The sequence below is a fragment of the Variovorax sp. YR216 genome, assembly GCF_900107745.1.
Classification (GTDB): Bacteria; Pseudomonadota; Gammaproteobacteria; order Burkholderiales; family Burkholderiaceae_C; genus Variovorax.
Genome location: NZ_FNRO01000006.1, coordinates 1 through 113,869 on the forward strand (window position 1 = coordinate 1; position 113,869 = coordinate 113,869).

Annotated in this window: 104 protein-coding genes (1 of these 104 cut by a window edge); 61 read left to right on the forward strand and 43 right to left on the reverse strand. The window is 67.1% G+C overall.

The window, feature by feature from the left end; translation table 11 throughout:
- Positions 1-42: 42 nt before the first annotated feature.
- Positions 43-1,464: a basic amino acid/polyamine antiporter gene (locus BLW05_RS17530; RefSeq protein WP_256330360.1), complete on the reverse strand. Its 1,422-nt coding sequence runs from the start codon at positions 1,462-1,464 to the stop codon at positions 43-45.
- A gap of 514 nt (positions 1,465-1,978) precedes the next feature.
- Here BLW05_RS17530 and BLW05_RS17535 point away from each other — a divergent pair.
- Positions 1,979-2,671, forward strand: coding sequence for an MgtC/SapB family protein (locus BLW05_RS17535; RefSeq protein ID WP_093164596.1), 693 nt, complete (start codon positions 1,979-1,981; stop codon positions 2,669-2,671).
- A gap of 152 nt (positions 2,672-2,823) precedes the next feature.
- Here BLW05_RS17535 and BLW05_RS17540 read toward each other — a convergent pair whose 3' ends face one another.
- From BLW05_RS17540 to BLW05_RS17550, 3 genes are read right to left on the reverse strand one after another with little or no spacing between them, the layout of a single operon-like run.
- Entirely contained in the window at positions 2,824-3,369 is a 546-nt protein-coding gene (locus tag BLW05_RS17540) for a GAF domain-containing protein (RefSeq protein WP_093164597.1), read from the reverse strand.
- On the reverse strand, positions 3,366-4,727 hold the full coding sequence (locus BLW05_RS17545; protein ID WP_093164599.1) for an MFS transporter: 1,362 nt from the start codon (positions 4,725-4,727) through the stop codon (positions 3,366-3,368). The genes BLW05_RS17540 and BLW05_RS17545 overlap by 4 nt, the downstream gene beginning before the upstream one ends.
- 33 nt (positions 4,728-4,760) lie before the next feature.
- Complete coding sequence (locus BLW05_RS17550) at positions 4,761-5,996, reverse strand: metal-dependent hydrolase family protein (protein ID WP_093164601.1); 1,236 nt, start codon at positions 5,994-5,996, stop codon at positions 4,761-4,763.
- 130 nt (positions 5,997-6,126) lie between these two features.
- Here BLW05_RS17550 and BLW05_RS17555 point away from each other — a divergent pair, with 130 nt between their 5' ends.
- The 11 genes from BLW05_RS17555 (at position 6,127) to BLW05_RS17605 (ending at position 19,115) form a co-directional block, all read left to right on the forward strand.
- Positions 6,127-7,122 carry a LysR substrate-binding domain-containing protein gene (locus tag BLW05_RS17555; RefSeq protein ID WP_256330361.1) on the forward strand — a complete coding sequence of 332 codons (996 nt, stop codon included), beginning with the start codon at positions 6,127-6,129 and terminating at the stop codon, positions 7,120-7,122.
- Between the two features lie 173 nt (positions 7,123-7,295).
- Positions 7,296-8,600 carry an ATP-binding protein gene (locus BLW05_RS17560; RefSeq protein WP_093164602.1) on the forward strand — a complete coding sequence of 435 codons (1,305 nt, stop codon included), beginning with the start codon at positions 7,296-7,298 and terminating at the stop codon, positions 8,598-8,600.
- A 22-nt stretch (positions 8,601-8,622) separates the two neighbouring features.
- The gene (locus BLW05_RS17565) at positions 8,623-9,378 is read left to right on the forward strand and encodes a response regulator (protein WP_093164604.1); all 756 of its coding nucleotides are present in this window, start codon (positions 8,623-8,625) and stop codon (positions 9,376-9,378) included.
- Between the two features lie 125 nt (positions 9,379-9,503).
- Positions 9,504-10,538: an alpha/beta fold hydrolase gene (locus BLW05_RS17570; RefSeq protein WP_093164606.1), complete on the forward strand. Its 1,035-nt coding sequence runs from the start codon at positions 9,504-9,506 to the stop codon at positions 10,536-10,538.
- A 34-nt stretch (positions 10,539-10,572) separates the two neighbouring features.
- Positions 10,573-12,330: a cytochrome c biogenesis protein DipZ gene (locus BLW05_RS17575; RefSeq protein ID WP_093164607.1), complete on the forward strand. Its 1,758-nt coding sequence runs from the start codon at positions 10,573-10,575 to the stop codon at positions 12,328-12,330.
- A 159-nt stretch (positions 12,331-12,489) separates the two neighbouring features.
- Entirely contained in the window at positions 12,490-14,946 is a 2,457-nt protein-coding gene (locus BLW05_RS17580) for an alkaline phosphatase family protein (RefSeq protein ID WP_093164609.1), read from the forward strand.
- 90 nt (positions 14,947-15,036) lie between these two features.
- On the forward strand, positions 15,037-16,569 hold the full coding sequence (locus BLW05_RS17585; RefSeq protein ID WP_093164611.1) for a cytochrome-c peroxidase: 1,533 nt from the start codon (positions 15,037-15,039) through the stop codon (positions 16,567-16,569).
- Positions 16,566-17,222 (forward strand): hypothetical protein, encoded by a 657-nt coding sequence (locus tag BLW05_RS17590; protein ID WP_177142697.1) that lies wholly within the window; start codon positions 16,566-16,568, stop codon positions 17,220-17,222. Before BLW05_RS17585 ends, BLW05_RS17590 begins: the two co-directional genes overlap by 4 nt.
- Before the next feature lie 28 nt (positions 17,223-17,250).
- Entirely contained in the window at positions 17,251-17,895 is a 645-nt protein-coding gene (locus tag BLW05_RS17595; protein ID WP_177142698.1) for a hypothetical protein, read from the forward strand.
- A gap of 1 nt (position 17,896) precedes the next feature.
- Positions 17,897-18,772: a 2OG-Fe(II) oxygenase gene (locus tag BLW05_RS17600; protein WP_093164614.1), complete on the forward strand. Its 876-nt coding sequence runs from the start codon at positions 17,897-17,899 to the stop codon at positions 18,770-18,772.
- A 115-nt stretch (positions 18,773-18,887) separates the two neighbouring features.
- Entirely contained in the window at positions 18,888-19,115 is a 228-nt protein-coding gene (locus BLW05_RS17605) for a hypothetical protein (RefSeq protein WP_093164615.1), read from the forward strand.
- A 41-nt stretch (positions 19,116-19,156) separates the two neighbouring features.
- Here BLW05_RS17605 and BLW05_RS36795 read toward each other — a convergent pair whose 3' ends face one another.
- The gene (locus BLW05_RS36795; protein WP_093164617.1) at positions 19,157-19,378 is read right to left on the reverse strand and encodes a KGG domain-containing protein; all 222 of its coding nucleotides are present in this window, start codon (positions 19,376-19,378) and stop codon (positions 19,157-19,159) included.
- Between the two features lie 205 nt (positions 19,379-19,583).
- On the opposite strand from BLW05_RS36795, the gene BLW05_RS17615 reads away from it, so the two are divergent.
- Positions 19,584-19,832 carry a DUF3297 family protein gene (locus BLW05_RS17615; protein WP_093164618.1) on the forward strand — a complete coding sequence of 83 codons (249 nt, stop codon included), beginning with the start codon at positions 19,584-19,586 and terminating at the stop codon, positions 19,830-19,832.
- Between the two features lie 142 nt (positions 19,833-19,974).
- Here the strand turns inward: BLW05_RS17615 and BLW05_RS17620 are convergent, their stop codons facing one another.
- Entirely contained in the window at positions 19,975-20,565 is a 591-nt protein-coding gene (locus BLW05_RS17620) for a lysophospholipid acyltransferase family protein (RefSeq protein WP_093164620.1), read from the reverse strand.
- Positions 20,566-20,645: 80 nt separating this feature from the next.
- On the opposite strand from BLW05_RS17620, the gene BLW05_RS17625 reads away from it, so the two are divergent.
- On the forward strand, positions 20,646-21,845 hold the full coding sequence (locus BLW05_RS17625) for an MFS transporter (protein ID WP_218135187.1): 1,200 nt from the start codon (positions 20,646-20,648) through the stop codon (positions 21,843-21,845).
- A gap of 2 nt (positions 21,846-21,847) precedes the next feature.
- Complete coding sequence (locus tag BLW05_RS17630) at positions 21,848-23,035, forward strand: cyclic nucleotide-binding domain-containing protein (RefSeq protein ID WP_093164623.1); 1,188 nt, start codon at positions 21,848-21,850, stop codon at positions 23,033-23,035.
- Between the two features lie 16 nt (positions 23,036-23,051).
- Here the strand turns inward: BLW05_RS17630 and BLW05_RS17635 are convergent, their stop codons facing one another.
- Positions 23,052-23,534, reverse strand: coding sequence for a MarR family winged helix-turn-helix transcriptional regulator (locus BLW05_RS17635; protein WP_093164624.1), 483 nt, complete (start codon positions 23,532-23,534; stop codon positions 23,052-23,054).
- Positions 23,535-23,777: 243 nt separating this feature from the next.
- Here BLW05_RS17635 and BLW05_RS17640 point away from each other — a divergent pair, with 243 nt between their 5' ends.
- On the forward strand, positions 23,778-25,487 hold the full coding sequence (locus BLW05_RS17640) for a tannase/feruloyl esterase family alpha/beta hydrolase (RefSeq protein WP_093164966.1): 1,710 nt from the start codon (positions 23,778-23,780) through the stop codon (positions 25,485-25,487).
- Between the two features lie 30 nt (positions 25,488-25,517).
- Here BLW05_RS17640 and BLW05_RS17645 read toward each other — a convergent pair whose 3' ends face one another.
- On the reverse strand, positions 25,518-26,372 hold the full coding sequence (locus BLW05_RS17645) for a DUF2272 domain-containing protein (protein ID WP_177142701.1): 855 nt from the start codon (positions 26,370-26,372) through the stop codon (positions 25,518-25,520).
- Positions 26,373-26,533: 161 nt separating this feature from the next.
- Here BLW05_RS17645 and BLW05_RS17650 point away from each other — a divergent pair, with 161 nt between their 5' ends.
- Positions 26,534-27,073, forward strand: coding sequence for a DUF4231 domain-containing protein (locus BLW05_RS17650; protein ID WP_093164627.1), 540 nt, complete (start codon positions 26,534-26,536; stop codon positions 27,071-27,073).
- A gap of 67 nt (positions 27,074-27,140) precedes the next feature.
- Positions 27,141-27,917, forward strand: a complete 777-nt coding sequence (locus BLW05_RS17655; protein WP_093164629.1) for an SDR family NAD(P)-dependent oxidoreductase — start codon at positions 27,141-27,143, stop codon at positions 27,915-27,917.
- A 124-nt stretch (positions 27,918-28,041) separates the two neighbouring features.
- On the opposite strand, the gene BLW05_RS17660 is transcribed toward BLW05_RS17655, so the two are convergent.
- Positions 28,042-29,454, reverse strand: a complete 1,413-nt coding sequence (locus BLW05_RS17660; RefSeq protein WP_093164630.1) for an esterase-like activity of phytase family protein — start codon at positions 29,452-29,454, stop codon at positions 28,042-28,044.
- A 121-nt stretch (positions 29,455-29,575) separates the two neighbouring features.
- On the opposite strand from BLW05_RS17660, the gene BLW05_RS17665 reads away from it, so the two are divergent.
- A complete protein-coding gene (locus BLW05_RS17665; RefSeq protein WP_093164632.1) occupies positions 29,576-30,493 on the forward strand; it encodes a bestrophin family protein in 918 nt (305 codons plus the stop codon).
- A gap of 16 nt (positions 30,494-30,509) precedes the next feature.
- Here BLW05_RS17665 and BLW05_RS17670 read toward each other — a convergent pair whose 3' ends face one another.
- Positions 30,510-31,244 (reverse strand): GntR family transcriptional regulator, encoded by a 735-nt coding sequence (locus BLW05_RS17670; protein WP_093164633.1) that lies wholly within the window; start codon positions 31,242-31,244, stop codon positions 30,510-30,512.
- 298 nt (positions 31,245-31,542) lie between these two features.
- On the opposite strand from BLW05_RS17670, the gene BLW05_RS17675 reads away from it, so the two are divergent.
- From BLW05_RS17675 to BLW05_RS17720, 10 genes are all read left to right on the forward strand, one after another.
- A complete protein-coding gene (locus BLW05_RS17675; RefSeq protein WP_093164635.1) occupies positions 31,543-32,865 on the forward strand; it encodes an aromatic ring-hydroxylating dioxygenase subunit alpha in 1,323 nt (440 codons plus the stop codon).
- An 11-nt stretch (positions 32,866-32,876) separates the two neighbouring features.
- A complete protein-coding gene (locus tag BLW05_RS17680) occupies positions 32,877-34,316 on the forward strand; it encodes a glutamine synthetase family protein (RefSeq protein ID WP_093164636.1) in 1,440 nt (479 codons plus the stop codon).
- Positions 34,317-34,325: 9 nt separating this feature from the next.
- On the forward strand, positions 34,326-34,649 hold the full coding sequence (locus BLW05_RS17685; protein ID WP_093164638.1) for a 2Fe-2S iron-sulfur cluster-binding protein: 324 nt from the start codon (positions 34,326-34,328) through the stop codon (positions 34,647-34,649).
- Positions 34,649-35,884 carry an NAD(P)/FAD-dependent oxidoreductase gene (locus BLW05_RS17690; protein WP_093164639.1) on the forward strand — a complete coding sequence of 412 codons (1,236 nt, stop codon included), beginning with the start codon at positions 34,649-34,651 and terminating at the stop codon, positions 35,882-35,884. The genes BLW05_RS17685 and BLW05_RS17690 overlap by 1 nt, the downstream gene beginning before the upstream one ends.
- Before the next feature lie 68 nt (positions 35,885-35,952).
- The gene (locus tag BLW05_RS17695; protein WP_093164641.1) at positions 35,953-37,137 is read left to right on the forward strand and encodes an ABC transporter substrate-binding protein; all 1,185 of its coding nucleotides are present in this window, start codon (positions 35,953-35,955) and stop codon (positions 37,135-37,137) included.
- Positions 37,138-37,201: 64 nt separating this feature from the next.
- On the forward strand, positions 37,202-38,062 hold the full coding sequence (locus BLW05_RS17700) for a branched-chain amino acid ABC transporter permease (protein ID WP_093164642.1): 861 nt from the start codon (positions 37,202-37,204) through the stop codon (positions 38,060-38,062).
- Positions 38,059-39,027: a branched-chain amino acid ABC transporter permease gene (locus BLW05_RS17705; protein WP_256330362.1), complete on the forward strand. Its 969-nt coding sequence runs from the start codon at positions 38,059-38,061 to the stop codon at positions 39,025-39,027. The genes BLW05_RS17700 and BLW05_RS17705 overlap by 4 nt, the downstream gene beginning before the upstream one ends.
- Complete coding sequence (locus BLW05_RS17710) at positions 39,024-39,815, forward strand: ABC transporter ATP-binding protein (protein WP_093164643.1); 792 nt, start codon at positions 39,024-39,026, stop codon at positions 39,813-39,815. The genes BLW05_RS17705 and BLW05_RS17710 overlap by 4 nt, the downstream gene beginning before the upstream one ends.
- Positions 39,808-40,527 carry an ABC transporter ATP-binding protein gene (locus BLW05_RS17715; RefSeq protein WP_093164645.1) on the forward strand — a complete coding sequence of 240 codons (720 nt, stop codon included), beginning with the start codon at positions 39,808-39,810 and terminating at the stop codon, positions 40,525-40,527. Before BLW05_RS17710 ends, BLW05_RS17715 begins: the two co-directional genes overlap by 8 nt.
- A gap of 4 nt (positions 40,528-40,531) precedes the next feature.
- Positions 40,532-41,251, forward strand: coding sequence for a type 1 glutamine amidotransferase (locus tag BLW05_RS17720; RefSeq protein WP_093164646.1), 720 nt, complete (start codon positions 40,532-40,534; stop codon positions 41,249-41,251).
- A 21-nt stretch (positions 41,252-41,272) separates the two neighbouring features.
- Here the strand turns inward: BLW05_RS17720 and BLW05_RS17725 are convergent, their stop codons facing one another.
- From BLW05_RS17725 to BLW05_RS17770, 10 genes are all read right to left on the reverse strand, one after another.
- The gene (locus tag BLW05_RS17725) at positions 41,273-41,467 is read right to left on the reverse strand and encodes a hypothetical protein (RefSeq protein ID WP_093164969.1); all 195 of its coding nucleotides are present in this window, start codon (positions 41,465-41,467) and stop codon (positions 41,273-41,275) included.
- A gap of 93 nt (positions 41,468-41,560) precedes the next feature.
- Complete coding sequence (locus tag BLW05_RS17730; RefSeq protein ID WP_093164647.1) at positions 41,561-41,929, reverse strand: RidA family protein; 369 nt, start codon at positions 41,927-41,929, stop codon at positions 41,561-41,563.
- The gene (locus tag BLW05_RS17735; RefSeq protein WP_093164649.1) at positions 41,926-43,398 is read right to left on the reverse strand and encodes an N-acyl-D-amino-acid deacylase family protein; all 1,473 of its coding nucleotides are present in this window, start codon (positions 43,396-43,398) and stop codon (positions 41,926-41,928) included. Before BLW05_RS17735 ends, BLW05_RS17730 begins: the two co-directional genes overlap by 4 nt.
- A gap of 32 nt (positions 43,399-43,430) precedes the next feature.
- Positions 43,431-44,429, reverse strand: coding sequence for an ABC transporter ATP-binding protein (locus tag BLW05_RS17740; protein WP_093164650.1), 999 nt, complete (start codon positions 44,427-44,429; stop codon positions 43,431-43,433).
- Positions 44,426-45,463 (reverse strand): ABC transporter ATP-binding protein, encoded by a 1,038-nt coding sequence (locus tag BLW05_RS17745; RefSeq protein ID WP_093164652.1) that lies wholly within the window; start codon positions 45,461-45,463, stop codon positions 44,426-44,428. Before BLW05_RS17745 ends, BLW05_RS17740 begins: the two co-directional genes overlap by 4 nt.
- Positions 45,464-45,480: 17 nt before the next feature.
- Positions 45,481-46,368 carry an ABC transporter permease gene (locus BLW05_RS17750; RefSeq protein WP_093164653.1) on the reverse strand — a complete coding sequence of 296 codons (888 nt, stop codon included), beginning with the start codon at positions 46,366-46,368 and terminating at the stop codon, positions 45,481-45,483.
- Positions 46,369-46,754: 386 nt separating this feature from the next.
- Positions 46,755-47,690, reverse strand: coding sequence for an ABC transporter permease (locus tag BLW05_RS17755; RefSeq protein ID WP_093164655.1), 936 nt, complete (start codon positions 47,688-47,690; stop codon positions 46,755-46,757).
- 21 nt (positions 47,691-47,711) lie between these two features.
- A complete protein-coding gene (locus tag BLW05_RS17760; RefSeq protein ID WP_093164656.1) occupies positions 47,712-49,298 on the reverse strand; it encodes an ABC transporter substrate-binding protein in 1,587 nt (528 codons plus the stop codon).
- A 49-nt stretch (positions 49,299-49,347) separates the two neighbouring features.
- Complete coding sequence (locus BLW05_RS17765; RefSeq protein WP_093164658.1) at positions 49,348-50,802, reverse strand: M81 family metallopeptidase; 1,455 nt, start codon at positions 50,800-50,802, stop codon at positions 49,348-49,350.
- Positions 50,803-50,836: 34 nt separating this feature from the next.
- Entirely contained in the window at positions 50,837-52,000 is a 1,164-nt protein-coding gene (locus BLW05_RS17770; RefSeq protein WP_093164659.1) for an NAD(P)/FAD-dependent oxidoreductase, read from the reverse strand.
- 243 nt (positions 52,001-52,243) lie between these two features.
- Here BLW05_RS17770 and BLW05_RS17775 point away from each other — a divergent pair, with 243 nt between their 5' ends.
- Positions 52,244-52,948: a helix-turn-helix domain-containing protein gene (locus BLW05_RS17775; RefSeq protein WP_093164661.1), complete on the forward strand. Its 705-nt coding sequence runs from the start codon at positions 52,244-52,246 to the stop codon at positions 52,946-52,948.
- Here BLW05_RS17775 and BLW05_RS17780 read toward each other — a convergent pair.
- Positions 52,945-53,781 carry an IclR family transcriptional regulator gene (locus BLW05_RS17780; protein WP_093164662.1) on the reverse strand — a complete coding sequence of 279 codons (837 nt, stop codon included), beginning with the start codon at positions 53,779-53,781 and terminating at the stop codon, positions 52,945-52,947. The genes BLW05_RS17775 and BLW05_RS17780 overlap by 4 nt on opposite strands.
- A gap of 103 nt (positions 53,782-53,884) precedes the next feature.
- On the opposite strand from BLW05_RS17780, the gene BLW05_RS17785 reads away from it, so the two are divergent.
- The 4 genes from BLW05_RS17785 (at position 53,885) to katG (ending at position 60,158) form a co-directional block, all read left to right on the forward strand.
- On the forward strand, positions 53,885-54,865 hold the full coding sequence (locus tag BLW05_RS17785; RefSeq protein ID WP_093164663.1) for a Bug family tripartite tricarboxylate transporter substrate binding protein: 981 nt from the start codon (positions 53,885-53,887) through the stop codon (positions 54,863-54,865).
- Positions 54,866-54,875: 10 nt separating this feature from the next.
- A complete protein-coding gene (locus BLW05_RS17790; protein WP_093164665.1) occupies positions 54,876-57,233 on the forward strand; it encodes a cytochrome P450/oxidoreductase in 2,358 nt (785 codons plus the stop codon).
- Positions 57,234-57,341: 108 nt separating this feature from the next.
- Positions 57,342-57,761, forward strand: a complete 420-nt coding sequence (locus tag BLW05_RS17795) for a hypothetical protein (protein ID WP_093164666.1) — start codon at positions 57,342-57,344, stop codon at positions 57,759-57,761.
- A 126-nt stretch (positions 57,762-57,887) separates the two neighbouring features.
- Positions 57,888-60,158, forward strand: coding sequence for a catalase/peroxidase HPI (katG, locus tag BLW05_RS17800; RefSeq protein ID WP_093164668.1), 2,271 nt, complete (start codon positions 57,888-57,890; stop codon positions 60,156-60,158).
- 91 nt (positions 60,159-60,249) lie between these two features.
- On the opposite strand, the gene BLW05_RS17805 is transcribed toward katG, so the two are convergent.
- Genes BLW05_RS17805 through BLW05_RS17815 form a run of 3 tightly spaced genes read right to left on the reverse strand, consistent with a single transcriptional unit; the run spans position 60,250 to position 62,842 of the window.
- Positions 60,250-61,179, reverse strand: a complete 930-nt coding sequence (locus BLW05_RS17805) for a dihydrodipicolinate synthase family protein (RefSeq protein WP_093164669.1) — start codon at positions 61,177-61,179, stop codon at positions 60,250-60,252.
- Between the two features lie 23 nt (positions 61,180-61,202).
- Positions 61,203-62,078 (reverse strand): SMP-30/gluconolactonase/LRE family protein, encoded by an 876-nt coding sequence (locus BLW05_RS17810; protein WP_093164671.1) that lies wholly within the window; start codon positions 62,076-62,078, stop codon positions 61,203-61,205.
- Positions 62,075-62,842 (reverse strand): SDR family NAD(P)-dependent oxidoreductase, encoded by a 768-nt coding sequence (locus BLW05_RS17815; protein WP_093164672.1) that lies wholly within the window; start codon positions 62,840-62,842, stop codon positions 62,075-62,077. Before BLW05_RS17815 ends, BLW05_RS17810 begins: the two co-directional genes overlap by 4 nt.
- Positions 62,843-62,978: 136 nt before the next feature.
- Between BLW05_RS17815 and BLW05_RS17820 the strand changes: the two genes are divergently transcribed.
- Together BLW05_RS17820 and BLW05_RS17825 are read left to right on the forward strand one after the other, a co-directional pair.
- Positions 62,979-63,716, forward strand: coding sequence for a FadR/GntR family transcriptional regulator (locus BLW05_RS17820; protein ID WP_093164674.1), 738 nt, complete (start codon positions 62,979-62,981; stop codon positions 63,714-63,716).
- 145 nt (positions 63,717-63,861) lie between these two features.
- The gene (locus BLW05_RS17825) at positions 63,862-66,252 is read left to right on the forward strand and encodes a phosphocholine-specific phospholipase C (protein WP_093164675.1); all 2,391 of its coding nucleotides are present in this window, start codon (positions 63,862-63,864) and stop codon (positions 66,250-66,252) included.
- 24 nt (positions 66,253-66,276) lie between these two features.
- Here BLW05_RS17825 and manD read toward each other — a convergent pair whose 3' ends face one another.
- The 8 genes from manD to BLW05_RS17865 all read right to left on the reverse strand — a co-directional run bounded on the left by manD (position 66,277) and on the right by BLW05_RS17865 (position 73,323).
- Entirely contained in the window at positions 66,277-67,488 is a 1,212-nt protein-coding gene (gene manD / locus BLW05_RS17830) for a D-mannonate dehydratase ManD (RefSeq protein ID WP_093164677.1), read from the reverse strand.
- Positions 67,489-67,522: 34 nt separating this feature from the next.
- The gene (locus BLW05_RS17835; RefSeq protein WP_093164678.1) at positions 67,523-68,320 is read right to left on the reverse strand and encodes an amino acid ABC transporter ATP-binding protein; all 798 of its coding nucleotides are present in this window, start codon (positions 68,318-68,320) and stop codon (positions 67,523-67,525) included.
- Entirely contained in the window at positions 68,317-68,976 is a 660-nt protein-coding gene (locus BLW05_RS17840; protein ID WP_093164680.1) for an amino acid ABC transporter permease, read from the reverse strand. The genes BLW05_RS17835 and BLW05_RS17840 overlap by 4 nt, the downstream gene beginning before the upstream one ends.
- 15 nt (positions 68,977-68,991) lie before the next feature.
- Entirely contained in the window at positions 68,992-69,657 is a 666-nt protein-coding gene (locus tag BLW05_RS17845; protein ID WP_093164681.1) for an amino acid ABC transporter permease, read from the reverse strand.
- 17 nt (positions 69,658-69,674) lie between these two features.
- Positions 69,675-70,712, reverse strand: a complete 1,038-nt coding sequence (locus BLW05_RS17850; protein ID WP_093164683.1) for an L-idonate 5-dehydrogenase — start codon at positions 70,710-70,712, stop codon at positions 69,675-69,677.
- 27 nt (positions 70,713-70,739) lie between these two features.
- On the reverse strand, positions 70,740-71,567 hold the full coding sequence (locus BLW05_RS17855) for a substrate-binding periplasmic protein (RefSeq protein ID WP_093164684.1): 828 nt from the start codon (positions 71,565-71,567) through the stop codon (positions 70,740-70,742).
- Positions 71,568-71,671: 104 nt separating this feature from the next.
- Positions 71,672-72,475 (reverse strand): substrate-binding periplasmic protein, encoded by an 804-nt coding sequence (locus tag BLW05_RS17860; protein WP_093164686.1) that lies wholly within the window; start codon positions 72,473-72,475, stop codon positions 71,672-71,674.
- A 107-nt stretch (positions 72,476-72,582) separates the two neighbouring features.
- On the reverse strand, positions 72,583-73,323 hold the full coding sequence (locus BLW05_RS17865; protein WP_093164687.1) for a FadR/GntR family transcriptional regulator: 741 nt from the start codon (positions 73,321-73,323) through the stop codon (positions 72,583-72,585).
- 196 nt (positions 73,324-73,519) lie between these two features.
- Between BLW05_RS17865 and BLW05_RS17870 the strand changes: the two genes are divergently transcribed.
- On the forward strand, positions 73,520-74,878 hold the full coding sequence (locus BLW05_RS17870) for a mannitol dehydrogenase family protein (protein ID WP_256330363.1): 1,359 nt from the start codon (positions 73,520-73,522) through the stop codon (positions 74,876-74,878).
- Here BLW05_RS17870 and BLW05_RS17875 read toward each other — a convergent pair.
- Positions 74,862-75,290 carry a hypothetical protein gene (locus BLW05_RS17875; protein ID WP_093164690.1) on the reverse strand — a complete coding sequence of 143 codons (429 nt, stop codon included), beginning with the start codon at positions 75,288-75,290 and terminating at the stop codon, positions 74,862-74,864. The genes BLW05_RS17870 and BLW05_RS17875 overlap by 17 nt on opposite strands.
- Before the next feature lie 188 nt (positions 75,291-75,478).
- On the opposite strand from BLW05_RS17875, the gene bamA reads away from it, so the two are divergent.
- Complete coding sequence (gene bamA / locus BLW05_RS17880; RefSeq protein ID WP_093164692.1) at positions 75,479-77,866, forward strand: outer membrane protein assembly factor BamA; 2,388 nt, start codon at positions 75,479-75,481, stop codon at positions 77,864-77,866.
- Positions 77,867-77,873: 7 nt separating this feature from the next.
- Here the strand turns inward: bamA and bamC are convergent, their stop codons facing one another.
- The 4 genes from bamC to BLW05_RS17900 all read right to left on the reverse strand — a co-directional run bounded on the left by bamC (position 77,874) and on the right by BLW05_RS17900 (position 81,242).
- Complete coding sequence (gene bamC / locus BLW05_RS17885) at positions 77,874-78,974, reverse strand: outer membrane protein assembly factor BamC (RefSeq protein ID WP_093164693.1); 1,101 nt, start codon at positions 78,972-78,974, stop codon at positions 77,874-77,876.
- A 92-nt stretch (positions 78,975-79,066) separates the two neighbouring features.
- Positions 79,067-79,939 (reverse strand): EamA family transporter, encoded by an 873-nt coding sequence (locus BLW05_RS17890; RefSeq protein ID WP_093164695.1) that lies wholly within the window; start codon positions 79,937-79,939, stop codon positions 79,067-79,069.
- Complete coding sequence (locus tag BLW05_RS17895) at positions 79,936-80,493, reverse strand: phosphonate degradation HD-domain oxygenase (protein ID WP_093164697.1); 558 nt, start codon at positions 80,491-80,493, stop codon at positions 79,936-79,938. The genes BLW05_RS17890 and BLW05_RS17895 overlap by 4 nt, the downstream gene beginning before the upstream one ends.
- Positions 80,494-80,504: 11 nt before the next feature.
- Positions 80,505-81,242 (reverse strand): phosphonate utilization associated transcriptional regulator, encoded by a 738-nt coding sequence (locus tag BLW05_RS17900; RefSeq protein WP_093164699.1) that lies wholly within the window; start codon positions 81,240-81,242, stop codon positions 80,505-80,507.
- A gap of 162 nt (positions 81,243-81,404) precedes the next feature.
- Here BLW05_RS17900 and BLW05_RS17905 point away from each other — a divergent pair, with 162 nt between their 5' ends.
- The 5 genes from BLW05_RS17905 (at position 81,405) to phnX (ending at position 87,400) form a co-directional block, all read left to right on the forward strand.
- Positions 81,405-82,439 carry a putative 2-aminoethylphosphonate ABC transporter substrate-binding protein gene (locus tag BLW05_RS17905; protein ID WP_093164700.1) on the forward strand — a complete coding sequence of 345 codons (1,035 nt, stop codon included), beginning with the start codon at positions 81,405-81,407 and terminating at the stop codon, positions 82,437-82,439.
- Between the two features lie 80 nt (positions 82,440-82,519).
- Positions 82,520-83,608: a putative 2-aminoethylphosphonate ABC transporter ATP-binding protein gene (locus BLW05_RS17910; protein ID WP_093164702.1), complete on the forward strand. Its 1,089-nt coding sequence runs from the start codon at positions 82,520-82,522 to the stop codon at positions 83,606-83,608.
- Between the two features lie 123 nt (positions 83,609-83,731).
- A complete protein-coding gene (locus tag BLW05_RS17915; RefSeq protein WP_093164703.1) occupies positions 83,732-85,432 on the forward strand; it encodes a putative 2-aminoethylphosphonate ABC transporter permease subunit in 1,701 nt (566 codons plus the stop codon).
- Positions 85,433-85,448: 16 nt separating this feature from the next.
- The gene (locus BLW05_RS17920) at positions 85,449-86,573 is read left to right on the forward strand and encodes a TIGR03364 family FAD-dependent oxidoreductase (RefSeq protein ID WP_093164705.1); all 1,125 of its coding nucleotides are present in this window, start codon (positions 85,449-85,451) and stop codon (positions 86,571-86,573) included.
- Positions 86,574-86,584: 11 nt separating this feature from the next.
- Positions 86,585-87,400: a phosphonoacetaldehyde hydrolase gene (phnX, locus tag BLW05_RS17925; RefSeq protein ID WP_093164706.1), complete on the forward strand. Its 816-nt coding sequence runs from the start codon at positions 86,585-86,587 to the stop codon at positions 87,398-87,400.
- 13 nt (positions 87,401-87,413) lie between these two features.
- Here the strand turns inward: phnX and BLW05_RS17930 are convergent, their stop codons facing one another.
- Together BLW05_RS17930 and BLW05_RS17935 are read right to left on the reverse strand one after the other, a co-directional pair.
- Positions 87,414-88,610, reverse strand: coding sequence for an acyl-CoA dehydrogenase family protein (locus tag BLW05_RS17930; protein WP_093164708.1), 1,197 nt, complete (start codon positions 88,608-88,610; stop codon positions 87,414-87,416).
- Positions 88,611-88,624: 14 nt separating this feature from the next.
- The gene (locus tag BLW05_RS17935; RefSeq protein WP_093164710.1) at positions 88,625-89,404 is read right to left on the reverse strand and encodes a VOC family protein; all 780 of its coding nucleotides are present in this window, start codon (positions 89,402-89,404) and stop codon (positions 88,625-88,627) included.
- 70 nt (positions 89,405-89,474) lie between these two features.
- Here BLW05_RS17935 and BLW05_RS17940 point away from each other — a divergent pair, with 70 nt between their 5' ends.
- The 6 genes from BLW05_RS17940 (at position 89,475) to BLW05_RS17965 (ending at position 95,737) form a co-directional block, all read left to right on the forward strand.
- Complete coding sequence (locus BLW05_RS17940) at positions 89,475-90,659, forward strand: CaiB/BaiF CoA transferase family protein (protein ID WP_093164711.1); 1,185 nt, start codon at positions 89,475-89,477, stop codon at positions 90,657-90,659.
- 40 nt (positions 90,660-90,699) lie between these two features.
- Positions 90,700-91,491, forward strand: a complete 792-nt coding sequence (locus BLW05_RS17945; protein WP_093164713.1) for an enoyl-CoA hydratase-related protein — start codon at positions 90,700-90,702, stop codon at positions 91,489-91,491.
- 14 nt (positions 91,492-91,505) lie between these two features.
- Positions 91,506-92,276, forward strand: a complete 771-nt coding sequence (locus BLW05_RS17950; protein ID WP_093164714.1) for an SDR family NAD(P)-dependent oxidoreductase — start codon at positions 91,506-91,508, stop codon at positions 92,274-92,276.
- A 16-nt stretch (positions 92,277-92,292) separates the two neighbouring features.
- Complete coding sequence (locus BLW05_RS17955; protein WP_093164716.1) at positions 92,293-93,108, forward strand: enoyl-CoA hydratase-related protein; 816 nt, start codon at positions 92,293-92,295, stop codon at positions 93,106-93,108.
- 35 nt (positions 93,109-93,143) lie between these two features.
- The gene (locus BLW05_RS17960) at positions 93,144-93,893 is read left to right on the forward strand and encodes a GntR family transcriptional regulator (RefSeq protein ID WP_143044847.1); all 750 of its coding nucleotides are present in this window, start codon (positions 93,144-93,146) and stop codon (positions 93,891-93,893) included.
- Positions 93,894-94,069: 176 nt separating this feature from the next.
- Positions 94,070-95,737, forward strand: a complete 1,668-nt coding sequence (locus BLW05_RS17965; RefSeq protein WP_093164720.1) for an AMP-binding protein — start codon at positions 94,070-94,072, stop codon at positions 95,735-95,737.
- A 22-nt stretch (positions 95,738-95,759) separates the two neighbouring features.
- Here BLW05_RS17965 and BLW05_RS17970 read toward each other — a convergent pair whose 3' ends face one another.
- Positions 95,760-97,004 carry an acyl-CoA dehydrogenase family protein gene (locus BLW05_RS17970; RefSeq protein ID WP_093164721.1) on the reverse strand — a complete coding sequence of 415 codons (1,245 nt, stop codon included), beginning with the start codon at positions 97,002-97,004 and terminating at the stop codon, positions 95,760-95,762.
- 36 nt (positions 97,005-97,040) lie between these two features.
- Positions 97,041-97,499 (reverse strand): MaoC family dehydratase, encoded by a 459-nt coding sequence (locus tag BLW05_RS17975; protein WP_093164970.1) that lies wholly within the window; start codon positions 97,497-97,499, stop codon positions 97,041-97,043.
- A gap of 162 nt (positions 97,500-97,661) precedes the next feature.
- On the opposite strand from BLW05_RS17975, the gene BLW05_RS17980 reads away from it, so the two are divergent.
- The gene (locus BLW05_RS17980) at positions 97,662-99,569 is read left to right on the forward strand and encodes a 3-hydroxyacyl-CoA dehydrogenase NAD-binding domain-containing protein (RefSeq protein WP_093164972.1); all 1,908 of its coding nucleotides are present in this window, start codon (positions 97,662-97,664) and stop codon (positions 99,567-99,569) included.
- Here BLW05_RS17980 and BLW05_RS17985 read toward each other — a convergent pair.
- Both BLW05_RS17985 and BLW05_RS17990 read right to left on the reverse strand, forming a co-directional pair.
- Positions 99,566-100,231, reverse strand: coding sequence for a hypothetical protein (locus BLW05_RS17985; protein WP_093164723.1), 666 nt, complete (start codon positions 100,229-100,231; stop codon positions 99,566-99,568). The two genes, BLW05_RS17980 and BLW05_RS17985, sit on opposite strands and share 4 nt — an antisense overlap.
- A 7-nt stretch (positions 100,232-100,238) precedes the next feature.
- Positions 100,239-101,300 carry a phosphotransferase gene (locus BLW05_RS17990; protein WP_093164725.1) on the reverse strand — a complete coding sequence of 354 codons (1,062 nt, stop codon included), beginning with the start codon at positions 101,298-101,300 and terminating at the stop codon, positions 100,239-100,241.
- A gap of 134 nt (positions 101,301-101,434) precedes the next feature.
- Between BLW05_RS17990 and BLW05_RS17995 the strand changes: the two genes are divergently transcribed.
- From BLW05_RS17995 to BLW05_RS18050, 11 genes are all read left to right on the forward strand, one after another.
- Positions 101,435-102,337 carry a LysR family transcriptional regulator gene (locus BLW05_RS17995; protein WP_093164727.1) on the forward strand — a complete coding sequence of 301 codons (903 nt, stop codon included), beginning with the start codon at positions 101,435-101,437 and terminating at the stop codon, positions 102,335-102,337.
- A 147-nt stretch (positions 102,338-102,484) separates the two neighbouring features.
- Entirely contained in the window at positions 102,485-103,741 is a 1,257-nt protein-coding gene (locus tag BLW05_RS18000) for an ABC transporter substrate-binding protein (protein ID WP_093164728.1), read from the forward strand.
- 22 nt (positions 103,742-103,763) lie between these two features.
- Positions 103,764-105,026: an ABC transporter substrate-binding protein gene (locus BLW05_RS18005; protein ID WP_177142702.1), complete on the forward strand. Its 1,263-nt coding sequence runs from the start codon at positions 103,764-103,766 to the stop codon at positions 105,024-105,026.
- Positions 105,027-105,028: 2 nt separating this feature from the next.
- On the forward strand, positions 105,029-106,987 hold the full coding sequence (locus tag BLW05_RS36285; RefSeq protein WP_218135189.1) for an ABC transporter permease: 1,959 nt from the start codon (positions 105,029-105,031) through the stop codon (positions 106,985-106,987).
- The gene (locus BLW05_RS18020; RefSeq protein ID WP_093164731.1) at positions 106,984-107,757 is read left to right on the forward strand and encodes an ABC transporter ATP-binding protein; all 774 of its coding nucleotides are present in this window, start codon (positions 106,984-106,986) and stop codon (positions 107,755-107,757) included. Before BLW05_RS36285 ends, BLW05_RS18020 begins: the two co-directional genes overlap by 4 nt.
- Positions 107,750-108,454, forward strand: a complete 705-nt coding sequence (locus tag BLW05_RS18025) for an ABC transporter ATP-binding protein (protein ID WP_093164733.1) — start codon at positions 107,750-107,752, stop codon at positions 108,452-108,454. The genes BLW05_RS18020 and BLW05_RS18025 overlap by 8 nt, the downstream gene beginning before the upstream one ends.
- A gap of 41 nt (positions 108,455-108,495) precedes the next feature.
- On the forward strand, positions 108,496-109,626 hold the full coding sequence (locus tag BLW05_RS18030) for an acyl-CoA dehydrogenase family protein (protein ID WP_093164734.1): 1,131 nt from the start codon (positions 108,496-108,498) through the stop codon (positions 109,624-109,626).
- A gap of 21 nt (positions 109,627-109,647) precedes the next feature.
- Positions 109,648-110,847: an acyl-CoA dehydrogenase family protein gene (locus tag BLW05_RS18035; RefSeq protein WP_093164736.1), complete on the forward strand. Its 1,200-nt coding sequence runs from the start codon at positions 109,648-109,650 to the stop codon at positions 110,845-110,847.
- Between the two features lie 14 nt (positions 110,848-110,861).
- Complete coding sequence (locus BLW05_RS18040; protein WP_093164738.1) at positions 110,862-112,466, forward strand: AMP-binding protein; 1,605 nt, start codon at positions 110,862-110,864, stop codon at positions 112,464-112,466.
- A 49-nt stretch (positions 112,467-112,515) separates the two neighbouring features.
- Positions 112,516-113,295, forward strand: a complete 780-nt coding sequence (locus BLW05_RS18045) for an alpha/beta fold hydrolase (protein WP_093164739.1) — start codon at positions 112,516-112,518, stop codon at positions 113,293-113,295.
- 269 nt (positions 113,296-113,564) lie between these two features.
- A protein-coding gene (locus BLW05_RS18050; protein ID WP_093164741.1) for a HAMP domain-containing protein crosses the window boundary here: on the forward strand, positions 113,565-113,869 show its 5' portion. 5,413 nt of this gene lie beyond the right edge of the window; 305 of the gene's 5,718 nt are visible here — the first part of the coding sequence; the start codon lies at positions 113,565-113,567; its stop codon lies off the right edge, out of view.

Here is a 113,869-nt window from a genome sequence, read left to right on the forward strand (position 1 = left end):
CGCCGCACTCGCCGCACTGGATTTGGCCATGTATGTCTCCTGTCAGATGGTGATGGCGCCCGTTGCCAGGCTGTAGATGCCGACGACCGCGCCGATGACGGCGACGATGAAGACAATCCAGTCGATCGGCGTGAAAACCGGTTTGCCCTGCTCTCGGCGTGCCCAGATGTACAGGATCGTGCCCGGCGCATACAGCACCGCGGACAGCAGGATGAACTTCAGGCCACCCGCGTAGATCATGAACACGGTGTAGACCACTGCCACCGCGGCGATGAAGAGATCCCGCCCCCGCTCCTGCGGCCGCATTTCATAGCTCTCCCCCCGTTTGCAAAGCATGTAGCCATAGGCGGCAACAAAGAGGTACGGGATGAGCGACATCGCGCTCGTGAGATTCAGCATCAACGCAAAGGCGTCCCGCGACCAGTAGGTCGTGATGACGATCAGCTGCACGATGATGTTCGTCAGCCACAGCGCATTGGCCGGCACCTTGTTGGCGTTCTCGCGCGCAAACACCGAGGGCATGTCCCGCGTCTTCGCGGCCGTGAACAGCACTTCGGCGCAGATCAGCGACCAGGCCAGGTACGCGCCCAGCACCGAGACGATCAACCCTACGCTCACGAAGATTGCACCCCAAGGCCCGACCACCGCTTCGAGGACGCTGGCCATGGAGGGCTGTCGCATGCCCGCGACGTTCGCGCGCGGCAGCACCGCGTAGGGCAGCATCGAGACGAGGACCATCAGCGCGGTGACGCTTACAAAACCCAGGATGGTCGCCTTGCCGACGTCCGAGCGCTCCTTGGCAAAACGAGAGTACACGCTCGCGCCCTCGATACCCAAGAACACGAACACCGTGACCAACATCGTCGCTCGCACCTGGGCGAACAGCCCGCCCTCCAACCCCGCGCCATAGAAGTTCAAGCGGAACAGGTCCATCTTGAACGCGAAGACGAGGATCACGATGAACACGATGATGGGTATCACCTTCGCAACCGTGACCACGCTGTTGATGAAAGCGGCCTGCTTGATGCCTCGCAGGATGGTGAAGTGAAACATCCAGATGCCCACTGAGGCGACCAGGATCGCAATGACGGTGTTGCCGTCGCCAAAGGCCGGGAAGAAGGCCCCGAGCGTGGATTTGATCAGCACCCAGTAGGAGACGTTGCCGATGCAGCTACCGATCCAGTAGCCGAAGGCCGAGAGAAAGCCGGGGTAGTCGCCAAAGCCGGCCTTCGCATAGGCGAAGACGCCGGCGTCAAGGTCGGGCTTGCGCTCGGCCAGCGCCTGGAAGACCCGCGCGAGCATGTACATGCCCGTGCCAGCGATAAGCCACGCTATGACCGCGCCGAACGGTCCAGTCGCATTGGCAAAGGTCCGAGGGAGGGAAAATATTCCCGCGCCCACCATCCCACCGACGACCATGGCAGTGAGCTGCACGCGGGACATCTTTTGATTTGTAGAGGCCACATCGTCTCCTCAAAGCAGTCAGATGCGAGGCAAGGTGCAACCAGCTCACGCGGCCGGAAGTTCGGTACCGCTCCAAGCGGCGAGCCACTCCTTGTTGGCTTCAATTGCTACCGCTACGTGAAGCGGCAATTCCCACTTTGTCCGCCGCACACTTCTACGTAAGGGTGCGCCGGATGGATCACACTCGGCCGCGGTCAAGTCCGGCTATGGCGTCCAAGGGGGCGCCTGCGAGCGACGGCCCCGGCAAAGACCGATGTGATCCAAAGCGCTCGACCCCGCGTAGGGCTCAAACGAGCGATCGCTACTGAAGTTGCAACTCATGAGCCTTGCGACTGAACATCGAGGGATTTGAGGATGCTGCGCACGCTATCCGCCCGCTTGGGGACATTCTGGTTTCTGGCCTTTCGGCCATCGTTCCACCAATATTCCCATTCCCTGCGCGCGCAGCTACAGTGCTGTCCTTCAGAGCCAATGCGCCCCAAGATTGTGCTCGTAGCATACGGAGCACGACGGCATGTACATTGAGGTCACCCTTGACCTGCTGGCAGCGCTGACATTCGGCGCGCTGATTGGCTTGGAGCGACAGTGGCGACAGCGTTTCACGGGGATCGCGACGCATGCACTGGTGGCACTGGGCGCAGCCACTTTCGCGACTCTGCCGTTCCTCCTTGGCTCGGAAGACCAGGTGGTGCGGATGGTGGCGCCGGTCGTCACCGGCATTGGCTTCTTGGGAGCGGGCGTCATCATGCGCGACGGCCTCAGCGTGCGCGGGCTGAGCACCGCCGCGACCATCTGGTGCACCGGCGCAGTGGGCGTGATCGCCGGCAGCGGGTTCCCCGCCGCAGGCCTCATTGCCACGTTGTTGATCATTCTTTGCAACCTGACGCTGCCCCCGCTGGGCCGACTGATCTACCGCCACGCGCACATCGAACCGAGTGTCGAGCGCTACTACATGATCGAAGCGGTCACGCAGTCGCAGCAGGAAGCCCTGGTACGGGCCACGCTGCTGCAACGCCTGAATGCCAACGGACTCGCCCTGCAGAGCCTGGAAAGCCACGCGCTGAAGATCGGCGGGCAGGTCGAGGTGAACGCCGTGGTACTTGCGTCCCAGCAACAGGATAGCTTGCTGGAGACGCTGATCGGTGAACTGGCGCTGGCACCCTATGTCTCTGCGGTGAGCTGGTCGGTCAGCGAGGGGCCGCAATGAGGTGTGGACTTGACCCTGTTGCGCGGACGGGTTGGGACTTGATTCTCAAGTCGGGTCATGGGTGACGGTGCCGGCGCGCCCCTTCTTCACTAGGTCCGGTCGATGCCGCGCACTGGGGACTGCCGTTGATAGCCTCGATCGCTCGAATTGACTCAAACGCTATCCAACTTCGAAATGTCCAAGGAAGCTGCAGCCCCTTGTTCGGCCTCTCTCGCCGACAAGAAGACGGGTACGCAGATGCCCGACACCAATTCAATCAACTGCTCGTCGATTTGGTCGTAGGCGTGCCTGTGGGAGAGAAGATTGAGCGCTCCGACTACACCGCCCGCGCTCCAGATAGGAAGGTTGAGCACGGAATGCAGATCGCGCTCGATCAGCAGTTCCGCCTCGGAAAACACGGTGCGAATATCTTCCTCGTTGCTGCCGATGTAGGGCAACCCCTGTTCGAGCACCCGTGCCGACCAGGGGCCTTTGCCGGTCGCCTTGAAGCCGCCCAATGGACTGATGGTCTCGTCGCTTGAGAAGATGCGCCGCATGAGGCGTTGTTCCTTCAGGAACACCAGTCCCGTCAAGAGGCGGTAACCGAAGACCGATTCGGCCAGGCGCGAGATCTCGGACCACTGCGCCTCGGCGCTTTCGGCTCTCCCCAGCGCATGCGCTGCCTGAGCGAGGCGCTTCAGTTTCTGCTCGTGCGTCATTCGTTGATGCTTTCCAAGGTCACGCCTTGCGTGTTCTTGCCGAAGAACAAGATGCCCGTGCCGCCGACGAAGAGTACTGCGGTGATCAGCAGGAACACCCCGCCAAAACCAAGCACCGGGTAGGCTGCGCCGACGATCGTGGGCGATGCAATCGAGCCGATGCGGGCGAGAGCCGACGCCGTGCCCATGCCGGTGGCGCGGATGGAGGTGGGGTAGACCTCCGCCGTGTAGGTGTACTGGCCGGCGATCACGCCGTTCATGCCGAAGGACAGCAGCATGCTGTAGAGAACGATGTCCGTGTCGCTCGCGGCGAAGGCGAGTCCCAGTGCGGCGAGGCACGCTACGGCCATATAAGCCAGGATGGTGTACTTGCGGCCGATCTTGTCGTTCAGGTAGGCGGCCGAATAGTAGCCAGGGATTTGCGCCAGATAGATGAGGATGGTGAACGAGAAGCTCTTTGTGACGGTAAAGCCCTTGCTGACGAGCAGGCTGGGAATCCAGACAAGGAACGCGTAGTAGCAGAAGATGACGGCGATCCAGAAGACCCAGACCACGATGGTGGTGCTGCGGTACTGCGGCGTGAACAGCAGAGCCAGCCCGCCGAAGAAGCTCTTGCGCTCGATGGGTCCCTCAGGCGCGGTGTGTTCGCGCGATTTTTCCGGCGTCGGCAAGGATCGGCCGGGGGAGTCCTTCACCTGGGCTTCGATGGCATCGCACACGCGCGCCGCTTCGTCGTGGCGGCCGATCTGCTCGAGCCAGCGCGGAGATTCGAACAATGAGCGCCGCATCCACAGCAGGAACACCACTGGCAGTGCCGCGATGACCATCAGATAGCGCCAGCCGCTGGGGCCCGTCGGGACGACGAAATAGCCCAGCAGCGCGGAAAGAACGAAGCCGAACGAAAAGAAGCCCGCCAGCGCGCCCGTGAAGCGGCCGCGATAGCGGCTGCTGACGAATTCGGTCAGATACGGTGCGACGATGGCGCCCTCGGCCCCCATGCCCACGCCTGCGATCATGCGCAGGGCGTAGAACTCATGGAAGTTCGTCGCGAAGGCGTTGACGAATGTGGCAACGCAGAACAGCACCAGCGACCACATCATCACCACCTTGCGGCCGAAACGGTCGCCAAGCAGTCCCGACAGCAAGGCGCCCACCAGGAAACCGACGTAGGTGCTGCTGGCGATCCAGCCGGCTTGGCCGCCGGTCAATCCCCATTGCTCGCGCAGGGACGGCAGGATGAAGGCGATGATGCCTGCATCCAGTGCTTCAAAGGCAAGACCCAGGCCGCCAATGATGAGAAGTTTGAAGTGAAAGCGGCTGAACGGCAGCCGCTCGAGGCGGTCCGAGATGGTGTACATGGCGTGCTCCGGAGGACGGTGGAAGGATGTCGTTCAAAGGCGGTTCGCGTGGATGACGCCGTCTTGCATGACGAGCCGCATGGCCGTGTCGTGCCGGGTCAGCAATGCGATGTCATCGAGCGGATTGCCGTCGATCAACAGCAGGTCGGCATAGGCCTGCTCGACGACCTCTCCCAGGCGTCCCGTCTGATTCAGGATCTCGGCGCCGACCAGCGTCGCCTGCTGGATCGTCTTGGCATTGCCAAGGACCTTGGCGCGCAGCAGCAGTTCTTCGGACTGCAGATCGTGCGTTTCGCCCAGCAAGTCGGAGCCGTAGCCCATCTTCACGCCCACCTGATCGAGCACCTTCAGTGCTTCGAGACCGTTGGTACGCACGCCAGCGATCTTGCGCACCGATTCAGGGGGCAGCCCGTACTTGGGGCCGTCGTTCGCAAGGCCCTCGTAGGTGATGAGCGTGGGCACCATGTAGGCACCCATCTCTTTCATCAGTTGTGCTGTTGCCTCGTCCACCAGGTTGCCGTGCTCGATGGTACGCACGCCGCACCGAATGGCGCGCGCGATGGCCCGGGGGGTATAGGCGTGGGCCATGACGTAGGTGTTGGCATTGCCCGCTTCCTCCACGATGGCGCGCAGCTCGGCTTCGGAGAACCCCAGGTTGATGATCGGATCATTGGGCGACGCTACGCCGCCCGAGGCCATGACCTTGATCTGCGATGCACCCTTGAGGATTTCCTCGCGCACCGCCAGGCGGCAGGCATCGACGCCGTCGACCACGCGGGCAATGTTCCCGAGCTTGTAGGCGCATGCGCAGGGATCTTCCAGGATGTCATTGCGGGCACGGAAGTCGCCGTGCCCACCGGTCTGCGACAGGGCTTTGCCGGCGCAGAACAGGCGAGGCCCGACGACCTGGCGTGTTCTGACCGCCTCGGCCAGCGCCCAGTCGGCGCCCCCGGCATCGCGCACCGAGGTGAACCCGCGGTCCAGCATGCCCTTCATGATGGGCAGTGCGCGAAGCAGCGCCAGCGCGTTGGGCATGCGGGCGACGGCGCCCAGATTGAAGGACGAAGCCATCACGTGCACGTGACAGTCGATCAGGCCCGGCATCAGGGTCATGCCCCTGGCGTCGATTTCCAGTGCGCCTTCGCAGGTCAGATTGGCCCCGCCGATCTTCTCGATCACGCCGTCCTTGATCAGGACAGCATGAGTAAAATGCAACTCAAGATTTCGGGTGTCGAGAATCTTGGCATTACGAATGAGGGTTGGTCGCATAGCTGTCTGGCGCGCAATACGCAGCCTTCGTTGTCTCCGTGACATGAAATTTAGCGGTCCAGGCGAAAGCCGCCTTCGCTTTTTTGGGACAACTCGGTGCTAGTTACTTCTATCCTCATGAGTAATACTCATGGGTGTCATGCGCAGACGTTGCCCCACCATCTCCGAGCTGAATGCCTTCGTCGTGTCGGCGCGCCATGCGTCGTTCTCAAAGGCCGCCAAGGAACTGTTCGTGACGCAAAGTGCCATCAGCAGGCACATCGCGGAGCTTGAGGGCTACCTTGGACATCCGCTTTTCATCCGCTCCCGAAACGGCCTGGCGCTGACGCATATCGGCGAAACCTACCTCAAGCAGGTGCGCTCAGCCCTGCAAGCGCTGGAGGGCGCCACCACACAAGTGATGTCGACGGCGAAGCACACGCACCTCCTCAATTTGTCAGTGGCGCCCACTTTCGCGGCCAACTGGCTGCTCTGCAGGCTGGAGACATTCAGGTCGCTCAATGCGGACATCTCCATCAACTTCGTGCGCTATCACACCATCGACAGCGTGGAGGCCAGTCCCGACCACGATGCATCCATCCAATATGGCTATGGCGACTGGGCGATTGCAGAGGCTACCTACCTCATCGGCAAGGAGACCAGCGTCGTCTGTTCACCCAGGTACCGGGACCGGTTCAAGATCAAGCATCTGGCCGACCTCAAGGACTGCACACTGCTGCAGCACAATGAAATTCCTTTGGCCTGGGAGGACTGGTTCATCGCCTATGCCGGCGAGCACAAGAGTGCTCGCATCGGCCCTGGATTCAATCTCTTCAATCTGGTCATCCAGGCCGCAGTGTCCGGAATGGGTGTTGCACTGGTGCCTTCCTGCTTGGTGGACGAGGCGCTGGCCAGCGGGCAATTGATCGAGCCCTTCGAACAGCGCTTCGAGAGCTCCCTGGGCTACTATCTTTGCGCGCCCAATCGACGCAGTGACATGGAGAGTTACGAGAGGTTCGGGGAATGGCTACACCACGAGTGCCGACACACCGATGAGGCCCGCAAGCCCCTCGCCGAAGAGGAACTGCGAGAGAGGCAACAATGCCGGTATTGTCAGCATTCCCGAGGACGAAAAGCATCGGCATAGCATCAATGCTTCTCGGGCCAAAAGTTGGCCTGGCGCTTCTCGATCATCATCAGCATGCTCGCGAAAGCAAACAATTCGCCCAGCGCGAGCCAGGGGAAGGAATGCAATGAGGCCAGGATTGCGCCTTGGTGCGCACCGCCAACCGAACCATCGCACTTCCTGAGAGATCTCCCATGCCGCTTCTCCGCACGCTTCTTGCGCGAATCACATTGGTGGTGGTCGCCGGCATGGTGATCGCGCAGGCGCTGACCTTCATGGCGATCCGCTACGAACGCGGACAGGCGATGCAGTCGCTGATGATCAGCGGTGTCGAGCGCGACATCGCCAGCTCGATTGCCGTGCTGGACCGGCTGCCTGCCGCCGAGCGGCCGGAGTGGCTGGACCGCCTCGAACGCCCCAACTTCCGCTTTGCGCTGGCCGGCGACGTCGATACGTCCGCGCCCGCTTCCGGGGCGCTGCGCCAGTTCGTCGACGTGATCGCGGCCGCGCTCAAGCCCTATCCGGTGCTCGCCGTGGGGCAGGTGCCGTCGATGCGGGAAGCGGTGCGCATGCAGGTGCGGCTGAGCGACGGCAGCAGCGTCTACCTGCTCGCGCGGCGGGTGCCGATGCCGGTGTCGGAATGGGTGATCTGGCTGCTGCTGGCGCAACTGCTGGTGCTGGGGCTTTGCGCCTTCCAGGCCGCGCGCCTCGTGACGCGGCCGCTGAAGCGCCTGGGCGATGCCGCCGATGCCTTGGGCCCCGACCTGCGCCCCCAGGTGGTCGACGAGAGCGGCCCGGTCGAGGTGGCGCGCACCGCGCGTGCCTTCAACGCGATGCAGCGGCGCATCGCGGGCTATGTGCAGGAGCGGATCCAGATCCTCGCGGCCGTATCGCATGACCTGCAGACACCGATCACCCGCATGCGGCTTCGCGTCGACCTGATGGACGACGACTTGCCCGAGCGCGACAAATTCCGGCAGGACCTCGAGTCCATGCGCAGCCTCGTGCAGGAGGGCGTGAGCTACGCGCGAACGCTCCAGGGCAGCACCGAGGCCGAGCGCCGCGTGGATGCCGGGGCGCTGATCCAGAGCATCGTCAACGACTACGCCGACACCGGCCAGCCGGTGACGTTGGGCGGCGATGCGGGCGAACCCATCTCGTCGCGTCCCAATGCACTGCGGCGCGTCGTCGCCAATCTGGTGGACAACGCGCTCAAGTTCGGCACGAAGGTGGAAGTGCACCTGTCGCGCATCGAAACGGCGGGCGGTGCGCAACTGCACATCGCGGTGCTCGACGACGGCCCGGGCATTCCGCCGGACCAGCTCGAGGCGGTGCTGCAACCGTTCTATCGCGTCGAAGGCTCGCGCAGCCGCGAGACCGGCGGCACCGGACTGGGCCTGGCCATCGCGCACCAGCTCACGCTGTCGATGGGCGGCCAGCTCGTGCTGGGCAACCGCCCCGAAGGCGGGCTGGAGGCGGTGCTGCGCCTGCCCGTCTGAACCTGATTCCTGGAGATTCCCCATGTCCGTCACCGATCCCGCCGCCGACCACATCCTGGTGGTGGACGACGACCGCGAGATCCGCGAGCTGATCACCGCCTACCTCGTCAAGAACGGCATGCGCGTGGAGGCGGTGCCCACCGGCCGCCACATGCGGCAGGCGCTCGAGCAGGCGGGGCCGTTCGATTTGATCATCCTCGACCTGATGCTGCCGGGCGAGGACGGCCTCCAGCTCTGCCGCGACCTGCGCGCCGGCAAGCAGAAGGCGATCCCGATCCTGATGCTGACCGCGCGCGGCGACGAGGCCGACCGGATCCTGGGGCTGGAGATGGGCGCGGACGACTACCTCGCCAAGCCCTTCGCTGCGCGCGAGCTGCTGGCGCGCATCCGATCGGTTCTGCGCCGCACGCGCATGCTGCCGCCCAACATGCGCAGCAGCACCGAGGCGCGCTGGCTGGTCTTTGGCGACTGGCGGCTGGACACCGTCGAGCGCCACCTGCTCGACGCCGAGGGCGTGGTGGTGTCGCTGAGCGGCGCGGAGTACCGGCTGCTGCGCATGTTCCTCGACCATCCGCAGAAGGTGCTCAACCGCGACCAGATCCTTAACATCACGCAGGGGCGCGACGCGGAGCTGTTCGAGCGTTCCATCGACCTGATGGTGAGCCGGCTGCGCAAGGCGCTGCGCGAGGATGCGCGGGAGCCGCGGTACATCAAGACGGTGCGCAGCGAGGGGTATGTGTTCTCGGCGGAGGTCGAGGCGATGGACGACGCGGCCTAGTTTGTACCGTTGTGTATCTGGCGGCCCGCCCGGTACACGGACATTCACTCTGGGCCGCGCGCGACACATGCCGCGTACATCCGGGCGGTCTACTGGCGTCACTCCAACCAACGAGGACTGACGCCATGAACACAACGAACGCTCCCACCGCCCGCCGCAGCTTTCTCGCAGGTGCCGCCGCCACGCTGGCTGCCGTGCCCTTCAGCGGACTCCTGTCGTCCGCAGCCCAGGCGGCCGAGCCGGCGCGCAGCAACGGGCAGTCGCGCTTCCAGACGCTGCGGCAGATCGATGCCGGCGACCTGAACGTCGGCTATGCCGAAGCCGGTCCGGCCGATGGGGCCCCGGTGATCCTGCTGCACGGCTGGCCCTACGACATCCACACCTACGTGGACGTCGCGCCGATCCTTGCGGCCGCGGGGCACCGCGTCATCGTTCCGTATCTGCGCGGCTACGGCTCGACGCGCTTCCTTGCCGCGAGCACGCCGCGCAACGGCCAACAGGCCGCGGTGGCGCAGGACATCATCGCGCTCATGGACGCGCTGAAGATCCAGCGCGCGACCATCGCCGGTTGCGACTGGGGCGCACGCACCGCCTGCATCCTCGCGGCGCTGTGGCCCGAGCGCTTCGATGCGCTGGTTTCGGTCAGTGGCTACCTGATCGGCAATCCAAAGGTCAATGCGATGCCGCAGTCGCCGGTGGCCGAGTTCGCATGGTGGTACCAGTCGTACTTCGCGACCGACCGCGGCCGCGAGGGCTACGAGAAGGACCGTGCTGCGTTCGCACGCTTCATCTGGCGCCAGGCGTCGCCGCAATGGCAGTTCGACGATGCGACCTTCGCGCGTTCGGCGGCGGCGTTCGACAACCCCGACCATGTCGCGGTCGTCATCCACAACTACCGCTGGCGCATCGGGCTGGTGCAGGGCGAGGCGCGCTTCGATGCGCTCGAAGCCCGGCTGGCCGAGGCACCGCGCATCGCGCTGCCGACGATCACGCTCGAAGGCGATGCCAACGGCGCCCCTCATCCCGATCCATCGGTCTACGCGGCCAAGTTCGCAGGGCCCTACCAGCACCGCGCCTTGCGCGGCGGCATCGGCCACAACCTGCCGCAAGAGGCGCCGGCGGATTTCGCGCGGGCGGTGCTCGACGCGGTGCGCCTCTGATTCGCGGCAATCCGGACTGCCGAAGGAGATCGTGATGAATGCCTCCCTGTACCTCGCCGCCTTCTCGGGCGGTGCGCTGACCCTGCTGAGCCCGTGCATCCTGCCGGTGCTGCCCTTCGTCCTCGCGCGCACGGGGCGGCCCTTCCGGCAGGGCACGCTGCCGCTGCTGCTGGGCATGGCGCTGACCTTCGCGGCGGTCGCTTCGCTGGGTGCGGTCGCCGGCGGCTGGGCGGTGCGATTCAACCAGTTCGGCCGCGCGGCGGCGCTCTTCGCGTTGGCGATCAGTGCGCTGGCGCTGCTTTCGCCGCGATGGGCGGACCGGGTGACGCGACCGCTGGTGCGGTTGGGCGATCGGCTGTCGAACCACGTGGGCCGCGACACCGGCTGGGTCGGCTCGGTGCTGCTCGGCGTGGCGACGGGACTCGTGTGGTCGCCGTGCGCGGGGCCGATCCTCGGCCTCATCCTCTCCAGTGCGGCGCTGGCCGGCCCCGGCGTGGAGACTTCGTCGCTGCTGCTGGCCTATGCGGCTGGTGCGTCGCTCTCGCTCGCTGTCGCCCTGCGCGCGGGAGAAGAGCGATTCGCCGGCTTGAGCGCACGGCTGCGCAGCAGCGCCTGGCCGCGCCGGGTGCTCGGCTCGGCCATGCTGGCGGGCGTGGCGGCGGTCGCTGCCGGCGTGGACACCGGCGCGCTGGCGCGCCTGTCGCTGGACTGGAGCAACGGTCTCGAGCAGCGCGTGCTGCAAGCGCTCCCCATGGGCGCTGCCGCAGCGGACACGGTGGCCGGCGGGGCGAAGGGCGCCGATGGACCGCGCGGCACGCCCTCGGGGCTGCCGGTCGAGCCGATCCGGCCCGATCTGTCAGGCGCGGTGAACTGGCTCAACGGCCAACCGCTGGACCTGCAGCAGTTGCGCGGCAAGGTGGTGCTGGTCAACTTCTGGACCTACTCGTGCATCAACTGCCTGCGCACCTTGCCGCATGTGCGCGCGTGGGCGCAGACGTACGCCGGCCAGGGGCTGGTGGTGATCGGCGTGCACACGCCCGAGTTCGCGTTCGAGAAGGAGACGGGCAACGTCCAGAAGGCGCTCAAGCGGCTGGGCATCACCTACCCGGTGGCACAGGACAACGACTTCGCCGTCTGGCGCGCGTTCCAGAACCAGTACTGGCCGGCGCTGTACTTCATCGATGCAGAGGGCCGCGTGCGGCACCACCAGTTCGGCGAAGGCGGGGAAGTGCGTTCGGAACAGGTGATCCAGGCCCTGCTGCGCGAGGCCGGCGCCGATGCCACCGCGGCGGCGCCCGTCGTGCCCGACACGCGCGGCCCGGGGCTCGCGGCCGACCTGCGCAACGTGCGTTCGCCCGAGACCTACCTGGGCTACCGCCAGGCCAGCGGCTTCGCGTCGCCGTCCCGCATTGCCAGCGATCGAAGCAAGGTCTACACGCTGGGCCGGCTCGGCCTCAACGACTGGGGCCTGAAGGGTGCGTGGACCGTCGGCCCCGAGTTCGTCCAGCTCGACGAGGCCGGCGGCGCGGTCGCGATCCGCTTCCATGCGCGCGATGCGCACCTGGTGCTGGGGTTTGCGGCGGGCCATGGGCCGATCCCGTTCCAGCTCACGCTCGATGGGCGCGCACCCGGTGCGGATCATGGCGACGACGTCGACGCCGAAGGCCACGGCGCGATCGATGCGACCCGCCTCTACCAACTGGTGCGGCAGCGCGGATCCATCGACGATCGCGTGGTGGAGATCCGCTTTCTCGATGCCGGCGCGCGGGCCTTTGCGTTCACCTTTGGTTGAGGCGGTTCGGTCAGGTGATGGTCAGTTTTGTGACACGCATGTGTCACTCAATGTTTCTACATTTTTCTTCGGTCTGGCGCCCCTCAGCACCTGCACCTGGAAGAACCGGGCGCGACCGAACGCGCGCAGGCCATTTCGCCAACCATCGCCTCACACTCCATGAACATGTCCCATAGAAGAACCCTGCTCACGTCCCTGACGGCCGTCGCAGCCTGCGCGCTCGCCGCCTGCGGTGGCGGCAGCAACAGCAGCAGCTTCCCTATCACCTCGACCTCCACGGGCGCTTCGAACACCACGACCCTCAGCGGCGTCGTGGCGGCCAGCGGCTACGTCCCGGGCAGCGCCACCGGCAACCCGACGCTAAAGGCCGGCTACTACCAGAACGCCAAGGTCTTCCTCGATGCCAATGGCAACGGCGTGCTCGACAGCGGCGAAGTCTCGACCGTCACCGACGCCAACGGCAAGTTCACGCTGAAGGCCAGTGCCACCGGCCAGCTCGTTGCCGACATCACCACCTCGGCCACCAACACCGCCACCGGTTCCGCCGTCGCCCAGCACCTCGTTCTGCGTGCCTCGGCCGCGCAGATTGCCGACCAGGGTGTCTCCAACGTCGTCATCAGCCCGTTGTCGAGCGAAGCGCAGCGCCTGGTCGAAGCCCGCGGCACCGACTACGCGACCGAGAAGGCCCACCTCGCCACGCGCCTGAGCGGCCCGGCATTCAACCTCGGCAACGCCTCGGTCGCCGACCCGCTGGCAGACGTCAACACCCTGAGCGGCGCGGCCCAGTACGCGGTGCTCTATGAAGACAACCAGCTGACCAACCGCTACACCTACGCGACCGCCAAGCTCGACCGCGGTGACATGTATCCGGACCACCTGGCCGTCACGGGCGGCGACCCGCGCCTGGTCGGCAGCGGCGCGAGCCCCGCCACCATCGTGCAACCGACCCAGACGCAAGCGAAGATCACCTTCGCCCAGGCCCAGCAGGCGGCGTTCAACGTCGAAGGCGTGCCGGCTTACGACCACATCTTCGTCATCGTCGAGGAGAACAAGTCCTCGGGCGCCATCCTGGGCAACCCGCGCGTGCCCTACATGAACGCGATGCTGAGCAAGTTCAACCAGCTCACGACCTACTACTCGACCGGCAATCCGTCAGAGCCCAACTACACGGCCCTGGGCGGTGGCGATGACTACGGCATCACTGATGACAACTGGTTCGGTTGCGGCGCCCAGCCGGGAACGCCTTATGTCGTGACGGACAAGGCGCGAGCGGCCAGCGTCGCCTCGGACGGGCAGCCCCTGCCGGCGACCTTCGTGCTGCCGACCGCAGGCGGCACCGAGACCGGCGGCCAGAACAGCAGCCTCCTGGCGGGCTACAGCACCACCGCCACCGCTGCCTGCGGCCTCACCCCGACGAGCGGCACGGTCCACAACATTCCGGGCGCCAACCTCTTCACGCTGCTGTCGCAGGCCGGCCTGACCGCGCGCACCTACAGCGAGTCGATGAACCCGGGCCAGGATGCCCGCGCGGACAGCGTCGCCGAAGCTGGCATCACCGCCACCTACACCGGCGCCTATGTCACCGACGACCTGCTCACCCAGGCCGCGATCGACGGCAACCCGTCGCTGACCAGCGGTGCCCTCGTGGGCACGGCCAACTATGCGGTGGCAGGCGGCCTGTACAAGGTCAAGCACGGTCCATCGATCGCCTGGCAGGATGCACGCAACCTGCCGGAGTTCTTCGCTGACAACCGCACGATCTTCGGTACGCAGTACCAGGAAGCGGACTGGAAGAAGTCGACCGCCTATGCGGGCTACGACAAGTCGGCCTGGGTCTACGACCAGTTCAGCAGGGATCTGGACACGGGGGACGTGGGCAACATCAACTTCATCGTGCCCGACCAGTGCGACGACATGCACGGCGTCGGCAGTGACGTGAGTTGCGCCAACAACAACAACGGCGCGGCCGTGGGCCTGACGCGTGCCGACATCTACCTGCAAAAGGTGATCAGCAAGATCCGCAACTCGGCGCTGTGGAAGAACCCGCAGCAACGCAATGCGATCGTCGTGATCTTCGACGAAGGCGAAGGCTCCAGCACCGCATGCTGCGGCTGGAACCCCAGCAAGACCTCGGGCGCGCAACCGCTGACGATTGCTGCGGACGGCACGATCACGAAGACGTCGCCCACCAACTACCAGCAGGGCAACTTCGGCCATGGCCAGACCATCTTCGGCGTCATGACCAACCAGCATGACCTCGGCAAGCAGAACAAGGGCGTGGTGGACAGCGACTCCTACAGCCACTTCTCGCTGGTGCGTACCTTCCAGGACATGTTCCAGCTGGCTGATCCGGCCAAGGATGCGACCTACCTGAACCGCGCAAAGTACACGGAGCATTTCGTTCTCGCGAACATCACCAACCTGCCAGAGCTCCAGAGCAGCGCCGACACCCACTTCGACGCCGTGCGTCCGATCAATCATGCCTACGTGATTCCGGCCAGCTACCAGCAGCGTCTGAATCCGGCGGACTACGCGTATGCGGCTGGCACCGCCGCGCCTTCGTACCAGACCGGTCCGGACGCAACGCAGGAAAGCATCTGGGGTTCCGCGCGCTGAGCAGCGTCTGACAAGCAGAAGCAGCAACAAGAGCAGGGAGGCGGCTTCGGCCGCTTCCCGGCTTTTTGGTATTTGTCCCAAGGGAACTCAATGCGCAAGGTCCATGCGACGAGGCGGTCCTCCATCCGCTCGTTCGCCATCCAGTTGTTCGTGTCATGCGCCGCCTTGACGCTGGCGGCCTGTGGGGGCGGTGGAGGCTCCGGCGGCGCGTCACCAACGCCAGCGGCGGGAACGCAGACCGCTGGCACCACCGGCAACCCCAGTGGCACCACGACGAACACCAGCAACCTGAGCCTTGCTGCCCAGGTCGGCCAGAAGTTGTTCTTTGACCAGGATTTGTCCGGCAGCAAGAACCAGTCGTGCGCGAGCTGCCATGACCCGAACTACGCCTACGGCCCGCCCAACAGCCTGGCCGTGCAGCTCGGCTCGGACGGGCTGTCCAAGGGCCAGCGCGCGGTGCCTTCGCTGCGCTACAAGGACATGACGCCGCCCTACAGCGACGTGGCCGAGAATCCCGACGGCGTGACGACGAGCGCGCCCGGCGGCGGCTTCATGCTGGATGGCCGCGCGCCCACGCTGGCCGAACAGGTGACGCTCCCGCTGCTGAATCCGATCGAGATGAACAATGCCTCGAAGGAAGCGGTGGTCCAGGTCGCGCGCAGCGCTTCCTATGCGGCGCTGTTCAAGCAGGCCTTTGGCGCGAATGCGCTCGACGATACGGACACCGCCTTCGCCGACATCGGCCAGGCGATCGCGGCCTTCGAAACCGAAGACATCAGCTTCCATCCGTACAAGAGCAAGTACGACCTCTACATCGGCAACAAGATCGGCGGCACGTTGACGGCCGCCGAGATGCGCGGTCTGGCGATCTTCAACCGGCAAGACCGGGGCAACTGCCTGGCTTGCCACTTCCAGGGCGCCAACTTCAATGGCAGCGCGGGATTGATGACCGACTTTACCTACCAGGCCATCGGCGCGCCGCGAAACGACCGATCGATCCCGAACAACCCCGATCCCATTCCGGCCAACGACGACCCGGCCTACTTCGACATGGGCCTGTGCGGCCCCGCCAACGACAACAGCTACAACGGCCACAAGCCGGGAACGCCCAAGGCCGGAGCGGCGCCGGACCCCTTCACCGGCGCCAACAACCCGGATCCGTACTGCGGCCGCTTCAAGGTGCCGACCTTGCGCAACGTCGCGTCGCGCTCGGTGTTCTTCCACAACGGCGTCTTCCACTCGCTGGAGCAGGTGGTCCGTTTCTACAACACGCGCGACACGAACCCCGAGTACTGGTATCCCTCGACCGGCGGCAGCGGCACGGCGATGGCCAATCCCCCCTATGCGCTGCAGCCGACGTATGTGCCGGGCGCGACGGTCAACAAATTCAACGATCTGCCCGCGATCTATCAAGGCAACATCGACGAGGAAGCGCCGCTGGGGCAGGGCCAGACCGATGCGGGCGGCAACACGGCGCTCAACGGTGCCCAGCCGCGCGTCGCGGGCTCGACATCGCAGCTCACGGAGCAGGACATGAAAGACCTGATCTGCTTCCTGGGTGTCCTGAGCGACGGCTATCAGCCACCGGCGGAAGCACCAACTGGCGGAACTTGCGTCAATTGAATACGAACACGAATACGAAGGGCGCCGGTCTCGCTGCCTTCCTCCTGATGTCGCTGGCCGTGCTGTGCGCATGCGGCGACAACGAACAGGTCCGTTTTCCGAACCGGGACAACTTCACGGCGACGGTGAACGACTTCCTCGCGCAGCGCGGGCACGTGTGCCTGGCCAAGTACGACTGGCCCATCGCGGTGGCGACCGGCTCGCTCAGCGCCGATGCGCAGCAGATGCCGGTGCTCGAAAAGATCGGCCTCGTGAGCGGCCGCGACATCGTCCGCAGGGACGCCTCGGGCAATGACGACACCGCGCGCGAATACTCGCTGACCGCCGAGGGGCGGAAGTTCTACCGGCACGAGCCGGTGGTGATCCGCACTGCGACGCGCAATGTCGTCCACCCGGCGGACTTCTGCGTCGCCTCCCTGACGCTGGATCGTCTGCTCGGCTGGGAGGCACCGCAAACGCGCGACGGCCGCACGGGGACCTCGCTGCTGTTCACCTACCGCATCGCGCCCGAGCCCTGGGCCGCCGCGCCCGAGGTGCTGCGTGCCTTTCCGCTGCTGGCGCACGCCATCCAGAACGAAAAGACGATGCAGGTGCGCCTGGGCGTGCACCTGACGCCGCATGGCTGGGTCGCGGACGAACTCGACGAGCACTGATTTCTCTTCTCCTATGCAACTCCAACTCATGAACACCCGCTTTCCTCTCCAGCTTCTGCTGGGTATCGCAGCAGCCTTCTCCCTGGCCGCTTGCGACGCTGTCCACGACGCCAAGGCGCCGACACCCGAGAACATGGCCATCGCGCTGGACGACTACCTGGCCCAGCGCGGCGACCTGTGCCTCTCGATGTTCGACTGGCCGGCCGACCTGACGGAAGCCGAGGCCGGCTCCGGCGCGCGCCGTGCAGTGCAGTTCCCGGTCATGGAAAAGCTCGGCCTCCTGCACAGCACCATCGTCGAGGCGCCCAAGAGCAAGGAGAACCCGGACGGCGCCGTCAAGCGCTTCGAACTGACCGAGAACGGCCGCAAGTTCTACAAGCCGCACCCGTACACGGCGCGCGGCGGCGAGGCGCACGCCAATGACTTCTGCGTGGCGCATCTCAAGCGCGAGAAGGTCGTCGGTGTGCAGGTGGACGCGCAGGATGCGCAGCATCCGCAAGTGGTGGTGAGCTACACCTATCAGGTCGAACCCGCGCCGTGGATGCAGGACCCCGAGGCGCAGCGCGTGTTCCCGATGATCGCGCGGGTCATCCAGGGCGCCGGCAGCGTGCAATTGCGCCAGGGCTTCACGCTCGAAGACAGGGGCTGGCTCCCCAAGATCGGACCGGTATGAGATGAGCGCGATCGTCCGCTTTTCACCGGATCTCGGCCGCTGGCTAACGCACAACCTCGACAGCGGCCAGCCGCCGCAGGCGCTTCTTGCGACGATGCAGAAACAGGGAATGAACGAGCGCGCCGCGCAAGCGATCGTCGCGGCCTATGTCGATGCCCGGCAGCGCGGTGGAGCGATGCCGACCGACAGCATCGAGCTGCCGGACGAGGCCTTTGCCAGGCCTCCTGCGCGACTTGCCCCAGGCACGCGCATCGTGGCAAGCGATCGCGAGATCGCCGTGCATTCGCGCACCGACGACCCGGTCTTCGCCTCGCTCGGCAACGTCCTGGACGCCAAGGAATGCCAGGCCGTGATCGACATGGCGCGCCCGCGGCTGAAGCCCTCGACGCTGGTCGACCCGATGAGCGGCCGCGACATCGTGAGCGACAAGCGCACGAGCTGGGGCATGTTCTTCCGCCTGGAAGAGAACGAATTGATTGCCCGGCTCGACCGGCGCCTCTCGGTGCTGATGAATCTGCCGCTCGAGAACGGCGAGGGATTGCAGGTGCTGCACTACCCGACAGGTGCGGGCAGCGAGCCCCACCACGACTACCTGGCGCCCACCAACGCCGCCAACCGAGAGTCCATCGCGCGCAGCGGCCAGCGCGTGAGTACCCTGGTGACCTATCTCAACGACGCACCCGAAGGCGGTCAGACCGTGTTCCCGCAGCTTGGCCTGGCGGTTTCGCCGCTCTGCGGCAATGCCTGCTACTTCGAGTACGGCGACGACAGCGGCCGCGTCGATCCCCGCTCGCTGCATGCCAGCGCGCCAGTGACGCGGGGCGAGAAGTGGGTCATGACCAAGTGGATGCGCAACCGGCGCTTCGTTTCCGCCTAGCTTCGCCGGCGAAAAAGACGTTCCCGGTCAATTCGGCATTGCATTTGCCGAAACAATCGGCTGCGCCAGACTGCAGAATCGGATGTGCCAACCTGGTCCGCGACAGGAGAAGAGAATGGAACTGGAAGATATCAATGCAAGGCTGCGCGCGCTCGAGTTGCGGGCGGTCGCGCACACCGCAGCGATCGCGGTGCTTCTGCAGGAAGCGCCCAATGCATCCGCCAAGCTGCACCTGGTGGCCGAGCATCTGGTCGACGCACCGCCGCTGCCGCTGTCCGACGAGGACCTCGTGAAGGTCGCGGCCTACATCCAGGCGATGCTCGGCGGGCCGTGGATCGACTGACCGCCAGTCCGTTTCGCCGGTCGCTGTCCGCAATCCGGCTGTCAGCCTTGCCGGTTCGCTTCGCGCGCGAGGCGATTCATGCGACTCTTCAGTCCGGCTGCCCGCGCCTCCTCAGAGGTGAACTCGTGGGCAGTGCCTTTCTCATGTGCCGCGCGTCCGCCTTCCCGGGCGATGTCGCGCTGTCGTGTCGGATCCATTGCCGCAAAGCCTCGTCCGCGGTGCGACAAGGTTTGGCCGGGATTGCGTTCTTCGTCCAACGTCATGCTGTTCTCCTGTCTGGGATGAAGAGGTCACTCAACATTGAACGTTGCCGTCTTTCGTACCCATGCGCAAGACGGCCGGTCGGTGTGCCTCTGTACGCGTTCGCGCAGTTCTTCTGTCAGCGCATTCATACGCAGCCTTGACACGCCCCTGGCACGAGGGGACTGTCACACTACGGGCCGAATTCACTTTTCCAGAGCTTCATCGATGTCCGATTCCGCACAAACGCCGCCGCTGCCCGATCATCTTTCGGTCGATCCGCGCAGCCCGCACCACGTCCCCGCCATCTTCGAGCACGACATCGGCGTCCGCTTCAACGGCAAGGACCGCAGCGACGTCGAGGAATACTGCATCAGCGAAGGCTGGATCAAGGTTCCGGCGGGCCGGGCGCTCGATCGCAAGGGCCAGCCCCTGCTGATCAAGCTCAAGGGCAAGGTCGAGGTCTTCTACAAGTAGCCGCCGGGAGCCGCCATGCAGCAGGACGCCGCCGCCCGCCGCCTTCCCGCCGCGGGTCTCGTCGAAGTGGCGGCGTGCTGCTGCACGCAGGCATCCTGCCCGCGCTGCGCCCGTGGGCCGAGAAATACGGCGTCGCGCTGCCTCAGCCCGAGTCGAACTGATCGACGTTGCGCCCGCGAAAGGGCGCGTAGAAGGCCCGGATGCGGGCGATGTCGCCCTCGACGTCGTCGGTCGGGTCGACCAGCGGGCCGAGTCCGCAGGAACGCGTCCCCCAGTCAAGATAGGAAAGCTGGATCGGCAAACCGGCGCCCCGTGCAATGTGATGGAAGCCGGCCTTCCATTGGCGGGTGCGGCTGCGCGTGCCTTCGGGCGCCACCACCAGTTGCAGCGGGCCGGGGGCGGATTTCAGCGCCTCGACCGATGCCGCGATCAGGTTGTTGGATCGCTCGCGATGCACCGGGATGCCGCCCAGCCAGCGCATGAGCCCGCCAAAAGGCCGGCGAAACAGAGAAGCCTTGCCCATCCAGCGGATGCGCATGCGCAGTGCGAAGGCCGCCAGGAGCGTGAAGGGGAAGTCCCAGTTGCTGGTGTGCGGCGCCGCGATGACGACGCAACGCACCGCGCGCGGCGGCAGCTCGCCATGCACCTTCCAGCCGAGCACGCGCAGCACGCTACGGGACGTGGACCTCAGGATGGGCTCCAGCAGCGGTGTGTCGAAGATCGTCCGGGACATGGGCCGCAAGCATAGGGCACGAAGCCGGCCCTACACTGCGCCCCATGCCCGAGCCCGTGGAACCGAAGATCGACGCCCGAATGCCGCCGGCAGTTGGCCCGATGCACGCCGCTTCGATGGACCACGCCTCGCGCCGCATGGTGGCGCTGCTTGGCGCAGCGATCACCGCGGGCTTCGAGGCCGGCGCGATCAGCTACGTGCTGCCGGCGATGCGTGCCTCCACCGGCGCGTCGGCGCAACTGGCTTCATGGCTGTTGTCGGTGTTCGTCGCCGCGACGCTCGTGGCGGTGCCGCTGGCGGCGTTGGCGGTTCGTCGCGTGGGCGCGACGCGGCTGTTGCGCGGCTGCCTGATGCTGGCGGTCGTCGCAGGCGGCCTCGCCAGCGTGCTACCCAGCCCGGACGGCGTGCTGGTCGCGCGGGCGCTGCAAGGGTTGGCGCATGGCCCCTTGCTGCCGCTGGTGGCGGCCGTCATCGTGACGCACTGGCCGCCGGAGCAGCACGGCCGTCTGCTCGGGCAGGTGTCGATGGCGTACGGACTGACCTACGTGGCAGCCACCATCGGCACACCGTTCCTGCTGCAACTCGGCTGGCGCAGCGCGTTCTCGTTCGGCGCCTGCCTCGCATTGCTGTCGCTCGCCTGGCCGCTGCCGGGCTCGCCGGCATCGCATGACACGGATCGCTCGGCACCGTGGTGGCTGGCCTTCAGCCGGCCGATGCTTCCCACCATCCTGCTGGCGCTGGGCACCGGCGCCGGTCAGTCCGCGCTCGTGTGGATGCCGACGGTCGCGGCCACGCGGATGGGGCTGGGCATGACCGCCACCGCGCCGCTGATGGTGCCGCTGCTGCTGGGCGGCCTGTTCGCCACCGCCTGCGTGATCCGCTGGCTCGACCGCTTGGGATCGCGCCCGCTGGTCATCACCGGCTTCGCGAGCGCGATCGCGGGCGTGCTGCTGGTCGTGGCCGCGCCCGCGGGGCCGGGCTTCTTCATGGCGGGCGGCGCGGCACTGGGTTTCGGCATCGGCATGCTTTCGGGCGGGCCGCTGCGCTATGCCGCCGCGCGTGCGCTGCCGCGCGATGCGCAGGGGCTGGCGCAGGGTGCGGTGGCGTGGCTGACCGATGTCGGGTTGCTGGCCGGCAGCGTCGCGGTCGGCCACATCGCGGGGCGGGGCGCGGATGCGCGCACGGCCATCGAAACAGCCCTGTCCGTGGTTTGCGCGCTGATGTTGCTCTGCGCACCGGCGGTTCTTCGGCTGCCGCGGCAGGACAGGGCGGCCACGTGACGATGACCCGCCACGCCGATACCGCGAACACCGCCGGGCTCGAGGACAGCGCCCGGGCGCTCCTCGGCCGCTGCGCGATCTTCCGCCGATGCAGCGCCGCCGACCTCGTGGCGCTCGCCCGCAGCACCCGCTGGGTCGACTACGCGGACGGCGTGGATCTCGTGCGCGAAGGCGACACGCCGGAAGAGCTGCTCGTCATCGAGCACGGCCAGGCGCAGGTGCTCAAGCGCGGCGCGAACGGCGACGAGCACCTCATCAACCGCGTCGGGCCCGGCGATTCGATCGGCGAGATGGCGCTGTTCGACATCGTGCCCCGCTCGGCCACGGTGCGCGCCGAGGGCCCGGTGCGCGGCCTTTCGCTGCCGCTGTCCGACATCGTCCACCTGGCCGAATCGCGGCCCTCGCTGGTGCCGGTGCTGATGGACATCGGCGCGCTCGTGGCCGAACGCCTGCGGGTGACCAGCGCCAACGCCGCGGCCGCCGCCGACCGCATCCTGGCGCAGGAGCGCACCCGCGCGGTGATGGGCCGCTTCACGCTGCTGCTGATCATGGCCTACACGCTGTACACGTGGGTGCTCGGCACCGCGATGCGGGTGAAGGAGACCTTCGGCCACAGCGAGTTCGTCACCGTGCCGGCGATCTTCGTGTGCTGCGCGATCCTCTTCGTCTTCGTGCGCGTGTCGCGCTATCCGCCGCGCTTCTTCGGGCTGACGACCGAGAACGCCGGCCCGCATGTGCGCGAGGCGGTGCTCTTCACCCTGCCGCTGATGGCCGCCACCGTGCTGCTGAAGCTCGCGCTGGTGACCTGGGTGCCGGCGATGCACGGGCAGCCGCTCATCCAGATGTTCTCGCCCTCGTCACCAGGGAATGGCTTCAATCCGTGGCTGGCCGCGGCCTACGTGGTCTTCGCGCCGTTCCAGGAGCTGATCTATCGCGGCGGCGTGCAGGGGCCGCTGTCGCACTTCCTCACCGGCCGCTGGAGCACCTGGCTGGCGATCGTCGGCGCGAACATCATCTTCTCGGCCGCGCACCTGTATGTGTCGCCGGGGCTGGCGGTGGTCGCCTTCGTCGCGGGGCTGTTCTGGGGCTGGCTCTATGCGCGGCAGGGCGGGCTCGTCGGCGTGTCGGTGTCCCACGTGCTGCTGGGGTTCTGGGCCTTCGAAGTAGTGGATCTCGGCGTGCTGCAGTAGCGCCGCCCCGGCGGCCTCAGGCGCGGCGGCAGTTCGCGACCTTGTGCAGCAGCTCGATCAGGATCATGAGCTCGCCCTGCGTGAGCGATGCGAGCGCCTCTTCCTCGCCCTTGAGCACCGACTGCGTGGCCTTGGTCACCAGCGTCGCGCCCGCCGGCGTGGTGCGCAGGTGCTGCGCGCGCCGATCGGTCGCGTGCGGAATGCGGCGGATCAGGCCGCGCTTCTCGAGGCGGTCGATCCACGCGGCGATGTTGGGCGCGGTCACCGCGAGCGCCTTCGCGAGCCGTGCAGCCGACACGTCCGGGTTCTCGTGGATCAGCGCGAGCACGGTGTATTCCACCGGCCGCAGCTCGTGAGGCCCGCCCACCTGCTCGGCGAAGACCGCATCCGTGACGATGGTCGCCTGCGCGAGCTGATAGCCGAACACCCGGTGCAGCGAGGCTTCGACCAGCCGGCCCGCGGGCGTGGCATCAAGGGGGGCGTTTTTGTTCCTGGGCATCGGCCTTATTGTGGCTTTGCGCCTGTTTGTTCTTTTGATGAACGTTATTCACTGGGGGTCTCCACCTACACCGCGGCAGACTGGGTGTAAACGATAGATTGGTTACCAGTCATAGTTAATTAGATTAACTAGTTGACGCCCGTGCATGCGTCGGAGGAGACATACTTGAAGACAACATCAGCAGCATCCCTGGCCCTCGTCGCCACGTTGCTTGCCGCCTGCGGTGGTGGTGGCAGCAGCTTCATTCCAACCCAGTCGGCCGGTACGCCGACATCGAGCGGCAGCAGCACGCCGCCGGCCTCGGGCGGCACGACGACCACGCCGGCAGTCGAGACATTGCCTGTCCTCGGGGCCGCGGTCGGCGCGACGCTCAAGGACTGCGCCTCGCTCGCCGGCTTCACTTTCGCGAACACCACGATCACTGTGGCCAACTCGATCACGGCCGGCACGCTGACCGTGGCGGGCAAACCGGTCGCTGCGCATTGCCAGGTGTCGGGCTCGATGTACCCGCGCACCGGCACGGATGGACAGAGCTATGCCGTCGGCTTCGAGATGCGGCTGCCCACGAACTGGAACGGCCGCTTCTTCTATCAGGCCAACGGCGGCATCGACGGCAGTGTCAGCACCGCGACCGGCGGCATCGGCGGCGGCGGGGCGCTGGACAACGCGCTCGACATGGGCTTTGCCGTGATCAGCTCCGACGCGGGGCATCGGGCGGCCCTCGGCCCATTCTTCGGCCTCGATCCGCAAGCGCGCCTCGACTACGGCTACCAGGCCGTCGCCAAGCTCACGCCGATGGCGAAGGCGCTGATCGCGTCGGCCTACGGCAAGGGCCCGGATCGCTCTTACTTCGGCGGGTGCTCCAACGGCGGACGCCACACCATGGTCGCGATGTCGCGCTATCCGGACGACTACGACGGCTTCCTCGTGGGCGACCCGGGCTTCCGCCTGCCGCTCGCGGCCGCTGCCAACATCGTCGGCGCGCAGAACTACCACGCGCTCGCCGACACGACGGCAATGACGGCGGCAAACCTGGGCACCGGCTTCACCCCGGCCGAGCGGACGCTGGTGTCGAACGCGGTGCTCGCCAAGTGCGATGCGCTCGACGGCGCGGCCGACGGGCTGGTGCAGGACACCGGCGCCTGCCAGGCGGCGTTCAACCTCGACCGCGACGTGCCGACCTGCAGCGGTTCGCGCGACGGCACCTGCCTCTCGGCGGCCCAGAAGCAGCGCATCGGCCAGCTCTTCGCGGGTGCACTCGACGGCAACGGCAAGAAGTTCTATTCGAGCTTCCCGTGGGATGCGGGGTTGGGCACCACTGGATGGGCCGGCTGGAAGTTCAGCAACTCGCTCAACCTCGACTCGGGCGCGGTCGCCTTTATCTGGCAGGTGCCGCCGGCGAGCCAGACGGGCTTCGACGGTCCAACCTTCACGCTCACCTCGAACATCGACACGATCCTCGCGAAGATCACGTCCACCGACTCGCTCTACACCGAGAACTCGCTGTCCTTCATGACGCCGCCGAACCCGACGGACCTCAGCAAGCTGAAGAAGCGCGGCGCGAAGGCGATGGTCTATCACGGCACCAGCGATCCGATCTTCTCGAGCGACGACACGCAACACTGGTACGACCAGCTCATGGCGGCCAACGGCGGCGATGCCTCGAACTTCGCGCGCTTCTATCGCGTGCCGGGCATGAACCACTGCAGCGGCGGCCCGACGACCGATCAGTTCGACATGCTCACGCCGCTGGTCAACTGGGTGGAGAAGGGCCAGGCCGCGGATTCCGTCGTCGCTTCCGCGCGTGGCACCGGCAACGTGGGCGGCGTGAACGCCGATGTGCCCGCGACCTGGGCGCCCGACCGGACCCGTCCGCTGTGCGCCTATCCGAAGGTGGCGCGCTACAAGGGCAGCGGCGACATCGAGAAGGCCGAGAACTTCGCCTGCCAATAGTCCTGCCGCATGGCGCTCCAGCAGCCTGGGTCAGGCCCGGTTCGACATCAGCGCAATGACCTCGCCGACGGGCTTGCCGTCGGCGACGCGCTGGTTCGGCGACAGAAAGCCGCTGTTGTCGAGCTGGTAGCGCGTGGCGTAGACGGTGTTGCGGACGTTCCCGCCGATGGCCAGGCACATGTTCGGCCCCACTGCCACCACGATGTCCGTGTGGCTCGGCCACTCGGGGTTCGACTGCGCGGCCAGGAACTGGTCGTAGCTGTGCGGATCGTTGCGCCAGTTCGCGATGATGTCGCCGACCAGCGGCTTCTGGTTGTTGCGGCGCACGCCCCAGAAGGTGGCTGCCGTGTCGCCGCTCGCCATCGCGCGGATCGACGACCAGATGTACCGCGCATGCCCGGTCGATTCGGGAAAGTTGCCGTAGGCCGCGAAGCCCTTGGCCGCGGCATTGCGCACCATCAGCGAGATCGCGACCGCCGACCAGGGCATCTGCTGGTCCTTGCCGGTGAATTTCTCGCCGAAGTGCTTCCACATTGCGCCGATGAAGCTGCTGAACGGCTCCTTGCTTTCCAGGCCCTCGCCGCGGTCGAAGCGGATCCACTGCTCGACGGCCGCATCGGCCAGCGCTTCGCGGGCATCGCTTTCGAAGGGGCGAAAGGTGGGCTGCGGCGGCGGGTTCCACGCGGCGGTCTTGCGCAGCTCGCTGACGGCGAAGCCCTCGACCTCCTTGCCGTCGACCTCGGTGCGCACGTGCATCCAGCCCGAAGGCCCGTCTTCCAGGTCTTCGACCGGATGCCCGAGGTCGAGCGTCGCGAGGATGTTGTTCGCCTGCGTCGTGGTTCCCGAACGCACATGGATGGCCTCGACACCGACCTTCTTCTGCATCGCCGTCTCCTCGCGCAGGTGGGGAGGGCATCGTTGAGCCATTCGGGCGGGGTGTCAATCCGGATCGGGCCACCCTAGGCCGTTCGGCGTATTGGGCCGTCTCCGGCCCGGTTCGATGATGCGGGAACTTCCGGCCGACCGGAACGAGGAAGGAGTCGTCCATGGCCGCTGATCCATCGGACTTGCCGCAGCAGGTCGAACCCGCGCTCGAGGCCTCGCCGCAGCGCGTCGCGTCGCTGACGCCCGTGCCCCAGGCCAACCAGCTGCAGTACGTCTACCAGGCGATCGACGCGCAGCTGCGGGACCGCGAGCCGCGCGCCAACCGGTATCGGGTGTACAGCTTCGTGACCCAGCTGGCGATCGCGCTGCTGTCCGCGACCATCACCGTGATCACCGGCTTCCAGGTGGCAGGCGGCACCGGGCTGGGCGCGGTCGCGACGAACGTGGTGCTGGTGCTCAGCGCCCTGGCAACGCTGGTCACGCTGGTCAAGACCTTCTACGCGCCGCGCGAGCTGTGGATCGCGCTGCGCACCTACTGCAGCGACCTGAGGGACCTCAAGGAGAAACTGGAGTTCGCCGAGCGCAGCCCGGACTTCGAGACACGCCTCGACCAGATCGCCGGCGACGGCTTCGCCGAGTACCAGCGGCTCACCGAGGCGTACGAGCAGACCTGGAAGGGCATCCGCGAGCGAGACAAATAGGCGACGGGTGCGCGGCGGGGAGGTGGGTTCCAATCGGGCGAAGCCAACACCCGAGAAGGAGACACCGATGCCCACGTCCGCCCCCCTGTTTTCGCTGGCCGGCAAGGTCGCCATCATCACCGGCTCGTCGCGCGGCATCGGCCGCGCCATCGCCGAGCGCATGGCCGAGCACGGTGCGAAGGTCGTGATCTCGTCGCGCAAGCCGCAGCCGTGCGACGAGGTGCGCGATGCGATCAACGCCGCGCACGGCAGCGGCGCGGCGATCTCGATCCCCGCCAACATCTCGTCGAAGGAAGACCTGCGCCATCTGGTCGAAGAGACCACGCGCCAGCTCGGCCGGGTGGACGTGGTGGTCTGCAATGCGGCGTCGAATCCCTACTACGGCCCGCTCGGCGGCATCGAGGACGACCAGTTCCGCAAGATCCTCGAGAACAACGTCATCGCCAATCACTGGCTCATCAACTTCGCGGTGCCGCAGATGATCGAGCGCAAGGACGGCGCGATCATCATCGTGTCGTCGATCGGCGGGCTGCGCGGCTCGCCGGTGATCGGCGCCTACAACGTCTCGAAGGCGGCCGACTTCCAGCTCGCGCGCAATCTCGCGGTCGAATACGGACCGCACAACGTGCGGGTGAACTGCATCGCGCCGGGGCTCATCAAGACCGATTTCGCACGCGCGCTCTGGGACGATCCGGAGACCCTGCAGCGCCGCACCTCGACCACGCCGCTGCGCCGCATCGGCGAGCCCGACGAGATCGCCGGCGCCGCGGTGTTCCTGGCATCGAAGGCCGGCGCGTTCATGACGGGGCAGAGCCTCGTCATCGACGGCGGCGTGACCTGCTGAGCCGGCACACGACCGAGAAGGTCGCGTAGATGCCCCAGAGGCCCTTGGCGGTTTCCAAGGGGCGCGCTTCTCCGGCGCGCTTTATACGTCCGAAGGCAAATGCCGATGGAGGTTGCGCGTGCGCCTATTGCCTGTCGTCGTCTTCGTCGTTCCCGCGGCGGCCGTGCTCGTCTCCCAGGCGCTGATTGACGAACAGCGAGCCGCCCAGGTCGGCGTCGGTGAAGGCGAAGACGAACCACTGGTTCGGATTGGCGAGCCCGCCGGGCGTCGTGGCGAGGAAGTCGTTGTCATTAGCGATGTACAGCGTGTGCTTCGTCACGCCATCCACGAACACGTCTTCGCCGAAGGCCATGCCCTCGAGCTTGGCGGGGATCTGCGCGGCGGTCAGGCCGTACGCCTTCAGGGCCGCGGCGATGTCGAGGAACAGGGTCTTCGGGGCCGCCTTCTGCAGGAGCGCAGCCTGCCCGCTCAGGCCCGAGACATCGGCGGCGCCCTGGATGTCGACCTTGTAGATCCGCTTCACATCGGCATTGCTGTCATCCCCGAGGCCCTTGCCGTCGCGTTCGAGCACGAGCAGCTCATGCTCGTTGAGCGCGAGCAACTCGCTGCTGTTATAGGCCTTCGATTTGTCGGTCAGGTAGTTGTCGTAGGCGTACTGCGATGTCGCGCCGGTCTTGATGTCCACCGCGACGATGCGGTTGGCACGGCCTCCGTCCCCGCCGTCCTGGATCAGCGGGCTCTGCATGAAGCCGAACAGCGTCTTGCCGTCCGGCGAGATGGCAAGGCCTTCCATGCCCTTGTTTGCCACGCGGCCCGAGGTGTTGCCGGAAATCTCCGTGGCACCCATCGGCGACTTGTGGCTCACCGCCAGGATCGCAGGCAGCGTGAACACGCGCAGGCGTTCGCCCGTGCGGCGGTCGAACTGGTAGAGGTAGGGCCCGTATTCGTCGGAGATGAACACGCTCTTGCCGTCGCGCGATAGGCGGATGCCTTCCGTGTCCAGCCGCGCGTCCAGCGCGTCCGACGAGGCAGTGGCGGCATCGAAGTTGTCCGAGCGGCCAGAAAAGTAGTCGTGCCCGCGCGTGTTGCTCGCCGGAGTGGCGCCGAAGCCGGCCACCGCGCCGCCGTAGTGCAGGCGCTCGCGGCTATACAGCAGCGTGGTCTGCGCAAGCACCGGCTGCAGCGTGAAGGGGAGCCCGGTGGCGCTGTCCGGCTGGCGCTTCAGGTGCAGGTGCAGCGTGTGGAAGCGCGGAATGTAGCTGGTCGTGTTGTCGACGGTGGCGTTCCAGGCGACCGCATTGGGGCCGCGGTCCGGCAGCGCCAGGAAGGTGCTGCCGCCGGCCCAGGCCAGGCCCGAGCCGATGCCGCCGAGCAGGTCGGCGCGCACGCCGTTCTCGAGCAACTGGCTCTGGCCCGAATGGTCGGTGCCGTTTCCGGGCAAGGTGCCGATGGCGATCAGATCGATCGCCTGGGCGGTGGTACATGCCAGAGCGCTCGCGACACAGGTGGCAGCGAACAGACCCTTCCTCCAATTCATGGCAGCTCCTCGTGTAAACAAAAGTCGCATGGTCATGAGTCTGGGTGACAGAAATATGACGGCAGTGCGCCGCGTTGTCCTGCAGGCCTGCACATGCGCGATTGGCCGGAGAATCGGGCGCATGATCGTCCGCCCGCGCCCGAACTGGTTTCGCATGCTCTTCGTCTGGCGGGGCTCGGTGTTGCCGGTGATCCTGCCGCAGCTGATCGGGACGACCGCTTTCGCGGTTCTGGTCACCGTGCTGCACGGCCGCGTGTTCGCCTGGAAGATCCCGCTCAACTTCGTGCCGTTCTCGCTGATCGGGCTGACGCTGGCGATCTTCCTGGGCTTTCGCAACAGCACGAGCTATGCGCGCTACTGGGAGGCGCGCACGCTCTGGGGCACGCTGCTCAACGAGACGCGCGTGCTGGTGCGGCAGGCGCTGACGCTCGTTGATTCGCCATCGGACGTGCCGACGCTCACCGCGCGGCTGATCGCTTTCGTGCATGCGCTGCGGCATCAGTTGCGCACGACCGATGCGAAGGCCGATCTGGAACGATTGCTCGCGCCGCAGGATTGCGCCCGCGTGCAGGCCACGCGCTACAAGCCGGCGAAGCTGCTGCTCATGTCGGGCGAGTGGCTGGCTGATCGACTCAGGGCAGGGCAGGTCTCACCCGCGCTGGTGCAGGCGATGGAAGTGCCGCTCGGGCGTCTGACCGAAGCCCTGGGCGGCTGCGAGCGCATCGCGAGCACGCCGATCCCGTTCACCTACTCGGTGATCATCCACCGCACGATCTACTTGTATTGCGTGCTGCTGCCCTTCGGGCTGGTGGATGCGATCGGGCCGATGACGCCGGTGATCGTGGCGTTCATCGCCTACACCTTCTTCGCGCTCGAAGCCCTGAGCGCCGAGATCGAGGAGCCCTTCGGCACCGAGCCGAACGACCTCGCGCTCGATGCGATGTCGGACATGATCGAATCGACGCTGCGCGAAATGATGGGCGAGGCGCAGCCGCAGCAGCCCTCCGGCCTGCCGCCGGGCGGGTTCATCCAGACTTAGCCGCCGCCGTCCGCGTTCAGCTTCGGCCCTTTGCGGCCACGAGGCGGATGCCCGGCATGAGCTCCGCCGCCAGCTCCGGCCGGTCCAGCGCGTAGTCGAGATTCATGCGCGCGATCTCGACGTGTTCTTCGCCCAGGGCTTGCGCCCGGGATCCCTGGCCCCGCTCGATCGCCTGGACGAGCGCGTGATGCTGGCGATGGGCCTGCTGCATCCACTGCTGGCCTTCTTCCATGGACGACTGCATCGGCAGCATGGCGCTGGGCGACGCAAACGGCTGCCCCACCAGCAGTTCCATGATTCGCTTCAGCGTCGAATTGCCGCAGCCGTCGATGATGAGCCGATGGAAGGTGTCGTTCATCTCGACATACGCCGCGTAGTCGTCCAGTTCCATCTGGGGCTTGTTCACCGCCTTGTCGCCGGCATCGAGACACTCGTTCAGGTCCCGCAGCAGCTGGCGCGGCGCGCCTTCTTCAGCGAGCAGGCGGGCCGCGAAGCCCTCGATGACGCCGCGCACCCGGATCGCGTCGGCGATCTCGCGTGATGTGAAGCGCCGCATCTGGTAGCCGCCGGCGGGCGACGGCTCGATCAGCCCTTCGTGCTCCAGGCTGCCCAGGGCGAGCCGCACCGGCGTGCGCGACGCGCCCATTCGTTCGGCAAGGGGGATCTCCGCAAGACGTTCCCCGGGGACGAACTCGCCCTTGAGGATCATGTCCCGCAGCTGTACCAAGACCCGGGATTGTTGAGAGTCCATATCGGCGGCTGCATGCAATCAAGACGGCTCATTGTATCTGCGCGCCTTCCTTCGCACGCAAGAAAGCGTATCTGGCCCGTTTAATGCATGCACATGGACGCATGACGAGTGAATTCGACAGTTGCGCACCAAGAAAAGGTGACCTATGAGGGCAAGAAGGCAAACGAAAGTAGGTGTTTACCCGCTATTTCGGGTGCTCGAACCGCCTCGTTTATTGACTTGCGTCAATCTCCGGAAGAACAATGCGTGCCATTGCATGCAATCGCGTGCAGACCATGCCAATTTCTAGGAGTCCCACATGATCAGCGCTGAAAAGAATGACCTGATGACCCGCGTCGGGCCCGATATGCCGGCGGGCAAGCTGCTTCGCCGCTACTGGCAACCCGTGGCCCTGGCCGAGGAGTTGAAGGGGCCGCGTCCCCTCAAGCCGGTGAAGCTGATGGGCCAGGACTTCGTCCTCTTCCGCGACCCGCAAGGCAAGCTCGGCATGCTCGATCGCGACTGCCCCCACCGCGGGGCCGACCTCGCCTTCGGCCGGTTGGAAAGCGGCGGCCTGCGCTGCGCATTCCACGGCTGGCTGTTCGATGCCACCGGCCAATGCCTGGAAACGCCGGCCGAACCGGCGGGCAGCAAGCTCTGCACGCGGATCCAGCAGTCGGCCTACCCGGTGGTCGAGAAGAGTGGGGTCGTCTTTGCATACATCGGCGAAGGCGAGCCCCCGGCCTTCCCGGACTTCGACTGCTTCGTCGCACCCGACAGCCACACCTTCGCCTTCAAGGGACTGTGGGAGTGCAACTGGCTGCAGGCGCTCGAAGTCGGCATGGACCCCGCGCACGCCTCGTTTCTGCATCGCTTCTTCGAGGACGAGGACACGTCCGAGAGCTACGGCAAGCAGTTCAGGGGCGCGTCCGCCGATTCCAAGATGGCGATCACCCAAGTGCTGCGCGAGTACGACTGCCCGGAGATCCGCGTCGCACCTGCGCCCTACGGCATGCAACTGACCACGCTGCGCAAGCTCTCCGAAGAGCAGACACACGTGCGCGTCACCAACGTCGTTTTTCCGCAGGCCTTCGTGATCCCGATGAGCAGCGAGATGACGATCTCCCAATGGCATGTGCCGGTGGACGACACGCACTGCTACTGGTATGCGATCTTCACCAGCTTCACCGGCCCGGTCGACAAGCAGCAGATGCGCGAGCAGCGCCTGGGCACGATCGAGTTGCCCGAATACACCTCGCGCAAGAACAAGCGCAACAACTACGGCTACAGCGTCGAGGAGCAGCAGAGCCAGACCTACACCGGCATGGGCATGGACATCAACGTGCACGACCAGTGGGCGTGCGAGTCCATGGGGCCGATCCAGAACCGAACCCGCGAGCACCTCGGCACCACCGACAAGGGCATCGTTGCCTATCGCCGCATGCTGCTCGAAGCCATCGACAGCACGATGGCCGGCGACGCGGCTCCGATGCAGCCCAGCGCCGAACAGGCGAGCGCGCTCACCGGTCCGCCGTCCATCGATGGCGTGGCGAGCACCGCCAACGTCGAGACGTACTGCCACGACGCCGACCTCGCGCGGCGCCGGAGCAGCGACTGGGCTTCCGCACGCCTGTCCGCCTGAGCACGCCGATCATGGAAAGCTTTGTCGAACGCTTCGGCCTCTGGTCCGCGGACCAGCACAAGCAGGCGCACGAGGTCATCGCCCGTCTCAAGTCAGGCGAAGTGGATGTGGTCCGCTTCGCCTGGCCCGATCAGCACGGCATGCTGCGGGGCAAGACGCTGGTCGCAAGTGCTGCAGTGGATGCGCTGCTGGAAGGGGTCAACCTGACGTCCACCCTGCTGGCCAAGGACACGTCCCACAGGACGGTCTTCCCGGTGTTCTCGGCCGGCGGCGGCTTCGACAACCCCGGCATGCAAGGCGGCGCGGATTTCAAGATCGTGCCGGACCCGGGCACCTTTCGCGTGCTTCCATGGTCGCCACGCACCGGCTGGGTGCTGTGCGATGCCTTCACCACGGACGGCAAGCCCTGCCTGTTCGGCACACGGCAGATCCTGCAGCGTGCCGTCGGCGAGCTGGATGCCATGGGCCTGGAGTTCGTCGCCGGCCTCGAAGTCGAGTTCCATGTGTTCAAGCTCGACGACCCGAGCCTGCGCCTCGAGCATGCCGGGCAACCCGGTGAGCCGCCGCGTGTGTCGCTGCTGACGCAGGGCCATCAATACCTGACCGAGCTGCGCTACGACCGCGTGGAGCCGCTCATGGAGCTCCTGCGCTCGCAGCTGATCGCGCTGGGGCTTCCGCTGCTCTCGCTGGAAATCGAGTTCGGTCCCAGCCAGTTCGAGCTGGTGTTCGGGCCGACCGCGGGCCTCGTGCCTGCAGACACGATGGTGCTGTTGCGCAGTGCCATCAAGCAGATCTGCCAGCGTCACGGATACCACGCGACCTTCATGTGCCGGCCGCGCATTCCCAACGTGATGTCCAGCGGCTGGCACCTGCACCAGTCGTTGCGCAGCAAACCGGATGGCCGCAACGCCTTCGTGCCGCAGGACGACGCCACTGCGCTGAGTCCCTTGGGCATGCACTACCTGGCGGGTCTCAAGGCGCATGCGCGCGGCGCCGCGCCCCTGGCCAGTCCCACCATCAACGGCTACCGCCGCTACCGGCCCTTCTCGCTGGCGCCCGACCGCGCGATCTGGGCGCGCGACAACCGCGGCGCCATGCTGCGGGTGCTCGGCGGGGCCGGCCAGAACGCGACGCGCATCGAGAACCGCGTGGGCGAGCCGACGGCCAATCCGTACCTGTACCTCGCGTCGCAGATCTTCTCGGGGCTCGACGGCATGAGGCGGCAACTCGACCCGGGACCGTCGGCAGACGCCCCTTACGAAACACCCGCCGACCAACTGCCGCGTTCGCTGGGCGATGCGCTCGCCGCGCTGCGTGCCGACACCGTGCTGGCGGAGCAACTCGGCACGCGCTTCGTCGAGTACTACTGCCACATCAAGGAGGCGGAGATCGCCCGCTTCAACCTCGAAGTCAGCGAGTGGGAACACCGCGAGTACTTCGACATGTTCTGAGCTCTTCCCATGCCCACGATCCACTACATCCTGAAGGACGGCAGCACGCGCAGCATCGACGCCAAGGTCGGCGCCAGTGTCATGGAGACCGCGATCCACCACAACGTGCGCGGCATCGATGCCGAATGCGGCGGGTGCTGCTCCTGCGCGACCTGCCATGTCTATGTCGAAGACGCATTCATGGACCGGCTGCCCGCGCCCGATGACATGGAGAACGAACTGCTCGACGGCGTCGCTTCCGACCGGCTGCCCGGCAGCCGCCTGGGCTGCCAGCTCGTCATCACCCCGGCGCTCGAAGGGCTCACCGTGCGCATTCCCGAGAGCCAGGTGTGATGAACGCCCCTCCCGCGCTCGTCATCGTCGGGGCTTCGTATGCCGGCACGCAACTGGCCGCCAGTGCCCGGGAGCTGGGCTTCGACGCGCCCATCGTCCTGCTGGGCGACGAACGCCATGCGCCGTATCAGCGCCCGCCGCTCTCGAAAGGGGTGCTGACCGGCAAGACGTCCCTGGACGCGCTGCCGCTGCGAGGCGCGGACTTCTGGGGCGCACAGGGCATCGATCTTCGCCTGGGACATCGGGCGACTGCACTCGACCCCGGAACACAGACCCTGACGCTGGACGATGGCAGCACCCTGAAGTACGGCTCGCTGGCGTTGGCCACGGGCGCTCGCTGCAGGCCGCTTGCAGTTCCTGGCAACGACCTCGACGGCGTCTTCAACCTCCGGACGCTGGACGACGCGTTGCGCGTGTCCGATGCGCTGTCGAAGGCCACGCGGGCCTGCGTGGTCGGCGGTGGCTTCATCGGCCTGGAGGTCGCGTCGGCGCTGGCGGCACGAGGTGCCGCGGTGACCGTCGTCGAGAGCCAGCCGCGGCTGCTCGCGCGCAGCTTTCCGCCGCTCATGTCGGAGTACCTCGCCGACGCCCATCGCCAGCGCCATGTGGACCTCGTTCTCGGCCGCGGCGTGCGGGCCCTGGGCGGTGCCTCCGGTCGCGTCGAATACGTCGAACTGGACGATGGCCTTCGCATCGACTGCGACATGGTCGTCCTCGGCATCGGCGTGCAGCCCAATGTCGAGCTGGCGCAGCGAGCGGGCATTGCCTGCGACAACGGCATCCTCACCGATGCACTGGGACGCACCAGCGCACCGAACGTCATTGCCGTTGGCGACGTCGCCAATACCGAAGCGCCGACGAATCCCGGAGCACCCGCGCGCATCCGGCTGGAATCCATCCAGGCGGCCAATGACGGCGCGCGCGCAGCCGCGAGTGCGCTGGCGGGCAGGCCTCAACCCTTCGAAGGCGTGCCGTGGTTCTGGAGCGACCAGCACAACCTCAAGCTGCAGATGGCGGGTCTTCCGATGCCCGGCGATGAAGTCGTCGCGCGCGGCGACCTGCAGGCGGACTGGTTCAGCCTCTTCTACCTGCGCGATGGCGCGGTCGTGGCAGCGCACTCGGTGAACCGGCCGGCCGAACACATGCTGGGGCGGAAGCTGATCGCGCGTCGCGCGCGGATCGACCCACGGCAACTGCGGGACGAGTCCTTCGACCTCAAGACCTTTCAGGGATGAGCCGGCGCCCGCCGGTTCCCCGACACCAGATTTCCACCGGCTCGCCGGTCAACCCTAGGAGTTCCTCGATGAAGATGACCAAGAGAACATTGTTGGGTGCAGCCATCCTGGCTTGCGCCGCTGCACACGGACCTGCGTTGGCGCAGGACGCGCTGCGGATCGGCCTGATCGCCACCTACTCCGGCCCCTACGCCGACTACGGCCGCCAGTTCGACGCGGGCGTGGCGCTCTACCTCAAGGAGCACGGCGGCAAGATCGCGGGCCGCCCCGTCGAGATCATCAAGAAGGACACCGCAGGACCGGCGCCCGATGCCGCCAAGCGCATCGCACAGGAGCTGGTCGTGCGCGACAAGGTCAGCGTGCTGACCGGGCTGGACTTCAGCCCGAACGCCTATGCCGTCGGCGCGGTCGCCACGCAGGCCAAGATCCCCACCATCGTGATGAACGCGGCGTCCTCCGCGATCACCGGCAGCTCGCCCTACATCGCGCGCCTGTCCTTCACGGTGCAGCAGGTGACCGATCCGATGGCGCGCTACATGCTCAAGCAAGGCGTCAAGGAGGCCTACACGGTGGTGGCCGACTATGCGTCGGGCCAGGACGCGGAGACCGCGTTCAAGAAGGCCTTTGCGGCGGGCGGCGGCAAGGTGGTCGGCGAGGTGCGCACGCCGATGAACAACCCGGACTTCTCGGCCTACGTGCAGCGCATCAAGGATGCCAAGCCGCAGTCGGTGTTCTTCTTCTTCCCCTCGGGCGTGATGCCTCCGGCCTTCCTCAAGGTCTGGAAGGAACGCGGCATGGAGGAAGCCGGGATCAAGCTCTTCGCCACCGGCGAGGCCACCGATGACAGCTTCATGGAAGTCACGGGCGACGTGGCGATGGGCCTGGTCACCAGCCACCACTATTCGTACGCGCACCCCAGCACCAAGAACCAGAAGTTCGTGAAGGACTTCGAGGCGCAGTTCGGCACCTCGCTGCGTCCGAACTATTTCGCGGTGACGGCCTACGACGCCATGGCAGCCATCGATCTGGCGCTGGCGAAGACCAAGGGCGACGCCTCGGGCGACAAGGTGATGCAGGCCCTCAAGGGCCTGTCGTTCGAGAGCCCGCGCGGCCCGATCGAGATCGATGCGGCCACGCGCGACATCGTGCAGACGGTCTACATCCGCAAGGTCGAGAAGGTGGGTGGCAAGCTGGTGAACGTGGAATTCGACAAGTTCGATCGCGTCAAGGATCCCGCGAAGGAAGCCCAGTAAGTCCACCGCTACCACCAAGCCGTCGCGCGACCCGCGAAGCGGCTTGGGGGGTGAAAGTCTCAAGATGGGTATCGTTATCTTCGACGGAGTGGCCTACGGGATGCTCCTGTTCCTGATCGGGGTGGGCTTGTCCATCACGATGGGGCTGATGAACTTCGTCAACCTCGCGCATGGCAGCTTTGCCATGGTGGGCGGCTACGCGGCGAGCGCGCTCATGAACCGCATGGGGTTGGGCTTCTTTCCGGCCCTGGCCGCCGCCTTCGTGGCAGCGGCGCTGGTCGGCGCGGTGCTGGAGTTCTTCTTCTACCGGCGCCTGTACCGCGCCCATCCCCTGGATCAGGTGCTGCTCTCCATCGGGTTGGTGTTCGTCTCCATCGCCGCCTTCACCTGGGGCTTCGGCCCCACGATGCAACCGTTCTCGCTTCCCTCCTGGCTGGAAGGGCAACTGACGATCGGCAGCTTCGCCGTGGGACGCTATCGGCTGTTCCTCATCGTGGCCGGTGTGCTGGTGCTCGCGGGGCTGCTGCTGGCCTTGAGCAAGACGCGCTATGGGGCGATGGTGCGCGCCGCGGTCGACAACCAGCGGGTCGCCGGCGGCACGGGCATCCACGTGCAGCGCCTGTTCTTCCTCACGTTCTCGCTGGGCTGCGGCCTCGCAGGACTGGGTGGCGCACTGAGCCTGGGCATGCTGGGCCTGGAGCCCAGCTTCCCGCTCAAGTACCTCGTGTACTTCCTGATCGTGGTGTGCGTCGGCGGCGCCGGCACCATCGCGGGTCCGTTCATCGCCGCGCTGCTGGTCGGCATCGTGGACGTGGCCGGGAAGTACTACCTGCCCGAAGCCGGCGCATTCCTCATCTACGTATTCATGATCGCCATGCTGCTGCTGCGGCCCCATGGCATCGTGCCTCGCAAGGGACTCACGTGAAGAACACTTTGACGCTCACGCCGCAAAGGCTGCGCGCCGCCGAGGTCGTCTTCTGGCTCGCGCTGGCCGGCAGCTTCTTCATGCTGCCCGACCAGCTCACGCTGATGAGCCAGATCCTGATCTTCGGCCTGTTCGCCGTCTCGCTGGACATGGCCCTGGGCTACGCCGGCATCCTCACCGTCGGTCATGCCGCCTTTTTCGGCGCCGGCGCCTACGTGGCGGGGCTGCTGGCCAAGCACGGCTGGGGCGAACCGATCAGCGGCCTGCTGGTCGCGCTGCTCGCCTGCGCCGCGCTCGGCTATGCGCTCAGCTACCTGGTGGTGCGCGGCGCCGACCTCACGCGGCTGATGATCACCATCGGCGTGTGCGTGCTGCTGGCCGAGCTCGCCAACCGCCTGTCGGGCATCACCGGTGGTACCGATGGCCTGCAGGGCATAGTGGTGTGGCCGGTGCTGGGCCTGTTCGAGTTCGATCTGTTCGGCAAGACCGCGTTCGGCTATGCCTTCGTGGTCGTGCTGGTCATGTTCCTGCTGGTGCGCCTGGTGCTGCGATCGCCCTTCGGGCTGGCGCTGCGCGGCATCCACGACAGCCGCAAGCGCATGCTGGCCATCGGCTCGCCGGTGGAAGCGCGCCTTCGCATGGCCTACGCCTTCTCCGCGGCAGTGGCCGGTGTCGCCGGCGCGCTGCTGGCGCAGACCACGCAGTTCGTGGGCATCGAGTCCATCGGCTTCAACCGCTCCGCCGAGGTGCTGATCATCCTGGTGCTCGGCGGAACGGGACGCCTGTACGGCGGCATGGTCGGTGCCATCGTCTACATGCTGGTGCACGACTGGTTCGCCGACATGAACCCGCAGTACTGGATGTTCTGGCTCGGCATCTTCCTGATCGCCGCGGTCATGCTCGGGCGCGGCGGGATCATGGGCGCGCTGTCGCGCCGCTTTCGCATCGAGGAGCCGTCCCGATGAGCGCCGTGCACGCATTGCAGACACGCGGCCTGGGCATCAGCTTCGGCGCCTTCCAGGCCGTGGCGGACGTGGATCTCACGCTGGAGCCGGGCGCACGCCAGGCACTGATCGGCCCCAATGGCGCGGGCAAGACCACGCTGATCAACCTGCTCACCGGCGTGTACCGGCCGACGGCGGGATCGATCCGCATGGGCGACCAGGACATCACCGCGCTGACCTGCGACCAGCGCGCCCGCCTGGGACTGGCGCGGACCTTCCAGATCAACACGCTCTTTCCGAGTCTCACGCCGCTGCTGTCGGTCGTGCTGGCGATCAGCGAGCGCGAAGGCCTGGCGGCCACGTGGTGGCGCCCGTTGAAGCGCTGCACCCATGTCTTCGACGAGGCGCATGCATTGCTCGCGCGCCTGCGCCTGGATGACCTCGCAAACGTTCCGGTGGCCCAGCTCGCCTATGGCAAGCAGCGCCTGCTCGAGATCGCGCTGGCCCTCGCTGCGCGCCCGCGCATCCTCCTGCTGGACGAGCCCGCAGCGGGCGTTCCCGAGGACGAGAGCGGCGAGCTCTTCGAAGTCATCGCCAACCTGCCGCAAGACATCAGCATCCTCTTCATCGAGCACGACATGAACCTCGTCTTTCGCTTCTCGCGCCGGATCTCGGTGCTGGTGGCGGGCCGCATCCTCACGGAGGGCACGCCGGCCGAGATCGGCAGCGACCCGCGCGTGCGCGAGGTGTACCTGGGCAACACGCATGTCGCCGCGCATGCCGCCAACTCGAAGGTCGCCTATGCCTGACATGCTCGTCTTCGATCAAGTCACCGCGGGCTACGGCAACGCGGTGGTGCTGGACCGCCTGTCCTTCTCGATCGTGCAGGGGCAGAGCCTGGCCATCCTCGGGCGCAATGGCGTGGGCAAGACCACCTTGCTCGAAACGCTGATGGGCAACACCCGCGTGATGAGCGGCGCGATCCGTTGGCGCGGCGATGACATCACCCGCTGGCCCGCGCACCTGCGGGTGCGCGCGGGTCTCGGTTGGGTGCCGCAGGAGCGCGAGGTCTTCCCCTCGCTGACGGTCGAGGAGAACCTCACCGTGGTCGCGCGACCGGGTCCGTGGAACCTCGGCCGGGTCTACGACTTCTTCCCGCGTCTGCGCGAGCGTCGTGCCAACTACGGCAACCAGCTCTCCGGCGGCGAGCAGCAGATGCTGGCCATCGGCCGGGCGCTGATGACCAACCCGGCGCTGCTCCTGCTCGACGAGCCGATGGAAGGCCTCGCGCCCATCATCGTGGAGGAGCTGGCCCGGTCGATCCGGCGCCTTTGCGAAAGCGAAGGACTGGCATCGGTCGTGGTCGAACAGCATCCGGTGCTTGCGCTGGAGATGACCCACCAGGCCATCGTCCTGGAACGCGGCACCGTGGTGCATGCGGGCCCCAGTGCCGAGCTCGCCGCCGACGTCGCATTGCTCGATCGTCTGCTGGGCGTCGGCATCGAAGAACTCCCAGCCTGACGCCATGAAGCCGATCGCCGTTTTCCAGCACACCGAAGTCGGCGCGCCCGGCACCGTGGTCCCCATCCTGCTATCGCTTGGCCACACGGTGCGCGTGATCCGCATCGTCGACGGCGAGCCGGTGCCGGAGAGCGCCACCGACTTCTCCGGGCTCGTCTTCATGGGCGGCTACATGGGTGTCCATGACGACCTGCCATGGATCCCGCGCGAGCTGGCGCTGATTCGCGATGCCGACGCGCGCGGTCTGCCTGTGGCGGGGCATTGCCTCGGCAGCCAGCTGGTTGCACTGGCGCTCGGCGGCAGCGTGGCACGGCATGCCGCGCCCGAGATCGGCTGGCAGCCGTTGCAGACCGGAAGCGATGCGCTTGCGCTGGACTGGTGGGGCGAGTTCGCCGCAAGAGAGGTGCAGACGTTCCAGTGGCACGGCGACACGTTCCAGCCGCCGCCCGGGGCACGGCAGATTGCGCGCAGCGAGTACTGCGCGAACCAGGCCTTTGTCTTGCGCGATCGTCACTTGCTGCTGCAGTCCCACCTGGAGATGACGCCCGCGCTCGTCGAGCTTTCGCTCGAGCGCAATGGCGAGCAACTCAGGCGGCAGTTTGCCGCAGGCAATCCTGCGGTCAGCGATCCTGCGGATGCCCTGAGCGACCTTGAGCTGAGAACCGCACGCATGACCACGGTTCTCACGCGCCTTTACGCCCGTTGGGTTCGCGGCTGCGCCTAGCGCGCCTGCGGACTGCGAGCGTCAGTAGCGGTACGGGTTGTCCGGACGGCGGTCGTAGCGGTACGGCACGCCGTCGCGGTCGTAGTCACGCCGCCAGCCCGGGGGCGGCGGAGCCGGCCGGCTGTAGTACTGGCCTGGCGGCGGACCGGCGTCATAGGGATAGGCCACGCAACCGGTGAGTGCGGCCGCGGCGAGGAGTGGAACGAGGACTTTCATGGCGTCCAAGTTGCTCTCATCCGTGCCGGACGCCACCGGCCCGTTCGCCCGTCGTCGAGTAGGCGTATGCCGCGAGTTCGGTGGCGCGTCGACCTAGCGGATGTCCAGGGCCTGCACCTCGATCTCGACCTTCGCCCCCTTGTAGAGCACGGCCTGCACGCATGAGCGGGAAGGCAGGCCCTCGGGGAAGTGCCTTGCGTACTCTTCGTTGAACGCGGCGAAGTCGCCCAGATCCGCCAGCCAGATGGTGGCGCGCACCACGCTCGCCATGCTGGTGTCGCATTCCTTCAGGCTTTGGGCGATGCGCTCCAGGATGGCTCGGGTCTGCACCTGCACGTCGCCGTCGATGATGCCGCCCTGCGCGTCCATGGCGAGCACGCCCGAGAGAAACAGGAAGCCACCGGCACGGACGGCCTTGGAGAAGGGGACCGGCAAAGAGGAGGGGATGCGTTCGATGTTCATGTGCTGGCACCTTGTCGTTCGTTCGAGGATTGGCGGGTGATGACCTGCCCATTGCGCGCGCCGGTGTGGGCGCCGTGCCGCCAGGTGACGAGGCCGTTGACGATGACGGCCTCGATGCCCTCGGCCGGCGTCTTGGGGGATTCGTAGCTGGCGGAGTCCCGGATCGTCGCGGCGTCGAACACGACGATGTCGGCGTGGCGTCCGACCTGAAGCGTGCCGCGCTCGTGCAGACCGAAGTTGCGTGCGGTGAGCCCGGTCATCTTCCAGACCGCCGTTTCCAGCGGGAACAGCCCCACGTCGCGGCTGTAGTGGCCGAGCACGCGCGGGAAGGTGCCCCACAGGCGCGGGTGCGGCTTCTCGCCCAGCGGAATGCCGTCGGAACCGATCATGGTTTCGTCGAAGGCGAGGATGCGCTGCACGTCGTTCTCGTCCATCAGGAAGTAGATGGCGCTGCCAGGCTGGAGACGGCGCGACGCCTCGACCTTGTCGACACCCCATTCGCGCGCGATGTCGTCGAGATCGCGACCGGCGCATTCGGGGTGCGGCTGGCTGTCGGCGATGAGCACGCGGCAGTCGAGCATCCCGCGGTCCGCGCGGATCATGGTGGAGCCGGCGGTATAGGGATAGCAGTCGAGGCAGATGCGCTGGCGTTTCATGGCCTCTTGAATGTGCGGCAGCGTGGTCTGCGATCTCCCGAAGTTCTGGGTGTTCTGCACCTTGTGATGCGAGACGACCACGGGCACGCCCAGTTCGCGGCCGATGCGGAAGGTCTCGTCCAGCGACTCCATCACCTGGTCGGCTTCGTCGCGCATGTGCGTGACGTAGAGCGCGTTGCGTGCGCTGAGCGGGCGACAGACCTCGATGATCTCCTCGGTCGTCGCCTTGGCCGCCGGAGGATAGAAGGTGCCGGTCGAGAGGCCGATGGCGCCGGCTTCCATCGCCTCCTCCACGAGCGCCTGCATGCGGGCGATCTCCTCGGGCGTGGCCTCGCGATCGGTCGAGTCCATGGTGACCGCGCGCAGCGTGGAATGTCCCACCATCGCCGCCACGTTGACCGACGAAGGTTGTGCGCGCAGGGCATCGAGGTAGGCGCGGAAGGTGGTGAAGCGATCTTCGGCGGGCGTGTCCAGCAGGCTCAGCGGCATGGGCAGCTCCATCTCGGCACGCAGCGGCGCCGCGCTGATGCCGCAGTTGCCGGCGATGACGGTCGTCACCCCTTGCGAGACCTTGAAGGGCATGGTGGCCTGCGACAGCACGGCCTGGTCGTCATGCGTGTGCGAATCGATGAAGCCCGGTGCGACGATGCGGCCGCCGGCTTCGATCACGGTGTCGGCGCTATGGTCGCGGAGGTCGCCGATGGCGCTGATGCGCCCGTCGCGCACCGCCACGTCGGCATCGAAGCGGGGTGCGCGCGTTCCGTCGATCACGGTGCCGCCGCGGATCAGCAGGTCATGGTGGTTGGATTTCATCTTGACTCCTGAAAGCAATACGGCGGTGCCGCTCAACGGAAGTGACAGGCCACCCAGTGCTCCTGCCCGCCGTCCGCGCCGGCAGAGGCCGCACGCACCGACAACGGCGGCGCCTGTTCCTTGCAGACAGGCTGGGCAAGCGGGCAGCGCGTATGGAACCGGCAGCCCGAGGGCGGATTGGCGGGGCTCGGGGGATCGCCCTGCAGCAGCATGCGCTGCGCGGGCGAGCGCGGATTGGGAACGGGCACGGCCGACAGCAGGATCTGCGTGTACGGATGGCGCGGTGCACTGAACAAGGTATCGCGGTCGGCCAGCTCGACGATGCGGCCGAGGTACATCACCGCCACGCGATGGCTGATGTGGCGAACCACCGAAAGGTCGTGCGCGACGAAGAGATAGGCGATGCCGAACTCGGTCTGCAGGTCCATCAGCAGGTTGACCACCTGGGCCTGCACCGAGACGTCGAGCGCAGATACCGGCTCGTCGCAGACGATGAGCTTGGGCTGCATCGCCAACGCGCGTGCGATGCCCAGGCGCTGGCGCTGCCCGCCCGAGAACTCGTGCGGATACTTGTCGACCGCCTCGGGCCGCAGCCCCACCTTGCTGAACAGCCACTGGACGCGTTCGCGGCGCTCGGCGGCGGATTGCTTGCCGAAGTTCTTCAGTGGCTCGGCCACGATCTCGCCGGCCTTCAGCCGCGGGCTCAGCGACGCGTAGGGGTCCTGGAAGATGATCTGCACGTCGCGCCGGCGCTGGCGCATCTGCGAGGGGCTGAGCTTGAGCAGGTCCTCGCCGTCGAGCAGCACCGAGCCGGACGTGGGTTCGATCAGGCGCATCACCGACTTGGCCGTCGTGGTCTTGCCGCAGCCCGATTCGCCGACGAGCGACAAGGTCTCGCCGCGCGCCACCGTGAAAGAGACATCGTCCACCGCCTGCACCGGCGGTTGCGGGCGCGAGAGCCAGCGCCGCGGGCTGCTGTAGTGCTTGCGCAGCCCTTCGACCCGCAGGAGAGTGTTCGTGGAGGAGGTCATGCGCTCGCTGTCTCCCGTGTGGATGGGGCGTATCGGCCTTCTTCGACTGCGAAGCAGGCCACGCCATGGCCTTTGCCTTGTTCCGTCAGCCCCGGAATCTCCGAGGTGCAGCGTGCGTTGGCGAGACTGCAGCGCGCGGCGAACGCGCAGCCGCGGCGCGGCTCCAGCGGAGACGGCACGAGGCCCGGGATTTCGGTCAGCCGTGGGCTGCGGGTGTTCATCGAGGGCATCGAGGCCATCAGCGCGCGGGTGTAGGGATGCAGCGGGCGGTCGAAGAGCTCCTGCACATCGGCTTCCTCCACCTTGCGGCCGGCATACATCACGACCACGCTGTCGCAGCTCTCGGCCACCACGCCCAGGTCGTGCGTGATCATGACCACGCCCATGCCCAGTTCCTTCTGCAGTCGCTTGATCAGGTCGAGGATCTGAGCCTGGATGGTGACATCGAGCGCGGTCGTGGGCTCGTCGGCGATCAGCACCTCGGGATTGCAGGCCAGCGCGAGGGCGATCATCACCCGCTGGCGCATGCCGCCGGAGAGCTGGTGCGGGTATTCCTTCGCGCGACGCTCCGGCTCGGGGATCTGCACGAGCCGCAGCATCTCCACCGCGCGTGCCAGGGCTTCGGCGCGACTGGCCTTCTGATGCAGGCGAACGGTCTCGGCGATCTGGCGGCCCACGGTGAGCACGGGGTTCAGCGAGGTCATCGGCTCCTGGAAGATCATCGAGATGCGATTGCCGCGAATCGCGCGCATCTCGGCCTCGCTGAGCGAAAGCAGGTCGGTGCCACGCAGGCGTACGGCGCCGTACAGGCGGGCCGGCGGCGTGGGCAGCAGGCGCATGATGGACATGGCCGTGACGCTCTTGCCGCAGCCCGATTCGCCGACCACGCCCAGCGTCTGTCCGGCGCGCACGGTGTAGGAGACGCCGTCCACGGCGCGGGCCGGGCCGTCGAGCGTGTCGAAGCGCGTGTAGAGGTTGTCCACCTCGAGCAGGACTTCGCCCCTGGGCGGCGCTGTACGTGCGGAACGGTTCATCCGAAGAGCCTCCGGCTTCAGAGTTGACGCGCGAGGCGTGGGTCCAGCGCGTCGCGCAGGCCGTCGCCCAGCAGGTTGATGGCGAGCACGGTGGCGGCAAGCAGCATCCCTGGGTAGAGGATGATGTGGAAGGCCACCGCGACGAAGTTGCGTCCTTCGGCCATCATGTTTCCCCAACTGGGCGTGGTGGGCGGAACCCCGACGCCGAGAAAGGAAAGCGCCGCCTCGATCAGCACCGCCGAGGCTGCGATGAAGGTGGCCTGCACCACCAGCGGCGCGATCATGTTCGGCAGCACGTGGCGCAGCAGGATCACCGGCAGGCGCGTGCCCACGGCGTGAGCGGCTTCCACGAAGAGCTGTTCACGCAGCGTGAGCGCCAGCGAGCGCACCAGCCGCACCACGCGCGGCACCTCGGGCACGATGATGGCGACGACCACTGTCGCAAGGCTGGCGCGGGTCACGGCCATCAGCGCGATGGCCAGCAGGATGCCGGGAATCGCCATGAGCCCGTCCATGATGCGCATGATGAAGCCGTCGATGCGCCGCACGAAGCCGGCCGCGAGCCCGAGCGTCACGCCAAGCAAGGTGGAAACGATGGCGACGCTGATGCCGACGATCAGCGACACGCGTCCTCCCCACACGGTGCGGCTGAACACATCGCGGCCGAGTGCATCGGTGCCGAACCAGTGTTCAGACGAAGGCGCCTGCATGCGCGCCAGCGGGTCGATGTCCTGCGGATCGTGCGTGGCGATCCAGGGGGCGGCCAGCGCGATGGCGGCCACGACCAGCAGCAGCGCGGCGCCGATGATCAACGTCGGATGCTTGCGCACCCAGCGCCAGCGCGGAGGCACGAACACCGATTCGTCGCTCGGTGGTGCGGTCTTTTGCAGTGGGACAGCGGACATCTTGTTGTAGGTCGTGTCAGAAGCGATTGGCCGCGGCTGAGAACTGCAGCGGGGCGTTCGGGGTGCGTGGCGAGGACGCAGGGTGGTCCCCTCCGCGAATGTCCCCCGGCTTCGCCTCCTCCTTTATTTCGCTGCGGGGACCACCCTGCATCCTCGCCACGGGAGCCGCCGCGTCGTGCCGGCCGATCAAGAGCAGCCGTGACGGATCGCGACGATGGTGTGCTCTGCGCAGCGAGGCGCCACGCGCCACCCGCGGACCATGAAACTGGCGCGCCCCATTCCAGGGCTCCCGCGGAACCGGCTTTGCCGGGCCGCTGGGTGCGCCCCCCTCCCGCCGAAGGCGAGAGAGGGGGGAGCCGCGAAGCGGCTTGGGGGGTGTTTTCATTTCAATACCGGATGCGCGGATCGAAGAGCCGGTAGCTCAGGTCGATCAGCAGGTTGATCACGACGTAGACCCCCGCCGACAGCAGGAGCACGCTTTGAATCACCGGATAGTCATGGCGCTGCACCGAATCGACGACCAGCCGCCCCACGCCCGGAATGGCGAACACGGTCTCGGTCACGACCACGCCGCCGATGAGCAGTGCGATGCCCACGCCCACCGTCGTTGCAATCGGGACGGCCGCGTTGCGCAACGCGTGGCCCAGCACGGGCAGCACGCCAAGGCCCTTGGCCCGCGCGGTGCGGATGTAGTCTTCGTGGAGGACTTCCATCACCGTCGCCCGCGTCATGCGCGTGACCAGCGCGATGTACACCAGCGCGAGGTTCACGCAGGGCAGCACGATGCTGCGCAGCCAGGGCCCCAGGCCGTCGCTCATTCGCGCATAGCCTTGCACGGGGAACCACGGCAGCCGGATCGCGAAGCCGTAGACCAGCAGGTAGCCCACCAGGAAGGCCGGCACGGAGAACGCGAGCACCGCGAAGAGCATCACCACCCGGTCGATCCAGCTGCCCGCGCGATACGCCGCGAGCGTGCCGAGCGGAATCGCGATCAGGATGGTGAAGAGCATCGTGACGAGCGCGATCGCCAGCGTGGGCTCGACGCGCTGCGCGAGCAGGGTGGTCACCGAGACCTGCGTGAAGATCGACGTGCCCAGATCACCCGTCGCCAGCTTGCCGATCCAGATCAGGAACTGCTGCCAGATCGGCAGGTTCAGTCCCAGCGTTTCGCGCAAGCGGTGGATGTCGTCCTCGGTGGCGAGATCGCCCGCGATGAGCGCGGCCGGATCGCCCGGCGAAAGATGGATCAGCAGGAAGACCACCACCGCCACCACCGCCATGACGGGCAGGGTGGCGACAAGGCGACGCAGGATGTAGCCCATGGCTGGCGCTTGCAGGCGGTCTTACTTGTCCAGCGCCCACACCAGCGGCATGCCGCCCCAGAGCTTGTCCAGGCCCTTGAGGTCGGCGCGCGCGGCATAGACGGCGGAGTACTGGCCCGCGTTGATGTAGGGCACGGCCTCGAAGGCGCGGGTCTGGAAGGCGTCCAGGCGCGGCTTGCGCTGGGAGGCATCGCTCGCCTGGAGCCAGGCGGCGCGCAAGGCGTCGAGTTCCTTGTCGCACGGCCAGCCGGGCAGGGAGTTGCCGCAGGCGGGGCTCAGGTAGGCGTTGGTGATGGGCGAGTTGGCGTCGAACTCGCCGGCGACGGTCACATACACGTTCCAACCGCCGGCGGATGGCGCGTCGCGTTTGGCGCGACGGGCACCGATCGAGGCCCAGTCCATCGACTGCATGTCCACGTTCACGCCGATGCTGCGCAGGGTCTGTGCGGCCATCAGGGCGAGTGCGTTGAGGTAGGTGACATCGGTGGGCACCAGCAGCACCACCTTCTCGCCCTTGTAGCCGGATTCGGCCAGCAAGGCCTTGGCCTTCGCGAGGTCGGGCTTGGCCCGGCCCTGGGAGCCCGCCGCCGTGTCGTTGGGGCTGCCGCACATGAAGTAGGTGTGGCAGTAGGCCATGCGCATGTCCGCCGGGTAGCCCATCGCGGCGACGAAGCGCTCCTGGTTTACCGCCATCTGGAAGGCCTGGCGGGCCTTGATGTTGTCGAAGGGCGCGTGCAGGTGGTTGAGCACCAGGAAGGCCTGGTAGCCGCCGCCGCTGCCCACCTTGATCTTGCTGTCGGCGCGCAGTGGTGTGATGTAGTCCGGGGGCAGCTGTTCGATCAGGTCCACCTCGCCGCGCTGCAGGGCGGCCACGGCGCTGTTCGCGTCGGGCAGGTAGAGCCACTCCACCCGTTCGAAGTTGCTCTTCTTGCCGCCGGACAGGCCGTTGACGGCCTCGGTGCGTGGCACGTATTGCGTATTGCGCACGAACACGGCCTTGTTCCCCGGCACCCACTCGTCGCGCTTGAAGACGAAGGGGCCGGAGCCCAGCACTTCGGTCATCGGCGCGGAGGCGGGCAGCTTGGCCAGCTTCTCGGGCAGGATGAAGGCGGGGAAGCCCGAAGGCTTGGCAAGCGCTTCCATCACCATGCCGAAGGGCTGTGCCAGCGTCAGCGTGAAGGTGCGCGCGTCCACCGCCTTGAACTCGGCGCCGTTCGCAGCCATCGCGCGGCCGAGGCTGTCCCGGCTCGTCCAGCGTTGCAGCGAGGCGATGACGTCCGCGGTGGTGACGGGCGAGCCGTCGGAGAACTTCAGGCCCGGGCGCAGCGTGAAGCTCCACTGCTTGCCGTCGGGCGACTGGGTGTACTTCTCCACCATCTGGGGCTGGGGCTTGCCGCTGGTGTCCTGCGCGAACAGGGTGTCGTAGACCATGTAGCCGAAGTTGCGCGAGATGTAGGCCGTGGTGAAGGTCGGATCGAGGATCTTCAGGTCGGCATGCGCCACCACGCGAAGGGTCTTCGCTGGCGCCTGGGCCATCGCGGCCGGGCTGAACGTGCCGAGCGTGAGGGCGCCGAAGGCGGCCAGGGCAGCAAGGGTGCGTCGTTTCATCGTCGGGACTCCGGAAAGGTTCGTCACAAGGGAGAGAAGGAAACTGCGGTCAGGCGGCGAGTGCATCCATGGGCCACTTGGGGCGCTGGATCTTCTGGTAGGGGAGGGTGCTCAGGTCCAGCGTCACGGAGCCCGGCGCGGCGACGTAGATCACGTGCTTGCCCACCTTGGAGAAGGACGCGTAGAAGTGCTGCGAGGACTTCACCACGATGAGCTGCCTGGCCGCGAGATCGCAGCCGAGTTGCGTGAAGAGGTCGGTGCCCATGGCCTGGTTGCGCAGCGTGATCAGCACGATCTCGATGCCCGCGACTTCCACCAGGGCGCAATCGCCCATGGGCGTGGGCGTGCCCGCAAGGCCCGTCATGACGAGGCCGGGCTTGAGCGCCTTGACGGTGCAGTCCAGGTCCAGCGGCTGTCCCGACAGCGGACTGATCTTGCCGCCGATGCGCATCCGCAGGCGTGCGCCTTCGCCGGCATCGAAGGCGATGCGCACCGCGATCGGGTCCCACAGCGGGCCGAGCGCCGCGTTGGTGATGCGACGGTCGACCATGCGCTGCAGCACGAAGGTCGAATCGCTCGCCGCGCCGCCGCCGGCGTTGTCGGCGCCGTCGGCCATGACCACCGGGCCGCCCTGGAAGGCCATCGCCTCGTCCAGCGCGGCATCGATGTCGGGATAGTTCACGGCGAGCGCGTCGCGCATGCCGATCACCTCGTCGGCGAGCTGCCTTGCGAGGGCTTGCGCCTGGGCGGCATGGCCGTCGGTGTAGACCAGCATCTTGGTGCCCATGCCCGGCACGTCGCCCCAGCTGAACCCGTGCGCGAGCGAGATGGAGAGCACGCGGTCCTTTCCTTCGAGCGATTGCATGCGCTGCACGAAGCCGCGCGCGGGTTCGCGCGAGGTGTGCACCGTGAGGATCAGGCCGGTATCCACCACGGCGGCGACGGGGCGTATCTTTTTCTGCGCCGTGGCGACGCACAGGTCCACCAGTTCCAGTCCGCGCTCGAGCACGTCGGTGTGCGGGTACTCCTTGAAGGTGATGAGGACGTCGGCGTGCTCCACCATCTCGGGCGTGAGATGGCAGTGCGGGTCGAGCTCCGCGCCGATGACCGTGTCCGGGCCGGCGAGCGCACGCACGCGTTGCAGCAGGTCGCCTTCGCAATCGTCGTAGCCGTCGGCCACCATGGCGCCGTGCAGGCCGAGCAGCACCACGTCCACCGGCAGGGCGGCCTTCAGGTCGCGCAGCAACTCGTCGCGCAAGGACTCGTAGGCCAGACGCGTCGTGATGCCACTGGGTTGGGCTGCTGCGACCATGCCTTCGATGAGCGTCCAGCCCGCCTCCTTGCCGCGCAGGCGCGCCGCCCACAGCGGACCGGAGAACAGCGTCAGGGTGTCGGGATGCTGCCCGGCCGGGAAGTAGCCGCGATCACGAAAGGACGCCAGGCCTGTCGGCATGGGACCGAAGGTGTTGGTTTCGGTGGCGAGGGAGGCGCTGAAGACACGCACGGCGGAGTACTCCTGTGGCGAATGACGAATGGAATCAGGTAGCGACGGCTTCCTGCTGGCGCAGGCGCCCTGGACTCAGCATCTCTTCGGTCAGGCCGAAGGAAGAAGGGTGCGGAGGCACGGGCAGCCCGCGCGCGAGTGCCGCGCAGGTCTCGCCCATCGCGGCGGAGGTCTGGATGCCGTAGCCGCCCTGGGCGGCGATCCAGAATAAGCCTTCCACCTGGTCGTCGAAGCCGCCGACGAGGTTGCCGTCGGCCACGAAGGAACGCAGCCCGGCCCAGGTGCGCGTGGGCCGGCGGATCTGCAGCGTGGTCATTTCCTCGATGCGGTGGATGGCCAGCGCGATGTCCAGCTCTTCCGGCTGGATGTCCTGCGGATCGACGGGGTCCGCGTTGGCTGGCGAACCCAGAAGCATCCCTGCATCGGGCTTGATGTACCAGTCTTCGGTGGCGCCGTGCACCATGGGCCAATGGGTGTGATCCTGCCCGGGAGAGCCGGCAAAGATGAATGCCGAGCGGCGGCAAGGCTGAAGTCCCAGCGGCTGTGCGCCGGCCAGTCGACCGATCACGTCGCACCAGGCGCCGGCCGCATTGAGTACCACGGGGGCCTCGTAGGTCGCGGTTCCCGCAGTGACCTGCCAGCGGCCGCCGATGCGCCGCATCGCCGACACCCCGGCATCGCACACCAGCGTGCCGCCCGCGCGTCGCATGCCGCGCAGATAGCCCTGATGGATCGCGTGCACGTCCATGTCGGCTGCGTCCGGCTCGTAGACGGCGCCGTGCAACTGGTCGGCCCGCAGAGCGGGGACGAGCGCGCAGGCTTCGGCGGGCGTCAGCCGGCGCGCGCGCGGGGACATCGCGCTGAGCACAGCCCAGTGCGCATCGAGTTCGGCGCGTTGCTCGGGCGTGCCGACCATCATGGCGCCGCGAGGCGTCAGCAGCGGGTGCTCGGTGAAGCCCGGCGGCGGCGACTCGAAGAACGCGCGGCTGGCCAGGGTGAGCGCGCGCACCTGCTCGGTGCCGTAGCTTTCCATGAACAGGGCCGCCGAACGCCCGGTCGAGTGATAGCCGGGCTGCGATTCGCGCTCGAGCACGATGGTGCGCCCATGCGGTGCAAGCCAGTGCGCAACGGATGCACCTGCGATGCCCGCACCGATCACGAGGAAGTCGGCTTGGATGGCGGCGGTCTCGGAAGTCATGGTTCGAAAGAAGTTGGCGCGGTTCGGAAGACGCGGAGTGTAGGGAAGAATTTGCAGATACGAAAAAGATAGATGGGCATTTCAGGGTAAACACTCACCGATCTACATTGGTGAATTTGCGGATTCGCAATTTGCATTGACGCAAAATCCAGGCCAGTAGTGCGGCATTGCCCATGGGTGCCGACTGGCAGAATCCCGGCTGGGCAGGCCCGCAGAAACACACAGGAGATCAAGGATGAACCCATGAAGCCGCGCGAGAGCGAGGGCGCGCAGCCCGAGGGCCAGTTGCTGGACCGCGAGACTTTCGGTCGCCGTTTGCGAAGTGCCCGCAAGAGCCTGGGCTGGACGCTGCAGCAGTTGTCGGGCCTCTCAGGCGTTTCCGTGCCGACCATCTCGCGTGCGGAACGTGGACAACTGGCGCTGGGCTACGAAAACTTCGCAGCGTTGGGCCGCGCACTGAAGATGGACATGAACGCCATGTTCGCGGGCGAAGGCGTGAAGACCTCTGCGTTGCAGGCGCCTGTCGTGACGCGATCCGGGCAGGGCGTCGTCTATCGCGGTCTTTCCTTCGCCTACGAGTTCCTCGGCACGACCGCCACCGGGAAGCTCATGAGTCCCGTCATCGGCACGGTGCACGCACGGCGCATCGACGGGCCCGAGGATTTCGCGCGCCATGACGGCGAGGAGTTCGCCTACGTGCTCTCGGGCACGATCGAGGTGCATTTCGACACCGGCCAGGTCGTGCGGCTCGGCCGGGGCGATTCGCTCTATTTCGACAGTCGCATCGGTCATGCATACGTCAGCACCAGCCGGCAGCTGGCGCGCATCGTCGGCGTAACCTCGACGGAAAGTCTCTTGATGCGCACGGCGCGCGCCGGGGAGCGGCGGGACCCGATCCAGGTGGTTGCGGGCAAACCGCCGGTACGCTCGCGGGCGAGGCCCCGCTAGCTCTGCGGCGCGTGGCCGAGCTTCATGCTCGTCGCCTCGGCTTCGCGTCGTAGCGCAGTCGCGATCACGCCGTCGGCCGAGGGATCGAAGCCGCCGGTCGCGCCGAGCGCAGTGATCACGGCGCACACGCGGCCGGTGTAGTCGTAGACCGGCGCCGCCACCGCGCTGATGCCGCGGAGATAGACATCCCGCACGATCGCACAGCCGGCCGCGCGGACTTCCTTCTGCAACTTCGTGATCGGGTCCGGCATCGGCAGCATCGCGAGCATCTCGGGCGTCGCCGCGGCGAGCTCTTCTTCGGCGAGTGTCCGCACGCGGGCTTCGTCGAGCAGGCCGAGGAAGACGCGGCCGGTGGCCGACCAGACCAGCGACATCACGCTGCCCGCGCGAACGTTGACCGTCACCGGCAGCCCGGGCTCCTCGAAACGCATGATGGTCGGCCCCTTGTTGCCCATCAGCGCGACGAAGCAGGTGACTTCGAGGCGCTCGCGCAGTCGCACCAGCGCCGGTTCGACCAGGCGGATGGGCTCGGCCTGCCGCATCGCGGTGAGGCCGATGCGGATCAGTTCGGGGCCGAGGAAATAGCGCTGCGAGCCCGCGTCCTGGTCGACCAGTCCTTCCTGGATCAGGCTGGCGAGGTAGCGATGCACCTTGGCCGGGCTTTCGTCGACCTGCGCGGCCAGCGCGCTCAGGCTGGCGCTGCCGCCCATGGCCGACAGGGTCTTCAGCACCGCCATGCCGGTCTCGGCGGATTGCACGCGCTGCCGGCGCTCCAGCACGCGCGGCGGCGGGGTGGCGTCGGCGGATGCCTCGGGATTGCGGGTCTTTCTCATGGCGCTGGATCGTACTCAGGGGGGCGTGGTGGGTAGAAACCCCATGTCGTCAATTACGCATAGCGTAGAACAATTACGCAAATTGTTCCAAAGGATTTTCCCGATGAAGAAGCTGCTCGCTCGTCTCGTTGCCGCCGCGCTGCTGGCGTTGCCCGTCCTCCCGATGTCCGCCTTCGCCCAGCCGGCATTCCCGACCAAGCCGGTGCGCTGGATCGTTCCCTATGCAGCGGGCGGCGGCTCGGACTTCCTCGCGCGCACCATCGGCCAGACGTGGTCGACGCAGGCGGGCCAGCCCGTGGTGGTGGACAACAAGCCCGGCGGCAACACCGCGCTCGGCGCGTCCGAGGTCGCGCGCGCGGCGGCGGATGGCTACACGGTGCTGTCGGCGGACAACGGCACGCTGGTGTTCAACCCGGTGCTCTACAAGTCGCTGAGCTACAACCCGACCAAGGACCTCGCGCCGGTCACGCTGATGGGCCGCTTCCCGATGATCCTGGTCGTCGGCCCCGGCATCCAGGTGAAGGACGCCAAGGATTTCATCGCGCAGGCGAAGGCCAAGGCGGGCGGCTTCAACTACGGCTCGGCCGGCGCCGGCAGCCCGCATCACCTGGCGATGGAGCTGCTGAAGTCCGAAGCCGGCATCGAGATGGTCCACGCGCCGTACCGTGGCGCCGCGCCGGCGCTGGCCGACGTGGCCGGTGGACAGATCCCGGCCATGATGGTCGACCTTGCCGCGGGCGCGGCCTTCATCAAGGGCGGCAAGGTCAAGGCGCTCGCGGTGGCGAACGCGACCCGCCTGCCGCAGCTGCCCGATGTGCCGACCTTCGCCGAGCTGGGCTACAAGAATGTCGAAGCCGCCGCGCTCGTCGGCATGGTGGTGCCGGCCGGCACGCCGCCCGCGACGATCGCCGCGATCAACAAGCAGGTGGTTGCCGCGATCAACGACCCGGCGGTGCACCAGCGCCTCGTCGACTTCGGCGTCGAGCCGGTCGGCGACACGCCGGCGCAGTTCGCGGCGCTGCTCAAGACCGAGTCCGACAAGTGGCAGAAGCTCATCCGCGACCTGAAGATCACGCTGGATTGAGGAGCGCGCGATGAGCACCGTGGAAGTCCCCCGCCGAACCACCGGCTGCCCGGTGGCGCATGGTGCGCTCTCGGCCGAGCGCACGCCGACCGGCTGCCCCGTGAGCCAGCGCGCCGCCGACTTCGACCCCTTCGAAGACGGCTACCAGCAGGACCCGCCCGAGTACGTGCGCTGGGCGCGCGAGAAGGAGCCCATCTTCTGGAGCCCGAAGCTGGGCTACTGGGTGGTCACGCGCTATGACGACATCAAGTCGATCTTCCGCGACAACATCACCTTCAGCCCGGCGATCGCGCTCGAGAAGATCACGCCGACGGGCGACGACGCGAACGCGGTGCTGGCCTCCTACGGCTTTGCTTTGAACCGCACACTCGTCAACGAGGATGAGCCTGCGCACATGCCGCGCCGCCGCGCGCTGATGGACCCGTTCACGCCCGAGGAGCTCAAGCATCACGAGCCGATGGTGCGGCAGCTCGCGCGCGAGTATGTCGACCGCTTCATCGACGACGGCCGCGCCGATCTGGTCGACCAGATGCTGTGGGAAGTGCCGCTGACCGTGGCGCTGCATTTCCTCGGCGTGCCCGAGGAGGACATGGACACGCTGCGCAAGTATTCGATTGCGCACACCGTCAACACCTGGGGCCGGCCCAAGCCTGAAGAGCAGGTGGCGGTGGCGCATGCGGTCGGCAACTTCTGGCAGTTCGCCGGCAAGGTGCTGGACAAGATGCGCGAGAACCCCGAAGGTGGCGGCTGGATGCAGTACGGCCTGCGCAAGCAGCGCGAGCTGCCCGAGGTGGTCACCGATTCGTACCTTCACTCGATGATGATGGCCGGCATCGTCGCCGCGCACGAGACGACCGCCAACGCCACGGCCAACGCGATGAAGCTGCTGCTGCAGCATCCGGACGTGTGGCGCGAGATCTGCGAGGACCCGAGCCTGATTCCCAACGCGGTCGAGGAATGCCTGCGCCACAACGGCTCGGTGGCCGCGTGGCGGCGCATCGTCACCGCCGATGCGCAGGTGGGTGGCGTCGATCTGCCGAAGGGCTCGAAGCTGCTGATCGTCACCTCGTCGGCCAACCACGACCAGGCGCACTTCGCGGATGCCGATTTCTTCGACATCCGCCGTGACAACGCGAGCGACCATCTCACCTTCGGTTACGGATCTCACCAGTGCATGGGAAAGAACCTCGCGCGCATGGAGATGCAGATCTTCCTGGAGGAGTTCGCGCGCCGGCTGCCGCACATGCGGCTGGCGGAGCAGAAGTTCAGCTACGTGCCCAACACCTCGTTCCGCGGGCCCGAGCATCTGTGGGTCGAATGGGATCCGGCGATGAATCCCGAGCGCATGCGGCCCGCGCTGCGGCGCCCCGATGTTCCGGTGCCTGTGCGCGTCGGCGAACCGTCGAAGGGTGCGATCACGCGGCCGGTGGTGGTCGAGCGCGTCACGCGCGCGGCGGACGGCATCGTGAGGCTGCGCCTCGTCGCGCCGGACGGCCGGCCGATGCCGCGCTGGACGCCGGGTTCGCACATCGACATCGAATGCGGGCATCCGGATCTGTCTCGGCAGTACTCGCTGTGCGGTGACCCTGACGACGCCAACGCGCTCGAGATCGCGGTGCTGCACGAGCCCCAAGGTCGCGGCGGCTCGGCCTGGATCCATGCGAACGTGAAGGCCGGCGACAAGCTCAAGATCCGCGGCCCGCGCAATCACTTCCACCTGGACGAGTCGGCCAGGAATGTGATCTTCATTGCCGGCGGCATCGGCATCACTCCGGTGAGCGCGATGGCAAGGCGCGCGAAGGCGCTGGGCATCGACTACACGGTGCACTACAGCGGGCGTTCGCGCACCAGCATGGCGATGCTGGATGAGCTCGCCGCGATGCACGGCGACCGGCTGGCGGTCTACGCGGGTGACGAAGGCCGGCGCAACGATCTCGCCGCGCTCCTCGCCACGCCGCAGCCGGGCACCCAGGTGTACGCCTGCGGGCCCAAGCGCATGCTGTCGGCGCTCGAAAGCCATTGCGCCGCCTGGCCCGAGGACGCGCTGCATATCGAGCATTTCGAATCGACGCTGCGCACGCTCGACCCGTCGCGCGAACAGGCCTTCGATGTCGAACTGAAGGACTCCGGCATCGTGGTCCACGTGCCGGCCGACCAGACCCTGCTGAGCGCGCTGCGCGGCGCCAACATCGACGTGCAGAGCGACTGCGAGGAGGGCCTGTGCGGCTCGTGCGAGGTCCGCGTGCTGGGCGGGCGGATCGACCACCGCGACGTGGTGCTCACGCGCGCGGAGCGCGACGCCGGCGCGCGCATGATGGCCTGCTGCTCGCGCGCCTGCGGCGGCGAAAAGCTCGTCCTGGAGCTTTGAAGCGTGCCCGGCCCCGCGCGGGGCCGGGGCCGGCGTCACAGGCTTGTCAGCAAGCAGGCAGATGCTGGCGACACAATGAAGCCCTTGCCAATTTCTGATGGAGGGCCGGTGGCCAGTGTTGACTATCCCCGCAAACCGACGACCGTGTTCGTGGCGGTTGCACTTCTTTCGCTTGCGCTCGCGGTCGACCTCGTCTCCTGGCTCATCGCCCTGAACGACCTGCCGGGCGAAGGCCAGGCCTACGGGCTGATGGTCGTCGCGGCGGTCATGCTGGTGGTCGCCTACCTGCTGTGGCAGGTCGTCGGGCGGGCGCGGTGGGCGGCCATCGTGCTGAGCGTTCTGCTGCTGGTGCTCGAGCTGCCGAATCTCCTCGACCTCGTCACCGGCGGAATCGACCAGCCGGTGGCCGAGGGCGATCTGCTGTTCGAAGCGGCCGAGGCGCTGCTCTGCCTGATCGGTGTCGTGCTGCTCTGGACGAAACCGAGCCGCAACTGGTTCTTCCCGCGCGTGCGGCGCGCCAGGAGATAGGCAAGCCCACTGGAAACCTGACGTCAACGCTTGCTATCGTCGCCATAGTCGTTTTTGGTCGCACCAAAACGGGTTCTGACACAGAATGCCCCTTCCTCCCCCGATACAACCCAAGGAGTGGCTCACATGAGTAGCGAAAAGACTGTAGACGAGAAGACGGAAGCCAAGTGCCCGTTCAGCAGCCGGGCCAGCGGAGGAACCACCAACCGCGACTGGTGGCCGCAGCAACTGCGCCTCGACCTGCTTCATCAGCATTCCTCCAAGTCCGACCCGCTGGGCGAGGACTTCGAGTACAGGAAGGCATTCAAGAGCCTGGACTACGCGGCGCTCAAGAAAGACCTCGCCGACCTCATGACCGACTCGCAGGACTGGTGGCCCGCCGACTTCGGCCACTACGGTCCGCTCTTCATCCGCATGGCCTGGCACAGCGCCGGCACCTATCGCATCGGCGATGGACGCGGAGGCGGTGGCCGCGGCCAGCAGCGCTTCGCGCCGCTCAACAGCTGGCCCGACAACGTGAGCCTCGACAAGGCCCGCCGCCTGCTGTGGCCGATCAAGCAGAAGTACGGCCAGAGCATCTCGTGGGCCGACCTGATGATCCTCACCGGCAACGTGGCCCTCGAAACCATGGGCTTCAAGACCTTCGGCTTCGGCGGCGGACGGCCCGACGTGTGGGAGCCCGACAACGACGTCTACTGGGGCCGCGAGACCACCTGGCTGGGTGGCGACATCCGCTATGCCAAGGGCTCGCCGGGCGTCGAGAAGGACCGCGGTGTGCTCGTGAAGGACGATGACAGCAAGGTGGCGCACACCCGCGACCTCGAGAACCCGCTGGCGGCCGTCCAGATGGGCCTGATCTATGTCAACCCCGAGGGCCCGGACGGCAACCCCGACCCGCTGGCCGCCGCGAAGGACATCCGCGACACCTTCGGCCGCATGGCGATGGACGACGAGGAAACCGTTGCGCTGATCGCCGGCGGCCACACCTTCGGCAAGACACACGGCGCCGGCCCGGCCACCAACGTGGCGCACGAGCCCGAAGCGGCCGGCCTCGAAGAGCAGGGCCTGGGCTGGAAGAACGCCTTCGGCACCGGCAAGGGCGGCGACACCATCACCAGCGGCCTGGAAGTCACCTGGACCACCACGCCGACCAAGTGGAGCAACAACTTCTTCTGGAACCTGTTCGGCTACGAGTACGAGTTGACCAAGAGCCCGGCCGGCGCCCAGCAGTGGGTGGCCAAGGGGGCGGGCGCGACCATCCCGCATGCGCACGACCCATCGAAGAAGCTGGTGCCGACCATGCTCACCACCGACCTGTCGCTGCGCTTCGATCCGGCCTACGAGAAGATCTCGCGCCGCTTCATGGAGCACCCGGACCAGTTCGCCGACGCCTTCGCGCGCGCGTGGTTCAAGCTCACGCACCGCGACATGGGGCCGGTCGCCCGCTACCTGGGTCCCGAAGTTCCTGCCGAGCAGCTGATCTGGCAAGACCCGGTCCCGAAGGTCGACCACCCGCTGGTCGACGCGAAGGACGTGGCCGCGCTCAAGAAGGACGTGCTCGCCTCGGGCCTGACGGTGCCGCAACTCGTCTCGACCGCCTGGGCGTCGGCTTCGACCTTCCGCGGATCCGACAAGCGCGGCGGCGCCAACGGCGCGCGCATCCGCCTCGCGCCGCAGAAGGACTGGGCCGTCAATCAGCCGGACCAGCTCGCCAAGGTGCTGCAGACGCTGGAGGGCATCCGCGAGAAGTTCAACGGTGCGGCAAGCGGCGGCAAGAAGATCTCGCTGGCCGACCTGATCGTGCTGGCGGGCGATGCCGCTGTCGAGAAGGCCGCGAAGGATGCGGGCCAGGATGTGACGGTTCCGTTCTCGCCGGGTCGCACCGATGCTTCGCAGGAGCAGACCGACGTCGAATCCTTCGCGCCGCTGGAGCCGGTGGCCGATGGCTTCCGCAACTATGTGAAGGCGCCGTTCGCGGTGCCGGCGGAAGCCCTGTTGATCGACAAGGCGCAACTGCTGACGCTGACCGCGCCCGAGATGACGGTGCTCATCGGCGGCCTGCGCGTGCTGGGCGCCAACGTCGGTGGCACCAAGCACGGCGTCTTCACGCAGAAGCCGGGCACGCTCAGCAACGACTACTTCGTCAACCTGCTCGACATGGGCACGGAGTGGAAGCCCACCTCGGATGCCAAGGAGCAGTTCGAAGGCAGCGACCGCAAGACCGGCAAGGCGAAGTGGACCGGCACGCGCGTCGACCTCGTCTTCGGATCGAACTCGCAACTGCGCGCGATCTCCGAGGTCTATGCAAGCTCGGATGCCAAGAAGAAGTTCGTCGACGACTTCGTGGCAGCCTGGACCAAGGTGATGAACCTCGATCGCTTCGATCTGGCGGGCTGATTCGCTTCGCCCGTTTGTCCCGTCGTTCAGGCGGGCCGGTTCATCGCCGGTCCGCCTGAGTTTTTTCGGTCTTGGCTTCTTGCTCCGGGTCTCAGCGACCCCAGCGCAGCACCAGCGGATCGAGCCGGCGCGCGATGTCGATGAGCCCTTCGCGCACCGCGGGATGAAGCGGCGGCCACGGATGGCGCGGCGCGTCGCAGGCGATCACGCCGCCTTCCTTCATCAGCGCCTTCGCCGCGAGGAATCCCGCCTGCCGGTTCTCGTGGTTGATGAGCGGCAGCCAGCGCTGGTAGAGCGCAAAGGCCTGGTCGCGGTCGCCCGTGCGGTGCGCCTCGATGATCGGGCGGATGCCGTCTGCGAAGCCGCCGCCGGTCATCGAGCCGGTGGCGCCGGCATCGAGATCCGCCAGCAGCGTGATGGCCTCTTCGCCGTCCCACGGTCCTTCGATCGCGTCGCCGCCAAGGCGGATCAGCTCGCGCAGCTTGTTCGCCGCGCCCTGCGTCTCGATCTTGAAGTAGGAGACCTGCTCGATCTCCTTGGCCATGCGCGCGAGAAAGGGTGCCGAGAGCACGGTGCCGCTCGCCGGTGCGTCCTGGATCATGATCGGGATGTCGACCGCATCCGACAGGCGCGCGAAGAATTCGTGGATCTGGTTCTCGCCGACGCGGAAGGTCGCGCCGTGGTAGGGCGGCATCACCATCAGCATCGCCGCGCCCATGGCCTGCGCGCGCCGGCTGCGTTCGGCGCAGACCTTGGTGCTCGTGTGCGTCGTGGTCACGATCACCGGCACGCGGCCGGCCACATGCTCGAGCACGGTGCGCGTGAGCAGTTCACGCTCGTCGTCGGCGATCAGGAACTGCTCGGAGAAGTTCGCGAGGATGCAGATGCCGTCCACGCCCGAGTCGATCATGAAGTCGATGCAGCGCTTCTGGCTTTCGAGGTCGAGCTCGCCCGATTCCGTGAAGGTGGTGGGCGCCACGGGGAAGATGCCGCGGTAGCGCGGCGTGCGGGTGGTGGTCATGGGGTCCTTTCAGTAGGGGCCGTTCATCGCGCGCTCGCGAAGCGAGCCTCGGGCAACCCGCGCCAGCCCGTCTGCAGCACGAAGATCCCGCCAGCCGCGGGTTCGTGCGAGAGGGCTGCGTCATCGAGCCCGATGCGCGCGCTGCTCACGTAGAGTTGGTCGAGCGCGGCGCCGCCGAAAGCAGGGCAGGTGACCTGCGAGGCCGGCACATCGAAGCGTGCGCTCTCGGCGCCCGAGGCGTCGTAGCGGACCACCCGGTTGCCCTTCCACTGCGCGTTCCAGAGACCGCCTTCGGCATCGACCGTCGAGCCATCGGCGAAGCCTTCGTTCGCTGGCAGTTGCACGAACAGACTCGGCGCGCCGAGGCGCCCGTCGGCGTGATAGTCGACGCGCCAGATCGTGCGCGTCGGCGAATCGGTGTAGTAGAGCACCGCGCCGTCAGGGCTGAACGCGAGGCTGTTGCCGACGCCGGCCGGCGGCAGCGGCAGGCGCTCGACGCGCAGGTCCGCATGCACGCGGTAGAAGTGGCCGATCGCGGCCTCGGCCGGGTTGAACATGCCGAACACGAAGCGGCCCTGCCGGTCGCAGCGGCCGTCGTTGATGCGGGTCGAAGGCTGTTCGGCATCGACCGGCACGATCGCCGACAGCGATTCGCGCTCGAGATCGAACAGCGCGATGCCCGAGGCCAGCCCGAGCAGCAGTTGCGAATCGCGCTCGCACAGCGCGAAGCTGCCCACGCGCTCCGGCAGCGTCCACTGGCGCAGGCGGCCATCGGCCGCGCGCCAGTTGTGCAGCGTCGCGCTTTCGATGTCGGTCCAGTAGAGCGACCCGGTGCGCTCGCACCACAGCGGGCATTCGCCGAGCCGGGCGCGCGCATCGACCAGCAGTTGTGCCTTCATGTCCAGCCTCCATCGACCACGAAGTCCTGCGCGGTGCACATGGCGCTGTCGTCGGCCGCGAGGAACAGCGCCATGCGCGCGATGTGCTCGGCCAAGAGCGGCCGGTTGATGCACTGTCCGCGCGCGATCTCTGCGCGTGCGGCGTCGTCGACCCACAGGCGCACCTGTTTGTCGGTCATCACCCAACCGGGCACCAGCGTATTGACCCGGATATTGAACGCGCCGAGATCGCGCGCGAGGCTGCGCGTGAGGCCCTGTACCGCGGCCTTGGCCGTCGTGTAGACCGGCATGCCGCCCTGCTTGAGCATCCAGCTGATCGAGCCGAAGTTGACGATCGAACCACCGCCTGCCGCGCGCATGTCGGCCGCGACATGGCGCGCCGCGAAGAACTGGTGTCGCAGGTTGACCGCGATGCCCGCATCCCACGCCTCGGGCGTGGTGTCCTCGATGCGGTGGCGGCGGTCGTTGGCCGCGTTGTTGAGCAGCACCGAGATCGGCCCGTGACGGCCCCGCACCGCATCGATCGCTGCCTCCAGCGCCGGGATGTCGGTGAGGTCGGCGCAGGCGAAGAGCGGGGCATGCCGCGCGCCGCCGGCCAGCCGCTCTGCCAGCGCCGCACCCGAGGTGGCGTCGATGTCGACGAAGCCGACTTTCGCGCCCTGCGCGACGAACTCCTCGACGAGCGTGGCCCCGATGCCGGTGGCGCCGCCGGTGATCAGCACGGTGCGGTCGGTGAGGCTCGGATAGTGGGCGAAAGCAGTCATGGCGCGGGTGGGCGAAGTGAAGTGCGGCGATTATGTAGTCATACTTAATCGAGGTGCTTGCTGCTGTTGTTAGGGCTTATACGGCTGGAATTCAATCAAAGTAGTATTACTATTTTCCATTCGATCGAACGCCTCCATGAACGCATCAGACAGCGACCTCGGCTATCGCCGGCCGCCGGAGCGCAAGAGCATGCACGCGCAGATCGTGCGCGATCTGGGCATGCGCATCGTCTCCGGCGAATACAAGCCCGGCGAGCGCCTGCCGGCCGAGGCCTCGCTGTGCGCGGCCTACGACGTGAGCCGGCCGGTGCTGCGCGAGGCCACCCGCGTGCTGGTCGCCAAGGGGCTCGTGGTCTCCAAGCAGCGCGCCGGGGCGATCGTGCGCGCGCGCAGCGACTGGCACCTGCTCGACCCCGACGTGCTGTACTGGCTCATCCAGACCAAGCCGCAGCGAGAGTTCGTCGAGACACTGCTGACGGTGCGGCGCATCTTCGAGCCCGCCGCCGCCGCGCTGGCCGCCAGGGTAGCGACCCCCGAGAAGCTCGAGGGCATCTCCGAGGCCTATGCCGGCATGGAGGCGGCGAGTACGCCCGAGGAACTGCTCGAGCCCGACCTCGCCTTCCATCGCCGCATTGCCGAGGCCACCGGCAATGACCTGCTGGCCTATATCGGCAACATGCTGTCGCTGGCCCTGCGCGAGTCGATCAAGCTCAGCAGCCAGCATCCGAACACCCACGCCCTGTCGCTGCCGCGGCACAAGGCGATCCTCACCGCGATCCTCAATCACGATTCGCTCGCAGCGCGGCAGGCGACGCTCGTGCAGCTCGAGGAAACACGCGAAGACATTTCTCACCTGATCGATTTCGAGAAATAGAGGTCATGCGACCTGCCTGGTAGGGGGCGGCGGTGACGGGCGTCGTCACGCCGATGACACGTCCGGTGCCTAGCCTTGCGCCGCGTCTTCTCGACGCACCCGACGCGCGCAACGCGCCCCATCTTTTCCACGAGCAGAAAAAAGCATGACCAACAACTCTCGCCGAAAATTTCTCCAGAGCACGGCCACTTCCGGCATCGCCGCCGCGACGCTGTCCGCGTTTCCCCCGAGCATCCGCCGTGCACTCGCGATCCCCGCGCATCGCGATACCGGCACGGTCAAGGACGTCAAGCACGTCGTGCTGCTGATGCAGGAGAACCGTTCGTTCGACAGCTACTTCGGCACCTTCAAGGGGGTGCGCGGCTTCGGTGACCGCTTCGCGGTTCCGACCTCGAACGGCAAGAACGTCTTCTATCAGACCTACACCAAGGTCACGCCCACGGCCACCTACGTTCCCTACCATCTCGACGCGAGCAAGGGCAACGCGCAGCGCGCCGGCAGCACGCCGCACACCTGGTCCGATTCGCAGGCCGCGTGGGACCACGGCCGCATGGACAAGTGGCCCGATGCAAAGAACCTGCTGTCGCTCGGCTACTACGAGAACGCGGAAGTGCCGTTCCAGCGCGCACTGGCCGATGCCTTCACGCTGTGCGACCACTACCACTGCGGCATGCACACCGGCACGATCGCGAACCGGCTCTTCTACTGGAGCGGCACCAACGGCCCGAACGGCACCAGCCCGGTGGACGGCACCCGGGTGAACGTCGCGGCGCTGAACAACCAGTTCAACGGCGGCAACGACATCGGCCCGTCGACGCAGGGCTGGACCTGGACCACCTATGCCGATCGCCTGGAAAAGGCCGGCGTGAAGTGGAAGGTCTACCAGAGCCTGATCGACAACTACGGCTGCAACGAGATGATGGGCTTCCGCCACTGGCGCGCCGCGATCGAGCAGATGCCGGAATCGCGTCGCCCGATCTACGTCGCCTCGACCGACATCACGCAGCCGGTGACTGCCGCAGGTCCCTTCTACGACCCGGTGGTGGACGACGCGCTGAGCCCGCTCGCCAAGGGCTTCGGCAACACGATGCCCTACGGCTTCCTCGAAACCTTCCGCGACGACATCCAGAACGGCAAGCTGCCGGCGGTGTCGTGGATCATCGCGCCCTCCGCCTACAGTGAGCACCCCGGGCCGTCGAGTCCGGCCAAGGGCGGCTGGTACGTGCAGCAGGTGCTGGATGCCCTCACCTCCAACCCCGAGGTGTGGAGCAAGACGGTGCTCCTGATCAACTTCGACGAGAACGACGGCTTCTTCGACCACCTGCCTTCGCCCGCGGTGCCTTCGCGCAATGCGGACGGAACGCTCGCCGGCGGCAGCACGCTCTCCGATGCCGACAACGCGGTGGAGTACCACAACTACGCGCCCGCCACCACGAGCCAGCCCGCGATCGACGGCCGCCCCTATGGCCCCGGCCCGCGCGTACCGCTGTGGGTGGTGTCGCCGTGGAGCCGCGGCGGCTGGGTCAACTCGCAGGTCAGCGACCACACCTCGACGTTGCTCTTCCTCGAAAAGGTCTTCGGCGTGGCCGAGCCGCAGATCAGCGCGCATCGCCGCGCGGTGTGCAGCGATCTCACCAGCGCCTTCAACTTCGAGCGTCCCAACGACGAGCCGTTGCCCACGCTGGCCGGTTGCAAGACGAAGGACGAGGCCGATGCGCTGACGCTCGCGCAGCAGGCCCTGCCGAAGCTGGTTCCGCCGACGGACCTGACGCTGCCCGTGCAGGCCACCGGCGTGCGTCCCTCGCGTGCGCTGCCGTACGAGCTGCACACGAGCGCACGCGCGGACCTGCTGGGCGGCCGCATGCAACTGCTGTTCGCGAACAGCGGCCGCGCCGCTGCGGTGTTCCACGTCTACGACAAGCTGCACCTGTCGGATCGCCTGCCGCGCCGCTACGTGGTCGAGCCGGGCAAGCAGTTCAGCGACTACTGGGCCGCGATGACCGACAACGCGGGCCTCTACGACCTGTGGGTGCTGGGCCCGAACGGCTTCCACCGCCAGTTCAAGGGCGACCTGAACAAGCTGCGCAGCAGTGGCGCGGCGCTGCCGGAGATCCGCGTCGGCTACGACCGCCGCCGGGGCGACATCCACCTGCAGGTGCGCAACGATGGCCGTCGCGACTGCGTCTTCACGGTGCGATCCAACGGCGCCTATCCGCGTCCGGACGGGCTGGGTGTGGCCGGCAAGGACGGCCACGACGACAACGGCAACCATAACGGCAAGGGCAACGGCGACCACGACGACCATCGCGACGGCAATGCCGCCATCGCGAGCAACCGCGACGGCTCCTGGACCGTTCGCGCCAAGGGCGGCGCCGATGCGAGCATGCGCTGGAGCCTGGACGACAGCGGCAACTGGTATGACTTCGTCGTCACCTGCGACGCGGACCCGGGCTTCTATCGCCGGTTTGCCGGTCGCGTGGAAACCGGCAGGCACTCGGTGAGCGATCCGGCAATGGGCCTCGCGGACCGCTTCTGATCGAAGCGCTGCGGCGCCGATGCGCTACCAGTTCCACAGCGTGCCATCGTGCTGCAGCCGGTTGACCGGCAGGTAGGCGCGCTTGTACGGGTATTGGGCCGCGAGCTCTTCGTCGAGCTCCACGCCGTGGCCGGGCACGTCGCCCGGATACAGCATGCCGTCGCTGAAGGTATAGGCATGCGGAAACACCGCGTCGGTCTCCGGCGTGTGCCGCATGTACTCCTGGATGCCGAAGTTCGGTACCCACAGGTCGAAGTGCAGGGCGGCGCCCATGCACACAGGCGACAGGTCGGTCGCGCCATGGCAGCCGGTGCGCACCTGGTAGAGCGATGCCAGGTCTGCGATCCGGCGAAGCTGGGTGATGCCACCCGCATGGACCACCGTCGCGCGGATGTAGTCGATCAGCTGGTTCTCGATCAGGCCCTTGCAGTCCCAGATGCTGTTGAAGATCTCGCCCACCGCCAGCGGCGTGGTGGTGTGCTGGCGGATCAGGCGGAAGGCGTCCTGGTTCTCGGCCGGCGTGGCGTCTTCCATCCAGAACAGGCGGTAGGGCTCCAGGTCCTTGCCCAGGCGGCCAGCCTCGATGGGCGTGAGGCGGTGGTGCACGTCGTGCAGCAGGTGATGCTCGAAGCCCAGCTTCTCGCGGATGCGCTCGAACAGCTTGGGCGTATGCCGCAGGTACTTCTCGGTGGACCAGTCGTGCTCCGAGGGCAGGTCCGCATCGGCCGGCTCGTAGAACAGCGTGCCCTTGCCGACGCCATAGACCTTGTCCAGGCCCGGCACGCCGCTTTGCGCGCGGATGGCCTTGTAGCCGGCGTCGGCATAGCGCAGCACTTCATCCACGGTGTGCTCGATGTCGGTGCCGTTGGCATGGCCATAGACCATCACGCCAGTGCGGCTCTTGCCGCCCAGCAGCTGGTAGAGCGGCAGGCCGGCGGCCTTGGCCTTGATGTCCCACAGCGCCGTGTCGACCGCGGCGATGGCGCTCATGGTGACCGGGCCGCGCCGCCAGTAGGCGCCCTTGTAGAGAAACTGCCAGATGTCCTCGATCTGGTGCGCATCGCGCCCGATCAGGCAGGGGATGACATGGTCCGTGAGATAGGACGCGACCGACAGCTCGCGGCCGTTGAGCGTGGCATCGCCGATGCCGGTGAGGCCTTCGTCGGTCTCGATCTTGAGGGTCACGAAGTTGCGGCCGGGGCTGCAGACGATGACGCGGGCGTTGGTGATCTTCATGGAGGCTCTGCGTGTGTGTGTTGGGTGGATGAGTTCAGCCGTGCCAGCCGAGGTGGCCCAGGAAGTCGCGGGTGCGCTCGACCGTGGGGTTGTCGAAGATCTGCGAAGGCGGTCCCTGCTCGATGATGGCGCCCGACTCGAACACCACCACCCAGTCGGCCACGCGGCGCGCGAACCCCATCTCGTGCGTGACCACGATCATGGTCATGCCTTCCTGCGCGAGCTTCTGCATCACGCTGAGCACTTCGCCGACGGTCTCGGGGTCGAGCGCGGAGGTGGGCTCGTCGAACAGCATCACCTCGGGCTCCATGGCCAGTGCGCGGGCGATGGCCACGCGCTGTTGCTGGCCGCCCGAGAGATTCGCCGGGAAGTTGCCGGCCTTGCTTCCCAGGCCCACCTTCTCCAGCAACGCTTGCGCGCGCTTGCGGGCCTCGTCCTCGCGCATGCCGAGCACGGTGATGGGGCCCATCGCCACGTTGTCGAGCGCCGACTTGTGCGGGAACAGCTCGAAGCTCTGGAACACCATGCCCATGCGGCGACGCACCTGCCGCACTTCGGACTCGCGCTTGGGCAGCGGCACGCCGTCGACCAGGACCTGGCCGCCGTCGATCGTCTCCAGCGCGTTGGTGCAGCGCAGGAGCGTGGACTTGCCCGAGCCCGAGGGGCCGATGAGGCACATGACCTCGCCCTTGTGCACCTGCAGTGACACGCCTTGCAGCGCGACGAAGTCGCCGTAGAGCTTGCGTACCTTGTCGTACACAAGCACCGGCGGCTGGTCGGCATTCTTGCGGGCCGCAGCGGCGGCGACGGCGACGGCATCGGATTGGTTCATTCCTTGACTCCATAACGGCGGTGGAACCAGTCCACCAGCTTGGCCTGCGGGTATCCCATGAGCCAGTAGAGGGCGGCCATGGCGGTGAGCATCTCCAGCACGCGGAAGGTCTGCGCGCGCACCTGCATGGCGCTGTAGGCCAGTTCGCTGACCGCGATCACCGAGACCAGCGAGGTGTCCTTGAACAGCGAGATCCAGGTGCTGGCGATCACCGGCAGGATGCGGCGCGCCGCCTGCGGGATCACCACCTTGAACATCGCCTGCCGGCGCGACATGCCAATCGCCAGTGCCGCTTCCATCTGCCCCTTGCGGATCGAGTTGATGCCGGCGCGGAAGGTCTCGGCGTTGTAGGCCGACACGTTGCACACCAGCGCCACCAGCGCCGTGGTGAGCGGCGAGAACTGCACGTCGGCCGCCATGGGCATCACGTAGAACACCCAGTAGATGACCAGGATCAGCGGCAGGTTGCGGAAGAACTCCACGAAGCCCAGCGACACATTGCTCAGCAGCCGGTTGGAGGACAGGCGCATCAGCGCAAGCACGATGCCGCCCGGCACGGCCAGGAGCATGGTGACGACCGTGAGGCCCACGGTCAGCGCGGCGCCGTGCAGCAGGGCCTCGCGGTGTGTCCAGATGACGGACCAGTCGAATTGCATGGTGTCCGCCCTCCCTCAGGAGCGACCCAGATGGGCCACGCGTTGGTACAGCCGGTCCACGCCCCGGGTCACCGGGAACAGGATGCAGAAGAAGGCGATCATGACCGCGGTGAACACCTCCACCGGCCGGTAGCTCTGGCCGGCCACGGTCTCGGCACTGTGCATCAGCTCGGGCACGGCGATCACGGTGGCGATGGCGGTGTCCTTGATGGCCATGGTGAGGATCGAGCCGAAGGCCGGCAGCATCCGGATGGTGGCCTGCGGCAGCACCACCTTGCGCAGCAGCTGGGCGCGCGACATGCCCAGCGCCAGCGCGGCGCGTGTCTGGCCCGGCCGCACCGACTCGATGCCGGCGCGCATCACCTCGGCCGAATAGGCGGCGATGTGCAGGGTCAGCGCGACCAGTGCGGCCCAGAAAGGCGGCAGCGTGACACCCACCAGGATCGGGAACGCGAAGTACATCCACACCAGCACCACCAGCACCGGGATGGCACGCATGGTGTCGATGTAGAACACCAGCAGCGGTCGCAGCCAGCGCGGGCCGTACAGGCGAAGCAACGCGATGAAGAGGCCGGCCAGGATGCTGGTGACCGCGCTGACGATGCTGAGCGCGATCGTGACGCCCAGCCCGCTGACGAAGAAGCGCCAGTTCTCGGCGATCGGGGAAAAGTCGAATTCCATGTCGTCTGCTACCTCGTTCAGAAGGTGACCATGACCTTCATCGCGCGCTGGCGATCGGCCGCGAGCTCGAAGGCCTCGTGCACCTTCGCCACGGGCACGGCGGCCGTAAGCAGGGGCGACACGTCGAGCACGCCGCGCGCGAGGTAGTCCACCGACCAGGCGTACTCGTCCACGAAGCGGAAGGTGCCCACGTAGGACAGGCTCTTGACCATGATCTGGTTGAAGGGGCAGCCCTCGCTGCTGCCGCCCAGCGTGCCGATCTGCACCACCGTGCCGCGCGGGCGCGTCACGCGGATGCAGTTGCCCAGCGCGCTGTAGTGGCCGGCCGCCTCGAAGCTCACGTCGACCTGGCCCTTGCCTGAGGCGAGCGCATCCATGCCTTGCGGGTCCTTGGCGATATTGATGGTCTCGGTCGCACCCACCTGCGCACAGGCTGCCAGCGTGTGGTCCACGATGTCCACCGCGATCAGGCGGCTGGCACCCGCCAGCCTGGCGGCCATGAGCGTGAGCGCGCCGATCGGCCCGGCGCCCACCACCATCACGGTCTTGCCCAGCAGCGAGCCCGCTGCGTGCACCGCATGCAGCGCCACCGCCAGCGGCTCGCCGAAGGCAGCGATCTCGAAAGGCAGCTCGGCCGGCACCGGCACGCATTGAAAGCCTTCGACGACGACCTGCTCGCGCATCGCGCCCTGCATGTGCGGCCAGCGGCTCGCACTGCCGAAGAAGTGCACGTTCTCGCAGTGGTTGGATGCGCCCATCCGGCAGAAGCGGCAGGTGCTGCAGGTGCGCGCGGGATCCAGGGCCACTCGGTCGCCCGGCTTGACGTGCGTCACCTGCGCGCCCACTTCCAGCACCTGGCCGGCCGCCTCGTGGCCCGGCGTGAGGGGCGCGCGGATCACGAAGTCGCCCACGCGTCCGTGCTGGAAGTAGTGCAGGTCGGAGCCGCAGATGCCGACGGCCTTGACCGCCACCCGGACCTGCGTGGGAGAGATCGCTTCGGGCGTGAGATCGGCCACGCGCAGGTCGCGCGCGCCGTGGATGGCACAGTTCAGCATGAGGTTTCCTCGGAGCAGCGCCAGGGATTACTTGAGGTTCTTGGTCGCTTCGCGCTCTTCCTGCGCGAGCACGGGCTGCATGCGCTGCGCGACGGCGCGCAGCCAGTCCAGATAGACCTTCTGGTCCTTCGCCACACCCATGCCGGTGTCGAGCTGGAAGATCTTGCTGTCCTGGCAGTCGTTCTCGGAGGGGAAAACCGCCAGGCCCTTGACCTTCTTGCTGATGTTCGGCCAGAGCATGCGGTTGAGCGGTGCGGCATCGGAGCGGCCGGCCATCACCTCCTCGATCGGCGCCACCGACCCGGAGTTGGTCACGCCGCGCAGCGTGGCCTTGCCGAAGGTCTGCTTCATCAGCGGTTCTTCACCGGCGCCCGAGAAGTAGGCGAGCGTCATGTCCGGCTTGTTGAAGTCCTCGAGCGACTTGGCCGCGGTGAACTTGGGATTGTTGGCGCGGCCGAACATGCACACGCCGGTGTTGGAGAAGGTGACGAAGTCGATGATCTTGGCGCGCTCGGCCGTCTCGTTCAGCGGGCCGATCATGATGTCCATCTGGTTGGCCACCAGGGACGGCACCTTGGTTTCATGGCTGACCATCACCGGCTCGATCTTCACGCCCAGCAGCTTGGCGAACTCGTTGCCCAGCGTCCAGGAGGGGCCCGACCACGGCTCGCCCGTTCCGGTCGTGTTCTGCGAGAGCCACGGCGGGTTGTTGACCACGCCCACGCGCAGCACGCCAGCCTTGCGAATGGCGTCGATGCGCGCACTGGCGCCGGGCGGGGGTGGCGTCTGCGCCATGGCCGCCGTTGCGGCGAATGCAAGTGCGACCGAGACGATGGTGCTGGCGAATGTCTTCATGTGTGTCTCCCGTTCTGGAAAAAATGGGTGAGGTATTCCCCAACGCCGGCACGCGGCGTTGATCGGCTTGTCTTGCGAGGAGGGTTGGAGCGGGCTCGGGCCGCTCAGGGCTGCTGGGCCTGGATCACGCGCGCTTCGTCGGCATCGAGCTTGGGCTTCAGGGTCTTCGCGACCTGGCGCAGCCAGTCGAGGTAAGGCGCCTGGTTCTTGTCGATGGCCAGCCCGACCGGCGAGGCCTTCTCGGTGCTGTGCTGGCAGTTGTCGGCACTCGGCAGCACCGCGAGCCCCTTGACCTTGCGCTGCAGGCCGACCCACGGCACGCGGTTGATGGGGGCTGCATCGGCACGCTTCGCCATGACTTCCTCGACCGGCGCCGTGGCGCCCGAGCTGGCGACCGCGCGCAGGCGGGCCTTGGGAAAGCGTTCCTTGACCCAGTTTTCTTCAGCGCCGCCGGTGAAGTAGGCAATGGTCACCTCGGGGTTGTTCAGGTCGTCGACCGATGTCGCCTTGGAGAAGCGCGCGTTGTCCGCCCGCCCGAACATGCAGATGCTGGTGCTCGAATAGAGGACGAAGTCCACCACCTTGAGGCGCTCCGGCGTTTCGCCCAGCGGACTGATCGTCATGTCGACCTGGTTGGCCGCCAGCACCGGCACCTTGGTCTCGTGCGACACGGCCACCGTGCGCAGCTTCACGCCCAGCAGGCGCGCGTATTCGTTGGCCAGCAGCCAGGCCGGGCCGCTCCAGGGCTCGCCGTTGCCAGTGGTGTTCTCGATGAGCCAAGGCGCGTTCTGCAGCACACCCACGCGCAGCTCGCCCGCCTTGCGGATGGCGTCGATGCGTGGGCTGACGCCTTGCGCCGGCGGAGTCTGCGCCGTGGCAAGGAGAGGCACCGTGGCTGCGATGGCCATGGTCGCGCAGGCAAAGGCGCGGCGCAGGCTCGCACCGCGGTCAGGCTGAGAAGTTGAATGCACGGGCTTGTCTCCTGTTTTGATGGGATGGCGTGGCGCGCGTTTGCTTAGCGCCAGGCCTGGGTGAATTCGGTGATCACGCGCTCGATGTGCGCGCGCATGGCGGCACGCGAAGCATCCGCGTCGCGCGCGAGCAGCGCGTTGAAGATGCGCTGGTGGTCCGCATGCGAGGCCTGGCGCAGTTCAGGCGTATGGAAGTGGTGCTCGATCTTGGTCCAGATCGGTCCGCGGGCCTGTGCCCAGAGGGCGGTGACCATCTGCATCAGCACGCTGTTGCCGGTGGATTCGGCAATGCGCACATGGAACAGGCGGTCGGCCTCGGCATTGGCTTCCTTGTTGTCCATCTGCTCGTGCATTTCGGTCAGCGCCGAGAAGATGCGGTCGAGGTCCGAGTCCTTGCGCACCTGCGCGGCCTGCCCGGCGATCTCGGCCTCGATCAGGCAGCGCGCGCGCAGCAGCTCGAAGGGGCCGGGCTCGGACGCAGGCATGAAGGGAGTGACGACCATGTTCCTGGATGGCGTCGGCGTCTGCGTGACGTAGACGCCGGAGCCGCCGCGCACTTCGACCACGCCCTGGATCTCCAGGGAGATCGTTGCCTCGCGCACGGCGGTGCGGCTCACGTCGAAGCGCTCTGCCAGCACGCGCTCGGCGGGAAGGCGTTCGCCGGGCTTGATCTCGCCGTGCTGGATGAGCTCCATGATCTGCGCCGCCAGACGCAGGTACGAGCGCTCCGCGACCTTGGAAGAGCCTTCGGCTTGGGCGTTGCCTGGAATGAGCTTGAGGTTCATGGTTGAAAGTGGTTGGACCAATTATTGGATTGGTGAGCCAAATGGCCCATAGTGGTTTACCAGAATAGGGATTGGTCTGTCCGGCGATCTAATCCCTCTTCCATTCTGCCGGCTGCTTCCGCCCATGTCCCTACCCTCTCTTGGATCTCGTCCTCTCGGCTCACTGCCTGCGCGCGCGCTCGACACGGGGGCGCAGGTGGTCTTACCAAATTCCACGCGTGGCGGCGTTCAGCCGGGTGTGGTGCATCTGGGCCTGGGCGCATTTCATCGGGCGCACCAGGCGCTGGTCTACGAACGCCTGATCGCGGGCGGCGATCCGCGCTGGGGCGTGGTCGGCGTGGCCATGCGCAGCACGCAGCTCGCGGATGCGCTGGCGGCGCAGGACGGCCTCTACTCGGTGCAGATCGCGGACGCCGACTCGGTGCGTTGGCAGATCCCCGGCGCCCTGCTGCGCACCTGCGTCGCCGCGCGCGAGCGGCAGCAGGTCGTCGACGCCATGGAAGCGCCGCAGACGCGCTGGATCACCTTGACCGTGACGGAGAAGGGCTACACGCCGGATCTGGCGGCGCTGATCGTGGATGGCCTGGCGCAGCGCATGAAGTCGGGCCTGCCCGGAGTGACCGTCGCCTCGTGCGACAACCTCTCGGACAACGGCCGCAAGCTGCAGGCGCTGTGCCTGTCGGATGCCGCCGCGCGAGAGCCCGCGCTCGCCGCGTGGATCGAGGCGCGATGCGCGTTCCCGAACAGCATGGTCGACCGCATCGTCCCCGCATCCACCGACGCGCAGCACGCCGCAGCAGCGGCCGCGCTGGGGGTGGAAGACCGCGGCGCTCTGAGCACCGAGGCCTTCTGGGAATGGGTGATCGAACGGCGCATGGCCGACCCGTCGGACGCCGAACTGCTGGCCCGGGCCGGCGTGACGGTGGTGGAGGACGTCAAGCCCTTCGAGGACGCGAAGCTGCGCATGCTCAATGGCAGCCACACGGCGCTGGCCATGATCGGAGCGGTGCAGGGTTGGGCCACCGTGGCCGACGGCATCGCCCAGCCCGGCGTGCGGCGCTTCGTGCACGCCTTCATGTCGCGCGTGGCCATTCCCAGCTTGAGCCGCCCCGGGCTACCCGCCTACCGCGATGCACTGCTGGAGCGCTTCGCCAATCCGCACCTGCGTCACCGCGTGCACCAGATCGCGAGCGATAGCTCGTTGAAGATCCCGCTGCGCTGGGGACCGCCGCTGCTCGATGGCTTGGCGGCGGGACGCGAGCTCGAACCCTTGGCGCTCGCGTGTGCAGCGTGGATGCGCTACCTGCGCGGCGAAGACGAAGCCGGGCGCCCCTACGCCATGTCGGACCCGCAGGCCGATGCGTTGCAGGCGCTGGCCCGCCGGCATGCGGGCGATGTCGAAGGCACGGTGCGTGCGCTGCTGTCGATCGCATCCATCTGGCCGTCCGGCTGCGCGGACGATGTGCGCTGGGCGCCGCGCGTGGTCCACTGGCTGCGCCGCATCGAGTCTGCCGGCCTGGCTGCGGCGCTCGACGAAGTCACTGCTGCGCCCTGATCGAGGCGTCAGGTGCGGGCGATTGTCCGCATTCGGATGGAACCGGCAAGCGATCAGCGAGGATCGCGCGCGCCCTGAGCGCTGCCTCGACGACGAGGTCGGCATCCTGCGCGCAACTGCGCAGGGCGCTTTCGCCGTCATCGATGCCGTCGTCCCTCATCCGGTCGAGCAGCGCGCGGCTGACCTCCAGCGCCGCCGATGCGACGGCCAGGCACATGTGCAGCCCCGCGTCGGTTCTCTGCAGGGCGGCGATCCGGCGCGCCGCATGCAGGCTGTGTTCGGGGCAATCGCTCGCGATGCCCACGATGCGCGAGTGAGGCGCGCCTTCGACGATCTGCGGGTTGAATAGTTCCAGCATCACGTCATCGACGGCGCATCGTGCGCGTCGGATCTTGTCTGCGGCAGGGCTCATGGTTCGGCTTGGCGGAATACGAGCCGCGAATCTAGAGACCGAAAGAGGACAAATCGGGGAGCGGGCTCCCCAATCTTTCCCAGATTGGCGCGCAGCATTCGCGGGATGCACGCATCTTTTGTTTCGTACGGCAGGCCCGGCCTGCATCTGCCCATTCTTTCCTCTGAAATGCTGGAGGCCGCTGCCGGATGAGGCGCGTCATCCTGGCCCTGGCGTCCTCCGTGCTCGCATCGACCACCTGGGCCATCGAACCATTCACCGTCAAGGACATCCGCGTCGAGGGCCTCCAGCGCGTTGAGGCCGGAACGATCTTCGCGACACTGCCGGTGCACGTCGGCGACACCTACACCGACGAGACCGGCGCGAGCGCGATTCGCGCGCTCTTCGATCTGGGGTTGTTCAAGGACGCGCGCATCGACGTGGCGGGCAACGTGCTCGTCGTGATCGTCGAGGAACGGCCCACGGTGGCCGATGTCGACTTCGTGGGCGCGAGGGAGTTCGACAAGGCGGCGCTGGTCAAGGCCCTGCGCGAAGTCGGTCTCGCCGACGGGCGCCCCTTCGACAAGGCGCTCGCCGACCGCGCCGAGCAGGAGCTCAAGCGGCAGTACGTGAGCCGCAGCCTCTACAACGCGCAGATCGTGACGACTGTCACGCCCATCGAGCGCAATCGCGTGAACCTCACGTTCACGGTGACCGAAGGCGAGGTGGCGCACATCCGCGAAGTGCGCATCGTCGGCAACAAGGCCTTCAGCGAGAAGACGCTTCTGAACCTGTTCGACCAGGACGGCGGCACGATGCTGAGCTGGTACACCAAGTCCAACCAGTACTCGCGCGCCAAGCTCAACGCCGACCTCGAAACGCTGCGCTCGTACTACCTCACGCGCGGCTATCTCGAGTTCAACATCGACTCCACGCAGGTGGCGATCTCGCCCGACCGGCAGGACCTGAGCATCACGGTCAACATCACCGAAGGCGAGAAGTTCGTGGTGTCCGGCGTGAAGCTGGAAGGCAACTATTTCGGGCGCGACGACGAGTTCAAGACGCTGGTTCAGATCCGCCCCGGCGAGCCGTACAACGCCGAAGAGGTCAACGCGACAGTGAAGGCCTTCACCGACTACTTCGGCAGTTTCGGCTATGCGTTCGCGCAGGTGCGGCCGGTGCCCGAGATCGATCGCGAGAAGGGCCAGGTGCACCTCACGCTGCAGTCCGATGCGTCGCGCCGCGTGTCGGTGCGACGCGTGGTCATTTCGGGCAACGACCGCACGCGCGACGAAGTGATCCGCCGCGAGTTCCGGCAGTTCGAGGCCTCCTGGTACGACGGCGACAAGATCAAGCTCTCGCGCGACCGCATCGACCGGCTGGGCTACTTCAGCGACGTGGACGTGCAGACGCAGGAAGTCTCCGGTGCCCCGGACCAGGTCGACGTGGTGATCAATGTCAAGGAGAAGCCCACCGGCAGCCTGCAACTCGGCGCGGGCTATTCCACGACCGACAAGGTCTCTCTGACCTTCGGCATCACGCAGGAAAATCTCTTCGGCTCGGGCAACTACCTCGGGCTGCAGGTCACCACGAGCTCGTACAACCAGTCGATCTCGCTGACCGCGACCGATCCGTACTTCACCTCGGACGGCATCTCGCGCACGCTGAGCGTCTATCACACCACCACCCGGCCCTATTACTCGGCCGACGGCAACTACAAGCTGACGAACGAAGGCGGGTCGATCCGCTTCGGCGTGCCTTTCAACGAGCTGAACACGGTGTACTTCGGGCTGGGGCTGGAGCGCTACACCTTCTCGCCGGGCACCAACGGCACCTACACGCTGGTCGATGGTTCCTATGTCTATACCGCGACGCCGCAGGCCTACCTGGACTACTTCCAGTGCTCGGGGACCGTGCCGAGCGTCGTCTGCGCGAAGGGCAGCGTGATCGGCGTGCCGGCCACCATCGGCTGGTCGCGCGACGACCGCGACAGCGCGCTGGTGCCCTCGCGCGGACGGCTGCAATCGGCCAGCGTCGAAGTGGGACTCGGCTCGGACATGCGCTACCTGAAGAGCCAGTACAGCTACCAGCAGTACGTGCCGCTGTCGAAGCAATACACGCTGGCCTTCAACGGGCAGCTGGGCTATGCCACGCCCTACGGCGACTCGACCTTTCCGATCTTCAAGAACTTCTATGCGGGTGGCCTCGGATCGATCCGCGGCTTCGAGCAGAACTCGCTCGGCCCGACCGATTCGGTCACCGGCGCCGCGCTCGGCGGCACGCGCAAGGCGATCTTCAACATGGAGCTCAGCACGCCGTTCCCGGGTGCGGGCAACGATCGCTCGCTGCGGCTCTACGGCTTCTTCGATGCGGGCAATGTGTTCTCCACCCGCACCGCGTCGATGACCGATGCGCAGTGGAGCGCGCAGAACAAGCTGCGCTCCTCGGCCGGCATCGGCATCAGCTGGATCTCGCCGCTCGGGCCGCTGCGCCTGGCCTATGCGCTGCCGATCACCTACCAGAAGCTGGACGAGGCGAACGGCATCGCGGCCGACCGGCTGCAGCGCATCCAGTTCCAGATCGGCACGTCGTTCTGAACCCGGTCTACTGAAGATCCGCCGCGATCACCTGCACGATGCGCAACGCATCGGCAGGTGCCACGGTGGTGTTGGCGCGGCCGACCACCGTCACTGCGCTCGTGTCGCTCTCGCTGCGCACCTGGATGCCCAGCTTGAGCGGCGCGGCCACCGGGCCCGGATGCACGAAGTCGATCAGCTTCGAGAAGACGCCAGGCTCCTTGCCGTTGATGTTCGGCGGCACGTAGCGGACGAAGTAGGTGCCCTCGCTGCGGTTGCGGTCCTCCACGGTGAAGCCGGTGCGATCCAGCGCGAGGCCGACGTGCCGCCAGGCAGGATCGAAGCTCTCGGCCAGCTGCAGCGTCGGCCGGCCCTTGGGGTCGATGATCTGCGGTCCGCGCTTCTGTACGGCCGGGGCTGCTCCTGCGGCTGCGGTGGCGGTACCCGGAACGTCGCCGAGGCGGGCCATCATGCGGCGCAGCCATTCGGCTTCGAGTTCGGCATCGGCCGGCAGCGTGCGCAAGGTGGTGTGGCCCTCGCGCGTGGTGTCGGCGACCTCGCGCATTCCGCGATGGCTGACGTAGATCTCGGTGCCGCCCGGAACCTGTTCCAGCCGGGTGCGGAAGCGGTCCATCTCCGCGCTGCCCTGTGATTGCTCCATCACCGAGGAGAGCGCGTCGCGGACAAAGCCCGTCGACACCTTGGCGTGGCTCTCCGCCCAGTCGGTCTCCATGATGCGGCGCTCCGGCTGGTCGGTGTCGAGCACGAAGCCGTTGTCCTGCCAGAACTTGCGCAGCGGCTCCCAGAGCTGCTCCGGCGTGCGGCCGACCACCAGCCACCGGTGCTGGCCTTCGACCTCCATGCGTACGTCGCCGATCGCGTTGGGCGCGGTGGAAGGCGCGGCCGCCTGCGGAAGGGCGGCCTTGTAGTCGCTGGCGGACGCCACGCGCGGCGAAGCGATGTCGCCCTGGACGCGCATGAGCTGCGTGACATCCGGCGGGGTGGCCAGCGAAGTTGCCTTGGCCTTGGTGGTGCTCTGGTAGCGGAGGTTGTCGTCCTGGGTGGTGCTGCATGCGGCCAGGCCGAGGCTGATCGCGCACAGGACGAGGCGGGAGGGTGTGAAACTCATCGGATCCTTCGAAATCGGACCCACGAAGTGGGGTCGCGCGCACGCGATCCTGACGAACGATTCGGGAGAAAGCTGGGAGAGCTGTTACACGTTCAGCCGAAGCGCAGCGCGATCACACCCGCGACGAGCACCGCAGTGCCTGCCGCCCGATGGCGGCCGAAGGCCTCGCGCAGCCAGAGCGTGCCGATCAGCGCCGCGAACAGCACCGAGGTCTCGCGCAACGCCGCGACCGCCGCGACGGGCGCGCGCGTCATGGCCCAGAGCGCAATGCCGTAGCTGCCGACCGAGGCGAGCGTGCCGAGGCAGGCGATCTTCCAGCGCCCGGCCATGTACGCGAGCGCGGCACGTCCTTGCCCGGCGCCGCGGCGGCGCCACATCACCAGCAGCATGTAGGGGATGCCGTCGAACAGGAACAGCGTCGCGAGATAGGCCGCTGCATTGCCCGATGTGCGCACCCCGAGGCCATCCACCACGGTGTAGACCGCGATGATCGCGGCGTTGCTCAGGGCGTAGCGCACCGCCTTGCCGCGATGCCCTTCGGCCGCATGCAGGCTCGCGGGGGAAAGACCCAGCAGGATCACGCCGGTGCAGATGGCCGCGACGCCGCCCCAGGCGACCGGCGAGATGGATTCGCCGATCACTGCATGGCTGGAGAGGGCCACCAGCAGCGGGGCGCAGCCGCGCATCAGTGGATAGGTGAGGCTGAGGTCCCCGTGCTTGTAGGCGCCTGCGAGCGCGATGTAGTAGCCGATATGGACCAGCGTCGAGGTGACGATGTAGGGCCACGCCGCCGGCGGCGGCAGGCCGGTGATGGCCAGCATCGGCACGGCGATGATGAAGCCGAGGCTGTGGATGAGTGCGGTATCGAGCGACTTGTCGGAAGCCGACTTGATCAGCGCGTTCCAGCTCGCATGCAGCAGCGCGCCGAACAGCACCGCCAGCACGATCGGGCCGGTGAGCGTCACGCGGGGACGGCCGTCATGCAGCGCCGGGCACGGGCCAGGTAGTGCGCCAGGTCGGGCGTGGCGTGGTTGCTCTTCTTGGCCTTGTCGTCCCACAGACGCAGACGGACCGCATCCTGCGCATGCGGGCGGCCAATGAACTCGCGCGCTTCGTCGCCCGAGAACACGCCGCCTTGCAGCACCAGGCTGCGCCTGGAGTCCTCGGACAGCCCGGCCCAGTACGCGGGCCGCGTGGCGCACAGGTAGCGCTTGGCATCGACATGCCAGCGGATCGCGTCGAGAACGCGATCGGAGAAAACGCCGCGCAGGAAGGGCAGGGCGAAGAACTGGTGCATGTCGTCGATGCCGCGCAGCGACGGCGTCTCGCCCTGGTCGTTGAGCAGGTGGCCGAGATCGTGCAACAGGGCGGCGGTGACGAGCTCGTCGTCCGCGCCTTCCTCTTCGGCGAGATGCGCGCTTTGCAGCGCATGTTCGAGCTGGCTCACGGGTTCGCCGCTGTACTGGGCGTTGCCCTTGTCGCGGAACAGGATTTCGATGTCGTCGAGCGTCAGTGCCACGGTGTCCGCCTTCAGGCCATTGCGGTTTGACGAGATGCTGCCGCCGAGGTCGCGGCACCTTCGGCGAGCTTCTGCTCATGGTTGCGCAGCGTACGGTCGCGGCTGTTCATCACGTGCTGGAACATCGCCTGCCCGGCGGCCTCCGCGTCGCCGGCCGCGATCGCCTTGACGATCTGCCGATGCTCGCGGGAGTAGACCGCCATCGATTCCCTGGTGAGGTTCTGCCGGCGGAACAGCGACAGCTCGTTGACCAGCTTGCGGTAGGTCGCAAGCAGCTTGTCGTTGCCCGCGAGCTCGAGCAGGCGGTCATGGAACTTGAGATTGAAGCGGTGGTAGTCCTGCGCGTTCTCGGCCTTCACCGCCTGCTCCATCGCATCGACGAGCTGGCGCAGTTCCTTGACCTGCGTGGCGTTGAGCGACTGCGCGAGCTTGCGGCCGACGTAGAGATCCATCGCGGCGCGCACCTCGAAGATCTGCAGCGCTTCCTCTATCGGCACGTCGCGCACGAACACGCCGCGGTTCTTCTCGGTGCGCACGAGACCGGCTTCCTCCAGCATCCGGAAGGCCTCGCGCACCGGGCCGCGCGAAACGCCCAGCTGATCGGCCAGGGTGGACTCGGTGAGCTTCGCACCGGAGGGCAGGTCGCCCGCCAGGATCATGCGTTCGATCTCGGTCTGCACCAGATTCGCGAGCGAGTTGCACTGAAGCTGTGCAATGGCGGGATGAGGAGAAATCTTCTTGCCGGGCATGGGTAAAAACTGTACGTTGCCGGGTGCAGATTGTCTACGATCTGCAATCGACGATAGACAAAGCTGAGCGACTGGCCCCGATTTTGCTTCGCGGATGTGTCACGAGGATGACTTCTTCGCCCGGCACATTTCGGCCCACCTTTTGTCCGAGGAGTTCGCAAAATGCACTACGCCAAAACCATCGTGGCCGCCTTGATCGGCCTGACCTGCGCGACCGGCGCACTGGCCCAGAAGACCCAGCTGACCGTCTACACCGCACTGGAGACGGACCAGCTCAAGGCCTACCAGGAAGCCTTCAACAAGGTCAATCCCAACATCGAGATCAAGTGGGTCCGCGACTCCACCGGCGTGATCACCGCCAAGCTGCTCGCCGAGAAAGCGAACCCGCAGGCGGACGTCATCTGGGGCGTGGCCGCTTCGAGCCTCGCGCTGTTCGAGAAGAACGGCATGCTGGAGCCCTACGCGCCGCTGAACCTCGACGCGATCATGCCGCAGTACCGTGACAAGAAGTCGCCGCCGGCATGGTGGGGCATGGACGTGTTCGGCGCGACGGTGTGCTTCAACACCGTCGAAGCCAAGAAGAAGAACATCCCGGTGCCCACCACCTGGAAGGACCTGCTCAAGCCCGAGTACAAGGGCCAGATCGTGATGCCGAACCCGGCCTCATCGGGCACCGGCTACTTCGACGTCGCGGCGTGGCTGCAGATGTGGGGCGACGACGCCGGCAAGGGCGGCGGCTGGAAGTACATGGATGCGCTGCACGAGAACATCGCGCAGTACACGCACTCCGGCTCCAAGCCCTGCAACATGGCCGCCGCGGGCGAGTACGTGGCCGGCATCTCCTTCGAGTACCGCGGCCACACCAACAAGGCCAAGGGCGCGCCGATCGAACTCGTCTTCCCCAAGGAAGGCCTCGGCTGGGACCTCGAAGGCTTCGCGATCTACAAGGGCACGAAGAAGGAAGAGGCCGCGAAGAAGCTCGCCGACTGGGCATCGTCCAAGGACGCGATGCTGCTGTACGGCAAGAACTTCGCGATCACCGCGCAACCGGGCGTGGCTCCGAAGCTGGCGAACATTCCTGACGACTACGAAGCGCGCCTGATCAAGATGGACTTCGAGAAGTCGGCCGTCAACCGCGAGCGCATCCTCGCCGAATGGACCCGGCGCTACGACGCCAAGAGCGAGGCGAAGAAGTGAGGCTCGTACCGGCGCGCGCCTTCGGCGTGGAGCGCAGCGCCGGTACGCCGGCGCTTTCTGCGTTCCAGCCAGGAGCCAGGATGGATCCGAACGACACCTATCTGCGCATCGAAGGCGTGCACAAGCGCTTCGGCACCTTCACGGCGCTGGAGCACATCGACCTGGCGATCCGCCGCGGCGAGTTCGTCTGCTTCCTCGGCCCGTCGGGCTGCGGCAAGACGACGCTGCTGCGCATCATCGCGGGGCTCGAGGTGCAGACCGGCGGCAGGCTGTGGCAGGACGGGCGCGACATCTCGCTGCTGCCGCCGCCGGAGCGCGACTACGGGATCGTGTTCCAGTCCTATGCGCTCTTTCCCAACCTGACGATCGCCGACAACGTCGCCTACGGGCTGGTGAACCGCCACCAGCCCCGGGCGCAGATCAAGGCGCGCGTGGAAGAGCTTCTCGACCTCGTCGGCCTGCCCGGCAGCGGCGGCAAGTACCCGGCGCAGATGTCCGGTGGCCAGCAGCAGCGCGTGGCGCTCGCGCGCGCGCTGGCGACGTCGCCGGGGCTCCTGCTGCTCGACGAGCCGCTCTCGGCGCTCGATGCGATCGTGCGCGTGCACCTGCGCAACGAGATCCACGCATTGCAGCGCGAGCTGGGCGTGACCACCATCATGGTCACGCACGACCAGGAAGAAGCGCTCTCGGTGGCCGACCGGCTGGTGGTGATGAACCATGGCGCGATCGAGCAGGTGGGAACGCCCATGGAGGTGTATCGCGAACCGGCCACTCCCTTCGTGGCTGGATTCGTCGGCAAGGTGAACCGGCTGCCCGCCGTGGCCGGGGGCGATCGCACGTTTGCGTGCGGGAAGATGACGCTCCGCTGCGAAGACGGGCAGGGCGCCGGCTACGAGGCCGGGCAGGAAGTGATGCTCTACCTGCGCCCCGAAGACCGCGTGATGCTCAATCCCGGTGCCGATCATCCAGACCGCTGCTCGGGCATGGTCAAGCGCATCGAGTTCCTCGGCGGCAACTGTCTCGCGGAAGTCGATGCGGAATGCCTGCCCGGCATGCCGCTGCAATTGCAGTTCTCGTTGAACCAGATGGACGAGTTCAACGTGCGTGAAGGCCACCGCCTGGACTTCGCGCTGCGCACCGACCGGCTGCGTGTCTTCCCAAGAAAATGAAGCCCACCCCCAGCCTCGCCCACTTCGTGTGGCTCTGCACCCCCTCAAGGGGGCGCACCCCTGCGGCCCGGCAAAGCCGGTTCCGCGGGTGCCTGCGGGCGTCCTGCGTCAAGGCGTGGTGACATGGCCGCAATCCTTCCATCTTCCCCCGCGCGCTTGCGCATGCACTGGAGCGAGCGCGCGGCGCATCTCGCGCTGCTGGCGGTCGCGGCCTTCCTGCTCATCGGGCTGGTCTTTCCGTTGGGCGCCATCCTCTCGCAGGCGGTGCAGGGCGGCGAAGGCCACGCCGGCTGGGCCAACTTCACGTCGTACCTGGCTTCGCCGGCGCTCCTGAACAGCTTGTGGAACAGCGTCTGGGTGTCGGTGATGGTGACGCTGGTCGTCATCCCTCTGGCCTTCGCCTTCGCCTACGCACTCACGCGAAGCTGCATGCCGGCCAAGGGGTTGCTGCGCAGCATCACGCTGCTGCCGCTGCTCGCGCCTTCGCTGCTGTCGGCGATCTCACTGATCTACTGGTTCGGCAACCAGGGCGTGGCCAAGGCGTTCTGGCTGGGGCTCGGGTTTCCGGGCATCTACGGGCCGTCGGGCATCGTGCTCGCCGAGTGCTTTGCGACCTTTCCGCACGCGCTGATGATTCTGGTGACGGCACTGTCGCTGGCCGATGCGCGACTCTACGAAGCAGCCGATGCCATGGGCACATCGACCGTGCGGCGCTTCTTCACGATCACGCTGCCCGGCGCGAAGTACGGGCTGATCTCGGCGGCGCTGGTGGTGTTCACGCTGGTCATCACCGACTTCGGCATTCCGAAAGTGGTCGGCGGCAACTTCAACGTGCTCGCGACCGACGTGTTCAAGCTGGTGATCGGGCAGCAGGACTTCCAGCGCGGCGCGGTGGTGGCGCTGCTGCTGCTCGCCCCGGCGGCCATCACCTTCGCGGTCGATCACTTCGTGCAGCGCAAGCAGACCGCGATGCTGACCGCGCGCGCCGTGGCGTACATGCCGCGGGCCTCGCGCGGCTTCGATGCGGCGATGACGGGCTACTGCATCTTCATCTGTGCGCTCATGCTCGCGATGTTCGGCATGGCGGTATTCGCGTCCTTCGTGACCTTGTGGCCCTACAACCTGACGCCGAGCCTGACGCACTACATCGCCGGCATCGTGGATGCGGAACTCGGCGATTCGGTCATCAACAGCCTGAAGCTGGCGGCCGGCACCGCCGTGTTCGGTACCGTGGTGGTGTTCGTCGGCGCGTACCTGCTGGAAAAGACACGCGGCATGGATTGGGCCCGCCCGCTGGTGCGCCTGATGGCGATGCTGCCGATGGCAGTGCCGGGGCTGGTTCTGGGGCTTGGCTACATCTTCTTCTTCAATGCGCCGGGAAATCCGCTCAATGGGCTGTACCAGACGATGGCGATCCTGATCGTCTGCACCGTCGTGCACTTCTACACCACCGGGCATCTGACGATGGTGACCGCGCTGAAGGCGATCGACGCGGAGTTCGAGGCGGTGTCGGCATCGCTCAAGGTGCCGTTCCACGTCACGCTGCGTCGCGTGACGCTGCCGATCTGCCTGCCGGTGCTGCTGGACGTGTCGCGCTACTTCTTCATCAACGCGATGACCACGATCTCGGCGGTCGTCTTCCTCTATTCGCCCGACACCAAGCTGGCTTCCGTGGCCATCCTCAATCTCGACGAGGCGGGCGAGATCGGCGCGGCCGCCGCGATGGCGGTGCTGATCGCTGCCGCCTCCACGGTCGTCACGCTGCTGTACCTGCTCGCGGGGCGCTGGATGGAGCGCCGCACCCAGGCGTGGCGGCAGCGCTGAACCCTTTTCCGACAACATGAGCAATACAACGAACTTCGATCTGATCGTCGTCGGCGCCGGTATCGTCGGCCTGGCACATGCGTACACCGCGGCCCAGCGCGGCCTGAAGGTGTGCGTGGTGGAGAAGGACGCGGCCTGCATCGGCGCGTCGATCCGCAACTTCGGCTTCGTCACCGTCACCGGACAGGGCGCGGGCGACACCTGGCGCCGCGCACGTCGCGCGCGCGAAGTCTGGGGCGACGTGGCGCCGCAGGCGGGCATCGATGTCATCCATCGTGGCCTCTACCTGACAGCGTTTCGTCCAAAGGCATTGGCGGTACTCGAAGCGTTCATGGGCACCCCGATGGCCGAGGGTTGCGAGCTGCTGGGCATCGATGAGGCCGCGCGCCGGGCGCCGGTGCTCCAGTTGGAGGGCGCGCAGGCAGTGCTCTACAGCCCGCACGAAGCGCGCGTCGAATCGCGCACCGCGATCGGCCTGCTCGCGAAGTGGCTCGCCGAGGCCAAGGGCGTGACGTTCCGGTTCGGTGAGCAGGTGCTCGAAGTCGCGACGCCGCGCGTACGCACCTCGCGCGCCACGCTGCACGCGGACCGCGTCGCGGTGTGCACGAACATCGAGCTCGGCGGCCTCTTCGCGGAGCGGCTTGCGCCGCACAACCTGCGGTTGTGCCAACTCAACATGCTGCGCGTCCGCCCGCCCGAGGGCTTCCGCCTGCCGGGCTCGGTCATGGCCGACCTCAGCCTCGTGCGCTACCTCGGCTACAGCGAGCTGCCTGCGGCCACGGCGCTGCGTGCGCAACTCGAAGCGGAAGAGGGCGAATCGCTCGCCAACGGCATTCACCTGATCGTGGTGCAGAGCGCCGACGGCTCGCTGGTGGTCGGCGATTCGCATCACTACGGCCCGGTGGTCGAGCCCTTTGCCGACACGCGGGTGGACGACCTCATCCTGCGCCACATGCAGGAAACGCTCAAGCTGCCGGACTACACCGTGACCCAACGCTGGGTGGGCACCTATCCCTCATCACCGACGACCGACTGCCTGATCGACGCGCCGGACGCCGCCACGCGGCTCGTCCTCGTGACCAGCGGCACCGGCGCCAGCACTGCCTTCGGCATTGCCGAGGACGTCTTCGCCGGCTGGTAGCACCGAACACCATGAACCAACATCCAGACAAACTTCAGGCCGTCGTCTTCGACTGGGCCGGCACGATCATCGACTTCGGCTCCTGCGCACCGATGGGTGCGTTCGTTCGCCTGTTCGAGAAGTTCGGCATCGACATCAGCATTGCCGAAGCACGCGGGCCGATGGGCCTCGCCAAGTGGGACCACATCAAGGCGCTGAGCGAGCTGCCGCGCGTGGCCGCGCAGTGGGAGGCGAATTACGGCAAGGCCTTTGCCAATGCCGACATCGATCATCTGTACGAAGTCTTCACCCCGATGAACGCGGCGGTGGTGCCCGACTTCTGCGACTTCATTCCCGGCGCGCTGGAAACCGTGAAGGCGGTGCGCCGGCGCGGCCTCAGGATCGGATCGACCACCGGCTACAACCGGCCCATCATGGAGGTGGTCACGAAGATCGCGTCCGAGGGCGGCTACGTGCCTGACAACCTCGTGTGCGCCGGCGACCTCGCCGCCGGCCGGCCGACGCCTCTGATGATGTATCGCACCTTCGCCGATCTCGGCGTCTGGCCGCCGTACACGGTGGTCAAGGTCGACGACACCGGCGTGGGACTGCAGGAAGGCATCAATGCAGGGACATGGACCGTCGGGCTCTCGATCAGCGGCAACGCGGCCGGCCTCACGCTCGCCGAGTGGCAGGCCCTCGATGCCCCGGGCCAGCAGGCGGTGCGCGATCGCGCGACCGCCGAACTGGAGGCGGCCGGCGCGCACTACGTGATCGACAGCGTGGCCGACCTGATGCCGGTGCTCGACGACATCGAGGCGCGCCTGGCGCGGGGCGAAAGGCCTTGACCGGGTTTCGGGGCTACAGCCCGAGCACGTGCTTGGCGACGATGTTGCGCTGGATCTCGTTGCTCCCGCCGTAGATCGACATTGCGCGCCGCCAGAAGTAGTTGGGCGGCGCATTGCGCACGCTGGCTTCGATGCCTTCGAGATGGCCTTCGCCGCGCGTCTGCGCCGGATCGAGCACCTGGCCGGCCGGGCCTGCCGCTTCGAAGATCAGCTCGGTGATGCGCTGGCCGATCTCGGTGCCGCGGATCTTGAGCGCCGAGGCCAGCCCGGCGCCTGGCGAACTGCCCGAGCCCATGCTCGACAGCGCACGCAAGGTGGTCACTTCGAGCGCCTTCAGCTGCGCCTCGATGGCCGAGACCTTCGCGCGGAACACCGGGTCCTCGAGCAGTGGCCGGCCGCGTTGGCGAACTTCGGAGGCCATGCGGCGCAGGCGCCGCAGCGCGAAAGTGGAGAAGCCGATGTTCGAGTTCTCGACCCGCTCGTGCTCGAGCAGGAACTTGGCGTAGCTCCAGCCGCGCCCCTCTTCGCCGACGAGGTTGGCCTTGGGGACCTTCACGTCGCTCAGGAACACCGCGTTGAATGAATGCGTGCCTTCGAGCATCGGGATCGGCTGCACCACGATGCCGGGCGACTTCATGTCGATCAGCAGGAAGGAGATGCCGTTCTGCGCCTTGGCCTCGCGGCTGGTGCGCACGAGGCAGAACATCCAGTCCGCATGGTGCGCGTACGAGGTCCAGATCTTCTGGCCGTTGACGAGGTAGTGATCGCCGCGGTCCTCCGCGCGCGTGGCCAGCGAGGCAAGGTCCGATCCCGAGGCCGGCTCGGAGTAGCCCTGGCACCACCAGACGGTCGATTCGCGGATGCCGGCCAGGTGCTGCTGCTTCTGCGCCTCGCTGCCGAAGTTGAAGATCACCGGCCCCACCATGCGCGGCCCGAAGGGCTGGATCGTCGGGCAGTTCAGCTCGGCGCTGATGGTTTCGAAGATGTAGCGCTGCGTGGCGTTCCAGCCGGGGCCCCCCTGGGCGACGGGCCAGGTGTAGGCATGCCAGCCGCGCCGGCCGAGGATCTGCTGCCAGCGCATGAAGTCCTCGCGATGGAGGTGCAGGTCGTGCTCGACGCGCCGCGCGATGTCCTGCGGCAGGTTCTCGGTGATGAAGGCGCGCACTTCGTCGGCAAACGCCTGCTCCTCTTGGGTGAAGGCCAGTTCCATCTTGTGTCTCCTTTTCAGCGGATCGAATGCAGTGCGAAGCGGACGCCGCCGACGAAGACGCCGCCTGCGTCGCCGGGGAGACCGCGCGCCTCGGCCGCCCCGCGGATGGCCTTGGCATCGCGGACCGCCAGCTCGATGCCGGCCAGCCCTTCACCGCGATCGTCGCGCGGTGCGATGAAGCGCAGGGTCGCCTGATCGAGCGAGAGGTGCCAGCCGGTGCCATCGCGCTCCACGGGCCGCTGAAGGATGCGGCCCCAGCGTTCGGCCAGCGCCGACGGATCGTCCGCCTGCAGCACCGCGCCGGTGATGCCTTCCACGCGCTGTTGCGACACCGCATCGCGCCAGTGCGGACCGGCGGGCCAGTAGGGCCCCTGCAGGTCCGCCCCATTCAGGGTGGTGTTGATTTCCAGCAGCGCGCCGCCGGTGTCGCGCGGATGAAGTTGCAGTCCCTCGTAGTCGCCGATCGCGAGCGGCGCGGCGATGCGCACGCCGATCGCATCGACGTGCGTGCGCCAGCGCTCCAGCGATTCGCTGTCCAGGATCACCATGTAGCCGCCGTCGCCCTTGCGCCGTTCGAGATAGCGGCCGGCGGTGGTGCCCTCGCGCAGCGGCGCGACCACCTCCACGAAGCTGGTGCCGAAGGGCATGAGCGCGTTGTGCAGGCCGAACTGGCCGACTTCCGGGTCGCGGTGGCACACGCGCACGCCGAACACCGCGCACAGGTCTTCTTGCACCGGCGCGAGCTCGCGCGCCACAAGACAGAGCTGCCGCAGCCGCAGATATTGATTCGCCATCAGGTTGCCTCTCGTGGTTGTCGTTTAATATGATATAACAAATACGAAATTCACAACGAGACATCGAGCCATGACTTCGCTTGCCGGATTGCGCGTTCTTGATCTCTCCCGCTTCATCGCCGGGCCCTACTGCGCCATGATCCTCGGCGACATGGGGGCGGAGGTCGTCAAGATCGAACCGCCGGGCGAGGGCGAGTACGCCCGGCGCGCCGTGCCTGGCATCAACGGCCAGAGCCTCTACACCTTCATCGTCAACCGCAACAAGAAGAGCCTCGCAATCGACCTGCGCAGCGGCAGCGGCCTGAAAGTGCTGCGCGAGCTGATCGCGCGGGCCGACGTGCTGGTCGAGAACTTCCGCCCGGGCACGATGGAGAAGATGGGTCTCGGCTGGGATGCGGTGCACGCGCTCAACCCGCGCCTCGTGATGGCGCGCATCTCCGGTTTCGGGCAGGACGGGCCGCTCGCCAGCAAGCAGTGCTTCGATGGCGTCGCGCAGGCGATGAGCGGCCTGATGGACATGACCGGCCCCGAGGACGGCGCGCCGACCATGATCGGTTCCTTCATGTGCGACTACACCACCGGCATGTACGCGGCGCTCGGCATCCTGTCGGCGCTCAACGCGCGGCATGCCTCGGGCAAGGGCCAACTCGTGGATGTGTCGCTGCTCGAGAGCGCGGTCTCGATGCTGATGACCGCGATCCCGCAGCAGAAGCTCTTCGGCACCACGATGACGCGCGTGGGCAGCCGCGACCGCTTCGTCGCACCGTCCAACACGTTCGCGACGCGCGACGGCCGCTATGTACTGATCGTGGGGGGCGACGACAACATGTTCCCGCGCACGGTCCGCGCCATGAAGCAGCCGGCCCTGCTCGACGACCCCCGCTTCGCGACGATGGCCTCGCGCCTCGCGCACCGCGAGGCGGTCGAAGGTGCGGTGGCCGATTGGATGCTGTCGCTCGACGCCGACGAGATCGTGTCGCGCCTGGAGGCCGAGGGCGTACCGTGCGCCAAGATTGCGACGGTCGACGAAGTGGTCGCGAATCCGCAGCTCCATCATCGCGGAGCGATTGCCGACATTCCGTTCGGCGATGTGACGGTGCCGGTGCAGGGCGTGACCATCCATCTTTCCGACACGCCGCTTTCGATCCGACGCGCGCTGCCGCAGGTCGGAGAACACAACGCCGAGGTGCTCCTGCAGTGGCTCGGCTACGAGGGCAGCCAGATCGCGGCGCTCGAATCGGAAGGCGCGCTCTGACGCCGATCGTCCCAGAAACCCACCAGCAGGAGACATCCACTTGACCACCGAACTCATCGAGCATCTCGAGCAGGGCGTGCTCACGCTCACCCTCAACCGGCCGGAGCGGCTCAATGCGCTCACGGTTCCGATGACCGAAGCGCTGCTCGCCGCGCTCCGGCGCGCAGCGGTCGACACGAAGGTGCGCGCCGTCGTGCTGACCGGCGCGGGCCGCGCCTTCTGCGCCGGCGGCGACGTCAAGGCGATGGCCGAGGACGATGCGACGCAGCACACGCTCGAATCGCGCACGCTCCAGCTGCGCGAACACATGGAATGCTCGCGGCTGTTGCGCGAGATGCCCAAGCCGACCATCGCCGCGGTGCGCGGCGCCGCGGCAGGCGCGGGCCTGTCGCTAGCGCTCGCTTGCGATCTGCTGCTGGCGAGCGAAACAGCCAAGTTCACTTCCGCCTTCGTGAAGGTAGGACTCTCGGGCGATTTCGGCAGTACCTGGTTTCTGACGCAGTTGCTGGGACCGCGCGCGCGCGCCTTTGCGCTGCTGTCGCCGGTCGTCAAGGCCGACGAGGCGCTTCAGCTTGGACTGGCCGCGCGCGTGGTGGCCGATGCCGAGCTCGACGCCGAAGCCGCGACGCTCGCCCACCAGCTTGCCGATGGGCCTTCGATCACGATCGGCCACATCAAGGCGAATCTCAATGCCGCCGAGCAGGGCGCCACGCTGGCGCAGGCGCTCGACCACGAGGCCATCCGCCACATCCGCTGCGGCATGACCGAAGACCACCAGGAAGCGGCCCGGGCCTTCGTCGAGAAGCGCGCGCCGAAGTTCGTCCACCGTTGAAGGAGCCAGCACCCATGGACCGCTTTTCTCTCAAGGGCAAGACCGCCATCGTCACCGGCTCGTCGCGCGGCATCGGGCGTGCCATCGCCATCGCCTATGCACGCGCAGGCGCGCGTGTCGTCATCACCAGCCGCAAGGTCGACGCCTGCCTCGCGGTCGTCGAGGCGCTTCGAGGCGAAGGCCTGGAAGCCACCGCGATCGCCTGCAACATCTCGAAGAAGGACGAGGTGCTCGCGCTCGTCGAGCAGACCGAGAGGATCTACGGGCCGGTCGACGTGCTGGTCTGCAATGCGGCCATCAACCCCTACTACGGGCCGATGTCCGGCATCTCCGACGAAGCGTTCTCGAAGGTGATGGACGTCAACATCCGCTCCAACCTGTGGCTGGTCAACCGCGTCGCGCCGGCGATGGCGGAGCGGGGCGGCGGTTCGATCGTCATCATCAGCTCGATCGCCGGGATCACCGGCTCGCGCGTGCTGGGCGCCTATGCGATCTCGAAGGCCGCGGACATGCAGCTCGCCCGCAACCTCGCGCTCGAATGGGGCAAGCAGGGCGTGCGCACCAATTGCATCGCACCGGGCCTGATCAAGACCGACTTTGCCAAGGCGCTGTGGGACAACCCGAAGACGCTTGCGGCGGCGCTGGCTTCGAGCCCGCTCAACGCGATCGGCGATCCCGAGGACATCGCGGGTGCGGCGCTGCTGCTGGGCTCCGATGCGGGACGTTTCATCACCGGCACCACCCTCGTGATCGATGGCGGCGCGACCATCGGCGGCGAAGCCTGAGCGCACGGGAGGAGGCATGGACTACATGGACATCACCGTCGCGACCGAAGGGCGCGTGCGCACCATCACGCTGAACCGCCCGGACCGGCTCAACGCCTGGACGCATCGCATGGAGGCCGAGTTCCGCCGCGCGATCGAAGCCGCGGATGTCGATGAGGGCGTGCGCGCCATCGTCGTGACAGGCGCGGGGCGCGGCTTTTGCGCAGGCGCGGACATGGACATCCTCGAAGCAGGCGCTGCCGGTGCGGTGGGCGAGCCCGTCGTCGCCCCGGCAGAATCGCCGCCATCGGGCATCGAGGCCAACTACGCATGGAAGTTCAGCTACCTGCTGCGCGTGCGCAAACCGATCTTCGTCGCCATCAACGGGCCGATCGCCGGCATCGGCCTGTGCATGGCTGTGTTCTGCGACTTCCGCTACATGGCCGAGGGCCAGAGGCTGACAACTGCATTTGCCAAGCGCGGCTTGATTGCGGAGCACGGCATTTCGTGGATGCTGCCGCGATTGGTCGGTCCGACGAATGCACTGGACCTCTTGCTGTCAGCACGCACGCTGGTCACGGCCGAGGCCGCCGCGCTGGGACTCGTCAAGGCGCTGCCTTCGGAGGGCTTTCTCTCCAAGGTGCAGGCGATTGCACGTGACATGACCGAGAACGCCTCGCCGCGTTCGATCGGCGTCATCAAGCGGCAGGTGTACGACAGCCTGTTCCAGGACCTCAACACCGCGTGGCGACGCGCCGACGAGGAGATGCAGGCGTCATTCGCCAGCGAGGATTTCCGCGAAGGCGTCGCGCATTTCCTCGAAAAGCGTCCGCCAGCCTTCACCGGGCGGTGAAATAGACACCCGCGTTGAAATAACATATAAGCTATTTGAAACAGCGTGCCTCGGCGCACGTCTCCACCACCATGGAAGACATCCTTACCCGCGACAGCCTCAACGCACAGGCCTACAACAGGCTGTGCCGCGATCTCAAGGCCGGCAGGTTCGCGCCCGGCGAGAAACTCAAGCTGCGCGATCTCGCCGCCGAGATGGGCATCAGCCCCACACCGGTTCGCGAGGCGCTGGCGCGGTTGATCTCCGAGCAGGCGCTCGAGCAGGTGGGCCACCATTCGGTGCGCGTGCCGGTGATGAGCGAGGCCCGCTTCTCCGAGGTGCGCGAGCTGCGGCTCATGCTCGAAGGCCAGGCTGCTGCACGGGCCGCCGAGCATGCGGGCCCGGAGGACGTGAAGAAGCTCGCGGCCATCCACGAGCGCATGGCGGCATTGAAGGAGGCCGGCGATACGGCCGGCGAGCTGCTCGAATCCGAGCGCTTCCACATGGCTGTCTATGCGCTCGCAGGCATGCCGGTCCTGCAGCGGATCGTCGAAAGCCTATGGCTGCAGTGCGGCCCGCTCATGAAGGCGCTGCAGACCCACGCGCTCGGCGAGCCGCGCAAGCAGCATCCGCACCACATGGTGATGCGCGGCCTGCGCAAGCACGATGCCGAAGTCGCGCGGCGCGGCATTCATGATGAGATCGAGCGCACTGCGGCGCCTATCCTCGCCTACCTGCGTGAGCGCGCGGCGGCAGTGGAGCAGCCGTCTGCGCCCGTGCGGCGCACCGCGGGCCAGACGGCCTGATCGCCCGCCCGGTACCGGCCGGGTCCATGCACCAGGGAAATGGAAGTGGATGCCCAATATTCATCGGGCGTCTCTTGCCGCATCCGCCCCCTGGCCGCATGATCGCGAAAAAAGCCGGACGACCCGCCCGACGGGCGCCGATCCGGAAGCGCCGAACGACCCGGAGACAAGCCTGCATGTTCGCCTATCGCCACGGCTTCCAGCCGCTGCATGAGTATTTGCGCCAGCACGCCCGCCAGACGCCCGACAAGGCCGCACTGATCTGGTACGGCCGCAAGATCACCTACGCCGAGCTCGACGACCTGAGCGACCGCTTCGCGCAGGCCCTGCGGGACCGCGGGATCGGCCAGGGCGACGTGGTGGTGCTCTTCATGCACAACTGCCCGCAGTACCTGATCGCCCATTTCGGCGCGCAGAAGCTCGGCGCGATCGTGAGTCCCTGCAACCCCGACGCCCGCGCCTACGAACTCGAGCACCAGCTCACCGAACTCGACGCCAGCGCCGTCGTCGCGGGCGAGGAACTGCTGAAGGTCCTGATGGGGTCGCACGCGATGCGCACCGTCGCGCATGTCTTCGCGGTGCGCTACGGCGAGATGCTGCCCGCGACGCTCGCGATGGACGTGCCGCCCGGGATCCGCATGCGGCACGAAGCCGCGCCGCCGCTGCCGTCCTGCGTGATCGATTTTGCGGATGCCCTGGCGGGGGCCGAGCCCTTCGCGGCCATCGACACCATCGCGATGGACGACGTCTGCCTCATGGCCTACACGTCGGGCAGCACTGGCCTGCCCAAGGGCGCGATGATCAGCTTCGAGTGCGCGCTCTACAAGACGGCGGCGGGCGCGGAGGGCTTTCGGCTGGGGGCGGACGACGTGATCCTCGCGGACGTCCCGCTGCATCACATCTCCGGGATGAACACCGGCCTTGCGCTGCCGATCTACTGCGGCGCGACCGTGGTGCTGCTGAACCGCTTCGACGCCTCCGCGGTGCTGCAGGCCATCGAGGCTTGCCGGGTGAGCTGGTGGTACACGATGGCGCCCTCGCTGCCGTCGGTCATGAACAGCGACGACGCATCGACCTATGACCTTTCTTCGCTGCGCGCCACCGTGGGGACGAGTTTCGGCGTGCGCCTGACCGAGTCGCTCGCGCGCCGCTGGAGCACCTTCGCCAACGGCTGCCAGGTCCACGAGGCCGGCTATGGCCTGAGCGAGACCCACAGCAGCGACACGCTGATGCCGCCCGATGCGATCAAGTGGGGCACCAACGGCAAGCCCGTGCCGGGCGTGGAAGTGCGCATCGTCGATCCCGAGACCGGTCGCGACGTGCCCACCGGCCAGCGCGGCGAGATCGTGCTGCGCAGCCCGGTGCGCTACAAGGGCTACTGGCTGCAGCCCGAAGCGACGCAGGCCATGATGCTCGACGGCTGGCTGCGCACCGGCGACGTCGGCGTGCTCGACGATGAGGGTTACCTGACCTTCCTCGGCCGCACCAAGGAGATGATCAAGGTGTGGAGCTACAGCGTGTTCCCTGAAGAGGTCGAGGCCATCCTCGCGCTGCACCCCGACGTGCGGCAGGCGGCGGTCGTGGGCCTGCCCGATCCCGATCGCGGCGAAGCGGTGCAGGCCTACGTCGTGCTGAAGGAAGAGGCTGCCGCGCGAGTGCGCGCCGGCAGGCCGAGCGACCGCGCGGACCAGAAGATCATCGAGTGGTGCCTGCAGCACATGTCGCACTACAAGGTGCCGCGCACTGTGATCTTCCGCAGCGGGCTGCCGTCGTCCAAGAACGGCAAGCTTTTGCGCCGCATGCTGAACGACCCGGCCTCCTCCGCGTCGATGGCGATCAACTGAAGGGGCCGGACCGCGCGCGGCTTCAGCGTGCCGCGGCCTTGGGCCGATAGCCGGCCAGCTCGTGCTTGGCGATGGCGTTGCGGTGGACCTCGTCCGGACCGTCCGCCACGCGCAGGTGGCGTGCATAGGCATAGAACGACGTCAGCAGCGTGTCCTGGCTCAGGCCCGCCGCGCCGAAAGCCTGCATCGCATCGTCGATCACCTGCACGCAGTTGTTGGGCGCGATCACCTTGATCATTGCGATCTCCTTGGCCGCAACCTTGTTGCCGACGGTGTCCATGCGCCAGGCGGCATGCAGCACCATCCAGCGGGTCTGGTCGATCAGCATGCGCGCACGCGCGATCCGCTCGCGCCACACGCCCTGCTCGGCAAGCGGCCTGCCGAAAGCCACGCGCGACACCACGCGCTCGCACATCATTTCCAGCGCCGATTCGGCCATGCCGATCATCCGCATGCAATGGTGGATGCGTCCCGGGCCGAGCCGGCCCTGTGCGATCTCGAAGCCGCGGCCTTCGCCCAGAAGCATGTTCGATCCCGGCACGCGCACGTTGTCGAACAGAACCTCCGGGTGCCCGAACGGCGCGTCGAAGTGGCCCATGAGCGCCATGTCCCGCACCACCGTGACCCCGGGCGTGTCGCGCGGCACGATGATCATCGACTGCTGGCGATGCCGGTCGGCGTTGTCCGGATCGGTCTTGCCCATCAGGATGAAGAGCTTGCAGCGCTCGTTCATCGCGCCGGTGATGTACCACTTCCGGCCGTTGATCACATAGTCATTGCCGTCGCGGCGGATGCTGCATTCGATGTTGGTCGCGTCCGACGATGCGACCGCCGGTTCGGTCATCGCGAACGAGGACCGGATCTCGCCGTCCAGCAGCGGGCGCAGCCACCGCTCCTGCTGTTCGGGCGAGCCGTAGCGCGCGATCACCTCGGTGTTGCCGGTGTCGGGCGCACTGCAGTTGAAGGCTTCGGCGCTCCAGTAGCGGCGGCCCATGATCTCGCAGAGCGGCGCGTACTCGAGGTTCGAGAGGCCCGCGCCGTGGCCGGCCTCGGGAAGAAACAGGTTCCACAGGCCGGCGGCGCGCGCCTTCGGCTTGAGCTCCTCCATCAGCGGCAGCGTCGTGTACTTGCCGCCCTTCTGCGCGTTGAGGTAGGACTGCCGGGCTTCCTCCTCGTGACGCTTCTCGTTGGGATAGATGTACTCGTCCATGAAGGCGAGCAGGCGGGTGCGAAGGTCCTGGACCTTGGGGCTGTAGTCGAATTGCATGGTGATTGGCGAGTGAGAAAGTGAAATGAGGGTCGATCAGTTCCACGAGAACAGGCCGAGCGACACCGCGACGAGCGCCGGCTTGGGCTGACCTTCGATTTCGACGGTGTTCTCGGTGCGCAGCAGCGTCCAGCCGTCTTCGCGCGGCTCGGCGGCCAGCAACTTGATGTGGTTGCGCACCCGCGAGCCCGCGGACACCGGCGACATGAAGCGCAGCTTGTCGAGGCCGTAGTTGACCGACTTGGTTGGCTTGAGCCCGCCGAGCAGCTCGTACGACGTGATCGGCAGCAGCGACAGCGTGAGAAAGCCATGCGCGATCGGCGCGCCGAAGGGGCTCTCGCGCTTCGCGCGATCGACGTCGATGTGAATCCACTGGCGGTCTTCGGTGCAGTCCGCGAAGGCGTCGATGCGCGACTGCGGAACGTCGACCCAGGAAGAGGTTCCGATCGATTGGCCGACGTGCTGCTGCAGGTTGTCTCTCGTGAGAATGGGCATGGAAAGAGGCTTCTGATGGGGATGCATCGATGGTGCCGCGCAGCGGCGCGCGCGGGGTGCCTTGCGCATGAAGCCTTTTCATCTGCCGCATTTGTCTTGTTGATGCGGCGGCGCAGCGCCTCGACGAACATCGCTTGCCACCACATCACGGAAGGAGACCGTGTGACCGCAAGCTACGAAGTGCAGGGCGGCATTGCCGTCGTCTCGATGGACAACCCGCCGGTCAACAGCCTGGGACTGGGCAACCGCCGTTTCATCGCCGAATCGGTTCGGCGTGCAGAGGACGATGCCGCGGTGCGCGCGATCGTGCTGACGGGCCAGGGCCGGGCCTTCTGCGGCGGCGCGGACATCCGCGAGTTCAACAAGCCCGAAGCCACCATGGCGCCCGACCTGGTCGACGTGATCCGCATCGTCGAAGGCTGCGACAAGCCTGTCGTGGCCGCGATCCACGGCGTGGTGATGGGCGGCGGGCTCGAACTCGCGATGGGCTGCCACTACCGCGTGGTCCGCAGTGGCACGCAGGTCGCGCTGCCCGAGGTGCGCATCGGCATCCTGCCCGGCGCCACCGGCACCCAGCGGCTTCCGCGCCTGATCGGGCTCGAACCCGCGCTCAACATGATCGTGACCGGCGAGACCGCGATGAGTGACCTGCTCGCGGCGATGCCGGGGCAGAAGCTGTTCGATCGCCTGGTGGAAGACGATGTGGTTGCGGCGGCGATCGAGCTGGCGCGCGACATGGCCAACGTGCGCCCGCTGCCGCGTTCGCGTGAGCTCAAGGTCGAGCATCCGAACGCCGAGGCATATCTGCAGTTCGCGCGCAACATGGTCGCCGCCAGGTGGCCGCAGTACCCGGCTCCCTTGCGCTGCCTCGATTGCGTGGCGCAGTCGGTGCGGCTGCCGTTCGATGCCGCAGTCGACTACGAGCGCGTCGCGGTCACTGAATTGGTGTGGACGCCCGAGAGCGCCGCGTTGCGCAACGCCTTCTTCGCCGAACGCGCGGCAAGCAAGATCGCGGACGTTCCCGAGGACACGCCCCGGCGCGCGATCAAGTCGGTCGGCGTGATCGGCGCCGGCACGATGGGCGGAGGCATCTCGATGAACTTCCTGGACGCCGGCATCCCGGTGACCATCCTCGAGTTGAAACAGGAAGCGCTCGACCGCGGCATCGCCACGATCCGCAACAACTACGAAGCGCAGGTCAAGAAGGGCAAGCTCAAGCAGGACAAGTACGAGCAGCGCATGGCGTTGCTCAAGACCACGCTGTCGTACGACGATCTCAAGGACGTCGATTTGGTCATCGAAGCTGTGTTCGAGGAACTCGGCGTCAAGGAAAAGGTGTTCACCGAACTCGACCGCGTGATCAAGCCGGGTGCGATCCTGGCCTCGAACACCTCCACGCTCGACGTGGACAAGATCGCGGCCTTCACCAAGCGTCCGCAGGACGTGGTCGGCGTGCACTTCTTCAGCCCGGCCAACGTGATGAAGCTGCTCGAAGTGGTGCGCGGCAAGCAGACTGCCAAGGACGTGCTCGCCACGGTGATGGCCATCGCGAAGAAGATCGAGAAGACAGCCGTGGTCTCGGGCGTGTGCGACGGCTTCATCGGCAACCGCATGATCGAGCAGTACTCGCGCCAGGCGTGCTTCCTGCTCGACGAAGGCGCCACGCCGCAGCAGGTGGACAAGGCGATCGAGAAGTTCGGCTTCGCGATGGGCCCGTTCCGCATGGGCTGCGCGACCGGGGTCCGCCGCAGGGAAAGCGCCATCGCGCCACGCATGATCCCGGACGAAGAGATCGTGCAGCGCCTCGTCTATGCACTGGTCAACGAAGGTGCGCGCATCCTCGAAGAGGGCATTGCGTCGAAGCCGGGCGACATCGACATGGTGTACCTGACCGGCTACGGCTTCCCCATCTGGCACGGCGGACCGATGCACTACGCCTCGCAGGTTGGCCTTTTCAACGTGGCCGAGTCGATGAAGCGCTTCGCGAAGAACCCGCACGAAGATGCGAAGTTCTGGCAGCCCGCGGCGCTGATCCGGAAGCTGGTCGCCGAAGGCCGGTCCTTCGGCTAGGGGGCGCGCAGCCGGAACGCGACACCGAGCGCGGCGAAGACCGCGCGGTCGGCGCCGTCGTTGACCTCGAAGCCCTGCCCGGACGCGCGATTCGCCCAGGCATCGATCTCGGAGGTCGCGAACTCCAGCGCGGCGATGCCGAGCCGGCCTTCCGCCGGAGGTGCAAAGCGCAAGTCCATGCCGGCGAGCGCCAGCATCGGAAGTCCGTTGCCATCGCGCGCGGTCGGGGCGTTGAACATCTGCGCCCAATGCAAGGCGACGCGCTCCGGCGCGCGGACCGCGAGCTCGAGCGCGCACAGGCGCGCATTGACATCGGCTGCGTGCGGACCATCGGCGCAGGCCGCTGCTTCCTCCCGCAGGTCGACCGTGCATGCGCCGGTTTCGACGGGTTCGAGCCGCAGGACGGACGCGCAGCCGAGCGCCATGCCATCCATCGTCTCGACGCCCAGGCGGCGCAAGTGCGTGCGCCTCGTAACGAGATCGTCGCAGCGCAAGTCCAGCGCGTCGCCGGGTGTGGCGTTGACTTCGATCCATTGCTGGCCGAGATGGAATCGCGGCGCGGTCTCCATGCCGAGGATCCGCCCGAACACCGAGGCCGCGTCCTCGCGGTCGAGGGCGAGTCGCAAGCCGTGAAAGCGGGGAGGCTGCAGTTCTGCGGTCATTCGAGGCTCAGTCCTGCGTGGTGCGCCAGCCAAGTTCTGCCAGCGCGCGGGCTTGTCGTCCCGCTTCGAGTGCGTGCGCACTCGACGCATTGCCCGCAAGCGCACGGCCCATGATGCCCTGTGCGATCGCGGCCGCGCGGAACAGGTTAAAGGCGCCATAGAAGCGCCAGGCTGCCGTGGTCACCGCCGGAAGGCGACGGCGCTCGCAGTAGCGCGCGAGATGGCGCTCGACGGAAGGCAAGCCCAGCCTGGCAAGCTGGATGCCCGACAGGTCGCCGAGCCCGCGGAACGGTGGCGGAAGCTGCCAGGCCATGCAGTGGTAGGCGAAGTCGGCCATCGGATCGCCGAGCGTCGAGAGCTCCCAGTCGAGTACCGCGATGACCCGTGGCGAATCCCGTGCGAAGACGAGGTTGTCGAGCCGGAAGTCGCCGTGCACGATACGCGTGGCCGCTACGGCCGGCACATGTTGCGGCAACCACGCGATGAGGTTCTCGAAGGCTTCGATGTGCTCGGTCTCGCTCGCGCGGTACTGGCGCGTCCAGCGCGCGATCTGGCGTTCGATGTAGTTGCCGGTGCGGCCGAAGTCCGCGAGCCCGGCGGCTTCGACATCCACCTCGTGCAGCGCCGCGAGAACCCGGTTCATGTCGTCGCAGATCAGGCTGCGCTCCTCGCGACTCGCGTCGGGCAGCTTTGGGTCCCAGAGGATGCGGCCGTCCATGTAGTCCATGACGTAGAAGGCGCTGCCGATCACCTCGTCGTCCTCGCACAGCGCGTGCACGCGCGGCACCGGCACCTCGGTCCGCGCGAGGGCCTTCATGATCCGGAACTCGCGGTCGACCGCGTGTGCGGAGGGCAGCAGCTCGCCCGAAGGCTTGCGGCGCAGCACGTAGCGATGCCGGCCCGCATCGACGAGGAAGGTCGGGTTCGACTGGCCGCCCCTGAACTGCCGGATACCGAAGTCTCCGCGCGCATCCTCGTCCACATGCGAGGTGAACCACTGCCGCAGCCGCTCCTCGTCGAAACGCTGCGCTGGCTGCACGTCGGTAGTGCCGCTGAAGGGTTCGCTCATGGGGTCTTGTCTCCTCGGTGAATGCGCGCGGGCGCCATCACGCGGCATGATGTGGCGCGTTCATTGGCATTGAGCCTAAGGGCACCCGCGCCCGCGAGGCCAATGAATGCTTGGAATGGGCCTGGATACAGCGAATGCATATCTCGAGAGTCGACCTCAACCTGCTCGTGGTGCTCGACACCATCTACACCGAAGGCGGCATCACCAAGGCGGCCGAGAAGCTGCACCTGACGCAGCCGGCGATCAGCCACGCGCTGGCGCGGCTGCGCGACCTGTTCAACGACCCGCTCTTCGAGCGCCAGGGCCACCGGATGGTGCCGACGCCGCTCACCAAGCGGCTCATCGATCCGCTGCGCGGCTCGCTGCAGTCGATCGGCTCGCTGCTCAACGACACGCAGAGCTTCGAGCCTGCGGTTGCCCGCAAGCGCTTCGTGATCGGGCTGCGCGACTTCATGGAATCGACCGTGCTGTCGCCGCTGATGAAGGTGCTCGCGGCCGAGGCGCCGGAGATCGAGGTCTGCAGCGTGCGCGCCAACCGCCGCAGCCTCGAAAGCGAACTGGCCGCGGGAACGCTCGATCTCGCGGTCGACGTGCTGCTTCCGCTGTCGGACGCGGTCAAGGTCAAGCGCATCACGGTCGACGGGATGGCGGTGGTCGCCCGCAAGGGGCATCCTGCGATCGACGGGTCGGTGGACCTGGACACCTACATCGCGCAGCGGCACATCCTCGTGACCTCGCGGCGGCAGGGGATGGGCTTCGAGGACATCGAGTTGCGCCGCATGGGAGTGCAGCGGCAGATCGCGCTGCGCTGCCAGTTCTACTTCGCGGCCTGCCGCACGGTGTCGGAAACCGATCTGCTTCTCACCATGCCCGAGAGCTACGCGCACATGGCCAACCGCCAGTTCGGCAACCAGGTGATGGCTTTCCCGACGCCGCTGTCGTCGATGGATGCCTACATGTACTGGCATGCGAGCACCGACAACGATGCCGCCAACCGCTGGCTGCGCTCGGTGCTGCTGCGCTGCGCCGCGCGCTGAACGCCCGGCCGGCGCCTTTCCCGTCTCCTTCATTCCATCTCGCTAGGGTTTACGCCAGTGCGGCGTGCGGATGCGCGCCTGTAAATTGACATCTGTTATAACAAATGTCGTCTCGAGGTCGTCGGGACGCAATCCAAGGAGACACCGATGTCGATGAAAAGGCGCAGCTTCCTCCAGACCTCCGCGGCCGCAGCCGTCGGCGTGATGGGCCTGTCTTCCATGAACGTGGCTCGCGCGCAGTCCGGGCCGATCCGGATCGGCGTGATGCTGCCGATGAGCGGCATCGGCGCCGAGGCGGGCGCGGCCTGGCTCGCGGGCGCAAAGGTCGCGACCGAGCAATGGAATTCCAAGGGTGGCGTGCTCAAGCGCCAGGTCGAACTCGTGGTGCGCGACGACAAGTTCACCAGCGCGGGCGCCGTGGCCGCCGCGCGCGAGCTCGCTGGCAGCGGGGTGAACCTGCTGATCGGCGGTTCGCAGTCGCCGATGGCGCTGGCGACCGCGCCGATCCTGCCGGAACTCAAGGCCATGATGGTCGCGCCGTGCCCGACGGTGATGTCGCTCACGCACGAGAACTTCCAGCGCAACTTCTTCCGCCTCTCGTGGAACGCGTACATCGCGTTCGCGGGCATCGGAAACATGCTCACCGACCGCTTCAAGGACGTGGAGACCTGGTCCCTCATCGTGCCGGACAGCGAAAACGGCCGCGACATGGCGCGCTTCTTCGCCACCGGCGTGCAGCGCGCCGCGGCCAAGGCCGGGCGGCAGGTCAAGGTGCTCGATCCGGTGTTCGCGAGCCTCAACAAGGCCGACTACAAGATCGAGATCAACAGCCTGATGAACGCGCCCTCGCAGGGCCTCTTCGTCGGCCTCACCGCCGCGCCGTGCATCAGCCTGCTGCAGCAGGGTCGCGCAGTGGGCATGGACCGCAAGTTCAAGGTGATCGGCGACGCGGGCACCGAGCTGATGATCGCCAAGGCGATGCAGAAGTCCACGCCGGCCAACCTCTGGAGCATCAGCTACTGGGTGCCCGGCACCGAGGCCGGCCGCCGCAACCCGATGAGCGCGCCGCTCTACGAGGGCTACGTGAAGCTCACCGGCGACAGGAACCCGCCGAGCATCGTGCAGTCGAGCCATCGCTGCGCGCTCGCGCTCTTCAACGCGATCCAGAAGGCGAACGGCACCGAGACGGATGCGGTGATCGCCGCGCTCGAAGGGCTGACCTTCGACACGGCCGTGGGTGCCTACCACGTGCGCAAGGAAGACCACCAGGGCCTGGGCACCGCGTACATCGCCCAGGTGGGCGCGCGCGATGCCGATCCGGGCTACGGCATCGTCGACGCCATTGCCTACAACGAAGCCGACGTGGCCGAGCCGCCGTCGCCCGGCAAAGCGATCGCGATGTGAACGCCGCGAAGGAGACACGTCCATGAGCCTCAAGCGCAGAACCTTCGTCCAGGCCGCGAGCGCGGCCGCCGTGCTCGGCAGCGCCGGCGCGCGATTCTTTCCCTCCGCGTATGCAGAGGGCCAGCCGGTCCGCGTCGGCGCGATGCTGCCGATGAGCGGCATCGGCGCCGAGGCCGGCGCGGCCTGGCTCAACGGCATCAAGGCCGCGCAGATGCAGTGGAACGCCAACGGCGGCCTGCTGGGCCGGCAGATCGAGATCGTGGTGCGTGACGACAAGTTCACCAGCGCCGGCGCGGTGAGTGCGGCGCGCGAGCTGGCGGGTGACGGCGTCAATCTTTCCATCGGCGCCGGCCAATCGCCGATGGCGCTGGCAATCGCGCCGATCCTCGCCGAGCTCAAGAGCGTGGTCGTCGCGCCGGCACCGAGCGTGATGTCGGTGACGCACGAGAACTTCAGCCGCAACTTCTTCCGGCTGTCCTCGAACGCATTGATGCTCTACGGCGGCATCGGCAGCCTGATGACCACCCGCTTCTCCGACGTCGAGACCTGGGCGGTGATCGCGCCGGACAGCGAGAACGGCCGTGACGTCGCGCGCTACTTCAAGGCCGGCGTGGCGCAGGCGGCTGCCAAGAGCGGGCGCAAGGTGCAGGTGCTGGAGCCGGTGTTCGCGAGCCTGAACAAGGCCGACTACAAGATCGAGATCAACAACCTCATGAACTCCGGCGCGCAGGGCCTGTTCATCGGCCTGACCGCGGCGCCCTGCGTGAGCCTGCTGCAGCAGGGCCGCGCGGTGGGCATGGAGAAGCGCTTCAAGGTGATCGGCGAGGCGGGCACCGAGCTGATGATCGCCAAGGCGATGCAGAAGTCGACGCCGCAGAACCTGTGGGGCGTGACCTTCTGGGCGCCGGAGCTGGAGCCGTTCAAGACCCAGTTCCCGGTCAGCAGGGACCTGAGCGAGTACATCGTCAAGGTTGCCGGCACGCCCTACGTGCCGGGCATCGTGCAGGCATCGCATCGCTCGGCGCTCGCGATCTTCAACGCGGTGAAGAAGGCGAACTCGACCGACACCGACGCGGTGATCGCTGCGCTGGAGGGCCTGCAGTTCGACACCGCCGCGGGGCCGTACCGCATCCGCAAGGAAGACCACCAGGGCATCGGCTCGTTCTACTTCGCGAAGATCGGCGCGCGCGATGCGGCGCCGGGCTACGGGCTGGAACAGGTCGTTCGCCTGGATGAAACAGAGATCGTCGAGCCGCCGTCGCCCGGCAGGAAATTCGAGGGCTGAGCGTGGTCAACGAACTTCTCTTCGCGGTGTTCAACGCCGCCGCGTTCGGCATGGCGATCTTCGTGGTCGCCGCGGGCCTGACGCTGATCTTCGGCCTGATGCGCCTGCTCAACATGGCGCAGGGCGGCTTCTTCATGATCGGCGCCTACACCGCCTATTCGGTCATGGGGCGCGACGTGCAGTCGCTCGGCATGTTCCTGTTCGCGGCCCTGGTGGGCGGGGTCGTGGTCGCGCTGCTGGGGCTCGTTACCGACAAGCTGGTGCTGCGCCGGCTGCGCAATGTCGACCCGCACTATGTGCTCATCGCCACCTTCGCGCTGATGATGGTGTGCACCGGCGCGACCAAGCTGATCTGGGGCGTGGACTTCTTTTCGGTCAATCCGCCGCCGGGGCTGGACCAGCCGCTCAACCCGTTCGGCATGTTCTTCTCGGCCTACCAGATCTTCGTGATCGCGGCCGGGGTGCTGGTCTACGCGCTGCTCGAAGTGGCGATCCACCGCATGTGGTTCGGCAAGCTCATGCAGGCGCTCGCGGCCGACCCGTGGATGTCGGGCGTGCTCGGGCTCAACGTGTCCTTCGGGATCGCGCTGAGCGTGATGGCGAGTTTCCTGCTTGCGGGGCTGGCGGGGGGGCTGCTGCTGCCGAACCAGAGCCTGTCCACCGGCCTGGGCGACTCCTACCTGATGTATGCCTTCTTCGCGGTCATCATCGGCGGGCTTGGCAACATCCGCGGCGCGTTCATCGGCTCTCTGGTGCTCGGGCTGGTGCAGAGCCTGAACACGGTGCTGCTGCCTTCGGTGCCGGGGCTGGCGATCTACGTGGTGCTCGCGGCCTTCCTGCTGTGGAAGCCGAGCGGCCTCTTTCCCGCGGTCGGGGCGCAGGCCGAGTCCGGCGGCGAGTCGCACGGCACGGGGCCGCTGCATCGGCCGCGCATTCCGCGCGGCGTCTGGCAGGTGCTGGGCGTGGGCACGGTGGGCGTGCTCGCGACCCTGCCGCTGTGGGTCAACGCCGGCCCGCTGTATGTGGTGGGCACGGTGCTGGTGCAGGTGGTGTTCGCGCTGTCCTGGAACATCCTCTTCGGCTACACCGGGCTGGTGTCCTTCGGGCATGCAGGCTTCTTCGCGCTGGGCGCGTACCTGGCGGCGCTGGCGCTGCGCCACGTCGCGGGCGTGCCTTTCCTCGGCGTGCTCGGCGCAGCGGCATTGCTCGGCGCATGCGCCGCATGGGTGATCGGCGTGCTGGCACTGCGGCGCATGAGCGGCGTCTTCCTTGCCGTGCTCACCGTCGCACTGGCGGAGGCGCTGCGGCTCATCATCGGCTTCTCGACCCTGCTGGGCCGCGAGGACGGCATCACCGATATCCCGCGCCCGGCGCTCGACTTCGGCGTGCTGCGCATCGACCTCGCGAGCTCGAACGCCTACTACTGGTTCCTGCTCGTCGCCACGGTGTTGATCACTGCCTTCCTGTGGTGGCTGCTGCACAGCCGCTTCGGCCGTACGCTGCAGACGGTGCGGCAGGACGCGGAGCGCGCCGCCTTCATGGGCACGAACGTGGCGCGCTACCGGCTCGCGGCGTTCGTGATCTCGGGTGCGGTGGCGGCGGTGGCGGGTGCGCTGTATGCGCCGTGGTCGCGCATCGTGACGGTGGAGGAAGTGCACTGGCTCGCTTCCGCGCAGCCGATGCTGAACACCCTGCTGGGTGGCGTCGGGTCCTTCTGGGGCCCGGTGGTCGGCGCCGGTCTCTTCGCCACGATCACCTATGCGACGCGCACGCTGGTGGGCCTGTCGGAACTGATCGTCGGCACCGGCCTGCTCGCGATCATCCTGCTCGCACCCAACGGCGCGGTCGGCCTCTGGCGCAGCGTCGAGGAGCGGCTGTGGGGCCGCCGCACCACACGCCCGGCCGAAGCGCCTTCGCGCGTCGCGCCCGTCGGCAAGCTCGAAGCGGGAGGTGCGCGATGAGCGAGGCGCTCCTGCGCGTCGAGGACGTGCGCAAGAACTATGGTCCGATCGAGGTGCTCCATGGGGTGAGCCTGTCGGTCGCACGCGGCGAGGTCTTCGCGATCATCGGCCCCAACGGCGCCGGCAAGACCACGATGTTCAAGGTCATGACCGGCGAGGTGCCGTGCAACGGCGGCTCGATCCGCTTCGGCGGCAAGGACGTCACGCGCATGCCGGCGCACGAGCGCGTGCGCGAAGGCTTCGGCCGCACCTTCCAGGTGGCGCGTGTGTTCCACGACTTCACCGTGCTCGACAACGTGATCGCAGCGGTCGAGGCACGCCGCCAGTTCAGGCGCGAGCCGCTGGGTTCCCGCTGGCGCTGCGCCCCTTCCTCCGACGTGCGCGACGAAGCGATGGCGCTGCTGGAGGACGTGAAGCTCCACCCCCTGGCCGGCGAGGCGGCGCGCTTCCTGTCGCACGGCGACAAGAAGCGGCTCGAGTTCGTGATCGCCCTGGCGGGCCGCCCGACCATCCTGATGCTCGACGAGCCCACCGCCGGCATGTCGCCGAGCGACCGGGCCGAGATCGCGCAGATGGTCTCGCGCGCGCAGAAGGAGCGCGGCATCACGGTGGTCATGACCGAGCACGACATGGATGTGGTGTTCGGGCTCGCGCACCGGATCATGGTGATGAACTACGGCGCGGTCGTCTCCACCGGCAGCGTGGAGCAGGTGCGCGCCGATCCGAAGGTTCGCGAGGTCTACCTCGGCAAGGAGATGGTCGGTGCTTGAAGTCCGCGAACTCGATGCTTTCTACGGCGACAGCCACATCCTGCTTGGTGCGCAGATCTCGGTGAAGGCGGGGCAGCGGGTCGCGCTGCTCGGCCGCAACGGCGCCGGCAAGTCGACCCTGCTCAAGAGCGTGATGAACGCCGGCCCGCGCGTGCGCGGCGTCGTGCGCTTCGACGGCAAGGACCTGCGCGATGTGCCGACGCACCAGCGCACGCGCATGGGGCTGTCGCTGGTGCCGGAGGACCGGCGCATCTTTACCCACCTCACGGTGACCGAGAACATCGCGATCGCACGCTATGGTGCGTCGCCTTCGCGGCCCGCGGTGCCCGTGCCGGACATCATCGCGCGCTTCCCGATGCTCGCGCCGCTGCAGCAGCGCTACGGCGGCCAGCTCAGTGGCGGGCAGCAGCAGCTGCTGGCGGTCGCACGCGCGATGGCTGCCAACCCACGCCTTCTGCTGCTCGACGAGCCGACCGAAGGGCTCGCGCCGATCATCGTCGAGGAGATGGCGCACGACGTGGTGCGCACCTGCACCGAAGGAAACGTCGCGCTGCTGCTGTGCGAACAGAACATCTGGTTCGCCCGCCGCTGCACCCAGTACGTCTACGTGATCGACACCGGCCGCGTGGTGTTCGAAGGCGACTGGGAGCGCTTCGACGCCAATCCGCAGGTCCAGCAGCGCTACCTCGCGCTCTGAACGGGCCTTCACTCCATTCCAACGCCAACATCAAGACTCCCATGGATCTCCAGTACACCCCCGAACAGAACCAGCTCAGGGAAAGCGTCGAGCGCTTCGTGCGCGAGGAATACGACTTCACGCGCCGCCGCAAGCTCGCTGCGAGCGATCTCGGCCACGACGAGAACTGCTGGCGCAGCTATGCCGAGTTCGGCTGGCTCGCGGTGCCCTTCAGCGAGGGGGACGGCGGCATCGGCGGCGATGCGACCGACACCGGCATCGTCATGGAAGGCGTCGGGCGCGGGCTGCTGCTGGAGCCTTACCTGGCAAATGTCGTGCTCGCGGGCGGCGTGCTCGCCGCGCTAGGGAGTACCGGCCAGAAGGCCGAATGGCTGCAGCCGATGATGACCGGCCAGCGCAAGCTGGCACTGGCCCATGCCGAGCCCGAATCGCGCTACGAACTCGCGCATTGCGAGACCACCGCGCAGCGCGCGGGTGCGGGCTGGCGCATCGACGGGCGCAAGTCTTTCGTCCAGGGCGGCGGCGTGGCCGACTTCTACGTGGTGATCGCGCGCACCTCGGGGCAGCGCGACGATGCGCAGGGCCTGACGGCGCTGGTGGTCGACGCGAACGCGCGCGGCCTCGAAGTGAAGCCCTACGCCACGCACGACGGCACGCGTGCGGCCGATCTGGTCTTCGACGGCGTGCAGATCGACGACGCCCGCCGTCTCGGCGAAGCGGGCGCGGCCTTTCCGGCGCTCGAACGGGTGATCGACCAGGCGATTGCCGCGATTGCCTCCGAAGCGGTGGGCGCCATGGGCGCGCTGGTCGACATGACGCTCGAATACCTCAAGACCCGCCAGCAGTTCGGCCGGCCGATCGGCACCAATCAGGCGCTGCAGCACCGCATGGTCGACATGTACATCGCGCTCGACGAGGCGCGCTCGATGGCGCTCTACGGCGCGCTGATGCTGGGCGAGGCCGATCCGGCGGCGCGGCGCAAGGCGCTCTCGGCCACCAAGATCGAGATCGACCGCACCGCGCGGCGCGTCGGGCAGGAGGCGGTCCAGCTCCACGGCGCGATGGGGGTGACGGAGGAACTCGCCGTAGGCCACTACTTCAAGCGCCTGTCGATGATCGGCGTGACCTTCGGCGACATGAGCTGGCACCTGCAGCGCCACGCGCTGGCCTGAGCCGGACGGGAGGACGCAAGCGTGGACCTTGGTCTTTCGCCTCAGGAGCAGGCATTCGAAACGGAAGTGCGCGAGTTCATCGCGCGCGAGTTGCCGGGCGACATCCGCGAGAAGGTGCGGCAGGACCGGCACCTCGATCGCGGGGACTTCATGCGCTGGCAGCAGATCCTCGGCCGCAAGGGCTGGTTCACCGGCGCGTGGCCGCACGAGTTCGGCGGCCATGCATGGACGGCCATGCAGACCATCATCTTCAATCGCGTCGCGGGCGAGATGCATTGCCCCGAGCTGCAGGTCTTCGGCCCGGCGATGGTGGGGCCGGTGCTCTACACCTTCGGCACGCCGGAACAGAAGGCCCGGCATCTGCCGGCGATCCGCGATTCGTCGGTGTGGTGGTGCCAGGGCTACTCGGAGCCGGGCGCCGGGTCCGACCTCGCGTCCTTGCAGACCGCCGCCGAGAACCGCGGCGACCACTACCTCGTCAATGGCCAGAAGATCTGGACCTCGTACGCGCATTTCGCCGACTGGATGTTCTGCCTCGTGCGCACCGGGCGCGAGGGCAAGCGGCAGCAGGGCATCTCCTTCCTGCTGATCGACATGAAGACGCCGGGCATCGAGGTGCAGCCGATCCGGATGATGGATGGCCGCCACTACCTCAACGCGGTGTTCTTCAATGATGTGAAGGTGCCGGCGTCCAACCTCATCGGCGAGGAGGGGCGCGGCTGGACGTACGCGAAGTTCCTGCTGGAGCATGAGCGCGTGGAGAACGCCAACCTGCGCTTCATCACGCAGGAGCTGCAGAAGCTGCGCCGCGTTGCATCGCAGGTGCAGGGCGACGGCCGCCGGCTCGCGGACGACCCTTCGTTCATGGCCGAGGTGAGCGCGGTCGAGGTGCAGTTCAAGGCACTGGAGATCGGCCTCTTGCGCATGCTGTCGGACATGCATGCCGGCGCGCCCGCAGGGCCCGGCAAGTCGTCCTTCATCAAGATCCGCGGCACCGAGATCGCGCAGCGCATCACCGAGCTGCTGGTGCAGGCGAGTGGGCCGGATGCGATCCGCTACCAGCCGGGGCCACTCTTCGGTCAGGGCGAAGGCGACCTGATCGGGCCCGAGCATGCGCTCGGCCCGGTCGCCACGTACCTCTTCTGCCGGGCGATGACGATCTATGGCGGCAGCACCGAGGTGCAGAAGAACATCATGGCCAAGCACGCGCTGGGCCTTTGAGGATCACAAGACACATGAACGACGACATCGACTACCTCCAGGGCGAGAAGCCGCTGCACGAGTACCTGCGCGGCCATGCGCGTCGCGATCCCGCGAAGCCTGCGCTCGTCTGGTACGGGCGCGAGATCAGCTACGGTGAGCTCGACCGCCTGAGCGACGCCTTCGCGCGGGAGCTGCACGAGCGCGGCGTTGCGAAGGGCGACCGTGTGGCGCTCTTCATGCAGAACTGCCCGCAGTACCTGATCGCGCACTTCGGAATCCAGAAGATCGGCGCGATCGTGAGCCCGTGCAGCCCGATGTTCAAGGCGCACGAGTTCGCGTACCAGGTGGGTGATCTGGGCGCGAAGGCGATCGTCGCGGCGGACCACCTGGTGCCGATCGTGCAGTCGGTCGCCGACCGGGTGAAGGTGCCGAACCTGTTCAGCGTGCGCTACGCGGACTTCCTGCCCGAGAAGCCCACGCTGCGCGTTCCCGACGAAGTTGCCGCGCGGCGGCCGCAGCCCGGAGGCACCATCGACTTCCACGCGGCGGTCACGCGCGCGGACGTGGCCGCGCCGGCGGTCGACCTGTCGATGGACGATGTCTCGCTGATGACCTACACCTCGGGCACCACCGGCATGCCCAAGGGCGCGATGCTCAGCTATCGCAATGCGCTCTACAAGACGGCGGTGGGGCAGGAGATGTTCCGTATCCGCAGCGACGATGTGATGCTCGCGGTCGCGCCGCTCTATCACATCGCCGGGATGATCTGCGGCGTGACCATGCTGGCCTACAGCGGCGCGACAGTGGTGCTGCTCAACCGCATGGACGCGCTGGCCGTGCTGCAGGCCGTCGAGCGGCATCGCGTCACCTGGTGGTATGCCATGGCGCCGATGCTGGTCGCCGCGATGAACGAGCCCGGTGCGGAAAAGTTCGATCTCTCCACGCTGCACACCACGATGGCGACCAGCTTCGGTATCAAGCTGACCCAAGAGCTTGCCGGGCGCTGGAGTGCCTTCGCCAACGGCTGCCTGGTGTACGAGGCGGGCTACGGGCTGTCGGAGACGCACACCAACGACGTGCTGATGCCCCGCGACGCGGTGCGCTGGGGCACCAACGGCGTGCCGGGACGGGGCGTCGAGCTGAAGATCCTCGGTGTCGACGGCCGCGAGCTGCCGGTCGGCGAAAGCGGCGAGATCGCGGTGCGCAGCCGCGGCGTGTTCCATGGCTACTGGAACCGTCCCGACGCCACGGCCGAAGTGCTGCGCAATGGCTGGGTCCACACGGGCGACATCGGCCGCATGGACGCGCAGGGCTACCTCACCTTCATCGGCCGCGTGAAGGAGATGATCAAGGTGTCCGGTTTCAGCGTGTTCCCCGAGGAGGTCGAGGCCATCCTGATCCTCCATCCCGAGGTGAGGCAGGTCGCGGTGATCGGCGTGCCCGACAAGGACAAGGGCGAGGTGGTGAAGGCCTTTGTCGTGCCCAAGTCGAAGACGCTCGACATCGATGCGCTGCTGGGCTGGGCGCGGGAGAACATGTCGCACTACAAGGTGCCCAGGCAGGTGGAGTTCCGGGATGCGTTGCCGGCCAGCGGCACCGGCAAGGTGCTGCGCCGGCTGCTGAAGGAGCCGGCCTGAAGCTCGTCGGGTACTCTCGACCGCCTCGAACAATGACGGAGGCAACCGGATGTACATCGAACAAGGCGGAGAAGGCGCGGACCTCCTCGTGATGCTGCACGGCATGGGTGCGACGGCGGCGGTGTGGTCGCCGATGTGCGCCCAGGCCAGTGACCGCTGGCGCGGCCGCTGGATGGCCGTCGACCTGCCGGGACATGGCGAATCCGATCCCCAGGACGCCTACGCGGTCGGCCAGTACGCCGCCAGCGTGGCTCTCGCGGTGCTGCCGCATGTCGATCGCGCAGGGCGGCTCGTGGTGCTCGGGCATTCGCTCGGCGGCGTGATCGGTCTCGCGCTCGCGACGGGGTGGTTCGGCATCGCGCCGCATCGGGTCCTCGGCGTGGGCATCAAGGTCGCGTGGACCGACGACGAACTGCGGGGCATGGAGACGCTTGCCGCGCGGCCGGCGAAGCAGTTCGCGGAATCAGAGGAAGCCTGGGACCGCTATCTCAAGGTGTCGGGGCTCGCCGGCCTCGCCGAAGCCGGATCGCCGGCTGCGCGACGCGGCGTGCGGCGGGACGCAGAGGGCTGGCGCCTGGCGATGGATCCTCGCGCGCACGGCGTCGGCAAGCCGCCGACGGGCGACCTGTTCAAGCTGGCCCGCTGTCCGGTTCACCTGGGCCGGGCGGGCAACGATGCGCTCGTGACGCTGGAGCAGCTCCGCGCGATAGATCCGGACGCCTCGGATCTCGGGCCGCATGGCCACAACGTGATGGTCGAGGCGCCGGCGACGGTCTGGGATTGGCTGACCTCTTTCGAGGCCTCGAACGTCTCCAGCGACCGGCCCTGACGTCCGCCGCCGCGAGCACCTCGCGGCTTCGGTCGGACGAGGGAGCCGGATCGCGTCAGCCGCTTCCTACATCGCGCGACTGCCGAGTGAGGCAGATCGGAAATCGACCGGGAACCCCCGTTGCGAACTCGACACGCATGCGTGATAGTGCCAGTTGGCATCCTGCGGCCAGGAGATAGGCTGCCGGACGCAGACGCTGTCCGAGGCGCTCCCATTGCTGAAGAGACAGGCCGTCCGCGATGTCTCTCCACACACAAAGGTGGTCCAGCATGCAAGCGGTTGAAAAGATTCCGTTCGTGGCCTCGGAGGACGAGCTCGGGCTGCTTCTGGAGGCGCTCACGCGACTTCGCAAGGGCGACTCCAAGGCGCGTCTGCCGATGCACTGGACCGGCCTTTCCGGCAAGGTGGCAGAAGTCTTCAACGACGTGGTCGAACAGAACTCGGCGCTGGCTTCCGAGCTCGTGCGGCTGCGCAAGGTGGTGGGTCGCGAAGGCAAGCTCAAGCAGCGCGCGGTGATGGCGGAGACGCGCGGCTTCTGGGGCGAGTCGATCGAATGCGTGAATGCGCTCATCGA

Bases quoted from the DNA above. Each gene is read 5' to 3' on its own strand.
- bamA (WP_093164692.1), top strand. From the start codon at position 75,479: ATGAGGCGCGTCATCCTGGCCCTGGCGTCCTCCGTGCTCGCATCGACC.
- BLW05_RS18020 (WP_093164731.1), top strand. From the start codon at position 106,984: ATGAGCGAGGCGCTCCTGCGCGTCGAGGACGTGCGCAAGAACTATGGT.
- BLW05_RS17825 (WP_093164675.1), top strand. From the start codon at position 63,862: ATGACCAACAACTCTCGCCGAAAATTTCTCCAGAGCACGGCCACTTCC.
- BLW05_RS17915 (WP_093164703.1), top strand. From the start codon at position 83,732: ATGGCCGCAATCCTTCCATCTTCCCCCGCGCGCTTGCGCATGCACTGG.
- BLW05_RS17625 (WP_218135187.1), top strand. From the start codon at position 20,646: ATGCCGCCGGCAGTTGGCCCGATGCACGCCGCTTCGATGGACCACGCC.
- BLW05_RS17970 (WP_093164721.1), bottom strand. From the start codon at position 97,004: ATGCAATTCGACTACAGCCCCAAGGTCCAGGACCTTCGCACCCGCCTG.
- BLW05_RS17675 (WP_093164635.1), top strand. From the start codon at position 31,543: ATGATCAGCGCTGAAAAGAATGACCTGATGACCCGCGTCGGGCCCGAT.
- BLW05_RS17770 (WP_093164659.1), bottom strand. From the start codon at position 52,000: ATGACTTCCGAGACCGCCGCCATCCAAGCCGACTTCCTCGTGATCGGT.
- BLW05_RS17950 (WP_093164714.1), top strand. From the start codon at position 91,506: ATGGACCGCTTTTCTCTCAAGGGCAAGACCGCCATCGTCACCGGCTCG.
- BLW05_RS17630 (WP_093164623.1), top strand. From the start codon at position 21,848: ATGACCCGCCACGCCGATACCGCGAACACCGCCGGGCTCGAGGACAGC.
- BLW05_RS18040 (WP_093164738.1), top strand. From the start codon at position 110,862: ATGAACGACGACATCGACTACCTCCAGGGCGAGAAGCCGCTGCACGAG.
- BLW05_RS17975 (WP_093164970.1), bottom strand. From the start codon at position 97,499: ATGCCCATTCTCACGAGAGACAACCTGCAGCAGCACGTCGGCCAATCG.
- bamC (WP_093164693.1), bottom strand. From the start codon at position 78,974: ATGAGTTTCACACCCTCCCGCCTCGTCCTGTGCGCGATCAGCCTCGGC.
- BLW05_RS17985 (WP_093164723.1), bottom strand. From the start codon at position 100,231: ATGACCGCAGAACTGCAGCCTCCCCGCTTTCACGGCTTGCGACTCGCC.
- katG (WP_093164668.1), top strand. From the start codon at position 57,888: ATGAGTAGCGAAAAGACTGTAGACGAGAAGACGGAAGCCAAGTGCCCG.
- BLW05_RS17570 (WP_093164606.1), top strand. From the start codon at position 9,504: ATGAACACAACGAACGCTCCCACCGCCCGCCGCAGCTTTCTCGCAGGT.
- BLW05_RS17690 (WP_093164639.1), top strand. From the start codon at position 34,649: ATGAACGCCCCTCCCGCGCTCGTCATCGTCGGGGCTTCGTATGCCGGC.
- BLW05_RS17615 (WP_093164618.1), top strand. From the start codon at position 19,584: ATGTCCGATTCCGCACAAACGCCGCCGCTGCCCGATCATCTTTCGGTC.
- BLW05_RS17775 (WP_093164661.1), top strand. From the start codon at position 52,244: ATGAAGCCGCGCGAGAGCGAGGGCGCGCAGCCCGAGGGCCAGTTGCTG.
- BLW05_RS17595 (WP_177142698.1), top strand. From the start codon at position 17,251: ATGAACACCCGCTTTCCTCTCCAGCTTCTGCTGGGTATCGCAGCAGCC.
- BLW05_RS17760 (WP_093164656.1), bottom strand. From the start codon at position 49,298: ATGAAACGACGCACCCTTGCTGCCCTGGCCGCCTTCGGCGCCCTCACG.
- BLW05_RS17855 (WP_093164684.1), bottom strand. From the start codon at position 71,567: ATGAAGACATTCGCCAGCACCATCGTCTCGGTCGCACTTGCATTCGCC.
- BLW05_RS17655 (WP_093164629.1), top strand. From the start codon at position 27,141: ATGCCCACGTCCGCCCCCCTGTTTTCGCTGGCCGGCAAGGTCGCCATC.
- BLW05_RS17990 (WP_093164725.1), bottom strand. From the start codon at position 101,300: ATGAGCGAACCCTTCAGCGGCACTACCGACGTGCAGCCAGCGCAGCGT.
- BLW05_RS17670 (WP_093164633.1), bottom strand. From the start codon at position 31,244: ATGGACTCTCAACAATCCCGGGTCTTGGTACAGCTGCGGGACATGATC.
- manD (WP_093164677.1), bottom strand. From the start codon at position 67,488: ATGAAGATCACCAACGCCCGCGTCATCGTCTGCAGCCCCGGCCGCAAC.
- BLW05_RS17805 (WP_093164669.1), bottom strand. From the start codon at position 61,179: ATGACCACCACCCGCACGCCGCGCTACCGCGGCATCTTCCCCGTGGCG.
- BLW05_RS17620 (WP_093164620.1), bottom strand. From the start codon at position 20,565: ATGTCCCGGACGATCTTCGACACACCGCTGCTGGAGCCCATCCTGAGG.
- BLW05_RS18000 (WP_093164728.1), top strand. From the start codon at position 102,485: ATGTCGATGAAAAGGCGCAGCTTCCTCCAGACCTCCGCGGCCGCAGCC.
- BLW05_RS36795 (WP_093164617.1), bottom strand. From the start codon at position 19,378: ATGACGTTGGACGAAGAACGCAATCCCGGCCAAACCTTGTCGCACCGC.
- BLW05_RS17645 (WP_177142701.1), bottom strand. From the start codon at position 26,372: ATGCAGAAGAAGGTCGGTGTCGAGGCCATCCATGTGCGTTCGGGAACC.
- BLW05_RS17550 (WP_093164601.1), bottom strand. From the start codon at position 5,996: ATGCGACCAACCCTCATTCGTAATGCCAAGATTCTCGACACCCGAAAT.
- BLW05_RS17735 (WP_093164649.1), bottom strand. From the start codon at position 43,398: ATGAAATCCAACCACCATGACCTGCTGATCCGCGGCGGCACCGTGATC.
- BLW05_RS17920 (WP_093164705.1), top strand. From the start codon at position 85,449: ATGAGCAATACAACGAACTTCGATCTGATCGTCGTCGGCGCCGGTATC.
- BLW05_RS17585 (WP_093164611.1), top strand. From the start codon at position 15,037: ATGCGCAAGGTCCATGCGACGAGGCGGTCCTCCATCCGCTCGTTCGCC.
- BLW05_RS17545 (WP_093164599.1), bottom strand. From the start codon at position 4,727: ATGTACACCATCTCGGACCGCCTCGAGCGGCTGCCGTTCAGCCGCTTT.
- BLW05_RS17940 (WP_093164711.1), top strand. From the start codon at position 89,475: ATGACTTCGCTTGCCGGATTGCGCGTTCTTGATCTCTCCCGCTTCATC.
- BLW05_RS17845 (WP_093164681.1), bottom strand. From the start codon at position 69,657: ATGGAATTCGACTTTTCCCCGATCGCCGAGAACTGGCGCTTCTTCGTC.
- BLW05_RS17965 (WP_093164720.1), top strand. From the start codon at position 94,070: ATGTTCGCCTATCGCCACGGCTTCCAGCCGCTGCATGAGTATTTGCGC.
- BLW05_RS17875 (WP_093164690.1), bottom strand. From the start codon at position 75,290: ATGAGCCCTGCCGCAGACAAGATCCGACGCGCACGATGCGCCGTCGAT.
- BLW05_RS17680 (WP_093164636.1), top strand. From the start codon at position 32,877: ATGGAAAGCTTTGTCGAACGCTTCGGCCTCTGGTCCGCGGACCAGCAC.
- BLW05_RS17850 (WP_093164683.1), bottom strand. From the start codon at position 70,712: ATGCTGAACTGTGCCATCCACGGCGCGCGCGACCTGCGCGTGGCCGAT.
- BLW05_RS17635 (WP_093164624.1), bottom strand. From the start codon at position 23,534: ATGCCCAGGAACAAAAACGCCCCCCTTGATGCCACGCCCGCGGGCCGG.
- BLW05_RS17930 (WP_093164708.1), bottom strand. From the start codon at position 88,610: ATGGAACTGGCCTTCACCCAAGAGGAGCAGGCGTTTGCCGACGAAGTG.
- BLW05_RS17535 (WP_093164596.1), top strand. From the start codon at position 1,979: ATGTACATTGAGGTCACCCTTGACCTGCTGGCAGCGCTGACATTCGGC.
- BLW05_RS17935 (WP_093164710.1), bottom strand. From the start codon at position 89,404: ATGGCGAATCAATATCTGCGGCTGCGGCAGCTCTGTCTTGTGGCGCGC.
- BLW05_RS17725 (WP_093164969.1), bottom strand. From the start codon at position 41,467: ATGAAAGTCCTCGTTCCACTCCTCGCCGCGGCCGCACTCACCGGTTGC.
- BLW05_RS17820 (WP_093164674.1), top strand. From the start codon at position 62,979: ATGAACGCATCAGACAGCGACCTCGGCTATCGCCGGCCGCCGGAGCGC.
- BLW05_RS17710 (WP_093164643.1), top strand. From the start codon at position 39,024: ATGAGCGCCGTGCACGCATTGCAGACACGCGGCCTGGGCATCAGCTTC.
- BLW05_RS17580 (WP_093164609.1), top strand. From the start codon at position 12,490: ATGAACATGTCCCATAGAAGAACCCTGCTCACGTCCCTGACGGCCGTC.
- BLW05_RS17665 (WP_093164632.1), top strand. From the start codon at position 29,576: ATGATCGTCCGCCCGCGCCCGAACTGGTTTCGCATGCTCTTCGTCTGG.
- BLW05_RS17650 (WP_093164627.1), top strand. From the start codon at position 26,534: ATGGCCGCTGATCCATCGGACTTGCCGCAGCAGGTCGAACCCGCGCTC.
- BLW05_RS17605 (WP_093164615.1), top strand. From the start codon at position 18,888: ATGGAACTGGAAGATATCAATGCAAGGCTGCGCGCGCTCGAGTTGCGG.
- BLW05_RS17905 (WP_093164700.1), top strand. From the start codon at position 81,405: ATGCACTACGCCAAAACCATCGTGGCCGCCTTGATCGGCCTGACCTGC.
- BLW05_RS18005 (WP_177142702.1), top strand. From the start codon at position 103,764: ATGAGCCTCAAGCGCAGAACCTTCGTCCAGGCCGCGAGCGCGGCCGCC.
- BLW05_RS17600 (WP_093164614.1), top strand. From the start codon at position 17,897: ATGAGCGCGATCGTCCGCTTTTCACCGGATCTCGGCCGCTGGCTAACG.
- BLW05_RS17540 (WP_093164597.1), bottom strand. From the start codon at position 3,369: ATGACGCACGAGCAGAAACTGAAGCGCCTCGCTCAGGCAGCGCATGCG.
- BLW05_RS17740 (WP_093164650.1), bottom strand. From the start codon at position 44,429: ATGACCTCCTCCACGAACACTCTCCTGCGGGTCGAAGGGCTGCGCAAG.
- BLW05_RS17755 (WP_093164655.1), bottom strand. From the start codon at position 47,690: ATGGGCTACATCCTGCGTCGCCTTGTCGCCACCCTGCCCGTCATGGCG.
- BLW05_RS17780 (WP_093164662.1), bottom strand. From the start codon at position 53,781: ATGAGAAAGACCCGCAATCCCGAGGCATCCGCCGACGCCACCCCGCCG.
- BLW05_RS17865 (WP_093164687.1), bottom strand. From the start codon at position 73,323: ATGAACCTCAAGCTCATTCCAGGCAACGCCCAAGCCGAAGGCTCTTCC.
- BLW05_RS17815 (WP_093164672.1), bottom strand. From the start codon at position 62,842: ATGACTGCTTTCGCCCACTATCCGAGCCTCACCGACCGCACCGTGCTG.
- BLW05_RS17840 (WP_093164680.1), bottom strand. From the start codon at position 68,976: ATGCAATTCGACTGGTCCGTCATCTGGACACACCGCGAGGCCCTGCTG.
- BLW05_RS17715 (WP_093164645.1), top strand. From the start codon at position 39,808: ATGCCTGACATGCTCGTCTTCGATCAAGTCACCGCGGGCTACGGCAAC.
- BLW05_RS17555 (WP_256330361.1), top strand. From the start codon at position 6,127: ATGGGTGTCATGCGCAGACGTTGCCCCACCATCTCCGAGCTGAATGCC.
- BLW05_RS18030 (WP_093164734.1), top strand. From the start codon at position 108,496: ATGGATCTCCAGTACACCCCCGAACAGAACCAGCTCAGGGAAAGCGTC.
- BLW05_RS17560 (WP_093164602.1), top strand. From the start codon at position 7,296: ATGCCGCTTCTCCGCACGCTTCTTGCGCGAATCACATTGGTGGTGGTC.
- BLW05_RS17695 (WP_093164641.1), top strand. From the start codon at position 35,953: ATGAAGATGACCAAGAGAACATTGTTGGGTGCAGCCATCCTGGCTTGC.
- BLW05_RS17955 (WP_093164716.1), top strand. From the start codon at position 92,293: ATGGACTACATGGACATCACCGTCGCGACCGAAGGGCGCGTGCGCACC.
- BLW05_RS17900 (WP_093164699.1), bottom strand. From the start codon at position 81,242: ATGCCCGGCAAGAAGATTTCTCCTCATCCCGCCATTGCACAGCTTCAG.
- BLW05_RS17700 (WP_093164642.1), top strand. From the start codon at position 37,202: ATGGGTATCGTTATCTTCGACGGAGTGGCCTACGGGATGCTCCTGTTC.
- BLW05_RS17860 (WP_093164686.1), bottom strand. From the start codon at position 72,475: ATGGCCATCGCAGCCACGGTGCCTCTCCTTGCCACGGCGCAGACTCCG.
- BLW05_RS17790 (WP_093164665.1), top strand. From the start codon at position 54,876: ATGAGCACCGTGGAAGTCCCCCGCCGAACCACCGGCTGCCCGGTGGCG.
- BLW05_RS17575 (WP_093164607.1), top strand. From the start codon at position 10,573: ATGAATGCCTCCCTGTACCTCGCCGCCTTCTCGGGCGGTGCGCTGACC.
- BLW05_RS17835 (WP_093164678.1), bottom strand. From the start codon at position 68,320: ATGAACCAATCCGATGCCGTCGCCGTCGCCGCCGCTGCGGCCCGCAAG.
- BLW05_RS17730 (WP_093164647.1), bottom strand. From the start codon at position 41,929: ATGAACATCGAACGCATCCCCTCCTCTTTGCCGGTCCCCTTCTCCAAG.
- BLW05_RS18045 (WP_093164739.1), top strand. From the start codon at position 112,516: ATGTACATCGAACAAGGCGGAGAAGGCGCGGACCTCCTCGTGATGCTG.
- BLW05_RS17745 (WP_093164652.1), bottom strand. From the start codon at position 45,463: ATGAACCGTTCCGCACGTACAGCGCCGCCCAGGGGCGAAGTCCTGCTC.
- phnX (WP_093164706.1), top strand. From the start codon at position 86,585: ATGAACCAACATCCAGACAAACTTCAGGCCGTCGTCTTCGACTGGGCC.
- BLW05_RS17685 (WP_093164638.1), top strand. From the start codon at position 34,326: ATGCCCACGATCCACTACATCCTGAAGGACGGCAGCACGCGCAGCATC.
- BLW05_RS17810 (WP_093164671.1), bottom strand. From the start codon at position 62,078: ATGAAGGCACAACTGCTGGTCGATGCGCGCGCCCGGCTCGGCGAATGC.
- BLW05_RS17720 (WP_093164646.1), top strand. From the start codon at position 40,532: ATGAAGCCGATCGCCGTTTTCCAGCACACCGAAGTCGGCGCGCCCGGC.
- BLW05_RS17785 (WP_093164663.1), top strand. From the start codon at position 53,885: ATGAAGAAGCTGCTCGCTCGTCTCGTTGCCGCCGCGCTGCTGGCGTTG.
- BLW05_RS17910 (WP_093164702.1), top strand. From the start codon at position 82,520: ATGGATCCGAACGACACCTATCTGCGCATCGAAGGCGTGCACAAGCGC.
- BLW05_RS17660 (WP_093164630.1), bottom strand. From the start codon at position 29,454: ATGAATTGGAGGAAGGGTCTGTTCGCTGCCACCTGTGTCGCGAGCGCT.
- BLW05_RS17995 (WP_093164727.1), top strand. From the start codon at position 101,435: ATGCATATCTCGAGAGTCGACCTCAACCTGCTCGTGGTGCTCGACACC.
- BLW05_RS17565 (WP_093164604.1), top strand. From the start codon at position 8,623: ATGTCCGTCACCGATCCCGCCGCCGACCACATCCTGGTGGTGGACGAC.
- BLW05_RS17750 (WP_093164653.1), bottom strand. From the start codon at position 46,368: ATGTCCGCTGTCCCACTGCAAAAGACCGCACCACCGAGCGACGAATCG.